Annotated in this window: 91 protein-coding genes, 10 tRNA genes, 3 rRNA genes, 3 pseudogenes and 1 riboswitch (1 of these 108 running past the window's edge); of the genes and pseudogenes, 73 read left to right on the forward strand and 34 right to left on the reverse strand. The window is 43.9% G+C overall.

Annotated elements, in window-relative coordinates; genetic code table 11:
- The first annotated feature begins 100 nt into the window (after positions 1-100).
- The 11 genes from dnaA (at position 101) to ltrA (ending at position 15,110) form a co-directional block, all read left to right on the forward strand.
- Complete coding sequence (gene dnaA / locus ACMAZD_RS00005) at positions 101-1,522, forward strand: chromosomal replication initiator protein DnaA (protein WP_065111976.1); 1,422 nt, start codon at positions 101-103, stop codon at positions 1,520-1,522.
- An 81-nt stretch (positions 1,523-1,603) separates the two neighbouring features.
- Entirely contained in the window at positions 1,604-2,704 is a 1,101-nt protein-coding gene (gene dnaN / locus ACMAZD_RS00010; RefSeq protein WP_017107516.1) for a DNA polymerase III subunit beta, read from the forward strand.
- Positions 2,705-2,786: 82 nt separating this feature from the next.
- Positions 2,787-3,866: a DNA replication/repair protein RecF gene (gene recF, locus ACMAZD_RS00015; RefSeq protein WP_435248091.1), complete on the forward strand. Its 1,080-nt coding sequence runs from the start codon at positions 2,787-2,789 to the stop codon at positions 3,864-3,866.
- A 17-nt stretch (positions 3,867-3,883) separates the two neighbouring features.
- The gene (gene gyrB, locus ACMAZD_RS00020; RefSeq protein ID WP_435248092.1) at positions 3,884-6,301 is read left to right on the forward strand and encodes a DNA topoisomerase (ATP-hydrolyzing) subunit B; all 2,418 of its coding nucleotides are present in this window, start codon (positions 3,884-3,886) and stop codon (positions 6,299-6,301) included.
- 373 nt (positions 6,302-6,674) lie between these two features.
- Positions 6,675-8,429 carry an ABC transporter substrate-binding protein gene (locus ACMAZD_RS00025; protein ID WP_435248093.1) on the forward strand — a complete coding sequence of 585 codons (1,755 nt, stop codon included), beginning with the start codon at positions 6,675-6,677 and terminating at the stop codon, positions 8,427-8,429.
- Between the two features lie 11 nt (positions 8,430-8,440).
- Positions 8,441-9,394 carry an ABC transporter permease gene (locus tag ACMAZD_RS00030; protein WP_102268713.1) on the forward strand — a complete coding sequence of 318 codons (954 nt, stop codon included), beginning with the start codon at positions 8,441-8,443 and terminating at the stop codon, positions 9,392-9,394.
- An 11-nt stretch (positions 9,395-9,405) separates the two neighbouring features.
- Entirely contained in the window at positions 9,406-10,299 is an 894-nt protein-coding gene (locus ACMAZD_RS00035; RefSeq protein WP_102268711.1) for an ABC transporter permease, read from the forward strand.
- Position 10,300: 1 nt separating this feature from the next.
- Complete coding sequence (locus ACMAZD_RS00040) at positions 10,301-11,287, forward strand: ABC transporter ATP-binding protein (RefSeq protein ID WP_102268706.1); 987 nt, start codon at positions 10,301-10,303, stop codon at positions 11,285-11,287.
- Complete coding sequence (locus tag ACMAZD_RS00045) at positions 11,284-12,264, forward strand: ABC transporter ATP-binding protein (protein WP_102460011.1); 981 nt, start codon at positions 11,284-11,286, stop codon at positions 12,262-12,264. Before ACMAZD_RS00040 ends, ACMAZD_RS00045 begins: the two co-directional genes overlap by 4 nt.
- A 367-nt stretch (positions 12,265-12,631) precedes the next feature.
- On the forward strand, positions 12,632-13,066 hold the full coding sequence (locus ACMAZD_RS00050) for an Hsp20 family protein (protein ID WP_435248094.1): 435 nt from the start codon (positions 12,632-12,634) through the stop codon (positions 13,064-13,066).
- Between the two features lie 751 nt (positions 13,067-13,817).
- Positions 13,818-15,110 carry a group II intron reverse transcriptase/maturase gene (gene ltrA, locus ACMAZD_RS00055; RefSeq protein WP_435249317.1) on the forward strand — a complete coding sequence of 431 codons (1,293 nt, stop codon included), beginning with the start codon at positions 13,818-13,820 and terminating at the stop codon, positions 15,108-15,110.
- A 118-nt stretch (positions 15,111-15,228) separates the two neighbouring features.
- Here ltrA and ACMAZD_RS00060 read toward each other — a convergent pair.
- From ACMAZD_RS00060 to glyQ, 5 genes and pseudogenes are all read right to left on the reverse strand, one after another.
- A protein-coding gene (locus tag ACMAZD_RS00060) for an IS630 family transposase (protein ID WP_435248095.1) occupies positions 15,229-16,264 on the reverse strand; the annotation gives its coding sequence in 2 pieces (ribosomal slippage) (positions 15,229-15,804 and positions 15,806-16,264; 1,035 coding nt in all).
- A 50-nt stretch (positions 16,265-16,314) separates the two neighbouring features.
- Positions 16,315-17,562, reverse strand: coding sequence for a valine--pyruvate transaminase (locus ACMAZD_RS00065; protein ID WP_435248096.1), 1,248 nt, complete (start codon positions 17,560-17,562; stop codon positions 16,315-16,317).
- Between the two features lie 255 nt (positions 17,563-17,817).
- Complete coding sequence (locus ACMAZD_RS00070) at positions 17,818-19,905, reverse strand: alpha-amylase (protein WP_435248097.1); 2,088 nt, start codon at positions 19,903-19,905, stop codon at positions 17,818-17,820.
- Positions 19,906-20,106: 201 nt separating this feature from the next.
- Complete coding sequence (glyS, locus tag ACMAZD_RS00075; protein ID WP_435248098.1) at positions 20,107-22,173, reverse strand: glycine--tRNA ligase subunit beta; 2,067 nt, start codon at positions 22,171-22,173, stop codon at positions 20,107-20,109.
- Positions 22,174-22,175: 2 nt separating this feature from the next.
- Positions 22,176-23,104 (reverse strand): annotated as a pseudogene (gene glyQ, locus ACMAZD_RS00080) (glycine--tRNA ligase subunit alpha).
- A gap of 210 nt (positions 23,105-23,314) precedes the next feature.
- Positions 23,315-23,490, forward strand: a riboswitch (yybP-ykoY riboswitch).
- 34 nt (positions 23,491-23,524) lie between these two features.
- Here glyQ and ACMAZD_RS00085 point away from each other — a divergent pair.
- Both ACMAZD_RS00085 and ACMAZD_RS00090 read left to right on the forward strand, forming a co-directional pair.
- Positions 23,525-24,079: a TMEM165/GDT1 family protein gene (locus ACMAZD_RS00085; RefSeq protein WP_435248099.1), complete on the forward strand. Its 555-nt coding sequence runs from the start codon at positions 23,525-23,527 to the stop codon at positions 24,077-24,079.
- Positions 24,080-24,230: 151 nt separating this feature from the next.
- A complete protein-coding gene (locus ACMAZD_RS00090; RefSeq protein WP_435248100.1) occupies positions 24,231-24,518 on the forward strand; it encodes a hypothetical protein in 288 nt (95 codons plus the stop codon).
- A gap of 50 nt (positions 24,519-24,568) precedes the next feature.
- Here the strand turns inward: ACMAZD_RS00090 and tusA are convergent, their stop codons facing one another.
- Positions 24,569-24,820, reverse strand: a complete 252-nt coding sequence (gene tusA, locus ACMAZD_RS00095) for a sulfurtransferase TusA (RefSeq protein ID WP_435248101.1) — start codon at positions 24,818-24,820, stop codon at positions 24,569-24,571.
- Positions 24,821-24,969: 149 nt separating this feature from the next.
- Here tusA and ACMAZD_RS00100 point away from each other — a divergent pair, with 149 nt between their 5' ends.
- Entirely contained in the window at positions 24,970-25,155 is a 186-nt protein-coding gene (locus tag ACMAZD_RS00100; RefSeq protein ID WP_435248102.1) for a hypothetical protein, read from the forward strand.
- A gap of 155 nt (positions 25,156-25,310) precedes the next feature.
- Positions 25,311-26,252: a LysR family transcriptional regulator gene (locus tag ACMAZD_RS00105; protein ID WP_435248103.1), complete on the forward strand. Its 942-nt coding sequence runs from the start codon at positions 25,311-25,313 to the stop codon at positions 26,250-26,252.
- Positions 26,253-26,354: 102 nt separating this feature from the next.
- On the opposite strand, the gene acuI is transcribed toward ACMAZD_RS00105, so the two are convergent.
- The 3 genes from acuI to fadB form a co-directional block, all read right to left on the reverse strand.
- Positions 26,355-27,338: an acrylyl-CoA reductase (NADPH) gene (gene acuI / locus ACMAZD_RS00110; protein WP_435248104.1), complete on the reverse strand. Its 984-nt coding sequence runs from the start codon at positions 27,336-27,338 to the stop codon at positions 26,355-26,357.
- A 241-nt stretch (positions 27,339-27,579) separates the two neighbouring features.
- Positions 27,580-28,743, reverse strand: a complete 1,164-nt coding sequence (gene fadA, locus ACMAZD_RS00115) for an acetyl-CoA C-acyltransferase FadA (RefSeq protein WP_435248105.1) — start codon at positions 28,741-28,743, stop codon at positions 27,580-27,582.
- 26 nt (positions 28,744-28,769) lie between these two features.
- Entirely contained in the window at positions 28,770-30,941 is a 2,172-nt protein-coding gene (fadB, locus tag ACMAZD_RS00120; RefSeq protein WP_435248106.1) for a fatty acid oxidation complex subunit alpha FadB, read from the reverse strand.
- A gap of 227 nt (positions 30,942-31,168) precedes the next feature.
- On the opposite strand from fadB, the gene ACMAZD_RS00125 reads away from it, so the two are divergent.
- From ACMAZD_RS00125 to ACMAZD_RS00175, 11 genes are all read left to right on the forward strand, one after another.
- On the forward strand, positions 31,169-31,792 hold the full coding sequence (locus tag ACMAZD_RS00125) for a YigZ family protein (protein WP_435248107.1): 624 nt from the start codon (positions 31,169-31,171) through the stop codon (positions 31,790-31,792).
- A 34-nt stretch (positions 31,793-31,826) separates the two neighbouring features.
- A complete protein-coding gene (locus tag ACMAZD_RS00130) occupies positions 31,827-33,284 on the forward strand; it encodes a TrkH family potassium uptake protein (RefSeq protein ID WP_012602960.1) in 1,458 nt (485 codons plus the stop codon).
- Positions 33,285-33,293: 9 nt separating this feature from the next.
- Positions 33,294-33,821, forward strand: coding sequence for a menaquinone-dependent protoporphyrinogen IX dehydrogenase (gene hemG / locus ACMAZD_RS00135; protein ID WP_435248108.1), 528 nt, complete (start codon positions 33,294-33,296; stop codon positions 33,819-33,821).
- A 567-nt stretch (positions 33,822-34,388) separates the two neighbouring features.
- A 16S ribosomal RNA gene (locus ACMAZD_RS00140) occupies positions 34,389-35,943 on the forward strand.
- Positions 35,944-36,063: 120 nt separating this feature from the next.
- Positions 36,064-36,139: transfer RNA gene (locus tag ACMAZD_RS00145), tRNA-Glu, on the forward strand.
- Between the two features lie 2 nt (positions 36,140-36,141).
- Positions 36,142-36,217: transfer RNA gene (locus ACMAZD_RS00150), tRNA-Lys, on the forward strand.
- Positions 36,218-36,242: 25 nt separating this feature from the next.
- Positions 36,243-36,318: transfer RNA gene (locus ACMAZD_RS00155), tRNA-Ala, on the forward strand.
- 32 nt (positions 36,319-36,350) lie between these two features.
- Positions 36,351-36,426 (forward strand) — tRNA-Val (locus tag ACMAZD_RS00160).
- A gap of 343 nt (positions 36,427-36,769) precedes the next feature.
- Positions 36,770-39,663, forward strand: a 23S ribosomal RNA gene (locus ACMAZD_RS00165).
- 148 nt (positions 39,664-39,811) lie between these two features.
- A 5S ribosomal RNA gene (gene rrf / locus ACMAZD_RS00170) occupies positions 39,812-39,927 on the forward strand.
- The 16S, 23S and 5S rRNA genes sit together here with 5 tRNA genes alongside, the layout of an rRNA operon.
- A gap of 104 nt (positions 39,928-40,031) precedes the next feature.
- Positions 40,032-40,122 (forward strand) — tRNA-Ser (locus ACMAZD_RS00175).
- A 113-nt stretch (positions 40,123-40,235) separates the two neighbouring features.
- On the opposite strand, the gene ilvY is transcribed toward ACMAZD_RS00175, so the two are convergent.
- A complete protein-coding gene (gene ilvY / locus ACMAZD_RS00180; RefSeq protein ID WP_435248109.1) occupies positions 40,236-41,126 on the reverse strand; it encodes an HTH-type transcriptional activator IlvY in 891 nt (296 codons plus the stop codon).
- A gap of 146 nt (positions 41,127-41,272) precedes the next feature.
- Between ilvY and ilvC the strand changes: the two genes are divergently transcribed.
- Positions 41,273-42,757, forward strand: a complete 1,485-nt coding sequence (ilvC, locus tag ACMAZD_RS00185) for a ketol-acid reductoisomerase (RefSeq protein ID WP_102275947.1) — start codon at positions 41,273-41,275, stop codon at positions 42,755-42,757.
- Between the two features lie 277 nt (positions 42,758-43,034).
- Here ilvC and ubiK read toward each other — a convergent pair whose 3' ends face one another.
- From ubiK to ACMAZD_RS00205, 4 genes are all read right to left on the reverse strand, one after another.
- On the reverse strand, positions 43,035-43,286 hold the full coding sequence (gene ubiK / locus ACMAZD_RS00190; RefSeq protein WP_004735787.1) for a ubiquinone biosynthesis accessory factor UbiK: 252 nt from the start codon (positions 43,284-43,286) through the stop codon (positions 43,035-43,037).
- 120 nt (positions 43,287-43,406) lie between these two features.
- The gene (locus ACMAZD_RS00195; RefSeq protein ID WP_017105789.1) at positions 43,407-46,529 is read right to left on the reverse strand and encodes a multidrug efflux RND transporter permease subunit; all 3,123 of its coding nucleotides are present in this window, start codon (positions 46,527-46,529) and stop codon (positions 43,407-43,409) included.
- A gap of 11 nt (positions 46,530-46,540) precedes the next feature.
- The gene (locus ACMAZD_RS00200) at positions 46,541-47,647 is read right to left on the reverse strand and encodes an efflux RND transporter periplasmic adaptor subunit (RefSeq protein WP_017105788.1); all 1,107 of its coding nucleotides are present in this window, start codon (positions 47,645-47,647) and stop codon (positions 46,541-46,543) included.
- A gap of 18 nt (positions 47,648-47,665) precedes the next feature.
- Positions 47,666-48,247, reverse strand: a complete 582-nt coding sequence (locus ACMAZD_RS00205) for a TetR/AcrR family transcriptional regulator (RefSeq protein ID WP_017105787.1) — start codon at positions 48,245-48,247, stop codon at positions 47,666-47,668.
- A gap of 181 nt (positions 48,248-48,428) precedes the next feature.
- Between ACMAZD_RS00205 and rep the strand changes: the two genes are divergently transcribed.
- Positions 48,429-50,447 (forward strand): DNA helicase Rep, encoded by a 2,019-nt coding sequence (gene rep / locus ACMAZD_RS00210; RefSeq protein WP_435248110.1) that lies wholly within the window; start codon positions 48,429-48,431, stop codon positions 50,445-50,447.
- A 95-nt stretch (positions 50,448-50,542) separates the two neighbouring features.
- Here the strand turns inward: rep and ACMAZD_RS00215 are convergent, their stop codons facing one another.
- Positions 50,543-50,956 carry a c-type cytochrome gene (locus tag ACMAZD_RS00215; RefSeq protein ID WP_435248111.1) on the reverse strand — a complete coding sequence of 138 codons (414 nt, stop codon included), beginning with the start codon at positions 50,954-50,956 and terminating at the stop codon, positions 50,543-50,545.
- Between the two features lie 296 nt (positions 50,957-51,252).
- Between ACMAZD_RS00215 and ACMAZD_RS00220 the strand changes: the two genes are divergently transcribed.
- The 11 genes from ACMAZD_RS00220 (at position 51,253) to ACMAZD_RS00270 (ending at position 60,869) form a co-directional block, all read left to right on the forward strand.
- Positions 51,253-51,329, forward strand: a tRNA-Arg gene (locus ACMAZD_RS00220).
- A 49-nt stretch (positions 51,330-51,378) separates the two neighbouring features.
- Positions 51,379-51,454 (forward strand) — tRNA-His (locus ACMAZD_RS00225).
- A gap of 77 nt (positions 51,455-51,531) precedes the next feature.
- Positions 51,532-51,608 (forward strand) — tRNA-Pro (locus tag ACMAZD_RS00230).
- A 43-nt stretch (positions 51,609-51,651) separates the two neighbouring features.
- Positions 51,652-51,727 (forward strand) — tRNA-His (locus ACMAZD_RS00235).
- Between the two features lie 55 nt (positions 51,728-51,782).
- Positions 51,783-51,859: transfer RNA gene (locus ACMAZD_RS00240), tRNA-Pro, on the forward strand.
- Between the two features lie 936 nt (positions 51,860-52,795).
- Complete coding sequence (locus ACMAZD_RS00245) at positions 52,796-54,523, forward strand: dipeptide ABC transporter ATP-binding protein (RefSeq protein ID WP_435248112.1); 1,728 nt, start codon at positions 52,796-52,798, stop codon at positions 54,521-54,523.
- Positions 54,524-54,617: 94 nt separating this feature from the next.
- Positions 54,618-56,171 carry an ABC transporter substrate-binding protein gene (locus tag ACMAZD_RS00250; protein WP_435248113.1) on the forward strand — a complete coding sequence of 518 codons (1,554 nt, stop codon included), beginning with the start codon at positions 54,618-54,620 and terminating at the stop codon, positions 56,169-56,171.
- 178 nt (positions 56,172-56,349) lie between these two features.
- On the forward strand, positions 56,350-57,327 hold the full coding sequence (locus ACMAZD_RS00255) for an ABC transporter permease (RefSeq protein ID WP_435248114.1): 978 nt from the start codon (positions 56,350-56,352) through the stop codon (positions 57,325-57,327).
- A 2-nt stretch (positions 57,328-57,329) separates the two neighbouring features.
- Positions 57,330-58,268: an ABC transporter permease gene (locus tag ACMAZD_RS00260; RefSeq protein WP_435248115.1), complete on the forward strand. Its 939-nt coding sequence runs from the start codon at positions 57,330-57,332 to the stop codon at positions 58,266-58,268.
- Positions 58,269-58,455: 187 nt separating this feature from the next.
- On the forward strand, positions 58,456-59,424 hold the full coding sequence (locus tag ACMAZD_RS00265) for an SPOR domain-containing protein (protein WP_435248116.1): 969 nt from the start codon (positions 58,456-58,458) through the stop codon (positions 59,422-59,424).
- Between the two features lie 203 nt (positions 59,425-59,627).
- Complete coding sequence (locus ACMAZD_RS00270) at positions 59,628-60,869, forward strand: NADH:ubiquinone reductase (Na(+)-transporting) subunit B (protein WP_435248117.1); 1,242 nt, start codon at positions 59,628-59,630, stop codon at positions 60,867-60,869.
- 91 nt (positions 60,870-60,960) lie between these two features.
- Here ACMAZD_RS00270 and ACMAZD_RS00275 read toward each other — a convergent pair whose 3' ends face one another.
- The 3 genes from ACMAZD_RS00275 to ACMAZD_RS00285 form a co-directional block, all read right to left on the reverse strand.
- A complete protein-coding gene (locus tag ACMAZD_RS00275; RefSeq protein ID WP_435249306.1) occupies positions 60,961-61,212 on the reverse strand; it encodes a DUF6482 family protein in 252 nt (83 codons plus the stop codon).
- 132 nt (positions 61,213-61,344) lie between these two features.
- Positions 61,345-62,700, reverse strand: coding sequence for a glutathione-disulfide reductase (gene gorA, locus ACMAZD_RS00280; protein ID WP_435248118.1), 1,356 nt, complete (start codon positions 62,698-62,700; stop codon positions 61,345-61,347).
- A 188-nt stretch (positions 62,701-62,888) separates the two neighbouring features.
- A complete protein-coding gene (locus ACMAZD_RS00285) occupies positions 62,889-63,743 on the reverse strand; it encodes a 23S rRNA (adenine(2030)-N(6))-methyltransferase RlmJ (RefSeq protein ID WP_029226000.1) in 855 nt (284 codons plus the stop codon).
- A gap of 278 nt (positions 63,744-64,021) precedes the next feature.
- Here ACMAZD_RS00285 and prlC point away from each other — a divergent pair, with 278 nt between their 5' ends.
- Positions 64,022-66,064, forward strand: coding sequence for an oligopeptidase A (gene prlC / locus ACMAZD_RS00290; RefSeq protein WP_435248119.1), 2,043 nt, complete (start codon positions 64,022-64,024; stop codon positions 66,062-66,064).
- A gap of 154 nt (positions 66,065-66,218) precedes the next feature.
- Here prlC and asnC read toward each other — a convergent pair whose 3' ends face one another.
- Positions 66,219-66,683: a transcriptional regulator AsnC gene (asnC, locus tag ACMAZD_RS00295; RefSeq protein WP_009848066.1), complete on the reverse strand. Its 465-nt coding sequence runs from the start codon at positions 66,681-66,683 to the stop codon at positions 66,219-66,221.
- Positions 66,684-66,787: 104 nt separating this feature from the next.
- On the opposite strand from asnC, the pseudogene ACMAZD_RS00300 reads away from it, so the two are divergent.
- Positions 66,788-66,982: pseudogene (locus ACMAZD_RS00300) on the forward strand (hypothetical protein); the annotation flags it as partial.
- Positions 66,983-67,154: 172 nt separating this feature from the next.
- Here ACMAZD_RS00300 and ACMAZD_RS00305 read toward each other — a convergent pair.
- Genes ACMAZD_RS00305 through cyoA form a run of 8 tightly spaced genes read right to left on the reverse strand, consistent with a single transcriptional unit; the run spans position 67,155 to position 73,702 of the window.
- The gene (locus ACMAZD_RS00305) at positions 67,155-67,652 is read right to left on the reverse strand and encodes a hypothetical protein (RefSeq protein WP_435248120.1); all 498 of its coding nucleotides are present in this window, start codon (positions 67,650-67,652) and stop codon (positions 67,155-67,157) included.
- Between the two features lie 14 nt (positions 67,653-67,666).
- A complete protein-coding gene (locus ACMAZD_RS00310) occupies positions 67,667-68,164 on the reverse strand; it encodes a copper chaperone PCu(A)C (protein ID WP_435248121.1) in 498 nt (165 codons plus the stop codon).
- 16 nt (positions 68,165-68,180) lie between these two features.
- Positions 68,181-68,801 (reverse strand): SCO family protein, encoded by a 621-nt coding sequence (locus ACMAZD_RS00315; RefSeq protein ID WP_435248122.1) that lies wholly within the window; start codon positions 68,799-68,801, stop codon positions 68,181-68,183.
- The gene (gene cyoE, locus ACMAZD_RS00320; protein WP_435248123.1) at positions 68,801-69,718 is read right to left on the reverse strand and encodes a heme o synthase; all 918 of its coding nucleotides are present in this window, start codon (positions 69,716-69,718) and stop codon (positions 68,801-68,803) included. The genes ACMAZD_RS00315 and cyoE overlap by 1 nt, the downstream gene beginning before the upstream one ends.
- A 12-nt stretch (positions 69,719-69,730) precedes the next feature.
- Entirely contained in the window at positions 69,731-70,069 is a 339-nt protein-coding gene (cyoD, locus tag ACMAZD_RS00325; RefSeq protein WP_435248124.1) for a cytochrome o ubiquinol oxidase subunit IV, read from the reverse strand.
- A complete protein-coding gene (gene cyoC, locus ACMAZD_RS00330; RefSeq protein ID WP_435248125.1) occupies positions 70,069-70,719 on the reverse strand; it encodes a cytochrome o ubiquinol oxidase subunit III in 651 nt (216 codons plus the stop codon). The genes cyoD and cyoC overlap by 1 nt, the downstream gene beginning before the upstream one ends.
- Positions 70,720-70,734: 15 nt before the next feature.
- On the reverse strand, positions 70,735-72,786 hold the full coding sequence (gene cyoB, locus ACMAZD_RS00335) for a cytochrome o ubiquinol oxidase subunit I (RefSeq protein ID WP_435249307.1): 2,052 nt from the start codon (positions 72,784-72,786) through the stop codon (positions 70,735-70,737).
- Positions 72,787-72,814: 28 nt separating this feature from the next.
- Positions 72,815-73,702 carry a ubiquinol oxidase subunit II gene (gene cyoA, locus ACMAZD_RS00340; protein ID WP_435248126.1) on the reverse strand — a complete coding sequence of 296 codons (888 nt, stop codon included), beginning with the start codon at positions 73,700-73,702 and terminating at the stop codon, positions 72,815-72,817.
- A 1,076-nt stretch (positions 73,703-74,778) separates the two neighbouring features.
- On the opposite strand from cyoA, the gene ACMAZD_RS00345 reads away from it, so the two are divergent.
- A complete protein-coding gene (locus tag ACMAZD_RS00345) occupies positions 74,779-75,558 on the forward strand; it encodes a class I SAM-dependent methyltransferase (RefSeq protein ID WP_435248127.1) in 780 nt (259 codons plus the stop codon).
- 141 nt (positions 75,559-75,699) lie between these two features.
- A complete protein-coding gene (locus ACMAZD_RS00350; RefSeq protein WP_435248128.1) occupies positions 75,700-76,275 on the forward strand; it encodes a hypothetical protein in 576 nt (191 codons plus the stop codon).
- 166 nt (positions 76,276-76,441) lie between these two features.
- Here the strand turns inward: ACMAZD_RS00350 and ACMAZD_RS00355 are convergent, their stop codons facing one another.
- Both ACMAZD_RS00355 and uspA read right to left on the reverse strand, forming a co-directional pair.
- A complete protein-coding gene (locus ACMAZD_RS00355) occupies positions 76,442-77,320 on the reverse strand; it encodes a carboxylate/amino acid/amine transporter (RefSeq protein ID WP_435248129.1) in 879 nt (292 codons plus the stop codon).
- 52 nt (positions 77,321-77,372) lie between these two features.
- Entirely contained in the window at positions 77,373-77,807 is a 435-nt protein-coding gene (gene uspA, locus ACMAZD_RS00360) for a universal stress protein UspA (protein WP_435248130.1), read from the reverse strand.
- A 188-nt stretch (positions 77,808-77,995) separates the two neighbouring features.
- Here uspA and ftnA point away from each other — a divergent pair, with 188 nt between their 5' ends.
- From ftnA to ACMAZD_RS00395, 7 genes are all read left to right on the forward strand, one after another.
- Positions 77,996-78,523 carry a non-heme ferritin gene (ftnA, locus tag ACMAZD_RS00365; protein WP_435248131.1) on the forward strand — a complete coding sequence of 176 codons (528 nt, stop codon included), beginning with the start codon at positions 77,996-77,998 and terminating at the stop codon, positions 78,521-78,523.
- Between the two features lie 68 nt (positions 78,524-78,591).
- A complete protein-coding gene (uspB, locus tag ACMAZD_RS00370; RefSeq protein WP_102437840.1) occupies positions 78,592-78,915 on the forward strand; it encodes a universal stress protein UspB in 324 nt (107 codons plus the stop codon).
- Between the two features lie 236 nt (positions 78,916-79,151).
- Complete coding sequence (locus ACMAZD_RS00375; protein WP_435248132.1) at positions 79,152-80,345, forward strand: NAD(P)/FAD-dependent oxidoreductase; 1,194 nt, start codon at positions 79,152-79,154, stop codon at positions 80,343-80,345.
- A 132-nt stretch (positions 80,346-80,477) separates the two neighbouring features.
- Entirely contained in the window at positions 80,478-81,305 is an 828-nt protein-coding gene (locus ACMAZD_RS00380) for a TnsA endonuclease N-terminal domain-containing protein (RefSeq protein WP_435248133.1), read from the forward strand.
- Positions 81,292-83,430: a Mu transposase C-terminal domain-containing protein gene (locus tag ACMAZD_RS00385; RefSeq protein ID WP_435248134.1), complete on the forward strand. Its 2,139-nt coding sequence runs from the start codon at positions 81,292-81,294 to the stop codon at positions 83,428-83,430. The genes ACMAZD_RS00380 and ACMAZD_RS00385 overlap by 14 nt, the downstream gene beginning before the upstream one ends.
- Positions 83,427-84,851, forward strand: coding sequence for an ATP-binding protein (locus tag ACMAZD_RS00390; RefSeq protein ID WP_435248135.1), 1,425 nt, complete (start codon positions 83,427-83,429; stop codon positions 84,849-84,851). The genes ACMAZD_RS00385 and ACMAZD_RS00390 overlap by 4 nt, the downstream gene beginning before the upstream one ends.
- Before the next feature lie 32 nt (positions 84,852-84,883).
- Positions 84,884-86,290, forward strand: a complete 1,407-nt coding sequence (locus ACMAZD_RS00395) for a TnsD family Tn7-like transposition protein (RefSeq protein ID WP_435248136.1) — start codon at positions 84,884-84,886, stop codon at positions 86,288-86,290.
- A 21-nt stretch (positions 86,291-86,311) separates the two neighbouring features.
- On the opposite strand, the gene ACMAZD_RS00400 is transcribed toward ACMAZD_RS00395, so the two are convergent.
- A protein-coding gene (locus ACMAZD_RS00400; RefSeq protein WP_435248137.1) for an IS5 family transposase occupies positions 86,312-87,072 on the reverse strand; the annotation gives its coding sequence in 2 pieces (ribosomal slippage) (positions 86,312-86,970 and positions 86,970-87,072; 762 coding nt in all).
- A 334-nt stretch (positions 87,073-87,406) separates the two neighbouring features.
- Here ACMAZD_RS00400 and ACMAZD_RS00405 point away from each other — a divergent pair.
- The 5 genes from ACMAZD_RS00405 to ACMAZD_RS00425 all read left to right on the forward strand — a co-directional run bounded on the left by ACMAZD_RS00405 (position 87,407) and on the right by ACMAZD_RS00425 (position 91,249).
- Positions 87,407-87,724: a hypothetical protein gene (locus ACMAZD_RS00405; RefSeq protein ID WP_150879318.1), complete on the forward strand. Its 318-nt coding sequence runs from the start codon at positions 87,407-87,409 to the stop codon at positions 87,722-87,724.
- Between the two features lie 504 nt (positions 87,725-88,228).
- Positions 88,229-88,528, forward strand: coding sequence for an IS66 family insertion sequence element accessory protein TnpA (tnpA, locus tag ACMAZD_RS00410; RefSeq protein ID WP_435248138.1), 300 nt, complete (start codon positions 88,229-88,231; stop codon positions 88,526-88,528).
- A complete protein-coding gene (gene tnpB / locus ACMAZD_RS00415) occupies positions 88,528-88,893 on the forward strand; it encodes an IS66 family insertion sequence element accessory protein TnpB (protein ID WP_102559463.1) in 366 nt (121 codons plus the stop codon). The genes tnpA (ACMAZD_RS00410) and tnpB (ACMAZD_RS00415) overlap by 1 nt, the downstream gene beginning before the upstream one ends.
- 67 nt (positions 88,894-88,960) lie before the next feature.
- Positions 88,961-90,532: an IS66 family transposase gene (gene tnpC, locus ACMAZD_RS00420; RefSeq protein WP_435248139.1), complete on the forward strand. Its 1,572-nt coding sequence runs from the start codon at positions 88,961-88,963 to the stop codon at positions 90,530-90,532.
- A gap of 105 nt (positions 90,533-90,637) precedes the next feature.
- Positions 90,638-91,249, forward strand: a complete 612-nt coding sequence (locus tag ACMAZD_RS00425; RefSeq protein WP_435248140.1) for a methyl-accepting chemotaxis protein — start codon at positions 90,638-90,640, stop codon at positions 91,247-91,249.
- Between the two features lie 362 nt (positions 91,250-91,611).
- Here ACMAZD_RS00425 and ACMAZD_RS00430 read toward each other — a convergent pair whose 3' ends face one another.
- Complete coding sequence (locus ACMAZD_RS00430) at positions 91,612-92,655, reverse strand: GlxA family transcriptional regulator (protein WP_435248141.1); 1,044 nt, start codon at positions 92,653-92,655, stop codon at positions 91,612-91,614.
- A 234-nt stretch (positions 92,656-92,889) separates the two neighbouring features.
- Between ACMAZD_RS00430 and glyA the strand changes: the two genes are divergently transcribed.
- From glyA to nhaC, 8 genes are all read left to right on the forward strand, one after another.
- The gene (gene glyA / locus ACMAZD_RS00435; protein ID WP_435248142.1) at positions 92,890-94,143 is read left to right on the forward strand and encodes a serine hydroxymethyltransferase; all 1,254 of its coding nucleotides are present in this window, start codon (positions 92,890-92,892) and stop codon (positions 94,141-94,143) included.
- A 48-nt stretch (positions 94,144-94,191) separates the two neighbouring features.
- Positions 94,192-95,568, forward strand: a complete 1,377-nt coding sequence (locus tag ACMAZD_RS00440; protein ID WP_435248143.1) for an L-serine ammonia-lyase — start codon at positions 94,192-94,194, stop codon at positions 95,566-95,568.
- A 53-nt stretch (positions 95,569-95,621) separates the two neighbouring features.
- The gene (locus tag ACMAZD_RS00445) at positions 95,622-96,872 is read left to right on the forward strand and encodes a sarcosine oxidase subunit beta family protein (protein ID WP_435248144.1); all 1,251 of its coding nucleotides are present in this window, start codon (positions 95,622-95,624) and stop codon (positions 96,870-96,872) included.
- A gap of 16 nt (positions 96,873-96,888) precedes the next feature.
- Complete coding sequence (locus ACMAZD_RS00450; protein WP_435248145.1) at positions 96,889-97,200, forward strand: sarcosine oxidase subunit delta; 312 nt, start codon at positions 96,889-96,891, stop codon at positions 97,198-97,200.
- On the forward strand, positions 97,184-100,204 hold the full coding sequence (locus ACMAZD_RS00455) for a sarcosine oxidase subunit alpha (RefSeq protein WP_435248146.1): 3,021 nt from the start codon (positions 97,184-97,186) through the stop codon (positions 100,202-100,204). The genes ACMAZD_RS00450 and ACMAZD_RS00455 overlap by 17 nt, the downstream gene beginning before the upstream one ends.
- Positions 100,197-100,856, forward strand: a complete 660-nt coding sequence (locus ACMAZD_RS00460; protein WP_435248147.1) for a sarcosine oxidase subunit gamma — start codon at positions 100,197-100,199, stop codon at positions 100,854-100,856. The genes ACMAZD_RS00455 and ACMAZD_RS00460 overlap by 8 nt, the downstream gene beginning before the upstream one ends.
- A gap of 74 nt (positions 100,857-100,930) precedes the next feature.
- Entirely contained in the window at positions 100,931-101,791 is an 861-nt protein-coding gene (gene purU, locus ACMAZD_RS00465; protein WP_435248148.1) for a formyltetrahydrofolate deformylase, read from the forward strand.
- A gap of 186 nt (positions 101,792-101,977) precedes the next feature.
- The gene (gene nhaC / locus ACMAZD_RS00470; protein WP_435248149.1) at positions 101,978-103,357 is read left to right on the forward strand and encodes a Na+/H+ antiporter NhaC; all 1,380 of its coding nucleotides are present in this window, start codon (positions 101,978-101,980) and stop codon (positions 103,355-103,357) included.
- A gap of 247 nt (positions 103,358-103,604) precedes the next feature.
- Here the strand turns inward: nhaC and ACMAZD_RS00475 are convergent, their stop codons facing one another.
- Positions 103,605-103,820, reverse strand: a complete 216-nt coding sequence (locus ACMAZD_RS00475; protein ID WP_435248150.1) for a hypothetical protein — start codon at positions 103,818-103,820, stop codon at positions 103,605-103,607.
- A 107-nt stretch (positions 103,821-103,927) separates the two neighbouring features.
- On the opposite strand from ACMAZD_RS00475, the gene ACMAZD_RS00480 reads away from it, so the two are divergent.
- Positions 103,928-104,836: a type I restriction-modification system subunit M gene (locus ACMAZD_RS00480; protein ID WP_435248151.1), complete on the forward strand. Its 909-nt coding sequence runs from the start codon at positions 103,928-103,930 to the stop codon at positions 104,834-104,836.
- Positions 104,837-105,138: 302 nt separating this feature from the next.
- On the opposite strand, the pseudogene ACMAZD_RS00485 reads toward ACMAZD_RS00480, so the two are convergent.
- Positions 105,139-105,870 (reverse strand): annotated as a pseudogene (locus ACMAZD_RS00485) (tyrosine-type recombinase/integrase); the annotation flags it as partial.
- 85 nt (positions 105,871-105,955) lie between these two features.
- Between ACMAZD_RS00485 and tnpA (ACMAZD_RS00490) the strand changes: the two are divergent.
- From tnpA (ACMAZD_RS00490) to ACMAZD_RS00530, 9 genes are all read left to right on the forward strand, one after another.
- Positions 105,956-106,255 carry an IS66 family insertion sequence element accessory protein TnpA gene (gene tnpA, locus ACMAZD_RS00490; protein WP_435248138.1) on the forward strand — a complete coding sequence of 100 codons (300 nt, stop codon included), beginning with the start codon at positions 105,956-105,958 and terminating at the stop codon, positions 106,253-106,255.
- A complete protein-coding gene (gene tnpB / locus ACMAZD_RS00495; RefSeq protein ID WP_102559463.1) occupies positions 106,255-106,620 on the forward strand; it encodes an IS66 family insertion sequence element accessory protein TnpB in 366 nt (121 codons plus the stop codon). Before tnpA (ACMAZD_RS00490) ends, tnpB (ACMAZD_RS00495) begins: the two co-directional genes overlap by 1 nt.
- Before the next feature lie 67 nt (positions 106,621-106,687).
- Positions 106,688-108,238 (forward strand): IS66 family transposase, encoded by a 1,551-nt coding sequence (tnpC, locus tag ACMAZD_RS00500; protein ID WP_435248152.1) that lies wholly within the window; start codon positions 106,688-106,690, stop codon positions 108,236-108,238.
- Positions 108,239-108,293: 55 nt separating this feature from the next.
- Positions 108,294-109,904, forward strand: coding sequence for a DEAD/DEAH box helicase (locus ACMAZD_RS00505; protein WP_435248153.1), 1,611 nt, complete (start codon positions 108,294-108,296; stop codon positions 109,902-109,904).
- The gene (locus ACMAZD_RS00510) at positions 109,898-110,314 is read left to right on the forward strand and encodes a hypothetical protein (RefSeq protein WP_435248154.1); all 417 of its coding nucleotides are present in this window, start codon (positions 109,898-109,900) and stop codon (positions 110,312-110,314) included. The genes ACMAZD_RS00505 and ACMAZD_RS00510 overlap by 7 nt, the downstream gene beginning before the upstream one ends.
- 548 nt (positions 110,315-110,862) lie before the next feature.
- Positions 110,863-112,512 (forward strand): DEAD/DEAH box helicase, encoded by a 1,650-nt coding sequence (locus ACMAZD_RS00515; RefSeq protein ID WP_435248155.1) that lies wholly within the window; start codon positions 110,863-110,865, stop codon positions 112,510-112,512.
- A 62-nt stretch (positions 112,513-112,574) separates the two neighbouring features.
- Positions 112,575-113,522: an IS30 family transposase gene (locus tag ACMAZD_RS00520; RefSeq protein ID WP_435248156.1), complete on the forward strand. Its 948-nt coding sequence runs from the start codon at positions 112,575-112,577 to the stop codon at positions 113,520-113,522.
- A 90-nt stretch (positions 113,523-113,612) separates the two neighbouring features.
- Entirely contained in the window at positions 113,613-114,041 is a 429-nt protein-coding gene (locus ACMAZD_RS00525; protein ID WP_435248157.1) for an ATP-binding domain-containing protein, read from the forward strand.
- Positions 114,042-114,047: 6 nt separating this feature from the next.
- Positions 114,048-114,722 (forward strand): DUF2290 domain-containing protein, encoded by a 675-nt coding sequence (locus ACMAZD_RS00530; protein WP_435248158.1) that lies wholly within the window; start codon positions 114,048-114,050, stop codon positions 114,720-114,722.
- 414 nt (positions 114,723-115,136) lie between these two features.
- Here ACMAZD_RS00530 and ACMAZD_RS00535 read toward each other — a convergent pair whose 3' ends face one another.
- Positions 115,137-115,343, reverse strand: the 3' portion of a protein-coding gene (locus ACMAZD_RS00535; protein WP_435248159.1) for a hypothetical protein. Its footprint extends 96 nt past the window's final position; 207 of the gene's 303 nt are visible here — the last part of the coding sequence; its start codon lies off the right edge, out of view; its stop codon occupies positions 115,137-115,139.

The raw sequence follows: 115,343 nt of genomic DNA on the forward strand, positions 1-115,343 counted from the left end.
GGATCTTATTCACTGGATCTGTGATCAATTGCTGGTGATCTGACTTATCAACAGGTAAAATCAGCGGTCATTTCATATAACTTAAATAGAGTGGGGCACCGTGTCATCTTCGCTTTGGTTGCAATGCTTGCAACAGCTTCAAGAAGAGTTACCAGCTACAGAATTCAGTATGTGGGTACGTCCGTTACAAGCGGAGCTCAATGGTAATACTCTAACTCTATTTGCACCAAACCGATTTGTACTCGATTGGGTGCGCGATAAGTACTTAAATAGCATTAACCGTTTGCTACAAGAATATTGTGGTAATGATATTCCGCATCTTCATTTTGAGATCGGAAGCAAAAGAGTGACTGCTCCAAAATCTGAGACTATCGCCCCAGCTCGTACCCGTACAGCAGCCGATGTAGCCGCTGAATCGTCAGCACCTGCGCAATTACAAGCTCGTAAGCCTGTTCACAATATATGGCGTGATGAAGAGCCTGTAGCGGTTGACCTTAACCACCGTTCAAACGTAAACCCAAAACATAAGTTCAATAACTTTGTTGAGGGTAAATCAAACCAATTGGGTTTGGCGGCGGCACGTCAGGTTTCTGATAATCCAGGAACAGCTTATAACCCGTTGTTTTTATATGGTGGTACCGGTTTAGGTAAAACGCACTTGTTGCATGCGGTGGGTAATGCCATTGTTGACAACAAACCGAATGCTAAAGTGGTTTACATGCATTCTGAGCGTTTTGTTCAAGACATGGTGAAAGCGCTACAAAATAACGCGATTGAAGAATTTAAGCGCTACTACCGTAGTGTTGATGCCTTGCTTATCGATGACATCCAATTCTTCGCGAATAAAGAGCGTTCTCAAGAAGAGTTCTTCCATACCTTTAACGCGCTGCTTGAAGGCAACCAACAGATCATCCTAACGTCTGACCGTTATCCAAAAGAGATCAACGGGGTAGAGGATCGTCTTAAATCTCGCTTCGGCTGGGGTTTGACGGTTGCGATTGAGCCACCTGAGCTTGAGACTCGTGTTGCGATCTTAATGAAGAAAGCAGAAGACCACCAAATTCACCTTGCGGATGAAGTGGCATTCTTTATTGCTAAGCGTTTACGCTCTAACGTTCGTGAGCTCGAAGGCGCATTGAACCGTGTTATTGCGAATGCAAATTTCACTGGCCGCCCGATCACGATCGATTTCGTGCGTGAAGCACTGCGTGACTTACTTGCCCTGCAAGAAAAACTGGTCACCATTGATAACATTCAAAAGACAGTCGCCGAATACTACAAAATCAAAGTTGCTGATCTATTATCTAAACGTCGTTCTCGTTCTGTTGCTCGTCCACGCCAATTGGCGATGGCACTGGCTAAAGAGCTGACGAACCACAGCTTGCCTGAGATTGGTGATGCATTCGGTGGCCGTGACCACACGACCGTGTTGCACGCTTGTCGTAAGATTGCTCAGCTGCGTGAAGAGAGCCACGACATTAAAGAAGATTATTCGAACTTGATTCGTACCCTTTCTTCTTAATACACAGTATTCTTAACCTTAATAAGCAGAATCTTGGCCACGTACTATTACGCAGTGCCATTTAGACCGTAAGAGCAAGATATGAAATTTACCATTGAACGTAGTCACCTGATTAAGCCATTACAACAAGTATCTGGTGCGCTAGGTGGCAGGCCAACGCTTCCAATTCTAGGAAACCTACTGATTAAAGTAGAAGATAACGTGTTGTCGATGACAGCGACGGATCTAGAAGTTGAACTGATCAGCCGTGTAACGCTTGAAGGTGATTTCGAAGCGGGCAGCATCACCGTACCTTCACGTAAGTTCCTAGATATCTGTCGTGGCTTACCAGACAGTTCAGTGATCACAGTGGTATTGGATGGTGACCGTGTTCAGGTTCGTTCTGGTCGTAGCCGCTTCTCATTGGCAACATTACCTGCGGCAGATTTTCCAAATATTGAAGACTGGAGCAGTGAAGTTGAAGTGTCTGTGACACAAGCTGAATTACGCGGTCTTATCGAGAAAACACAATTCTCAATGGCGAACCAAGACGTTCGTTACTACCTCAACGGTATGTTGTTTGAGATTGAAGGCTCTATCCTGCGCAGCGTGGCGACCGATGGTCACCGTATGGCGGTATCTCAAGCACAACTGGGTGCGGATTTTGCTCAAAAGCAAATTATTGTTCCTCGTAAAGGTGTTCAAGAGCTGGTGAAGCTACTGGATGCTCCAGAACAGCCAGTAACACTGCAGATTGGTAACTCTAACGTGCGTGCTGAAGTGAACAACTATGTATTCACTTCTAAGCTCGTTGATGGCCGTTTCCCAGATTATCGCCGCGTAATGCCGCAAAATACCACTAAGACATTAGAAGCCGGCTGTGATGAGTTACGTTCAGCGTTTTCTCGTGCAGCGATTCTGTCGAATGAAAAATTCCGTGGTGTTCGCGTTAACCTTGTGGATAGCGAGATGCGTATTACCGCGAACAACCCAGAGCAAGAAGAAGCCGAAGAAGTGCTAGACGTAACCTTTGATGGTGACGCACTAGAGATTGGCTTCAACGTAAGCTACGTATTGGATGTATTGAATACGCTGCGTTGTGAACAGGTTCGAATCTCAATGTCAGACGCGAATGCGAGTGCCTTGATTGAGAATGCACAAGATGACAGCGCGATGTACGTTGTTATGCCGATTCGTTTGTAAGCCGTGTTTATTTATACATTATGTTTGTTTCTCAACAACGTTTGTCTATCGAGCCGTGATTGAAGATTAATATGAAGACGTTATGCCTTTATCGCGCTTAATCGTAAAGCAGTTTAGAAATATTGAAGCCTGTGACATTCAACCGTCATCAGGCTTTAACTTTCTTATAGGGGCTAACGGAAGCGGCAAAACCAGTGTCCTTGAAGCGGTGTATCTGCTCGGACATGGTCGCTCGTTCAAAAGCTCTTTAACCGGTCGTATCATTCAAAATGAGTGTAGCGAATTGTTTGTCCATGGCCGTTTTATGACCTCGGATCAATTTGAGCTGCCAATTGGCATTAATAAGCAGCGCGATGGCACCACAGAGGTTAAAATAAGCGGTCAAACTGGGCAAAAATTGGCTCAGTTAGCTCAAGTATTACCTTTGCAGTTGATTCACCCCGAAGGGTTTGATTTACTAACCGATGGACCTAAGCATCGCCGCGCATTCATTGATTGGGGAGTCTTCCACAGTGAGTCGGGTTTTTATGATGCATGGGGCAGGGTAAAGCGCCTCAATAAACAGCGTAATGCATTATTGAAAACGGCGACGAGCTATCGAGAGCTGAGCTATTGGGATCAAGAATTGGCCCGTTTAGCTGAAAGCATCAGCCAGTGGCGTGCCACTTACGTTGAACAGCTTAAAGAAGTCGCCGAAGAAATCTGCGCGACCTTCTTACCTGAGTTTGAGGTAAAGATTAACTATTATCGTGGCTGGGATAAAGACACCCCGTACGCCGAGATTTTAGAAAAGAATTTTGAAAGGGATCAGCAGCTTGGTTACACCTTTAGTGGGCCAAACAAAGCGGATCTAAAGATAAAAGTGAACGGCACTCCAGTGGAAGATGTCTTGTCACGAGGTCAGTTGAAGTTGATGGTGTGCGCGTTGCGAGTAGCACAAGGGCAACACCTCACTCAAATGACAGGTAAGCAGTGCATCTATTTGATAGATGACTTCGCTTCCGAATTAGATAGCCAACGCCGAGCACGTCTTGCTGAGTGTTTAAAGGCGACCGAGGCTCAAGTTTTTGTAAGCTCTATTACCGCTGGTCAGATTGCAGATATGCATGACGAAAATAGCAGGATGTTTCATGTGGAACATGGCAAAATAGAGCAAGGATAATTAGTCAGAGAGTAACTATGTCAGATAATTACGATTCATCGAGTATTAAAGTACTGAAGGGTCTGGATGCGGTACGTAAGCGTCCTGGAATGTACATTGGCGACACGGATGATGGTACCGGTCTGCACCACATGGTTTTTGAGGTGGTAGATAACTCTATTGATGAAGCACTCGCTGGTCACTGTAATGACATCATTGTAACTATCCATGAAGATAGTTCTGTGTCAGTAAGCGATGACGGCCGTGGTATTCCAACTGAATTACACCCAGAAGAAAATGTATCAGCAGCAGAAGTAATCATGACGGTTCTTCACGCTGGTGGTAAGTTCGATGATAACTCGTACAAAGTATCTGGTGGTTTGCACGGTGTTGGTGTTTCAGTCGTTAACGCACTTTCTAAGCAAGTTACTCTTACTATCCACCGCGGTGGAAAAATCCACACTCAAACATACTGCCACGGTGAGCCTCAAGCGCCACTAGCGGTTGTGGGTGATACGGACAAAACAGGTACAGAAATTCGTTTCTGGCCGAGTGAAGAAACCTTCACAAACATCGAGTTCCATTACGATATTTTAGCTAAGCGTCTACGCGAGCTATCATTCTTGAACTCAGGTGTATCCATTAAGCTAATTGATAAGCGCGAAGAAGACAAAATGGATCACTTCGAATACGAAGGCGGCATCCAAGCGTTTGTTGAACACCTTAACACCAACAAAACACCAATCATCCAAAAGATTTTCCACTTTGATTCAGAGCGTGATGACGGCATTACCGTTGAAGTTGCAATGCAGTGGAACGATGGTTATCAAGAAAACATCTACTGTTTCACCAACAACATCCCTCAACGTGATGGTGGTGCTCACTTAGCGGGTTTCCGTGCTGCACTAACGCGTACCTTGAATAGCTTCATGGACAAAGAAGGTTTCTCGAAGAAAGCGAAGACTTCAACATCTGGTGATGATGCTCGTGAAGGTTTGACGGCGATTGTTTCGGTGAAAGTGCCAGATCCTAAGTTCTCAAGCCAAACCAAAGACAAGCTGGTATCTTCAGAAGTGAAGTCTGCGGTTGAGTCTACAATGGGTGAGAAACTGTCTGAGTTCCTAATTGAGAACCCAGGTGAAGCGAAAATCGTTTGTTCGAAAATTATCGATGCAGCACGTGCTCGTGATGCAGCGCGTAAAGCTCGTGAGATGACACGTCGTAAAGGCGCATTAGATTTAGCGGGCCTTCCTGGTAAACTAGCTGACTGTCAGGAAAAAGATCCTGCACTGTCTGAACTCTATATTGTGGAAGGAGATTCTGCTGGCGGATCAGCTAAGCAGGGGCGTAACCGTAAGAACCAAGCAATCCTACCGCTTAAAGGTAAAATCCTTAACGTAGAAAAAGCGCGTTTCGATAAAATGCTGTCTTCTCAAGAAGTCGCAACGCTAATCACAGCGCTTGGTTGTGGTATTGGTCGTGACGAATACAATCCAGATAAACTGCGTTACCACAACATCATCATCATGACCGATGCCGATGTCGATGGTTCTCACATCCGTACACTGCTACTGACGTTCTTCTACCGTCAAATGCCTGAATTGATTGAACGTGGTTACATCTACATTGCTCAGCCACCACTTTACAAAGTGAAGAAGGGTAAGCAAGAGCAGTACATCAAAGATGAAGATGCGATGAACCAGTATCAAGTATCTTTGGCTTTAGACAATGCAGAATTGCACGTAAACCCTGAAGCGCCTGCGTTTGCTGGTGAAGGCTTAGAGAAGCTTGTTCATCAATACAATGCGGGTATCAAGCTGGTTGATCGTATGAGCCGTCGTTACCCACGCGCATTGGTTCACGAACTGATTTATGTACCTCGCCTAACGGCAGAGCAGTGTCATGATGAAGCGGCAGTTGAAGTTTGGGGCAAGCAGCTTGTAGAGCAGCTAAACGGCAAAGAAGCGGGTGCGAGCCAATACTCTCTTGAAGTTGAAAAACACGAAGAGCTAGGTCTGAGCGTTCCTAAGATTGTAGTGCGTACACACGGTGTTACTCACGAACATGTACTCAGCATTGACCTTATCAACTCGAAAGAGTTTGCGAAGTTAGCTGATTTGTCTGAAGCACTTGATGGCTTGATTGAAGAAGGTGCTTACATTAAGCGTGGCGAGCGTACTCAAGCAGTTTCTAGCTTTGTTGAAGCTCTTAACTGGTTAGTGAAAGAGTCTCGTCGTGGTCTAAGCTTACAACGATACAAAGGTCTAGGTGAGATGAACCCTGATCAGCTTTGGGAAACGACAATGGATCCTGAAACTCGTCGTATGATGCAAGTAACGATTGAAGATGCTGTTGGTGCTGATCTGTTGTTTACAACCTTGATGGGCGACCAAGTAGAACCGCGTCGTAACTTCATCGAAGAAAACGCACTGAAAGTAGCTAACCTAGACGTTTAGTTACCAATATGGCTTGATAGCTTTGGTTATACTTTCCATTAAACCACCTCATTTGAGGTGGTTTTTTTTGTCTCGAAAAACGGTGATTTTTTAGAGTTCTGTGGTTAAAGCGGTAACTTGTCGTCCGTTATTTTGTAAAGGGGCGAGGGGATATGTTGATAAATATGCCACCAAACTGTATGCAACTTGTTGTTTTTGTGTGGATTGGTTCAAATATTGTTCAATTTTTCTTTGTCTATCTGTCATCTTTATGGATAACTACGGAAATAATAATTTTTAGCATGCTGGCATGAAAGGCACTTCCTTTTTAAAGGTTGATGTCGACCAGAACGTGTTTATTTCCAAAAAAAAAAATCATACATAAGGATATATTATGAGCAAATTCAGGCTGTTGCCTTTGGCCATGCTGGTAGCGTCAAGCTTTGCCGTTGCAGATGATGCCAAAGTTTTTAAATATTCAGACAGTGGAACACCGACTTCATTTGATACAACACAAGCTGGCACCGGCTACTCCAATACTATTGTGACGGCCGTTTACGATACTCTGTATGAATATAAGTATCTCAAAGTGCCCTTTGAGTTAAAAACCAATCTTGCCGTTGCATTACCTGAAGTTTCGGATGATGGCCTAACGTATACCATCAAAATCAAGCAAGGCGTTAAGTACAGTGACGATGATGCCTTTAAAGGTGGAAAAGGCCGAGAGGTGGTGGCCAGCGATTTTGTTTACTCTATTAAGCGACACTTTGACCCTAAAAATCGCTCACAAGGTGCTTGGTTATGGGCGGGAAAAATTATTGGCTTAGATCAATGGAAAGCGGATGGCGCAGATTACGCGAAAGACATTGAAGGCCTGCATGCTCTCGATGACCACACCATTCAGATCAAGCTTACTCAACCTTTCCCTCAGTTAACGTATACATTGGCGATGGGTTATTCTGCTTTGGTGCCGCACGAAGCTGTCACAAAGTATGGTCGTGAACTTTCAGTGCACCCTGTAGGCTCTGGGCCTTACAAATTGGTCTCACACAACAGTACGAAAACTGTCCTTGAACGGAACCCCACTTACCGTAATGAAACGTTTGATTTGGCTGGCTCGGGTTACGATCCCGCGGTTCATGGTAAAGCGGGTATTGCGGCGCTTGATGGTAAAACACTGCCGATCGTCGACCGTATTGAAGCGAACTGGATAAAACAGCCTTCCGCACGTTGGAATTCGTTTACAAAAGGCAATGAAATCCAAGTATCTACCTTGCAAAATGAGCAAATTGAAACGGTTTTGTCATCCAAACAGCCAGTAACATTGAATCCAGAGTATGCGGAAAAATACCACTATCGGGTAACGACGCAATCGGAATTAATTTATAACTTATTCAACTTCGATGACGACTATTTTGGTTTTGATGATGACGCAAAAACAGAGGCTCAAAACAAGGCATTACGTTGTGCGATCGTTAAATCTTTTAATTGGGATGAGCGTATTGAGCGTTTTTATCTTGGCCTAGGTGAAGCGTATCCAGGGTTTATTTTACCGGGCACGGATGGCTTTGACCCAAATATGGATAAGGCCTCGATACAGCAAGATATTGCTGGTGCAAAAGCGTTATTGAAAGCCAACGGTTGGAACGCAAAAAATTTACCGACTCTAGAATATCCAAGTGTGTCTAGCACACGTGCTAAGCAATTTTTTGAACAGTTTCGTGGCAACTTAACCAAGATAGGTTATCCGAAAAACAAAATTAAATTCAAAGGTTACGCAACGTTTGGGGATTACAGCCGTGATTTGAAGAATAGCCAGACGCAGATGATGGGTTTTGCTTGGTTACTTGACTACCCAGATGCGGAAAACACTTTGCAACTATTTTACGGCCCAAATCGCTCGCCCGGCTCCAATAGCTCGAATTACAGCAACCCAGAATACGATGCATTGTATAAGAAGTCATCGGTCATGCAACCAAGCCCAGAACGAACGGCGATCTATCAAACCATGAATACTATGCTAGTGGAAGACTGCGTCGGTATTGGCAGCTTTTCTCGCACGAGAATTGATTTGTGGAATAAAGACGTCGTTATGTGGCCTCAACATGACTTTGTTGGTAACTACTTCAAATATGTGGATGTAAAGTAAGGCGAAGCTGAATGGAAACGTTGCGTTATTGTGGTAAAAAGCTGATATACAGCATGCCTCTACTATTCGGTGTTACGCTGATCAGTTTTATCTTGATGGTCTATTTTGGCCCGGATAAAACGTATGATCTATTGGGGCGAAACCCGACCATTGAAGACATCAATGAAATGCGTCATCAACTCGGTTACGACAACCCTTTTTGGGTCCGTTATGCTGAATATGTGAAGCAAGTTTTTACTTTTGATTTTGGATATTCAGATTCAACGGGTGAAAAAGTTACCTCTATCTTAAGTAAAACCATCCCTGTTTCGCTGGCACTGCAAGCACCCGGTTTTATTTTGGGTCACTTGATGGGGATCGGTTTGGCGTTATTGGCAGCTCAAAACAGAGCCTCGCTTATCGATAAGCTGGTGATGTCGTCTTCGGTTGTTGGCATGAGCATTTCATACCTGATTGTGATTATCGCAACACAACTGATTTTCTGTTCAAGTTTTGGTCTTAACCTCTTCCCAGTCTATGGCTGGGAAGTGAACTCTTTGTCGGATTATATTTACTATACGACCGTTCCGACGATCTCCGCAGTCTTTGTGGCCGTTGGGTACAATACAAGGTTTTACAGGGCCGTGTTGGTTGAAGAGCTTAATCGAGATCACATTCGTACTGCTAAAGCATTTGGTCATAAGTCGACCACCATTCTTTTTAAGCATGTATTGAAGAATGCAATGATCCCCATCATCACAAGAGTCGTGTTCTCTATTCCGTTTGTTGTCATTGGGGGGTCTTTACTTTTAGAAAGTTACTTTGGTATTCCGGGGGTAGGGCTGATTACCTATGATGCGATTACAACGGGCGATTTACCGGTACTTAAAGCCGTTATTGTGTTGATTACATTCTTATTCATTGGTGTTGTGAGCATTGTCGATGTGCTTTACAAAACGGTGGATCCAAGAGTCTCGCTGAAGTAGGGGGAGGTACAATGTTAGAGGTGTTAGTCAAGCCTAGTGCGGTGGCATCAAGCCCGCAAAAGCGCGAGTCTTTGTGGACGAAAGCTTTGGTTAAATTTAAACGAGATAAGATAGGATTAATCAGTTTTATCGTGGTTGCCGTCTACCTCGTGATTGCCTTGCTCGTTTGGACAGGATTTATCGCTCAAGACTGGGATGCGATGATGGGGTCGAGTTTTTCAGCCCCGACAATGGAACATTGGTTTGGTACGAACATCAATGGGCAGGATATCTTCCAACGCGCTATTTATAGCACAAAAACGGCTTTTGAAGTGGGTTTAACGGTGGCGATATTCGCGACTATCATGGGGGCTTTGTTTGGTTGTATCACGGGGTATTTTTCTGGTTCAGTTCTGGACGAATTCATTCTATGGATCATGAATAGTATTGACTGTATTCCCTACTTTCTGATGGTTGCTGCGATCGCCGTCGCATTAGAGGGTAGCCCATACTCTATGCACTTTGCCATGACGCTTGCATTTTGGACGGGGACGGCGCGTGTTGTGCGTGGTGAGGTTATCAAGCTAAAAAGTATGGAGTTTGTTGAAGCTGCACACTCTTTGGGTGTGCCGACCTATCGAGTGATCTTTAAACATCTTATGCCTAATACGATGCATTTGTTGTTGGTGGATATGACACTGTTATTTATTACGGCCATTAAAAGTGAAGTTATTTTAAGTTTTCTTGGATTAGGTATTAAAGACAGCATCAGCTGGGGGTTAATGATTTCAGAAGCAAGCAGTGATGTGACTGCTGGGCACTTTGCCAATTTCTTCGCATCATCGGGTTTGCTGTTTGTCCTAGTTTTGGCGTTTAATTTGTTTTCAGACTCTTTGCAAGATGCATTAGATCCAAGGAAGGTGTAGCGTGAGCGATAATCAACCGTTATTAAAAGTGAGCAATCTTGCTGTCGATTTCAAAAATGATAAGGGGACAGTGCGTGCTATCGATGAAATATCATTTCACGTTAACCCTGGAGAAACCGTTGCGATTGTGGGTGAGTCTGGTTGTGGTAAATCAGTGAGTTCTTTGGCTGTGATGGGGCTAGTTCCTTCACCACCAGGGAAAATAGCGTCAGGTAGTATTCAGTTTAAAGGCAAAGAGCTTGTTGGGTTAAAAGAAAAAGAGTATCGAAAAGTTCGTGGTAATGATATTTCGATGATTTTCCAAGAGCCGATGACGGCTCTTAATCCTGTGCTAAAAATCGGGACGCAGATGGTCGATGTGATTCGTTTGCACAGTAACCTTAACAAGGTGAATGCAAGACAACGTGCTATCGAAATGCTCGAAACCGTTGGTATTCCATCTCCTGAAACCCGTATTGATGAGTACCCTCACCAGTTATCCGGAGGGATGCGCCAGCGTGTTATGATTGCGATGGCTCTCTCATGTGGCCCGGACTTGTTACTTGCAGATGAGCCGACAACCGCTCTGGACGTTACGATTCAAGCTCAAGTGATGGAAGAAATGGTTCGGTTGCAAAAAGAGTTCAATATGGCTGTTGTGCTAGTGACACATGACCTTGGGGTTGTCGCTGAATCCTGTCAACGTGTCATTGTCATGTACTGTGGGCAGATAATAGAGCAAGCACCGGTAGAGCAGATCTTTGCATCACCTAAACATCCTTATACAAAAGGCCTATTGCAATCTATCCCTGTAGTACGAGATAAGAAAATACCCCGTTTACCCACCATTGAGGGGATGGTTCCAGACTTGGCCAACTTACCTAAGGGGTGCCGATTTTCTGACCGTTGTGATCGTGTCATTGACCTTTGTCGGGAGTCGAAACCACAGCTTAGCAAGGGAGATACGCACCAAGTAGCATGTTTTCATGCAGAAGGGAGAATGGCATGAATACACCATTGTTAGAAGTTAAAGGCCTCAAGAAAGAGTTTGTGGTTGGCAGTAGCTTCTTCAAAAAAAATCGAGCAGTTTGTAAAGCGGTGGATGATGTTTCATTTACGATTTATAAAGGGAAAACATTGGGTTTAGTGGGAGAGTCTGGGTGTGGAAAGTCCACGCTGGGGCGTTGTATTTTGCGTTTACATGAACCTACAGCTGGCGAAGTAAGCTTAAATGGTCAAGATTTGGTGGCCTTACCCAGTAAGGCGCTTAAAAACTTACGTAAAGACATGCAGATTATCTTTCAAGACCCTTTTGCCTCGTTGAGCCCACGTATGACGATTCATGACATATTACGTGAACCTCTCGATATTCATAACATCGGAACTATTGAAGAACGAGAAGCAAAAATATCAGAAGTGATTGATATCGTTGGCTTAAGGCCACATGTTTTGAATCGTTATCCGCATGAATTCTCGGGCGGCCAGCGTCAACGTGTAGGCATTGCGCGTGCTTTAGTCCTTGAACCAGAGTTTATCGTTGCTGATGAGCCGGTTTCTGCGTTGGACGTATCAGTACAGGCACAGGTACTTAATCTCATTGCTGAATTGCAGGAGAAGAAGGGAATATCTTTTCTATTCATTGCCCACGATTTAGCGGTGGTTCAACATATATGCGATGAAGTCGGCGTGATGTATCTAGGCCGACTCGTTGAAAAAGCTTCCGCTGAGGAGCTGTATCGCAATCCGAAACACCCTTATACAAAAGCACTGTTATCTGCAATTCCGGTCCCAGATCCGACCAAAATTAAAGAGCGAGACTTTTTACAAGGAGATGTTCCATCACCGTTAAGCCCTCCTAGCGGATGCACCTTTAGAACGCGCTGCCCACAAGCAACAACGGAGTGTGAAAATTTCAAACCAGAGTTAACAAACTTGGCATTTGACGGTCAAACTGAACACTTGGTTAGTTGTCATTTATATAAATAATACGACTCATCTCAATCAAGCCTTGAGTTCAAAGTAAAGTGCCCTCGCTGAGGGCACTTTTTTGTTCGAAGCCCTTGAAACTGATTTGCTCAATCCACATATCTAGTTGTGAAGAGGATGACTGTCTTGCTCTACAAGAGAAGAAACAGAACCTTCATTACCGCTGACGAAGTATCGCTCAATAGAGGATAACTTTGGCAGCACATAATTTAAAAATTGATTCATTGTCATGTCCCAGCGTTGTCGCCAATAGAGCTGAAACCCGAGGAATGCGAACTGAATCCCTTAGCTGTTTACTGGATCACTTACAGGTTCGATCTCAGTAAAATTCACAGCTAAGACTATTGCTTACTAAAAGGATAGCATTATGAGAACTGTAGATTTCACTCCACTTTACCGTAACGCAATCGGCTTCGATCGTCTATTCAACATGATGGAATCGAACACGTCGAAAAATACTTCTGGCGGATACCCTCCTTACAACATCGAGCAAAAAGACGAGAACAACTACCGTATTACTATGGCAGTCGCTGGTTTTGCAGATGATCAATTAGACCTTACTCAAAAAGAGAACATGCTAATTGTTAAGGGTGAGCGTAAAGCAGAATCAGAGAAAACTTTTGTATACCAAGGTATTGCAGAGCGCGATTTCGAGCGTAAATTCCAACTGGCTGACTATGTGAAAGTGGTGGGCGCAAGCATGGAAAATGGTCTTCTTCACATCGACCTAGAACGCGAAATCCCAGAAGCGATGCAACCGCGTAAGATTGCTATTAATGGGAATAGCTTACTAGAAGGCTAATCCCCGTCATATTTGAAGCTACAGCGTTGTTGACGTCGTAAATTCCCCCTAATCACATAGGTTCCCTATGCTCATAGGGCTGAATTTTCTAGTCGCCTAGCTGAACCCCCAATTATTTAGGGTATTCAAGTGATAAAAACTATCGGGAAGTAAAAGTGAAAGAGCACCTATGAGGTGCTCTTTTTGTTTGGTGCGCCGAGCATGGCGTTGATCTAGGAGGTGAAAGTCCTCTACGGGCTCAGTCGAGCGAGAACCGTTAGCCTATGCAAGGGTGTTCACCGTGAGGTGAAATCTGAAGGAAGCAAATGGCAAAACTTGGTTGTGACGAACAGAAATCTGATAGTAGGCCATTACAACTTGGGCAACCTAGCCATAGATAGAATAGTCCAATGCCTCGACGGGAAGTGTGTAGTGGTAAATCAGGCACAGCCAAGGGAAAGAACAACGCCTTACCTCGGGAGATCTTATTGTTTGTCTCAATAGAGACTAATACAGCAGTGATGTTGTGTGATGGACAATAAGAAGTCAGCAGAAGGCATAGTACTTTGAGAATGTACAACTCAAAGGAAGGCCTGAACTGAATATATCAAGAAGCAGTCACTAGACACTCAATCATGTGGAGTCATAGCAAGATGAAACTCATCTCTACGTCCCAAAGGGCAATACCGCAAGTAAAGCTCATGGATACGAAGAATGACAAGCATGGTCGGCGTAGACAGGAGGGCGAGTCTTGGTGACCTCAACTTCGTTGATGGAGCAAATTTGCTCTTCAACCAATTTGAATCAAGCTCTTAGACGCGTGAAGAAGAACAAAGGGTGTGCAGGAGTCGACAAGCTCGACATCAACGCCACTATCTCAAGACTTCGACAGGCATCAAACGGGCAAGAGCTTCGCCAGATTCTTCTGGATGGAAGCTATCAACCTCAATCTGTTCTTGGTGTAGAAATCCCCAAAGCTAGTGGTGGCGTAAGGCAATTAGGTATCCCAACAGTCCTTGATAGGGTAGTCCAACAGGCAATCACATCAGTGCTGTCATGTATCTATGAGCCGAAGTTCTCCGACAATAGTTACGGGTTTAGACCCAACCGCAGTGCGCACCATGCATTGGCGGCCGCCAGTCGCTACATCCGAGAGGGTCGAGGTTATGTAGTAGATATAGACCTAGCAAAATACTTCGATACAGTGAATCACGATAGGCTAATGCACAGGCTGTCACAAGATATTGCTGATAAACGCGTGTTAAAGCTAATTAGGTCATACCTACAGGTAGGCATAATGCGACATGGACTAGTTGAGCAGAGACAACGAGGCACACCCCAGGGTGGGCCATTATCTCCGCTACTATCAAATATTGTATTAGATGAACTGGATAAAGAGTTAGAGCGTAGAGGGCATAAGTTCTGTCGATATGCAGATGACTGCCAAATCTACGTGCGTAGTGAGGAAGCCGCTCATCGAGTCAAAGAGTCGATAACGGAGTTCTTGGAGCAGAAACTAAAGCTGACGGTAAACCGTAAGAAAAGTGCAGCAACGAGAGTGACAAAGCGAACTTACCTAAGCCATCGCTTCCAGATAGACGGAACAATCGGGATATCGAAGACGGCACAAGCTCAAATGAAGAAGCGAGTACGTCAGATAACGAAGCGAAATCGAGGACGAGAGTTACAGGTGATAATCACGGAGTTAACTCAATATCTAAGAGGATGGCAACACTACTTCAAGCTTACTGTTCGTAAAAGTGCAATGCAGCGCTTAGATGAATGGATACGGCGTAGGCTAAGGTGCTACCGACTAAAGCAGCGCAAACGCAGACACAGCATAGCGACATGGTTACAGCGACAAGGTGTAACGGAGCGTAATGCGTGGAAGCTAGCGATGTCAGATAAGGGTTGGTGGCATCTAGCTTTAACGCCACAGGTTAATCACGCCATGCCAATAAAATGGTTCGAGGGGTTGGGGCTGTACTCATTAAGAGATGGGTACGAGTCACTGAAAGTATATTCGGAACCGCCGTATGCGACCCACGCTTGTACGGTGGTGTGAGAGGACGGAGGCTGCGAGGCCTCCTCCTACTCGATTTTCTCTAACGTCATTCCATAGAGGGAGGAACGACCGAGTAGGGAATCTCTATTTGCTTTCGCTGTAATACCAATCCGGAAAATTAACTGATCAGGTTTATCCAATCTCTTCTGCTTATTTTTGTGACACGATCTTTGCACTCAAGAAATCCATTCCAAGCGCGACAAACCTTGGAAACAATGTCGTTATAATCAGTGAAACTTTGATTCGCGAGATAATGTTGCCGCAACCAACTCCAAACTTGCTCTATAGGGTTAAGCTCTGGCGAGTAGGGAGGAAGCTTAATAGTACTGACGTTATTAAACTCTCTCGCAATATCATAGGTATGCCAGCCTGCACCATCCATTATAACGACAGCATGACGTCCTTTTTCAGTAGCCTTAGATATCTGCTCTAAGTGATTGGTCATTATGTCCTTGTTAACCCAAGGAACCACCATGGCTTCACCAATTCCTCTTTCAGGGCATACCGAACCAAACAAATAAGCGTATTCAAATTGCTGTTGTTTTACCACGCGAGGCCTCGCTCCACGAGTCGCCCAAAGGCGTGTCGTTGTGTTCTGCTGGCCGAATCTAGCTTCGTCTTGAAACCAGACATCAACACTCTCTAGCCCAATATGGCCTGGGATCTTAAGGATCGTTTCTATTTTGAATTTTTTTAAAATCGTCTTGGACTTGCTGTGATTGTTTAGGGTGTTTGGAGCGAGAAGTTATCCAAGAGAAGCCCATGTGATCGAGGAGATAATAGATAGAATTAGGGTGGTAGTATTTATCAAAGTTTTTCACGATATAGTCATGTATATCGCTCCCGGTAAGGCGCCCGCCCGAAGGGGACTCTGCTTCTTTCTTAATGAATGCACTGAGTTGTTTTCGTTGTTCGGCATTGAGATATGCAGGTCTGCCTGTGCGAGGTTTTTCTTGAAGCCCTTCCAATCCTTCTTCAAGAAATGCTTGAACCCATTTGTTTACACTAGTTCGACTGACTTTAAGGTATTTGGCAATTTGAGTGCGCGAGTGACCTTCTTTGAAGTGGGCAAGTGCTAGCAAGCGAACCTTCATTTGAATGGTTTTTTGTTGGCTTGCTAGCTTTTTAAAATCAGTATTATTAAGGCTATCCATGGCGATTTTCTGTAAGAGTTCGACGGCCTTAATTAGATCATATTTTTACTTTAATTGGTATAAGCCTTTTTCACTTCTTCAGCAATGATCGCAATACCCTTCTGCATTGCTTCATCGTCTTGCACGTAGTTCATACGTAGGCACTGATGAGCATGATCCCACTCGTCTTCTTGGCCGATAAAGAAGTATTCACCTGGAACAATCAATACACCACGAGCTTTTAATCTGTCGTACAGTTCCATGGTGGTGATTGGCAGTTCATCAAACCATAGCCACAAGAAGATAGCGCCTTCAGGTTTGTGAATACGGAAACGAGGGTCATCAATCGCCTCTTGCAGCAATTCAACGGCGCGCAAAGACTTCTCTTTATAGAAAGGCTTGATCACTTCGCTGCTTAAGCGCAGCAGGTCATCGTTTTCAATCATGTGGTTGGCGATAGCAGGGCCAACACTGTTTGGTGCTAAGCTGATGATGCCATTCATGTTGGTTAGCGCTTGGGTGACTTCTTCGCTCGCAATCACGATACCGCAGCGCACACCTGGCAAACCAAGCTTAGAAAGGCTCATGCACAGAATCGTGTTTTCATTCCAGAACGGTTCCACATCTTCAAAAATGATGTTTGGAAACGGTAGACCATAAGCATTGTCGATTAGCAGTGGGATATTGTTGTCACGCGCTAGCTTATCCAACTTACGCACTTCTTCATCTGTCAGTACGTTACCCGTTGGGTTAGTTGGGCGAGACGCGCAGATAGCAGCGACTGAGTCATCTACTTTTAGTTGTTCGAAGTCGACGTGGTATTTGAACTGGCGGTTTTCTAGCAGCTCGATCTCCGGGTGGTAAGAGATAAAGATGTCGTCATCAATGCCTGCGTCACCGTAGCCGATGTATTCAGGTGCGATTGGCAGCAAGATTTTCTTGTGAGAACCGTCAGGCTGCTGGCCAGCTAGTAGATTGAACAGGTAGAAGAAGCCGCTTTGGCTGCCGTTAGTTAGGCTGATGTTCTTCTCGCTGATGTCCCAGCCATAGGTCTCTTTCAGCATAGCCGCTAAAGACTTAATAAAGCTGTCTTTGCCTTGTGGGCCATCGTAGTTGGCGAGGGCGGCGATGAGTTCTCCACTGGCGAGCATGTCGGCACTGGCTTGGTTAAAGTAATCGAGCATGGCTGGGATAGCGGCTGGATTACCACCACCGAGCATGATTGCGCCAGGAGTGCGCAGGCCATCATTCAAATCATCCATTAAACGAGTGATTCCAGAGTAACGATTAAACTTTTCACCAAACTTAGAGAACTGCATTACTTATTTTACCTAATTCATTGTGATTGCTTGTTATGTGTCATTAAGGCAGACCTTATGCCTGCCATCAGTGTGTTCCTTGAACATACCGCAATGTTTTTGCGACGCATAGCGCCAAATGCTCTAACACGAAAAAAACTTCTATAAAGTTTAACTAATGAGTGTCTGCTTTCTTATTGAACGAGTGTTTCGTGATCAAAAAAGGAGAAGCCTAAACTTCTCCTTTTAAGTCCTGTGGGTTATTTCAATCAGCGCTTACTTTGAGCCAGTATAAACGACTAATACCTTGTCATCTTGGTATTGGCGTTCGAACGCATAGTAGCCCTTGCTGTTACGGATGATGTGCTTACCTTGGGCTACTGCTGGGTGGCGTTGGCGGAATTGGCCAAGCGCTTGCCAGTGTTCTAACAGCTGCGCTCGTTCGCCAGTGATTTGATCCCATGGCATATCTGAACGGGTTCCTTGCATTGGGTCTGAACCTGTTGGGCCGAAGTCTCGTGCAATTTCATCACCGTAATAGATTTGTACTGCGCCCGGAGCAAGCATTAATGCGTTTGCTGCTTTGGTCTGCTTGGCAAAGTCGCTGCCGTGTTGTGTCCAGAATAGCGAAGTATCATGAGAAGATAGGTAACTCAACACGTTGAACTCGCTGTCACTGTTGATCTTGTCTGCGTAGCTAAGGTAGTCAGCATCGAGATCGGATAGGCATTTAAGCGCCTTGGGTGCGATATCACTCTGGAATTCAAAGTTGATGATCGAATCAAACCCGTTAGCGAAGTAATCGGATTTCACTACGCTGTGCGCCCACACTTCACCTGTCATCCAGAATGGTAGGTCATCCAACGCTTTGTCTGGGTTGTTTTGCTTCCATTCTGCAAGCGCTTGGTTAGTGCTCTCTTTAAGCTCTGCCCACGCATCTAACTCAACGTGCTTGGCGGTATCGACTCTAAAACCATCAACGCCATATTCACGTACCCAGTCAGACAACCAAGTGATGAGATGTTCACGAGGGGTTTGGAGTTCATCTGTAGCGCTGGTGGACTTGTTGCGATAGAAGTTATGCAGCCCAGTGGTCTCTGTTGATTCGGTTTTGAAATCGGGTAGGTGCGCCAAAGACATGGTGAGGTTATTGTAACCCGGAGAGTCATAAGCGCCGATATCGCTGCGCAGCCAAGCTTTCCCCCACCATTTCTCCCATGCTTCTTTGTCACTGTAAGAGATGTAATTGTTGAAATAGTGCCAGTTTTGGCCTTTAGCGGGTTGCCAGTCTGTCCAGTTTTCACCAAGTGTTTTTGTTGCTTCTTCATCGGTGAGGTTGAGCTTACCAAAGTCGAACTCTTGCATGTCTGCAAGGGTAGCGTAACCAGTGTGGTTCATTACCACATCCCAAACGACACGAATACCTTTGCTATGCGCGGTATCTATGAAGTTTTTCAGCTCGTCTTCTGTGCCCATGTTGTCATCAAGTTTGGTCCAATCTTGGTGGTAGTAACCATGGTAGCCATAATGTTTGAAGTCACCGCGATCACCGCCCCCAACCCAGCCGTGAATCTGCTCTAGTGGAGAGGTAATCCAGATAGCATTGGCACCGAGCGATTCTATGTAGTCGAGTCTTTCGGTTAATCCGGCCAAGTCACCACCGTGGAAGGTGCCGATTTCATCTTGTCCGTCTTGGCTGCGCCCGTAACTGTTGTCGTTATCAGGATTGCCGTTATGGAAGCGGTCGGTCATCACGAAATAAACCGTAGCGTTGTCCCAACTAAAATCGGCTTTGGTTTCTGGCTCTACTTTCTCAAGTAGCAGAACGCCTTGGCTATTTTCTGCTGGCTGCATGGTGACGCTGCCGTTGGTTACAGTTGCTTGTGTGCCTGAAAGAGCATCTCTAACTAAGGTGCTATCGTCAAAGGTCTGAGCAACATCGATAGTGGTTGGCTGGTCACTAGGAACCGGACAAGCAAAGCTTTGTACTTGTTGTTGCTTCGGCTTTATCTGAACCGTCAGCTCATTGGTTTGTGGGTTGAGCGTAAACTGGTAGGTGTTAGCGCGAAAGACCTTGATATCTAATTCAGACTTCTCGGCGCAGTCGTCTAAGCGAAGGGGTTTATTGAATTTGATGCGGTTTTCTTCAGCCAGCGCATAGTTGGTGCCACAGGTATTTTGAGTATCGCTAATAGAGAAGGTATAGCTACCTTTAGCGAGCTCCTGTTCAGCGATAACAGTGCCTTTTCCGGTCGATTCAAATACGACGGTGTTGTCATCAATCGTCAGCAATAAGCTATCATCACTAGTTTGGCTGCATGCGCTGAGTGCGAGTATTGAAAGCGCGAGTACTGTTTTTTTCATTGTTCCCTTCCCCTGAATAAACAGGTTATTTATAGCAAACAATGCCCTCTACAGTCTGAGTGCTGTTTCATTCAGTTAATCAATAACACCTCTACAAATAAATGCTTGGCTCACAAAAACAAAAAGGGAAGCTTTCGCTTCCCTTTGGGGTTTACCGTTAGTTACTCAGAGTATGACTTAGAGCAACTGTCTCACTCGTGCTTATTTTTGCAGTAGAGATATGTCAGCAATTTGTAGGAACAGGTTACGTAGGTTGTTCAGTAGCGTTAGACGGTTTTTCTTAAGCGCTTCGTCATCAGTCATCACCATCACGTTATCGAAGAATGCATCTACTGGTTCACGTAGATCAGCAAGCTTGCTCAGGGCTTCTTGGTAGTTGCCTGTCGCGAATGCTGGTTCTAGTGCTTCCGTCATTACTTCAACGTTTTCAGCCAGCGCTTTCTCTGCGTCTTCTTGAAGAAGCGTTAGGTCGATTTCAGCGGGTAGATCGCCATCGAACTTCGCAAGGATATTACCTACACGCTTGTTCGCTGCTGCTAGTGCTTCTGCTGCTTCCAGTTCACGGAAGTGAGAAACCGCTTTAACACGTTGGTCAAAGTCAGCTGGCTTGGTTGGACGACGTGCTAGTACCGCTTGGATTATATCAACGCTGAAACCAGCATCTTGGTACCATGCGCGGAAACGACCTAGCATGAAGTCGATAACGTCAGCTTCTACGTTTTCGTTAGTTAGCTTGTCGCCTAGTAGCTCTTTTGCTTTACCGATTAGATCCGTTAGGTCTAGGTTGTAGCCGTTTTCAACGATGATACGTAGCACACCTAGTGATGCACGACGTAGGGCGAATGGGTCAGAACCTTTTGGTGCTTGGCCAATACCGAAGATACCTACGATAGTGTCTAGCTTGTCTGCCATTGCTACAGCAGATGAAATACCAGTGCTTGGTAGTGTGTCACCCGCGAAACGAGGCATGTACTGCTCGTAAAGTGCTAGTGCTACTTGCTCGTCTTCACCATCGTGCGTTGCGTAGTGCATGCCCATCACACCTTGAGTATCCGTAAATTCGAATACCATTGATGTCATTAGGTCACACTTAGCCAGTAGGCCAGCACGCTTAGACTTTTCAACGTCAGCATCAATTTGCTCTGCAATGTAGCCAGCAAGTTCTGTGATGCGGTCTGTTTTGTCTTTGATAGTACCCAGTTGCTTCTGGAAGATAGCTTGGTCTAGTTCAGCAAGACGGTCGATCAGCGGACGCTTACGGTCGGTGTTGAAGAAGAACTCAGCATCAGCAAGACGTGGACGTACAACCTTCTCGTTACCTTCGATTACGTGACGAGGCTCTTTAGACTCGATGTTCGAAACGAAGATGAAGTTTGGCAGAAGATTCTTATCAGCGTCATACACTGGGAAGTACTTCTGGTCGCCTTTCATGGTGTAAACCAAGGCTTCAGAAGGTACTTTTAGGAACTCTTGCTCAAACTTAGCAGTAAGCACCACTGGCCATTCAACCAAAGAGGTCACTTCTTCAACAAGGTCATCTTCTAGGTCAGCAATACCGCCAACCGCGTCTGCTGCTTTTTTAGCATCAGCAAGGATGATCGCTTTACGCGCATCGTAATCTGCCATTACTTTACCGTGCTCTTCTAAGATCGCAGGGTATTGGTCAGCAGAGTCGATTGTGAACTCTTGTTCGCCCATGAAACGGTGGCCACGGATAGTACGAGCAGAAGCTATGCCTAGGATTTTGCCTTCAACAAGCTCATCGCCTAGTAGTACAGTCAGTGTTTTCACTGGACGGATAAATTGAATGTCTGAGTTACCCCAGCGCATTGCTTTAGGAATTGGTAGGCCAGCCAGTGCTTTCGCAGCGATGTCCATTACCAATTCTTGTACTGGTTTGCCAGCCACTTCTTGTTTGAAAAGAAGCCACTCGCCTTTGTCTGTTTTCAGACGGTCAGCTTGCTCAACAGTAATACCGTTACCACGAGCCCAACCTTGTGCAGCTTTCGTCGCGTTGCCTTCAGCATCGAATGCAACAGAAATTGCAGGACCGCGCTTCTCAACGACTTTGTCTGCTTGGCCTTCAGCCAGTGCTGTCACTTTAAGTGCTAGACGACGAGGTGCTGCGTACCACTTGATGCCTTCGTGAGAAAGCTCAGCCGTTTTAAGACCTGCTTCAAAGTTAGAAGCAAAGGCTTCTGCTAGAGAACGAAGTGCCGTTGGTGGAAGCTCTTCCGTACCCAGTTCAATTAGAAAATTCTTCGCCATGATTATTTACCTTCCTTTTCTTCTACAGATCGGCACATTGGGAAGCCAAGCGCTTCACGTGACGCGTAGTACGCTTCTGCAACAGCTTTAGTCAGGTTGCGGATACGAAGGATGTAACGTTGACGCTCTGTTACAGAGATAGCTTTACGCGCATCAAGGATGTTGAATGCGTGACCTGCTTTTAGAATGCGCTCGTAAGCTGGAAGCGGCAGTGGCTTCTCAAGCTCAAGTAGCTCTTTACACTCTTTTTCGCACTGGTCGAAGAAAGTGAATAGGAAATCTACGTCTGCGTGCTCGAAGTTGTACGTTGATTGCTCAACTTCGTTTTGGTGGAAGATGTCACCGTAAGTCACGTTAGAGCCGTCTGGTGCTACGTTCCATACAAGGTCGTAAACAGAGTCTACTTCCTGGATGTACATTGCTAGACGCTCGATACCGTAAGTGATCTCACCCGTTACAGGCTTACACTCAAGGCCGCCAACTTGTTGGAAGTAAGTGAATTGAGTCACTTCCATACCGTTTAGCCATACTTCCCAACCAAGACCCCATGCGCCTAGTGTTGGGTTTTCCCAGTTGTCTTCTACGAAGCGAATATCGTGAACAAGTGGGTCGACACCAAGAACTTCAAGCGAGCCTAAGTACAACTCCTGGATGTTATCTGGAGAAGGTTTTAGAGCTACTTGGAATTGATAGTAGTGCTGCAGGCGGTTCGGGTTTTCACCGTAACGACCATCGGTCGGACGACGAGAAGGTTGAACGTATGCCGTAGACATTGGCTCTGGGCCAAGTGCACGTAGACATGTCATTGGGTGAGAGGTGCCAGCACCTACTTCCATATCTAGTGGTTGAACAATGGTACAACCGTTTTGTGCCCAGTAATCCTGCAGCGCGAGGATCATTCCTGGAAGGTTTTGATATCGTATTTTTGCATAGTCAGGTTCGCGCGATTCTTTTAAATGAATGATAAAAATAACCTCTGAGTATACCGAGATATTGGTAAAGCGAGTAGGGGTAATCTTGTTTAATTAGTGGTCTAAAATGTCGTTTAGTGGATTTTTTTGCCTTTAATGTTTGTTTTTCGGTACAAGTAGATATTTTGATAACTTTGACACTTGTGTTTGAAAGCGTGGGTGATTAAAATCTCGCGGTCTTTGGGGAGTAGCTTACTTATTCATATCCTATTGAATGAGTTCGTCCGTCAACATAATTGATGCAAAATCATCATGGCGTTCGAGGCAACCACCACCTTGGTGGCGCTTAGCAAGACCTTAGACAAGCATCGTGAACCGGGATGGGGCGCGAGGTTTGTCTTTGGTTAAATATAATAATCCTCATCCCAAATGAGCATGTCGTGAGCGTTTTAGCAATTTCAATTACAACTGTCGCCTTAGCCGAGATCGGTGATAAGACTCAGTTGTTATCCCTTTTATTAGCCAGTCGATATCGAAAACCGTTACCTATTATTACGGCTATTTTCTTTGCCACTATCGCCAACCATGCCCTTGCTGCGTGGCTCGGGGTTGTGGTCGCCGATTATTTATCTCCTGAAGTGCTTAAGTGGGTGCTGGTGGTCAGCTTCATTGCGATGGCGGGCTGGATTCTGATCCCTGATAAATTAGACGATGATGCGCAGATCTCGAACCGAGGGCCGTTTGTCGCCAGTTTTATCGCTTTCTTCATTGCTGAGATTGGTGATAAGACCCAGATTGCGACCTCCATTCTAGGAGCTCAATATTCGGATGCTTTAACGTGGGTAATACTCGGTACTACCATTGGTATGTTGCTGGCGAACGTGCCCGTGATGATCATTGGTAAACTATCGGCAGATAAGATGCCACTTGACCTGATTCGCAAGATCACGGCCTCGTTATTCGTGGGTTTGGCTATAGCAGCTGCGTTCTATTAAGCGGTGGTACTGAGTCTCATTATATTCAACCAGTATAGTATTGTGTTGTAGGTCATACTCTTACAGTATTGTGGGGTTTATCGAGCGAATGGACATATAACTTTCAGACTTGTCATGATATTTTAATCTTGTGAGTTAAGCACACGAGGGCATGATTATGTTGACGCGTTATATGGGTATTACTCCACAAAGCCAAAGCTATCTATTTACCTTTGGTCTTGCACTTACACTATTAGGCATGGTGCTGACGGACATGTGGCTACCCATGGTCGCCGGCGCTATGATCATGACTGGACTTGCGGTAGAGGCTTGGATTCGAGTCGCGCATATTATTCCTATGCGAAAAGATATCCGAGAAATTCAGCATCAGCTTGAGCATCTGCAAAAAAATCTAGAAACGAATAGACAAAAAGCCGCTCGTACTCTGAGTTCTGTTTAAGAACATAAGGTACGAGCGGCTTTTTTGATGCTTGAGATTTAGGTGAGGCTTTATGTCTCCAAACCTTTTCTTATCAAATATTGGTAAGGCAAAGCTTCAGTCGCTTGGCCGACTAACTGATGATCCATAAAACGACAAAAGCTCGGAATATCACGAGTTGTCGAAGGGTCGTCAGCTTTTACCAGTAACACATCGCCATCCTGCATGTTTCTAATTGTCTTCCTGACCATCATTACTGGTTCTGGGCAACGCAGGCCTTCAGCTTCTAAAGTGTGGGTTGCCAGTTCAGGTTTGAATGTCATGGTTTGAATCTCTATATCTATCTAACGAGTGAATAATACGTCTGCAGAAAAAATATGCAATAAGTGCTTGGCAAACAGAATCATTTCCTATAACTTAGTTAACAAGTTGATAACAACTTGAAACAAAGGCAACTAGCTAAGGAGTGGCGATGTTGACAGGATTAGATAGATTAACAATTTATTCAGTTCTCTGTTTTATTTCTTTTTGTGCGTTAGTACTAAGCTCATCGACAGAGACCTCTCTAATGCCAATCTTTGGCATAGTAGCAACGATTATAGGTATTTGGGTAGAGATGCGCCGTTGGCAAGGCATAGCCGAGGAGCAAGAGCACTAACCCGGATACAACAAGCAAATCCGATACGACAACATTCCGACACTATCCCCAGATTTTCTTGGGCTTCCCCGCGTAATTGCGGGATTTTTTTTATCTAAAGCATGCTATAAACAACTTAGTGACCAATGATAATTTTATACAGCTAGGTAAGTGGCGTGGAATTAGAAGACATCTATCGTAGAGACCTGAATTTACTGGTCGCCTTAAAGGTATTGATTGAAGAGGGCAGTGTTAGTCAGGCTGCACTTCGTCTTAACCTAAGCCAATCGGCAACCAGCCGAGTATTAGGTCGCTTAAGAGAGCTACTCAACGACCCCTTGTTTACACGCCAAGGTCAGCATCTTATTCCCACCAAAAAAGCACTCGAGATCAGCCAGCGTATTGATCAACCTTTAGAATCATTCCGTCAATTGCTTAGTCCGAGTGATTTCGATCCTTATTATTGTAGCGAGCGTTTTTTGATCGCGACTACTGACTACGCGATGCAAACCATCTTGCCTTATGCGTTACCTAAGATTTATGAGCAAGCACCGAACATCTCTTTGGAGTTTGCATCGCTGCAGCATGAGCATTTGTTTAAGCAACTCAGCACCGAACGTGTCGATATGGCGATTTGTCGTCCGAATGGCAGCATCGCACCACTTCATCAAGAAGTCTTGGGGCCTGTGGGCGTATCTTGCTTGTTATCTAAAAACCACCCATTGGCGGATCAGCCTTTAAGCCTTGAAGATTATGTTTCTTTACCTCACGCGATGATTGCGATCAGTGATGGTGTTAAGGCTTTACTCGATAACGCTTTAGCCAATCAACAACCACGAAAAATGGTGCTGCGCGCTTATCACCTTGAGGCTGCATTAGCGATTGTTGATAGAATGCCATTAGTGATAACTGTACCCGCTGATTTGGCTTATTTGGTGGCAGAGCGTTATGACTTAGTCGTTAAGCCGCTACCATTCGAGTTTATGCCGTTTGATTACTCATTGATCTGGCATTCACGCTGTGATTCTTCTGCCTCGCAACAATGGTTAAGAAGGGTAGTAAAAGACGAATGCGGTGAGTTGATCCAGAAGCGTATTGCGGATGTTGGCTTGGGTTAACTGAGATCTAGCTTTGGTGTACTCGATCCAAATGACAAAAATGCAAAAGGGCTGATTACTATCAGCCCTTTGTTATTCTGGGATATTTAAGGTTCTAGCTGATTACTTAAGCTTTATAACTACGCGACCAGTGATTTGACCGTTAGTGATGTCTTCTGCAGCTTGAATAGCGCCATCTAAAGACACTTCTTTAGTCGCTTGGCCGTAGAAAGAATCAGGTAGTAACTCAGCAAGTTGTTCCCACGCTTTAATACGTTTTTCTCGAGGGCACATTACAGAATCAACACCTTGTAGGCGAACGTTACGCAGAATGAATGGCATTACCGTAGTCGGTAAGTCAAAACCGCCTGCTAGACCACACATCGCTACCGCGCCATTGTAATCAATTTGCGCCAATACTTTCGCAAGTACTTTGCTGCCTACTGTATCGATGGCGCCAGCCCACAGTTGTTTCTCTAGTGGCTTAGCTGGTTCTTCTAGTTCAGCACGCTCTACAATGCGTGTTGCGCCTAGTGATTTAAGTAGTTCACCGTTTGCAGATGCACGACCAGTAACCGCTGCCACTTTGTAGCCCAGTTGGTTTAGTAGAGTGATAGACACACTACCTACGCCACCACTTGCACCAGTTACTAGAATTTCACCGTCTTCTGGCTTGATGCCTGCGTCTACGATAGCTTGCACACAAAGCATTGCTGTGAAGCCTGCTGTACCGATTGCCATTACTTTCTTAGCGTCTAGACCTGCTGGCATTGGCACTAACCAATCACCGTTTAGGCTGGCTTTCTCAGCCATGCCGCCCCAGTGACCTTCACCTACCCCCCAACCCGTTAGAACAACTTCATCGCCTGCTTTGTAGCGTGGGTCATCAGATTGTGAAACCACACCTGAAAGGTCGATACCAGGAACCATAGGGAAGTTACGAACAATACGCCCTTTACCTGTAATCGCCAAACCATCTTTGTAGTTCAAAGAAGAGTAGCTAACATCGATCTTCACGTTACCTTCTGGTAATTGAGACTCTTCAACTTGGGCAACTGACGCGATAGTTTTTTTGTCTTCTTGGTTTAGTACAAGTGCTTTAAACATGATCTGCTCCGTGGAGGAATATTAGGAAACTGAAGTAACTTTAGTTGAATCATCCGAGAAAAAATAATGAAACATCAACATTGAATATATGCGTTTTGTGCATAGATGTCAGTGTTGGTTTTCCTCTCGTTGAGTTCGCTGAACGAATCGATGCATTGTTGAACGTCGAGTAATAAAAAGTGCAGCTATATAAATATAGCTGCACAAAAGATTACCCTTCAAGTATTATAGTCAGTAAACGCTATGGGCGTTCAAATACCGTTGCAATACCTTGGCCTAAACCAATACACATAGTCGCCAAGCCGTATTTCACGTCTTGTGCTTCCATTAGGTTGATTAGGGTTGTCGAGATACGAGAACCAGAACAACCTAGTGGGTGACCGAGTGCAATTGCACCACCGTTAAGGTTAACTTTCTCGTCAACTACATCCAATAGACCGAGATCTTTCGCACATGGAAGAGATTGAGCCGCGAACGCTTCGTTGAGTTCAATAACGCCCATGTCTTCAATGTTCAGACCTGCACGTTTTAACGCTTTTTGAGTCGCCGGTACTGGACCGTAACCCATGATTGAAGGATCGCAGCCTGCGATAGCCATTGACTTCACGCGAGCGCGAATCTTAAGGCCAAGCGCGTTGGCTTTATCTTCACTCATGATCAACATTGCCGATGCACCATCAGACAATGCCGATGAGGTACCTGCTGTTACCGTTCCGTTTGCTGGGTCAAATACAGGACGAAGTTGAGATAGACCTTTAACCGTTGTTTCTGGGCGAATAACTTCATCGTAATCCAGAGTGAAAAGTGAACCGTCTGCCGCGTGAGCTTCTGTTGGTAGGATTTCGTTCTTGAAACGACCTTCTACTGTTGCAGCTTGTGCTCTGGCGTGTGAACGAGCAGCGAAGGCATCTTGGTCTTCACGACTGATGCCATGCATCTTGCCAAGCATCTCAGCCGTTAAGCCCATCATTCCTGCTGCTTTTGCTACGTGCTTAGACATGCCTGGGTGGAAATCGACACCGTGGTTCATAGGTACATGACCCATGTGTTCTACACCACCTATCAAGCAGATTTCCGCATCTCCAACCATGATTGAACGAGCAGCATCATGCAAAGCTTGCATAGATGAACCACATAAACGGTTCACCGTTACTGCACCAATTTCAATCGGTAGGCCAGCAAGCAAAGCAGCGTTACGAGCCACGTTAAAGCCTTGCTCTAGCGTTTGTTGTACACAACCCCAGTAAATGTCTTCAATTTCGACAGGGTCTACTTCTGGGTTGCGCTCTAAAATGCCTTTCATCAAATGTGCCGATAGATCTTCAGCACGAGTGTGACGGAAAGCTCCACCTTTGGAACGTCCCATTGGGGTACGAAGGCAATCAACAACAACTACATTATTCATTTTGCTATTCCTTTTCCAAATGTGGGTTACAGAGAACTGACTTGTTGGCCGTCGTAAAAGCTTTCGCCTTTCGCAGCCATATCAAGCAATAGTTGAGGAACTTGGTACATTGCACCTAAGTCTTGGTAGCTCTTCGCCATATCAACGAAGTTACCAATACCCACACTGTCTAAGTAGCGGAATACGCCGCCTCTGAATGGAGGGAAGCCTAAACCGTAAACCAATGCCATATCCGCTTCTTGCGGTGTCGCGATGATGCCTTCTTCTAAACAAAGCACCACTTCGTTGATCATAGGAATCATCACACGTTGGATAATTGTCTGGTCATCAAAGTCTTGTGGCTGTTGGCATACGTCAGCCAAGATAGGAAGAATGTCTTCAGAGAAGGTTTTCTTCGGGCGACCGCGTTTGTCTACGCTGTACGTGTAGAAACCGCTGCCGTTCTTCTGGCCGTATTTTTCAGCGACGTAAAGTGCATCAATTGCATCACGACCCTCTTTCCCCATACGCTCAGGGAAACCTTGCGCCATTACTGCTTGTGCATGGTGTGCGGTGTCTAAACCAACAACATCTAGCAAGTACGCAGGGCCCATTGGCCAACCGAACTTACGTTCCATCACTTTATCGATCTTCGTGAAGTCAGCGCCGTCACGTAGCAACATGCTGAAACCGCCAAAGTAAGGGAAAAGTACACGGTTAACGAAGAAGCCTGGGCAGTCGTTAACAACGATAGGGGATTTACCCATCTTCGCTGCGTAAGCGACTACGCGATTAATGGTTTCTTCTGAAGTATGTTCGCCACGGATGATCTCAACTAAAGGCATGCGGTGAACGGGGTTAAAGAAGTGCATGCCACAGAAGTTTTCTGGGCGCTTCAAAGATTTCGCTAATAGGTTGATTGGAATCGTTGAGGTGTTTGATGTAAGAACCGTGTCTTCACCCACCAAGCCTTCCACTTCGCTCAGTACCGCTGCTTTTACTTTAGGGTTCTCTACAACCGCTTCCACAATCACATCTGACTGCTCAACACCTGCGTAATGTAGGCTTGGAGTAATAGAAGATAGAATGCCTGCCATCTTGAATCCATCTAGGCGACCGCGCGATAAGCGTTTATTCAACAGCTTAGAAGCTTCGTTCATACCAAGATCAAGCGATGCTTGTGCGATGTCTTTCATCATCACTGGCACGCCTTTCAACGCTGACTGGTAAGCAATACCGCCGCCCATGATGCCAGCACCAAGTACCGCTGCACGTTCAGTCGCTTTGTTGGCAGACTTACCAGCTTGTTTCGCTAGGCCTTTGATGTATTGGTCATTCAGGAATAAGCCAACTAATGCTTTTGCTTCTTCCGATTTTGCTAGTTTAACGAAGTGTTTACGTTCGATGTCTAACGCTGCATCGCGATCGCTGCGCGCTGCTTCTTCAATAGCAATTACCGAAGTGATTGGTGCTGGATAATGAGGCCCTGCTTTTTGAGCCACTAAGCCCTTAGCCATAGTAAAGCTCATCATCGCTTCTAGTTTGCTTAGTGAAAGCGCTGATGTTTTTTGTTTACGACGTAGCTGCCAATCGAGTTTCTCATTGGCTGCTAGAGAAACAGTGTTAATCGCTGATTCTAATAGTTGGTCTGTTTCAACAATCGCATCTAACAAGCCAACTTTAAGTGCTTCATCTGCACGGCATGCTTTGCCTTGCGTGATAATTTCCATTGCACTGTCAGCACCGATAACACGTGGCAGACGCACACAACCACCAAAGCCAGGCATGATGCCAAGTTTGGTTTCTGGTAGGCCTATGCTGGTGGTCTTGTCACCGATACGGAAATCGGTCGCTAAGACACATTCACAGCCGCCGCCAAGGGCATGGCCACGCATCATTGAAAGAGTTGGGACAGGAAGGTCTTCGAGCTTGCTGAAAATTGAATTAGCGAATCTTAACCATTCATCAAGTTCTGCTTCTGGCTTAGCAAATAGGCCAAGAAATTCAGTGATGTCTGCGCCTACGATGAACGCGTCTTTGTTTGAAGTTAAGATTAAACCACGTAATCCAGCGTGAGCATTAAGAGCATCTAACGCTTTATCTAGTGATTCTAAAGTCGCAAGGTCGAGTTTGTTTACAGAGGCCGGAGCACAGAAGCTAAGTTCTGCAATACCATCTTGTAATTCCTTTACCTGTAAGGTGTTAGCTTGGTAAATCATTGTCTATCTCCATGACATACAATCCACGATTGTTTGAGAGAATCTTGTTATCTTTCTATTATTGTAGAATACCTGGTAAGACCAGTTATCTTAGTTTGTACCTCTGCTTGGTGAATTTCAATACATTTTTTAAACAATTGTTTAACATTGTGCGATAGCACAGATCCTCTAACCCTTATTATTCACGCGTGATACACTTCGCCGCTCTGATTAATTAAGTTAACGATATGAATGAACAGCCCTATTTAATACCGTCAGCGTCGGCTCTGTTTGAAGAAGAGATTAAGAAGAGCGTCTTCATTACTCATCTTGCTCATACTCCAAGTGTAGAAGCTGCTAAACAGTTCGTAGAACAGGTAAAAAAAGAGCATTCATCAGCGCGACATAATTGTTGGGGCTTTGCTGCAGGGCGACCTGAAGACTCAATGCAATGGGGCTTTAGTGACGATGGAGAGCCATCTGGTACTGCGGGTAAGCCTATCTTGGCGCAACTGTCTGGTTCTGGTGTTGGTGAACTGACGGCTGTTGTTACTCGTTATTCTGGCGGAATCAAGCTTGGAACGGTTGGCCTAGTAAAGGCTTACGGTGGTGGCGTACAACAAGCTCTCAAGCTGCTTCAAACTATCGAGAAAAAAATAACCACAAAATTACGGCTAGAGTTAGACTATGGCTTTGTGCCAATCGCGCAATCCATTATGGCTCAGCATCAGGCTGTTGAAGTCCAAGCGGATTATGGTGTTCAAGTTGAGCTTATTATTGAAATAGAGCTCCTTCAGGTAGATTCGTTTACCCAAACCATGATCAATAAAAGCGGTGCTAAGGCACTGGTAACGAAAGTCAAAGACAACTAGGAAGTGTGAAGCATTTCGCTTCGTTCAATAGCTCATGCAATTTCGCTCAATTATTCGAATCGTCGGATTATTATTAGCACTTTTTAGTGTATCAATGCTCGCACCTGCGCTCGTCGCACTGATCTATAGAGATGGTGCGGGTGTGCCATTTGTGACGACTTTCTTCGTTCTATTATTTTGTGGAGCAACTTGCTGGTTTCCAAACCGACGCTATAAACATGAATTGAAGGCGCGAGATGGCTTTCTCATTGTGGTGTTGTTCTGGACGGTAATCGGCAGTGCAGGTGCATTACCGTTTTTGATCGCGGATAATCCGAGTGTTTCGGTTACTGACGCCTTTTTTGAATCATTTTCTGCATTAACGACGACAGGTGCAACCGTAATTGTTGGCCTCGATGATCTACCTAAAGCCATTCTATTTTACCGCCAATTCCTGCAATGGTTTGGTGGTATGGGTATCATCGTATTGGCGGTAGCCATCCTTCCTGTTCTGGGTATCGGTGGTATGCAGCTATATCGTGCTGAGATCCCGGGTCCAGTAAAAGACAGCAAGATGACTCCGCGTATTGCTGAAACGGCAAAAGCGCTTTGGTACATCTATTTAAGCTTAACTATTGCTTGTGCGGTCGCGTTTTGGCTTGCTGGTATGAGCTTCTTTGATGCAATCAGTCACAGTTTCTCAACCATTGCTATTGGTGGCTTCTCGACTCACGATGCAAGTATGGGTTACTTCAATAGCCCTGCGATTAACATGATTACGGTCGTGTTCCTTCTTATATCTGCATGTAACTATTCTCTTCACTTTGCGGCATTTGCTTCTGGTGGCGTACATCCTAAATATTACTGGAAAGATCCTGAGTTTCGCGCCTTTATCTTTATTCAAGTCGTCCTGTTCTTAGTTTGTTTCTTATTACTGCTGAATCATCACTCTTACGATTCGTATTATGATGCTTTCGATCAAGCGTTGTTCCAGACAGTATCTATTTCAACAACCGCAGGCTTCACCACCACCGGTTTCTCTGAGTGGCCGTTATTCTTACCTGTGCTGCTTCTGTTCTCTTCTTTTATAGGTGGTTGTGCAGGTTCAACGGGTGGCGGTATGAAAGTTATTCGAATATTACTGCTTACTTTACAGGGTGCTCGTGAAATGAAGCGTCTTGTCCACCCGCGTGCTGTCTATACCATAAAGGTTGGTGGTTCGGCGTTACCACAACGTGTCGTGGATGCGGTTTGGGGCTTCTTTTCTGCATACGCATTGGTTTTTGTGGTTTGCATGTTGGCTCTTATTGCTACGGGGATGGATGAGCTAAGCGCTTTCTCTGCCGTGGCGGCAACATTGAATAACCTTGGTCCTGGTCTTGGCGAGGTCGCAATGCACTTTGGCGATGTTAATGACAAAGCCAAGTGGGTATTGATCGTGTCTATGCTGTTTGGACGTTTAGAAATATTCACCTTATTAATTTTATTGACCCCTACGTTTTGGCGTAGCTAAGGACATATTGTGGCAAAAGCTCTATTTTTGTATTCAAGCCGTGAAGGGCAGACCAAGAAAATCTTGAACTATATAAAAGAAGAAATGAATGGGTTCGAATGTGAGCTTCAAGATTTGCACACTATTGGTAATGTCGACTTTGCTCAGTACGACAGAGTGTTGATTGGTGCATCTATTCGTTATGGTCACCTTAATAAGAAGCTATATCAATTCATTAATGCCAACCTTACTCAGCTGCAATCAAACAAGGTCGCTTTCTTCTGCGTTAACTTAACGGCTCGTAAAGAAGACCAAGGTAAAGATACCCCTGAAGGTAGCGCTTATATTAAGAAGTTTCTTCTCAAGTCACCGTGGCAGCCGACTTTGATCGGTGTATTCGCGGGTGCCCTCTATTACCCACGTTATAATTGGTTCGATAAAACCATGATTCGCTTCATTATGAATATGACAGGCGGAGAAACGGATACAACTAAGGAAGTTGAGTACACGAACTGGGAAAAAGTCTCTTTATTCTCTAAGAAACTGCAAGACATGTAAGAGAAAAGCCTACTTTTGAGGCGTTTTGTGCTCTTTTTAATCGAACGAATAAAAAAACGAGAAAAACTTCAAAAAGGGCTTGCCAGTGTGATCGAAATCTCTATAATGCGACCTCGTTGAAACGGGAAGGCTTCGTAAGAAACCAAAACGAATCAGCAGGTCAAATTAGCCAAGCTAAGCGCTTGAAAAAAGTTTTGAAAATAGTGGTTGACACTAAAACTTAAATCGCTAAAATGGCCGTCCGATTTGAGCGAAGCTCAAAAAGGAAAAGCTCTTTAACAATTTAAACCTATCAATCTGTGTGGGCACTCGTTGATGAATATCAAAACGTTTTATCGTTAGATAAAACAGATTCTTCGGAATCAAATGATTTCAGTGAACTGAGTGACCAATACGTTTAACTACTTGTAGTTAATCGGCACAGTCAATTCATTACCATTCTGTTCCTATTTATTTAAGAAGAGAGGGGTAATAACTTTAGAATTACATGTTCATGTTTACATGAATATTAGTTTTGAAGTCAGTATTCGTTGAGTCACACCTATTAATTTAGGTAATCAAAACTTTAAATTGAAGAGTTTGATCATGGCTCAGATTGAACGCTGGCGGCAGGCCTAACACATGCAAGTCGAGCGGAAACGACACTAACAATCCTTCGGGTGCGTTAATGGGCGTCGAGCGGCGGACGGGTGAGTAATGCCTAGGAAATTGCCTTGATGTGGGGGATAACCATTGGAAACGATGGCTAATACCGCATAATGCCTACGGGCCAAAGAGAGGGACCTTCGGGCCTCTCGCGTCAAGATATGCCTAGGTGGGATTAGCTAGTTGGTGAGGTAATGGCTCACCAAGGCGACGATCCCTAGCTGGTCTGAGAGGATGATCAGCCACACTGGAACTGAGACACGGTCCAGACTCCTACGGGAGGCAGCAGTGGGGAATATTGCACAATGGGCGAAAGCCTGATGCAGCCATGCCGCGTGTATGAAGAAGGCCTTCGGGTTGTAAAGTACTTTCAGTTGTGAGGAAGGGGGTAACGTTAATAGCGTTACCTCTTGACGTTAGCAACAGAAGAAGCACCGGCTAACTCCGTGCCAGCAGCCGCGGTAATACGGAGGGTGCGAGCGTTAATCGGAATTACTGGGCGTAAAGCGCATGCAGGTGGTTCATTAAGTCAGATGTGAAAGCCCGGGGCTCAACCTCGGAACTGCATTTGAAACTGGTGAACTAGAGTGCTGTAGAGGGGGGTAGAATTTCAGGTGTAGCGGTGAAATGCGTAGAGATCTGAAGGAATACCAGTGGCGAAGGCGGCCCCCTGGACAGGCACTGACACTCAGATGCGAAAGCGTGGGGAGCAAACAGGATTAGATACCCTGGTAGTCCACGCCGTAAACGATGTCTACTTGGAGGTTGTGGCCTTGAGCCGTGGCTTTCGGAGCTAACGCGTTAAGTAGACCGCCTGGGGAGTACGGTCGCAAGATTAAAACTCAAATGAATTGACGGGGGCCCGCACAAGCGGTGGAGCATGTGGTTTAATTCGATGCAACGCGAAGAACCTTACCTACTCTTGACATCCAGAGAAGCCAGCGGAGACGCATGTGTGCCTTCGGGAGCTCTGAGACAGGTGCTGCATGGCTGTCGTCAGCTCGTGTTGTGAAATGTTGGGTTAAGTCCCGCAACGAGCGCAACCCTTATCCTTGTTTGCCAGCACGTAATGGTGGGAACTCCAGGGAGACTGCCGGTGACAAACCGGAGGAAGGTGGGGACGACGTCAAGTCATCATGGCCCTTACGAGTAGGGCTACACACGTGCTACAATGGCGCATACAGAGGGCAGCAAGCTAGCGATAGTGAGCGAATCCCAAAAAGTGCGTCGTAGTCCGGATTGGAGTCTGCAACTCGACTCCATGAAGTCGGAATCGCTAGTAATCGTGAATCAGAATGTCACGGTGAATACGTTCCCGGGCCTTGTACACACCGCCCGTCACACCATGGGAGTGGGCTGCAAAAGAAGTGGGTAGTTTAACCTTTCGGGGAGGACGCTCACCACTTTGTGGTTCATGACTGGGGTGAAGTCGTAACAAGGTAGCCCTAGGGGAACCTGGGGCTGGATCACCTCCTTATACGAAGATACCACGATGAGTGTCCACACAGATTGATTAGGTTTAGAAAAGCAAAGAGATGAAGAACTCCCAAGTTCTTCGAAGTTTGTTTCTACTTTTAAAGTAGAGATAAATTGCAGTGTCCCGTTCGTCTAGAGGCCTAGGACACCGCCCTTTCACGGCGGTAACAGGGGTTCGACTCCCCTACGGGATACCATTGGGTCGTTAGCTCAGTTGGTAGAGCAGTTGACTTTTAATCAATTGGTCGCAGGTTCGAATCCTGCACGACCCACCATTTCCTCCCAAGGAAATAAAAATATGGGGCTATAGCTCAGCTGGGAGAGCGCCTGCCTTGCACGCAGGAGGTCTGCGGTTCGATCCCGCATAGCTCCACCATTCTTTCTCCATGAAGGAATTAAAACTATCATGGGCGATTAGCTCAGTTGGGAGAGCACCTGCCTTACAAGCAGGGGGTCACTGGTTCGAGCCCGGTATCGCCCACCATCTTTAAACATTCTTTGATGACAAAAGTCTGAAGAGAGTTTTTAAAAATGGTTTTGAAAGTTTAAAACTTGAGAAACTCTTGCTCTTTAACAATTTGGAAAGCTGACTGATTTGATTACTTACGAGTAATTCAAATCAAATTTAAAAGTTCTCAATGTTTATCTGCTCTTAGTTAATAAGAACAGTATAAACACAACAAACACATTCAAGTGTCTTGTATTCGAATCAAACTTAGTTTGATTCACAATTGAGTCCGGCAAACAGTCATTAAGAATTAACCCTTCTTAATGACAACCAAAAACCTTGGTTAGTTGCCATACACTAAGACCCTTTCGGGTTGTATGGTTAAGTGACTAAGCGTACACGGTGGATGCCTTGGCAGTCAGAGGCGATGAAAGACGTAATAACTTGCGATAAGCCCAGATTAGGTAGTAATAACCTTTTGAGTCTGGGATTTCTGAATGGGGAAACCCGCGTGCATAAGCACGTATCCTGTTGTGAATACATAGCAACAGGAGGCAAACCGGGGGAACTGAAACATCTAAGTACCCCGAGGAAGAGAAATCAACCGAGATTCCGAAAGTAGCGGCGAGCGAAATTGGATTAGCCCTTAAGCTTTTAATGATGCAGGTGAAGCCTCTGGAAAGTGGCGCAACAAAGGGTGATAGCCCCGTAACCGACACATCATAATCAGTGAAATCGAGTAGGGCGGGACACGTGATATCCTGTCTGAATATGGGGGGACCATCCTCCAAGGCTAAATACTACTGACTGACCGATAGTGAACCAGTACCGTGAGGGAAAGGCGAAAAGAACCCCTGTGAGGGGAGTGAAATAGAACCTGAAACCGTGTACGTACAAGCAGTAGGAGCACCTTCGTGGTGTGACTGCGTACCTTTTGTATAATGGGTCAGCGACTTAATTTTAGTAGCAAGGTTAACCGTTTAGGGGAGCCGTAGGGAAACCGAGTCTTAACTGGGCGTACAGTTGCTAGGATTAGACCCGAAACCAGGTGATCTAGCCATGGGCAGGTTGAAGGTTGAGTAACATCAACTGGAGGACCGAACCGACTAATGTTGAAAAATTAGCGGATGACTTGTGGCTAGGGGTGAAAGGCCAATCAAACCTGGAGATAGCTGGTTCTCCCCGAAAGCTATTTAGGTAGCGCCTCGGACGAATACTACTGGGGGTAGAGCACTGTTAAGGCTAGGGGGTCATCCCGACTTACCAACCCTTTGCAAACTCCGAATACCAGTAAGTACTATCCGGGAGACACACGGCGGGTGCTAACGTCCGTCGTGGAGAGGGAAACAACCCAGACCGCCAGCTAAGGTCCCAAAGTATAGCTAAGTGGGAAACGATGTGGGAAGGCTCAGACAGCCAGGATGTTGGCTTAGAAGCAGCCATCATTTAAAGAAAGCGTAATAGCTCACTGGTCGAGTCGGCCTGCGCGGAAGATGTAACGGGGCTAAGCTATACACCGAAGCTGCGGCTACGTACCTTAGGGTATGTGGGGTAGGGGAGCGTTCTGTAAGCCGTTGAAGGTGGTCTGTAAGGGCTGCTGGAGGTATCAGAAGTGCGAATGCTGACATGAGTAACGATAAAGGGAGTGAAAAACTCCCTCGCCGGAAGACCAAGGGTTCCTGTCCAACGTTAATCGGGGCAGGGTAAGTCGACTCCTAAGGCGAGGCCGAAAGGCGTAGTCGATGGGAAACGGGTTAATATTCCCGTACTTCTTACAATTGCGATGGGGGGACGGAGAAGGCTAGGTGGGCCTGGCGACGGTTGTCCAGGTTCAAGTATGTAGGCGGAAAGTTTAGGTAAATCCGGACTTTCATTAACGCTGAGATACGATGTCGAGCTACTACGGTAGTGAAGTCATTGATGCCATGCTTCCAGGAAAAGTCTCTAAGCTTCAGATTGTAAGGAATCGTACCCCAAACCGACACAGGTGGTCGGGTAGAGAATACCAAGGCGCTTGAGAGAACTCGGGTGAAGGAACTAGGCAAAATGGTACCGTAACTTCGGGAGAAGGTACGCTCTTATCAGTGAAGTCCCTTGCGGATGGAGCAGACGAGAGTCGCAGATACCAGGTGGCTGCAACTGTTTATTAAAAACACAGCACTGTGCAAAATCGTAAGATGACGTATACGGTGTGACGCCTGCCCGGTGCCGGAAGGTTAATTGATGGGGTTAGACTTCGGTCGAAGCTCTTGATCGAAGCCCCGGTAAACGGCGGCCGTAACTATAACGGTCCTAAGGTAGCGAAATTCCTTGTCGGGTAAGTTCCGACCTGCACGAATGGCGTAATGATGGCCACGCTGTCTCCACCCGAGACTCAGTGAAATTGAAATCGCTGTGAAGATGCAGTGTACCCGCGGCTAGACGGAAAGACCCCGTGAACCTTTACTACAGCTTGGCACTGAACATTGAACCTACATGTGTAGGATAGGTGGGAGACTATGAAACTGCGTCGCTAGATGTGATGGAGTCGTCCTTGAAATACCACCCTTGTAGTTTTGATGTTCTAACGTTGGCCCCTGAATCGGGGTTACGGACAGTGCCTGGTGGGTAGTTTGACTGGGGCGGTCTCCTCCCAAAGAGTAACGGAGGAGCACGAAGGTGGGCTAAACACGGTTGGACATCGTGTGGTTAGTGCAATGGCATAAGCCCGCTTGACTGCGAGAATGACAATTCGAGCAGGTGCGAAAGCAGGTCATAGTGATCCGGTGGTTCTGAATGGAAGGGCCATCGCTCAACGGATAAAAGGTACTCCGGGGATAACAGGCTGATACCGCCCAAGAGTTCATATCGACGGCGGTGTTTGGCACCTCGATGTCGGCTCATCACATCCTGGGGCTGAAGTCGGTCCCAAGGGTATGGCTGTTCGCCATTTAAAGTGGTACGCGAGCTGGGTTTAGAACGTCGTGAGACAGTTCGGTCCCTATCTGCCGTGGGCGTTGGAAAATTGAAAGGGGCTGCTCCTAGTACGAGAGGACCGGAGTGGACGAACCTCTGGTGTTCGGGTTGTCATGCCAATGGCATTGCCCGGTAGCTAAGTTCGGAATCGATAACCGCTGAAAGCATCTAAGCGGGAAGCGAGCCTTGAGATGAGTTTTCCCTGGCACTATAAGTGTCCTAAAGGGTTGTCGTAGACTACGACGTTGATAGGCAGGGTGTGTAAGTGCTGCGAGGCATTGAGCTAACCTGTACTAATTGCCCGTGAGGCTTAACCATACAACACCCAAGGGGTTTTGTGGACTCAAAGACAGACCTTGAATGCGTTTGAAGAGATATAACTTTTATTGCTCTATTGAATAGAGAATCAGCTTTCCAGATTATTTTGCCTTCGGTTTTTAAAAACTGAAAGTAAAAGCAAAATTTGCTTGGCGACCATAGCATTGTGGACCCACCTGATTCCATGCCGAACTCAGAAGTGAAACACAATAGCGCCGATGGTAGTGTGGGGTTTCCCCATGTGAGAGTAGGACATCGCCAGGCTCTAAATTTATTTTCACTTTTTAGAAGTGAAGAAAAAGGTATCGTTACTTGCATTAGCAATTAACAACATCATTAGTGTACTAATCTATTGATGAAAATTTGTTGGAGGGATGGCTGAGTGGTCGAAAGCACCGGTCTTGAAAACCGGCAACCGTTAATAGCGGTTCTAGGGTTCAAATCCCTATCCCTCCACCACTATTGAGAAGCCCGCTGAGAAATCAGCGGGCTTTTTCATATCTACTATTTAGAAAAAAGAGCACTAATGTGCTCTTCTCTATTATTCCCTTAATCAGCATATCTAAAGTTAACTAGTCAGGGAGATACTTTCCTTCGGCTACTTGCCAAAACGCTCTAATCAGTGGGTTATCAAGTTGAGACCGTTTACAGCAGACACCTAGTTCGAACGGTTTTATCGGTTCTATTTTTAAACGATCGACTTTGTCTCTCACTGGACTGTTGTTAATGACGACATCAGGAGCTATACCCACTCCACAACCCAGCGCTACCATACTTACAATCGCCTCATGTCCAGATACCTGGGCGTAAATACTGGGCTTAATCTTCATCTTTTTGAACCATTCATTTGCACGTTCACGAGCAGTACCAGCTTCGGGAATGATAAAAGGCACTTCATTCCAATTTGGCTTTTCGGATTGCAATTGCTGACTAAAGCTACTGACACCGGATGGGATGATCACTGACAGTGGTATATCGCTGATGGTTTCGAATTCTAATCTTGAAGGCAAAATGTCAGGTTTAGCTGAAATAGCGATATCAGCCTCATCATTCAGTATCTTGTCGATGGATTGTGCTGGATCACCGGTAGATAGCTTAAACTCAATATACGGATGAATAGCCCTGAATTCGGTAATGAGTTCAGGAAGGTGACTGTAGCTTGCTGTTACGGAGCAGAAAATACGGATCTCACCCTTGAGCTCCTGTTCTCCGCCTTTCAAGTGAAGATTGTATTGCTGCCACTCGCCAACGATGCTCAATGCCACAGGCAAAAGATGTTTCCCTGCTGGAGTGAGGTCAACACTTCGGTTGTCTCTGATAAGCAGTTCTTGCCCGGTTTCTTCCTCAAGCTTTTGTATTTGACGACTAAGGGCCGAAGGACTGACGTGCATAGCAGCAGCTGTTTTGCTGAAACTCTTGCTATCACATAAATGTATAAATAATTGTAGAGATTTTATGTTCATGTTCTGTGATCGTTTCCATGTTGCATTTATTGCAATAACTAATTGTGAATATATCACTTTCAGCAACGGGGTGTCTGTTTTAGTATGAAGTCATTCGATAGAGGTATATCGACCTTACGGACTTATTTTTAAAGGAGTGCCCTACAATGGCTAACTATTTCAATACATTAAACCTTCGTGAGCAACTAGACCAACTAGGTCGCTGCCGTTTCATGGATCGTGAAGAATTTACGACTGAAGCTGAATACCTTGAAGGTAAGAAGATCGTCATTGTTGGCTGTGGTGCTCAAGGCCTAAATCAAGGTCTAAACATGCGTGATTCAGGTCTAGACGTATCTTACGCTCTACGCCAAGCTGCAATTGATGAGAAGCGTCAATCATTCAAGAACGCTGACGAAAACGGCTTTGTAGTTGGTAGCTACGAAACGCTAATCCCTCAAGCAGACCTAGTTATTAATCTTACTCCTGATAAGCAACACACTAATGTTGTTGAGACAGTAATGCCTTTGATGAAAGAAGGCTCTGCTCTTGGTTACTCTCATGGTTTCAATGTTGTTGAAGAAGGGATGCAATTACGTGCTGATCTTACCGTTGTAATGGTTGCACCTAAGTGTCCAGGTTCTGAAGTACGTGAAGAGTACAAGCGTGGCTTCGGTGTTCCAACATTGATCGCTGTTCACCCAGAAAATGATCCTAAAGGCGAAGGCTGGGATATCGCTAAAGCTTGGGCCGCAGGTACAGGTGGTCACCGTGCAGGTTGCCTAGAGTCTTCATTCGTAGCTGAAGTTAAATCTGACCTTATGGGTGAGCAAACCATTCTATGTGGCATGCTACAAGCTGGTTCTATCGTATCTTACGAGAAGATGATTGCTGATGGCATCGAACCAGGCTACGCAGGTAAACTTCTACAATACGGTTGGGAAACGATTACTGAAGCACTTAAGTTCGGTGGCGTAACTCACATGATGGACCGTCTATCTAACCCAGCTAAAGTTAAAGCGTTTGAGCTTTCTGAAGAGCTAAAAGATCTAATGCGTCCGCTTTACAACAAGCACATGGATGACATCATTTCTGGTCACTTCTCTAGCACTATGATGGCTGACTGGGCGAACGATGACGTGAACCTACTAGGCTGGCGTGAAGAGACAGGCGAAACTGCATTCGAAAACTACCCAACTTCTGACGTAGAAATCTCAGAGCAAGAGTACTTCGACAACGGTATCCTTATGGTTGCTATGGTTCGTGCCGGTGTTGAGCTAGCATTCGAAGCTATGACTGCATCTGGTATCATCGATGAGTCTGCTTACTACGAATCTCTACATGAGCTTCCACTAATCGCAAACACAGTTGCTCGTAAGCGTCTTTACGAAATGAACGTTGTAATCTCTGATACTGCTGAGTACGGTAACTACCTATTCGCTAACGTAGCAACACCGTTACTACGTGAGCAGTTCATGCCTTCAGTAGCAACTGACGTAATCGGTCGCGGTCTAGGTGAAACATCTAACCAAGTTGATAACGCTAAGCTAATTGAAGTAAACGAAGCTATCCGTAACCACCCTGTAGAGTACATTGGTGAAGAGCTACGTAGCTACATGAGCGACATGAAGCGTATCGCTGTAGGCGGTTAATTAGTCGCTTAGATACTGATAAATTTGTAGAAAAACAAAGCAGTATCACGAGCCCCTTACTGGTTGGGGTTATGAACAAGCAACACAACATCTAATAAAAAGGCTTGGTCGCCGTTGACCAAGCCTTTTTGCTTTTAGGCGAAAAGTTATACAGATTCGTGGGATGGACATTGCTTGATAGGTCTTAAACGTCGAATTTCAGCTCTTGATTGAGCCTTATAAATACAAAAGGGTTGGTGTTTTCACACCAACCCTTTCAGATTTCTTGCTTTGTGTCTTACTTGTCAGCAATCTTTGCTTCTAAATCCGTTAGCTTCTGTTCCATCTCTGTCAGCTTTTGACGAGTGCGAAGAAGTACTTGTGTTTGAACATCAAACTCTTCACGGCTCACAACGTCTAGCTTGTTTAGTTGGCCTTGGATAACTTGGCGAACTTTTTGATCTACATCTGAACCAAGCTCTTTTACTGGTTGAGGCATAGAGTCGTGGATCTGCTTAGCAATCTGTTCTAGTTTTTTTGGATCAAACATATCAATTAAAACTCCTGAATATTTCCTACCATTCTATTTAATCGCACCGAAGAAGTCGCCTCTAGAGTATAAAAAAAGGCCACCGAAGTAGCCTTTTTAATTGTTAATACAACTTAGAGATTACTTATTATCAGCTAATTCTCTGTGAGCCGCTTTTGCTTCATCGATGCGAGCTAGTTTTTCTAGGTCTTTGTCTTCAACAAATACAGGTAGAGGTTTATGCTTCTCTGCTAGGTAGCTGTAGATTACTGGCAGTACAAACAAGGTAAACAATGTACCGATTGCTAGACCAGCAACGATTACGATACCGATACTGAAGCGTTGAGCTGCACCTGCACCACTTGCGTACATCAGTGGAACTAGACCTGCGATCATCGCAGCGGTTGTCATTAGGATTGGACGAAGACGAACCTTCGCAGCTTCCATAACAGCTTCAATACGCGTCTTGCCATTGTGCAGTTGTTCTTCTTTTGCTACTTCACAGATCAATATACCGTGTTTGGTGATCAAGCCGACCAAGGTTATGAGACCTACTTGCGAGTAGATGTTCATGGTCGCAGCGCCCCAAGCCAAGGCAATAAGTGCCCCACAGATAGCCAGTGGTACAGAAACCATGATAACCAATGGATCTTTTAGAGATTCAAACTGAATCGCTAGAACCAAGAAGATAATAGCCAGAGCCAAACCAAAGGTTGCGTATAGTGCGCTACCTTCTGTTACGTACTGACGAGACTCACCCATGTAGTCATGGTTGTAACCGCTTGGTAGCTTAGTTGCTGCAATGCCTTCAAACCAATTGATAGCATCCCCCATGGCTGTGCCAGGAGCTGGTACTGCACCAATTGTTGCTGAGTTTAATTGGTTGAAGTGAGGAAGAGAGCGAGGCTCTGCCACAACATCAATCGTGATTAAACTGCCTAGAGGAATTGCTTTACCATCTGCGCCACGCACATAGTAGTTGTTCATTGATTCAGGGTTTAGACGGAACTTACGTTCAACCTGAGGGATAACCTCGTAAGAACGACCATTCAAATCGATACGGTTTACGTAGCCATCAGACATCATAGTACCTAGAGTGATACCAATGTCTTGCATCGTCACGCCGTAAGCGCCCGCTTTGTCTTTGTCGATATGGATCTTCATCGTTGCTGAGTCGTAGTTCAAATCAAGATCTGAATAAACGAACAACGGGTTTGTCGATACTTCGGTTAAGATCTCTGTCGTGATTTGGAATAGGCTCTCGAAGCTGTTCGGTGTTGTAATAACAAACTGAACAGGAAGACCTGAACCTGCACCTGGAAGTTCTGGCATTTGGAAGGCTGTTACGGCCATACCAGGAACATCTTTCACCAAGTTACCCACACGGTTTGCTACTTCAGACTGGCTTGCTTCACGTTCACTCCATGGAACCATTGATGCGATACCAAAGGCTTGGTTTGCATTTGGAACGCCAGTAAACACTTGCGCATACGCTACTTCTGGCTGATCAGACAGAAGGCTGTTTACGTCATTCATGGTGTTTTGCATGTAGTCCAAGTTCGCATTCGAAGGTGCTGTACCTATAAGCATAATTACACCTTTATCTTCTGAAGGCGCTAACTCACTAGGGATGAACTTGAATAACAGTGGCAAACTTGCAAATACGATGACAGCGAAGCCAATGAATACTGGGCGATGCTGCATTACCGCGCCAAGCATACGCTCGTAGCGATTGGTCATGCCGTCCAATACGCTATGTACCTTCTGCTCAAACTTGCTTGGCTCGGCGTGAGCTTTGAGCATTTTTGAACACATCATTGGCGACAACGTTAACGCCACAATACCCGATACAAAAACAGCACCAGCAAGGGTTAGTGCAAACTCTTTAAACAGAGATCCGGTGATACCACCCATCATTGCAATAGGAGCATATACTGCACCTAGCGTTAGTGTCATTGCGATAACGGGTACCGCAATTTCACGAGTACCGATGATCGCAGCTCGGAAAGGGGACTCACCTAATTTTATATGCCGGTCGACGTTTTCCAATACAACGATGGCATCATCAACTACTAAGCCGATTGCGAGTACCATTGCCAGTAGCGTCATTAGGTTCCACGAGAAGCCCATAGCCTGCATTACCATAGCCACACCAATCAGAGAGAGTGGGATAGTAACGATCGGGATAAGAACCGCACGGAATGAACCTAAGAACAAAGTAATTACGACCAGTACAATTAATGCCGCTTCAAGAATGGTTTTAATAACTTCTTGAATGGATTCATTAATCGCAATAGTCGAGTCATACATGATATTCATCGAGATGTTACTTGGAAGGTTCTTCTCTAATTGAGGAAGAAGCTCAAGAACATCAGCGGCAATGTTGATAGGGTTTGCACTTGGTGCCGCGTTGATTGCTGCAACAACCGCCTCCTTACCGTTTGCACTCGCTCGGTAAATATCGTGGCTTTTCTCTAAAGAAATCTTAGCGATGTCAGACAGGCGAATAATTTCACCCTCACCACTTTTAACGACTAAGTTCTCTAGCTCTTCAGTGTTTGATACTTGCGTATCGGCACTGCCGTTATAAAGAACGAATTCGCCGGTAGCTTGACCTGTCGCTGATTGGTAGTTGTTGGCATTCAATACCGACATAACATCAGTAGCGGTTAGGTTAACAGCTGCCATTTTTGACGGATCTAGCCATACGCGCAGTGCGTATTTCATACCACCATAAAGGTCGACTTTAGATACACCATTTACCGTAAATAGCTGCGGGTTGATTACACGCTCTAGATAGTCGGTAATTTGGCTTGATGCGAGCTCATCACTGGTAAAGCCAATATAAAGTACTGCGGTCGTTGAACCGGTCGACATAGTTACGGTTGGATCTTCGGCTTCTTTTGGAAGCTGAGAACGCACCGAATTTGTCTTGGCCAATATGTCAGACAGCGCTGCATTCGGGTCGGTGTTCAGCTTCATGTTAACTGTGATAGTCGAACTACCCAGTACAGAAGATGAAGTCATATAGTCGATGTTATCCGCTTGAGCTACAGCCTGTTCGAGGGGCTGGGTTATAAAGCCTTGGATAAGATCGGCACTTGCACCGTAGTAACTCGTTGTTACAGTTACCACGGTATTCGTCATTTCAGGGTATTCACGCACCTGCATTTTGAAGATTGCTTGTAGACCAAGCAGCGCAATCAAAAAGCTGATGGATACCGCTAGAACTGGACGTTTAATAAAAACATCAGTAAAGCGCATTATGCCTCCAGTTACAGCTTGGGTGTTTCAGATGGTGGAGTGATCGCATCACTTTCCACAACCTTAACTTTGGCACCGTTGCTTAGACGAACTTGGCCAGAAGTTACAACCGTATCGCCAGCTTTAACACCCTCAAGGATGTGAGCAATATCAGCGGTACGTTCACCTACTTTTACAACATGTTGAGCAACACGTTGAACACCGTCTTCTTCCGTTAGGATGTAAACATTATCACCGTATAGTGTGAAGGTGATTGCTGTTTGAGGTAGTGTTACTTGGTTCTCTAGCTTAGGCAGAATGATATTGGCACGCGCGAACATACCGCTACGAAGCTTGCCATCATTGTTTGGAATGTCTGCTTGAACTTGAATCAAACCACTTTGGATACTTACTGCAGGTTCGATTGCACTGATAGAACCTTCGAAAGGCGTCTCAGGGTAAGCGTCAACGAAGATATCGATAGCTTGACCTACATTAATGCGTGAGATGTCTGTTTGAGAAACTGTAAAGCGGAGGCGCATAACACTGGTGTCTTCTAGACGAACGATATCTGTACCTGATTGCAGATATTGACCTAAGTACACGTTACGAATACCCACTTTGCCATCGAAAGGAGCACGAATTTCACGGCGTTCGATAGATGCTTTTAGGCTTTCAATATCAGCAGATAGAGAGTAGTAGTTTGCTTCTGCTTCATCGTATGCTTCTTTTGAAATAGAACCTTTCTTATACAGGCCTTGGTAGCGTTTATATTTTGCTTTTGCAGCAGGTAAACGCGCTTCCGAACTTTTCAGGTTCGCTTTCTCAACATCTGAATCTAAACGAACAAGTTGCTGGCCGTTTTTAACGTCAGTGCCCGATTCGAAAGAGATTTGATCAATAACGCCGCTGGTTTCGTTAGCCAGTGTTACACCTTGGTTTGGTTCGATGAAACCAATCGCTTCAATCACTGGAATCCAGTTGATCGGCTGAACTTCGGTCACCGTTACCGGAAACTCTGGTTCAGGACGGTTTGCCAAGTATTCCGCTATTTTTTGTTGCTTGAACATGTTCCACCCGATAACGCTGCCGAAAAGAAGTACAGCGATGAGTAACATGAAGAAAGTCCACTTTTTCATTATGGTCAAAACTCCGATCTAGTGTGTAATTATTGCGTCCCAACTGGCTTCTATTGCTGCTTCTAATGCGGCCTCATCCATTTGGTAAAATCCTAAAGAATGCTTTCGCGCTAGAGAAACACTAGCCGCTAAGCTCAACCCGCTCAATACTTCGTTATGTAGCGGTTTAAATAACCCTTGCTCTTTCCCCTCATTAAATAGCTGCTCAACTTGGTCAAACATTTTCCGTTCAAGTTCCCTGAAGTTTAGGCTATTTGTGATAGGTAGAGCCTCATACTGGACCCGATTTTTAATCGCAGCCAAGTTCGTTCCTGCTAAGTTCCATATGTTTAGCCACATGGTTCTATAGCGTTGCTTGATTGGATCTGAATCGTTCACGCCTTCTTGAACAGCATCAGCTACTCGTTGAGTTACGAGTACACAAACATCAGCAATCAAGTGATCTTTGTCGTCGAAATAGCGATATATCGTCCCCGCAGCGACTCCAGCTTCCTTTGCAAGCTTTTGCATCGACAGGCCTTGAAAACCGACGTCAGCAATCAGTTTTTCTGCAGCAGAAAGTATTTGTTGGCGTTTGTCCCGATGTGTATGAATTGTCATATACTTATCACTACAGCGAATGAACGTTCATTCATTATAGCCTAATAACTAGACTTATGTGTAATACCGTTTTGTATGAATGGTGTAAATTCTTCAATAAGTGAACGTAGCATTTGTGATGTTGCAGCATTATTATAGGCGCGCAACCAATTCGAACTTGTAAGAATATATAGAGAATCAAATGAAACTGAACCCAAGACAAGATGAAGCCGTGAAGTATGTCTCAGGCCCCTGCTTAGTATTAGCGGGTGCTGGTTCAGGGAAGACACGTGTTATCACTAATAAAATTGCTTATTTGGTTCAGGAATGTGGTTATAAAGCTCGTAACATTGCCGCGGTAACTTTTACTAATAAAGCGGCGCGTGAAATGAAAGAGCGTGTTGGACAAACCTTAGGAAAAGGCGAGTCGAAAGGGCTAATTGTTTCAACCTTCCACACCATGGGCCTTACGATCATCCGTCGAGAGTACAAAGCGCTTGGCTTAAAAGCGGGGTTTTCTCTATTTGATGATCAAGACCAGTTAGCTTTATTAAAAGAGCTAACCGAGAAACAAATCGATGGTGATAAGGATTTGTTACGTGCATTGATGAGCACTATTTCAAATTGGAAAAATGATATGCTCACGCCAGATCAGGCGAAAGCACGTGCTCAAGGCGAACAAGAACAGTTGTTTGCATTCTGTTTTGATATATATCAGAAACAGATGAAGGCCTATAACGCACTCGATTTTGATGATCTGATTGCGATGCCAGTATTGCTACTGAAAACCAATCAAGAAGTGCGTGAACGCTGGCAGTCTCGTATTCGTTATTTGCTGGTCGATGAATATCAGGATACCAACACTAGCCAATATGAGTTGGTTCGCTTACTGGTGGGAGAGCGTGGTCGTTTGACGGTCGTAGGTGATGATGACCAATCTATTTACTCATGGCGTGGTGCAAAACCACAAAACTTGGTGCTGTTAGGTGAGGATTACCCGAACTTACGATTGATCAAGCTAGAGCAAAATTACCGTTCAACCAGTCGAATCTTACGTGCGGCAAACATCTTGATCGCCAACAACCCACACGTCTATGAGAAATCGCTGTTTTCTGAGATCCCGGATGGCGAAAAGCTCAAAGTACTTAACGCCAAGAATGAAGAGCACGAAGCCGAGCGTATTACTGGCGAAATCATTGCGCATAAATTTTTGAATCGTACTGAGTATAAAGACTATGCGGTACTTTATCGAGGCAACCACCAATCACGATTGATTGAAAAAGCGCTGATACAAAACCGAGTGCCTTACAAAATCTCTGGCGGTACCTCTTTCTTCGCCAGAGCTGAGATAAAAGACATCATGGCTTACCTGCGAGTATTGGTTAACCCAGATGATGACAATGCTTTCCTACGTATTGTGAACACCCCGCGTCGCGAGATTGGCCCTGTTACGTTAGAGAAGTTGGGCAGTTACGCCAATATGCGTGGCAAAAGCTTATTTGAAGCCAGCTTTGAAATGGGATTAGAGCAAACCCTAACAGGCCGAGGCTTGGAGAACCTGCGTCGATTTACTGATTGGATTGTCCGTATCTCGGATAATGCTGAACGTGGAAACACCGTTGAAGCGGTGCGATCCTTAGTGCGTGACATTAATTATGAAGATTGGCTCTACGAAACCTCTCCAAGTCCGAAAGCGGCAGAAATGCGAATGAAAAATGTGTCTGATCTCTATAGCTGGATTGTGGCCGACCTCGAAGGTGATAACTATGATAAAGAAGAGAAAACTCTCCGAGAGGTTGTTCAACGTTTAACTTTACGCGACATGATGGAGCGCGGGGAAGATAATGACGATGCAGACCAAGTTCAATTAATGACCTTGCATGCTTCGAAAGGCCTAGAATTTCCTTATGTTTTCTTGATGGGAGCCGAAGAGGGCATTCTTCCACACCAAACCAGTGTTGATGAAGGTAATGTAGAAGAAGAACGTCGTCTTATGTATGTAGGGATTACTCGAGCGCAAAAGGAGCTGACTTTCACTAAGTGTCGTGAGCGCAGGCAGTACGGTGAGTTGATCAAGCCAACACAAAGCCGCTTCCTAGATGAATTGCCTCATGAGGATGTGGAGTGGGAAAGCGTTAAGAAACCACAATCCGCTGAAGAAAGAATGGAAAAAGGACAGGCACACATTGCTAATATTCGTGCGATGTTCAATAAGAAGTAATGCTCTGCTTTAATAGCACTGTATAGATGCTAATAAAAAGGTGATCATGAGATCACCTTTTTTGAATCTGGTATTTTTAATTACAGATCGGTAAATTACAGGCCAGCAATCATGTGCTCTATAGCATCTTTAATTTCATCGTCAGAACAGTCCATACATGAACCTCTAGCTGGCATTGCATTGAAACCGTTGATTGCGTGATCTGCAAGGATGTCTCGGCCTTGTGCAATTCTTGGTGCCCAGTCACCAGCATTGCCAGCTTTTGGTGCGCCGCTTACGCCTGATGCGTGACAAGCAATACAGAACGTTCCGTAAACTGCTGCGCCATCACGAGGGCCTGTTGGTTCTGCGACTACTGGTTCGCTGCCGACTAGGTAAACTTGACCAACTGGTTTGATGCGTTCAGCAATTGCATCTTGCTCTGCTTCGCTAAGGCCTGAAGCCACTGCGCCAGTTGAAAAGGTTAAAACTGCGATGACAACGCTTAAAATTCGACGAGACATATCCATTAAACTCACTTTACATTCCCAAGGTAAGTACGTGCTTACCAATTTATAGTGTTGGAGGGTGTTTTGGCTTCACCAGCAAAGAGCAACTGTTAAACCAATGTAAATAATGGGTGATTATATCCCGATAAGTTGTTGCAATAAACAACAACTTATAAGCAGTGGCGGGTTGTAGTACTCAAATAAGGGGTTTATCACATATTAACTGTCGAAAAAGAGACCAAACAGAAAAAAAAGTTAAAAAAGTACTAGACGGCCTTGGGTGATATACGTATTATTCCACTCCGCCGACAGGGCATGCGCCTGTAGCTCAGCTGGATAGAGCGTTGGCCTCCGGAGCCAAAGGCCGAAGGTTCGAATCCTTTCAGGCGCGCCATCCGGTCTCTTACTTAGGTGAGTGAGAAATTGGCAATAAAGAAACAATGGTGGCTATAGCTCAGTTGGTAGAGCCCTGGATTGTGATTCCGGTGGTCGCGAGTTCGAATCTCGTTAGCCACCCCATTCTTTCTTTACAAAATATCGGTAGCTTCGGCTTCCAGTGTTGATTCATTATTCCCAAGAGTCGATACAAAATTAGTCGGTGAATAGCGCAGCTTGGTAGCGCATCTGGTTTGGGACCAGAGGGTCGGGGGTTCGAATCCCTCTTCACCGACCACTATTTCAATAATCGCTTTTAAGTGGTTATATAAAAATTAGTGGTGGCTATAGCTCAGTTGGTAGAGCCCTGGATTGTGATTCCGGTGGTCGCGAGTTCGAATCTCGTTAGCCACCCCATTAATTTTGGTAACTTCTTTGAAGTTCCCAGTTTGAGAAATCAAGCGAAATATCTCGGTGAATAGCGCAGCTTGGTAGCGCATCTGGTTTGGGACCAGAGGGTCGGGGGTTCGAATCCCTCTTCACCGACCATATTAAGAAAGCTCATCAGAAATGATGAGCTTTTTTTCTATCTGGAGAAAAAATAATGGTGTATTCGGGGCTGGAGCCCAGTCCATCAAATCTTTCTTCACCGATCACCTTAAGAAGCGTCAGTCGAAAGGCTGGGCTTTTTTGCATTTATCGCATCGGAAACTCTTCCACTTTTTGATTAGCAACTGACTCATTCCGATATCTCGCGTGGCACCACTTCAGTCCAGCGCTCTCTATATAAAACACCCATCATAGATTTTCACGCCTCAATTGAGATAAATGCTTTATGAAACGTGCAGATCTATATCTAATTTTATATAAATAAATCACTCAATTATTCGACAGGCTAATGAGTTTGGTCTAAAGATTTTTATGAAAAGTGAAAACTGACCCCAAATATGTTCACTAAGGCCTGTATTTAACAACTTTCTTTACATCAAGCCGCTCAAAATCTTCTCTAATTTATTAAACCTCTCGTTTTGCTGGTTTGTATTCTTTGAAATAATAAGAAAGGTTTAATGTATGGCTTAATAAGAGCTATCTGGTTTTTTTATTTGCTTGAATTAATGAATTTAGCGTTTGTTTCTATTGTGTTAATTGTTTTTGGAATAATTATTTTTTTTAGTGACTGGTAGTGAGATCTGCTTTTAATCATAGGTTTAACTCTACAAGTAAGTAGTAGTAAGGGGGTTGTGAGTGTTTATTACCAACAATATGATGTTGTTTTTTCTTACTATATGCTCTCTATCTGAATACTTATGTGATGTTTTTGCTTGCTAAGCGTTTAATGTCGACTTTTTATCCTATTTTTGTTGCTTTTCTGTGAATTATTTGCCAAATTGTCAACCGTATAAAATATCAGAACAATATTCTGGTAAGAATGGATTCAATTTTGCAGACAGGGCAGAGAGCTGCCAAAGCAGTAGAGGTCTGGTAATGTCACTTTTAGAAGTAAAAAATCTTCGTATCGAATACCCATCTCGTCATGGAGTTCACGCAGCAGTAAAATCACTTTCGTTCAACATTGAACGTGGTGAGATTGTTGGCGTTGTAGGGGAGTCTGGTGCCGGTAAGTCAACAGTAGGCAATGCTGTGATCGATCTACTGAGCCCTCCTGGTCGCATTGCTAGCGGCGAGGTTTTTTTGGATGGCGAAAAAGTCTCTGGCCTATCTCCTGAACAGATGCGTTCTGTTCGCGGCTCAAAGATTGGTTTTATCTTCCAAGACCCAATGACTTCTCTTAACCCTCTATTTACAGTAGAGCAGCAGTTAAAAGAAACGATTCATGCCAACATGAAGGTTTCGGATCAAGAAGCTTACCAACGCTCATTAGACTTAATGAACCAAGTTGGGATTCCGCAACCAGAAAACCGTTTAAAGCAGTACCCACACCAATTCTCTGGCGGTATGCGTCAGCGTGTTGTTATCGCGATCGCATTGGCAGGTGAGCCTGACTTAATCATCGCAGATGAACCAACAACCGCATTGGATGTGTCTATCCAAGACCAGATTTTGGGTTTAATTCGCGACCTATGTATTAAGAAGAACGTAGGTTGTATGTTGGTCACGCACGACATGGGTGTCGTATCTAACGTTACCGATCGCGTAGCGGTTATGTATCGTGGTGATTTAGTTGAGTTTGGCCCGACGGCGAAAGTCCTTGGTACTCCTGAACACCCTTACACGCACAGTCTTATCTCAGCGGTTCCGCGTTCAGATCGTAAACTCGATCGTTTCCCTCTTGTGAGCTACATCGAAGAAGCGCACGAGATGGAACCACTTGATGTGAAAAACCACTGGTTAGGTCAAAGCCAAGATCACCGTGATTACACTGGCCCGTTGTTGAATGTTGAAAACGTCAACTTACGCTTTACCACCAAGGATTCTTTCTTTGAGAGTCGTCGTGAGTATGTTCAGGCGTCAAACAATGTGAGCTTTGAAGTACACGAAGGTGAAACGTTTGGTCTTGTGGGTGAATCTGGTTCGGGTAAGTCAACGATTGCTCGTGTGATTGCTGGCTTGTACGCACCCAACTCAGGCAAAGTGACCTTTGAAGGCGTTGACCTTACTGGGCTTAAGTCTGAGAAAGAGCGTCGTCCAATGCGTCGCCAAATGCAGATGGTGTTCCAAAACCCATACACATCAATGAACCCTCGAATGAAGATCTTCGACATCATTGCTGAACCTATCCGATTCCATAAGCTTACGCGCAACGAGAATGAAACTCGTCAGATCGTTCACGACCTGCTAGAGCACGTTGGTTTAGGCAAGATGGCTGGAGTTAAGTACCCACACGAATTCTCAGGTGGCCAACGTCAGCGTATTTCTATCGCTCGCGCCTTGGCAACTCGCCCACGTCTTCTGATTTGTGATGAACCAACATCGGCGTTAGATGTATCGGTACAAGCGCAAATCCTAAACTTATTAAAAGATCTACAAGACGAGCTAAACCTAACCATGCTGTTTATCAGTCATGACTTACCGGTTATTCGTCAGATGTGTGATCGTGTTGGTGTGATGCAGATGGGAGAACTATTGGAAGTCGCGCCAACCGAGCAGCTATTCCAATCGCCTCAGCATGAATACAGCAAACACCTAATTTCTTTAATGCCTGAATTTACGGGTTTAAGAGAAGAAAAAGCAGTGGCACAAGCCGCGATATAAAAATCAGCAGGCTGGAGTTTGGCTTGCGAAAAACAATAAACAGACGCAAATACAACAACTAGGGATCTGGATTCCCGCATGAAGGAGTTATGCAATGAAAACCATGAAAAGCAAATTAGCAGTAGCTTTGATGGCAGCTGGCCTAAGCTTTAGTGCAGCAGCAGCAGATATTACTGTTGGCTACGCAGCTGACCCAGTGTCACTTGACCCACACGAGCAGCTATCTGGCGGCACACTGCAAATGTCTCACATGGTGTTTGACCCTCTAGTTCGTTTCACTCAAGAGATGGATTTTGAAGGCCGCCTAGCATCTAGCTGGGAGCGTGTAGATGATACGACTTTCCGTTTTAATCTACGTAAAGGTGTGAAATTCCACTCTGGTAACGAGCTGACTGCTGATGATGTTGTGTGGACTTTTGAACGTCTACAAGCTTCTCCAGACTTTAAGTCTATCTTCACGCCATACGAAAAAATGATAAAAGTGGATGACTACACAGTTGAGCTAGTATCAAAAGAGGCTTACCCACTAGTACTACAAACAGCAACTTACATCTTCCCAATGGACAGCAAGTTCTACTCTGGTCAAACAGCGGAAGGTAATGACAAGTCTGAGCTAGTGAAGCACGGTAACTCGTTCGCTTCGACTAATGTTTCAGGTACTGGCCCATTCATCGTAACGCAGCGTGAGCAAGGCGTTAAAGTAACGTTCGAACGTTTCAACGATTACTGGGACACAGAAACTGAAGGCAACGTAGACAAGCTAACACTTGTGCCAATCAAAGAAGATGCAACGCGTGTAGCAGCACTTCTTTCTGGTGACGTGGATATGATTCACCCTGTAGCACCAAACGATCACAAGCGTGTTAAAAACGCTAAGAACATCGATCTAGTAACGCTACCTGGTACTCGTATCATTACGTTCCAAATGAACCAAAACAGCAACGAAGCACTGAAAGATGTGCGCGTTCGTCAAGCAATCGTTCATGCGATTAACAATGAAGGAATTGTTAAGAAGATCATGAAAGGTTTCGCAACCGCTGCTGGTCAGCAAAGCCCAACAGGTTACGCGGGTCACAACGAAGAGCTCGTTCCTCGTTACGATCTGAAAAAAGCGAAAGAGCTGATGAAAGAAGCGGGCTACGAAGATGGCTTTACACTAACTATGGCAGCGCCTAACAACCGTTACGTCAACGATGCGAAAGTAGCGCAAGCGTCTGCGGCAATGCTGTCTAAGATTGGTATCAAAGTTGATCTTAAGACGATGCCTAAAGCACAGTACTGGCCTGAATTTGATCTATGTTCAGCAGACATGATGATGATCGGCTGGCACTCAGATACAGAAGATTCAGCTAACTTCAACGAGTTCCTAACAATGACTCGTAACGAAGAGACTGGTCGTGGTCAATACAACTGTTCTGGTTACTCAAACCCAGAAATGGATGCGATTGTAGAGGCTTCTAACACTGAAACTGACCCTGTTAAGCGTTCTAAGATGTTGAAAGGCGTTGAAGCAACACTTTACAACGACGCAGTATTCGTACCTCTACACTGGCAAAGTGAAGCGTGGGGCGCGAAATCTAACGTAGGTGCAGCAGACGTAGTAAACCCAATGGTTATGCCTTACTTCGGCGACCTAGTTGTAAAATAATCTAGCTAGCTAGAATCGAGAGCCTGAGGCTTTTCAGGCTCTCGAATTATTAAGAAATAGATTTAAGTTTCGGTATTTGGTCTTCCTTCAGTCTGGCTAAATACCTTTTTTAAGACTGAAATTTTTTATCTAGTCGCGTATTTTGATTAGATAGTCATGGATAGATAAGGGGCAAGGAATGGTTACGTTTCTGGTCAAGCGCCTGTTTCAGGCACTGATAGTGATGTTTGTGATCAGTTTGGTGGCGTTTGCCATACAGGATAACCTGGGCGACCCGTTGCGTGAGTTAGTCGGTCAATCTGTTTCAGAATCGGAGCGTCAAGCGCTGCGTGATGAACTCGGCTTAAATGATCCCTTCATTACAAAATACACTCGCTTTGTAGGCGCAGCTCTACAAGGTGATCTTGGTACTTCATATTTCTTTAAACGTCCGGCTGTGGACGTGATTCTCGATAAGCTGGTGGCGACGCTTGAACTCGTGTTTGGCGCTTCTCTGATCATCGTTTGCCTGTCGATTCCACTTGGCGTTTATTCAGCTATTCACCCTAAGAGCTTTTTTACCAAGCTGATTATGGCGAGCAGTAGCGTCGGTATCTCGGTTCCTGTGTTCTTGACGGCAATCATGCTTATGTATGTCTTCTCAATTGAACTTGGCTGGCTACCTTCGTTTGGCCGTGGTGAAACTGCAAACTGGTTTGGCTGGGAATCTGGCTTCCTAACGCTTGATGGCTTGGCGCACCTTGTGCTTCCAAGTATTGCTTTGGCTTCAATCATGCTACCACTGTTCATTCGCCTCGTGCGTTCTGAAATGCTGGAAGTATTGAGCTCGGAATACATCAAATTCGGTAAAGCGAAAGGCTTAGCGCTAAACAAAATCTATTACCAACACGCATTGAAAAATACCATGCTACCGGTTCTTACTGTTGGTGGTGTTCAGATTGGTACTATGGTGGCATACACCATTCTTACTGAAACGGTTTTCCAGTGGCCCGGCACAGGTTTCTTATTTTTAGAAGCGATCAACCGTGTAGATACACCGCTGATTACCGCATACGTTATTTTTGTTGGTCTTATTTTCGTAGTGACTAACACGATTGTTGATTTGCTTTACGGTGTTATCAACCCAACCGTTAACATCACAGGGAAAGGAGCATAATCATGGAACAGACATCGACAGTGCCGTCTCGCTGGGAACGTTTTAAGCAATCAGACATTGTGTATTACTTCTTACGAGACAAAGTGGCAATGGTGAGCTTCACCATTTTCTCAATCTTTTTGGTGATGGCATTAGCAGCACCTATTCTAGCGCCAACAGACCCGTACGACGTGACTTCGATTGATATCATGGATTCAGAACTGCCTCCATCATGGATGGAAGACGGTGAAGAACGTTTCTTGCTCGGAACGGATGAGCAAGGCCGCGATATTTTATCGACTATGCTTTACGGTTCGCGCTTATCACTGACCATTGGTTTCTTAGCGGTAGGCCTACAACTGACGCTTGGTATCATCATTGGCTTATCTGCGGGTTACTTCGGTGGCCGTATTGATAGCTTCTTGATGCGTTTTGCGGATGTTCAGCTCTCTTTCTCGACCATGATGGTTGCGATCATTGTGTCTGCCATCTTTAAGGCAAGCTTTGGTAGTGACTTCTATGCGCAATACGCCGTTGTCATGCTGGTGGTGATCATCGGTATTGCTGAATGGCCGCAGTATGCTCGCACAATTCGTGCATCGGTATTGGCAGAGAAGAAGAAAGAATACGTAGAAGCGGCACGTGTTATGGGTTTTAGAGCGCCTCGCATCATGTTCCGTCATATTCTGCCTAACTGTTTATCACCGATTTTGGTTATCTCTACGGTACAGGTGGCAAATGCCATCATGTCAGAAGCGGCACTTTCTTTCCTAGGTTTAGGTCTTCCGGTAGACCAACCGTCACTGGGTGCTCTGATCAGTACAGGTTTTAACTACATTTTCTCAGGAGCATGGTGGATCACAGCATTCCCAGGTGTGCTTTTGGTAACACTAGTTCTAGTTATTAACCTATTAGGTGACTGGCTACGTGACGTATTTAACCCTAAAATTTATAAAGGGTGATAACACGGATTGATTTTTAGTAAAAAAAATCACTAAACTAAGAGCCGTAAGCAATTACGGCTCTTTTTTTGCTTAATGGATCTGGAACTTAGTATTATTGATATGGTCAATAATACTTAAAATGGGATTCATGTTTTATCGACATAGAATCGGTAACAATTAGCCCGAGAGAGTTTAAGTGGTGGTTATGAAATTGACAATGAATGCTGTATGTCGTGCTGTGAGTAAAAATTATCGTATGGTGCTTATTGCTGCATCCCTCTTGGCATCGAGCCAGGTTAATGCAGAATCGGTTCTATGTGATGCTACTCAAGCAAGCACTAATCAATTACCACAGCTAGAACAATCATGTCCGATCGGTAAGGGTGTTTGGGGCAGCAAGGCGCCTAAACGTCATTCAACTAATGAACTGTTTTGGGTTCAATGTGGCCTGCTTAATAAGCCTTTGTCATTGAACCGAGCAAAGCCCCTATATGAGAAAATCTCGACCAACGTTTGGATGAAGCCTGAAGGCGGAGACTATCGTTGCTTAATCGGACCTTATTCTACCTTCTTGGATGCGAGAAAAGACCTCGCTCAGGTGCGCAAGGTTCCCGGTTATGGTGAAGCCTTTATTCGCATGGTCGATAAGTCGAAAACCTCATCACAGCCTATCGTTGCAAAATCGGCAGAGCCAAAAATGGTTAAGCCTAAAGATCCTGTAAAACCAAAACCAGTAGCGAAGCCTGCACCGAAACCTGTGGTCGCTACTTCAGCGGTAGCGGCAACGAGTACAGCCGCAATCCAAGCGATTCCTAGCAATGGTTCAAGTTCGGGCAATGATCTCGATATCGAAGTTCGTGTAACCGCTAATGTTGCGGGCAAAAAGTATGCGGTGCCATATTTGTCTGGCCATAAACAGCAGTTCTATATGGAACAGGGAAAGCCTTGGAGCCGCTTGGACTTTGGCAGCGCCGAACTTGTGTGTAATCAGATCGGAATGAAGTTGATGAATGAACAGCAGTGGCAGAGCATCTTAGGCTCAAAAGTGATGGAAAACCAAAACTGGCCAATGCATCTACCTTATTGGGGCGCGGATAAGAAAGGCCTGTTCACCAACGGTAACGTAAACCAACTTAAAGGCTCTTCATTACTCAATGTGATGTGCGTTAAGTAATAACGACCTGTTATAAGACTAAACAAGCCTCAGCCATTGCTGGGGCTTTGTTATTTATGCTTCTAACTTTCTCAACCTCGGTTTTACTGTGAATGCTGACCCGTTTCTTCAATATTAATTTGATTAAAAATCGCTAAAAATTGTTCAAATAGCGCAGTTGGTGCGTAGAAAACTATAACTCAAGCAATAAGGTGATTGAGATTATGAGTTTGAAGAAACGATTAGAAGACGTAGCCCCGCGTTTTGAAGCCGGAGGTAAATACGAAAAGCTTTACCCAGTCTATGAGGCGTTTGCCACCATCTTTTATACGCCCGGAAACGTAAACCGAGGCTTGACCCACGTTCGAGATAGTATCGATCTCAAACGTATTATGATTTTGGTGTGGCTGGCGACTTTCCCTGCCATGTTCTGGGGGATGTATAACGTCGGACACCAAAGTGTCTCGGCACTAACATCCAGTTATCAACTTAACGAACTTACCTCGGTCATCGAGAGCAGCTGGCGCTTGTCGTGGGCATTTGGTGATGCACAGTCCTTAATGGCAAGTGGCTGGGGGAGTCAGATGTTGCTCGGCGCCCTCTATTTCTTACCTGTGTACGCGACGGTTTTCGTTGTCGGTGGTTTTTGGGAGGTGTTGTTTGCCGTTGTGCGTAAGCACGAGGTCAACGAAGGCTTTTTTGTTAGTTCGGTTCTCTTTGCCTTAATTCTTCCGCCGACTATCCCGTTGTGGCAAGCAGCGCTAGGTATCACCTTTGGTATCGTTGTCGCGAAAGAGCTGTTCGGTGGTACAGGACGTAACTTCCTTAACCCTGCACTCGCAGGCCGCGCGTTTCTCTATTTCGCTTATCCAGCCAACATGTCGGGTGGGCTTGTGTGGGTTGCCGCTGACGGCTATTCAGGCGCGACACCACTGAGTCAATGGTATGAGGGTGGCAGCACTTCGCTTATGAATAATATGACTGGCGAGGCGATAACGTGGATGGACGCGTTTGTCGGCAACATACCGGGCTCGATGGGTGAGGTTTCTTCATTGCTCATCATGTTGACGGGTCTGATTCTGATTGTCATGAAGATCGCCTCTTGGCGCATTGTCGCCGGTGTGATCATTGGCCTCGTCGTGACTTCGAGTTTGATGAACTGGATTGGCTCTGATACCAACTCAATGTTCTCGATGCCGTTCTACTGGCACTTTGTGTTGGGCGGTGTTGCCTTTGGTACTTTCTTTATGGCGACCGACCCAGTTTCTGCCGCTTTTACCAATCAGAGTAAGTGGGCTTACGGGATTCTTATCGGTGTGATGACGGTCGGTATTCGAGTGCTCAACCCGGCTTATCCAGAGGGCATCATGTTGGCCATCCTGTTCGCCAACCTTTTCGCACCACTGTTCGACTTTATTGTGAAAGAGCAAAATATCAAACGTAGACAGAAACGAACATTGCGCTGATTTAGGTGGAATGAGGGAAGGTTACTCCCATAAGAAAGGCTTGCAACGTTGCAAGCCTTTCAATTTTTATCGCGATTAATTTGAAGTTGATTCAACTCCACTTCAAATCAATCTCGAACGGTTGGGTGTTACCACAATGCTCACCACACATCTCGTCGTAGGCACTGTTATGAATAAGCGTGGCCGATGCTACACCTTGGTCGCTAAAGTGGTCGCGCGCTTGGTTAACACTTAAAAACTTCATTGGGTGCTGGTGGTCGTCTTTAATTAACCGTTTTTGTTCGCCAACGATTTGGTAAGCCAAGTAGATCCCGCCTTCAAATGATTCAATTAGTAGATTCATCATAAACTCCATTGCTGTTCTTGATAGGTCAGTATCTGTGTTACGTAGAGTTGGGGAGTAAGGTTCAAGAATGGGCATAAAAAAAGCAGGCACAAGGCCTACTTTTTAAGAGATATCAATAAAAGACGTTGATTATCTCATCGTTACAAATTCTTCGCTGCCCGTTGGGTGAATCGCCACAACAGAGTCGAAGTCTGCTTTGGTTGCGCCCATCTTCATTGCAACGCCGAAGCCTTGAATCATTTCATCAACAGTGAAACCGATGCCGTGTAGACCAACTACTGTCTCTTCTTCGCCAGCACATACTAGCTTCATCTTACAAGGTTGACGGTGCTGAGTGACTGCAGTGTACATTGCAGTAAAACCAGACGTGTATACCTTGATGTTGTCTTTGCCGTATTGCTCTTCAGCTTCTTGAGTCGTTAGACCAATTGTGCCGATAGGTGGGTGGCTGAATACAACAGTAGGAACGAGCGTGTAGTCCATCTTCGCATTTGTTTGGCCGTTGAATAGACGCTCAGAAAGCTGACGACCGGCTTTCACAGCAACAGGTGTTAGCTCGATGCCGCCTTCCATGATGTCGCCAACACAGTAGATGCCAGGAACGTTGGTTGCTTGGAACTCGTCTACTTTGATGTAGCCACGGTCGTTAGTTGCAACGCCCGTTGATGCTAGGTTGATAGCGTCAGTGGCTGGGTGGCGACCGATAGCCCAGATTAAGTGGTCAACGTTTTGAGTGTTGCCGTTCTCTAGGTGTAGAGTCAATGTGCCGTCTGCTTCTTTCACTACTTCTTTTGGAACAGAGTGTGTGTGAAGTGTTGGGCCTTCCGCTTCCATTACTTCAACCAATGTCTCGATGATCATTGGGTCGAAGCTACGTAGTGGTGACTCTTTACGACAGAAAAGATGTGTTTTTGTGCCAAGCGCACTTAGTACGCCTGCGATTTCTACTGCGATGTAGCCTGCGCCGATTACAGCAACACGCTTAGGTTGCTCCATCAGGTCGAAGAAACTATTTGAGTCGATACCGTGCTCTGCGCCAGGGATGTTTGGAATGGTTGGACGACCACCCACTGCGATCAGGATGTGATCAGCTGTGTAGTGCTCACCGTTAACTTCAACAGTCTTCTCATCGACAAACTTAGCAAAGCCTTTGATTACGTTTATTTTGTTGTTACCAAGGACACGATCGTAAGATTGGTGGATACGACCAATGTACGCTTGACGGTTTTCAACCAGTTTGCCCCAGTTGAAGCCTTTTACGTCAACGTCGAAGCCGTAGTCTTTTGAATATAGGTTGATTGCTTCGGCAACTTGAGCACCGTGCCACATAACCTTTTTAGGAACACAACCAACGTTTACACAAGTACCACCAAGGTCTTGAGCTTCGATAAGTGCAACTTTTGCACCGTGCATTGCTGCGCGGTTAGCTGATGCGATGCCGCCTGAACCGCCGCCGATACAGATGTAATCAAAATGAGCCGCCATTACTTTCTCCATTTATTGAAGGTTGTGGGTACAGTGATCGCACTGAACACCTACGTCCTATAGATTCTTAAATTGTCTAATTATTATATTGAGGGCAGATTGGTTGAACTCAATCTCCCTGTTTAAAATTTATTCGTGTATGTCACAGTCTATTGAAGACTCTTCAAACTATGCCATCGAGTTTGAGATTACTCGGGTACGATCCACTCTACTTTGAAGTGACCGGTCGCCGGCGCAATTGCTTCCTTCAAGAATGGAAGAATTTCGTTCATTTGGCTTTCTAGCTTCCAAGGTGGGTTGATAACAATCATGCCTGATGCTGTCATGCCACGCTCGTTGGTGTCTGGTGATACGCCAAGTTCGATTTGTAGAATCTTGTTGATGCCTAAGCTTTCTAGCCCTTCGATCATGTCTTCGATGTCACAACGATTTACCACTGGGTACCAAATTGCGTAGATACCGGTTGCCCAGCGCTTATGGCTTTGAGCAATCGCAGTCACAACATCACGATACTCTTTTGCCAGCTCGTAAGGTGGGTCGATAAGAACCAAACCACGACGTTCTTTAGGTGGCAGGCTGCCTTTTAGGCGTTGGAAGCCATCTTCTTTGTAGATAGATACCTGACGATCGCGGTGGAACTCTTGCTCCAGTAGTGGATGGTCTGCAGGGTGAAGCTCAGTCAGTACCATGCGGTCTTGGTCGCGCAGGTGTGCACGTGCAACACGTGGTGAACCTGGGTAGAAACGCAGTTTCTCGCCATTGTTGAGTGCTGAAATAGACTCAAGATAGCTTTGAATGTCTTCAGGAAGTTCTTGTTGCCCCGCTTCACTTGCAAACCATAGACGTGCAATACCTTGCTTGTATTCGCCGGTTTTTTCAGACCATTCATGCGTTAAGTCGTAACGACCTACACCAGAGTGAGTGTCATGATAAACAAAAGGCTTATCCTTCTGTTTCAAAGAATTAAGAATAAGGCTCTGTACGATATGCTTTACTACGTCGGCATGGTTACCTGCGTGGAAGCTGTGGCGATAACTTAACAAATTAAACTCTCGTAACACTCTCGAATTAGAGTGTGGTTAGTGTAGGTGGGGTTAATCCGACTATTATAACCCTCAATGGACCATAAATTCTCGATCAATTCAGGAACAGTCGTTCGCAATATGCAGTTAGTTATTGGTTCTGCTATTGAAATTTGCCTTCATGGGCACTATTTAATAACTATTCGCAGGTGATTTTTTAGGGTGCCCCTAGCTTGATGACTGTAAGACGACCTCATTACCCAAAAGACGAAAGTCTCTAAAGCCAAAGGAATGTTTATATGTCTAACCCGCTATTAACCTTCACGGACTTACCTCCGTTTTCACAAATCAAACCTGAGCACGTTAAGCCAGCGATTGAGCAAGTGATTGAAGCGTGTCGCAACAAGATAGAACAAGTACTTGAAGGTAATACTTCTCCAAGTTGGGACAACCTCGTTGCTCCGATTGACGAAGTGGATGATCGTTTAGGCCGTATTTGGTCACCAGTAAGCCATATGAATTCTGTGATGAACAGCGATGAGCTGCGTGAGGCTTATGAGAGTTGCTTGCCTGTACTTTCTGAATACGGCACTTGGGTTGGTCAACATAAAGGTTTGTTCGATGCTTACAAAGCGATCAAGGCGAGTGAAGCATTCTCGGCATTAGACCAAGCTCAACAGAAAACCATTACCGACGCACTGCGAGACTTTGAATTGTCAGGTATTGGCTTACCTGCAGATGAGCAGCATCGTTACGGCGAGATCAGCAAGCGCCAATCTGAGCTAGGCTCTCAATTCTCAAACAACGTGCTTGATGCCACCATGGGTTGGAGCAAGCAGGTAACAGACGTGGCTGAACTGGCTGGTATGCCTGAGTCAGCATTGGCAGCAGCACAAGCGGCGGCGGAAGCTAAAGAGCAGGAAGGTTACCTACTGACTCTGGATATCCCTTCATACCTACCGGTGATGACGTACTGTGATAACCAAGAACTACGTCAAGAGCTGTACGAAGCTTACGTAACTCGTGCTTCAGATCGCGGTCCAAATGCAGGTAAGTGGGATAACACCGAGATCATCACGGAGCAACTTAAGCTGCGTCACGAGATCGCTCGCATGCTGGGTTTCAGCACCTACAGCGAAAAATCACTGTCGACCAAGATGGCAGAAACGCCAGACCAAGTGCTGGGTTTCCTTAACGACCTCGCAGTAAAAGCAAAACCACAAGGTGAGCGAGAAGTAGAAGAGCTACGTCAGTTTGCTGAGAAAGAGTTCGGTGTTTCTGAGTTAAACCTGTGGGACATCGCTTACTACAGCGAGAAGCAAAAACAGAACCTGTTCGAGATCTCTGATGAAGAGCTTCGTCCATACTTCCCTGAGTCGAAAGCGGTTTCTGGTTTGTTCGAAGTACTCAACCGTGTGTTTGGTATGTCGGTGAGTGAGCGTGAAGGTGTAGATACATGGCATGATTCAGTACGCTTTTTCGATATCTTTGATGCGACAGGAACATTACGCGGTAGCTTCTACCTAGACCTATACGCACGTGAACACAAACGTGGTGGCGCTTGGATGGATGACTGTCGCGGTCGTCGCATTACTCAATCTGGCGAGCTACAAACGCCAGTGGCTTACCTAACGTGTAACTTCAATAAACCGGTTGGCGATAAACCCGCACTATTTACTCACGATGAAGTCGTGACTTTGTTCCACGAATTTGGTCATGGTATCCACCACATGCTAACGCAAGTTGAAGCGGGGGCTGTGGCAGGTATCAACGGTGTACCTTGGGATGCTGTTGAGCTACCTAGTCAGTTCCTAGAAAACTGGTGTTGGGAAGAAGAAGCGCTGTCGTTTATCTCTGGTCACTTCGAAACAGGTGAAGCCTTACCAAAAGAGATGCTAGAGAAGATGCTAGCGGCAAAGAACTTCCAGTCAGCGATGTTTATCCTACGTCAGCTAGAACTTGGCCTGTTCGATTTCACGCTGCATACAGAATACGATCCAGAAGTCGGAGCACGCGTACTAGAAACATTAGCCGACGTGAAGTCTAAGGTTTCGGTACTGCCAAGCCTTGATTGGAACCGCTTCTCACACAGCTTTGGCCACATCTTTGCTGGTGGCTACAGCGCTGGTTACTACAGCTATCTATGGGCAGAAGTATTGTCTGCAGATGCGTTCTCCGCATTTGAAGAAGAGGGTATCTTCAACACTGAAACCGGCAATCGCTTCCTGAACAATATCCTTGAGATGGGTGGCAGCGAAGAGCCTATGGAGCTGTTCAAACGCTTCCGTGGTCGTGAGCCTCAAATCGATGCGATGCTTCGTCACGCGGGTATTCAAGCTTAGGTTTGTGATTCCCTTATATTGCTAGCTGCATAGCTTATATTAGGCAATAGAGCTTAGATTCGAGACGACATAAGCTAGATAGATTAAAGGCTGAACATTGCGTTCAGCCTTTTCTTTTTGAGTTGACCTAAACATAATCTAGTGCGTGTATAGATTATGGGTTCACATTGCGATTGATTGGGTTTTGCAGCGAGATAAGAGTCTCAGTCGATTGAACCTCGTCGATCGCCTGTAATTTATCAATCAGTACGAACTGCAACTCTTCGATCGATTTACACATCAGTTTAACGAAAATGTTGTAGGCGCCAGTGGTGTAGTAAGCCTCAACCACTTCATCCAAGGCATTCAGTTTTGCAATGGCTGAGTGGTAGTCGCGAGCTGCGTTAAGGTTGATGCCAATAAAACAACATACGTCGTAACCAAGCTTCTTGGTGTTTACCACAACCTCGGTTCGCTCAATAATGTCGGCCGATCTCATCTTTTCGATACGAACGTGAATCGTCGCGGGGCTGACATCGAATTTCTTTGCCATTTCAGCATAAGGCGTGCGCGCATCTTCCATCAAAGTTTTGAGAATAGCACGGTCTAGGTCATCCAGACGAGCAGTTGTTGTGGACATGCGTAAACCCTTATATCGAATGAAAATAGTTCGGCTAGAGTACATATCATAGCCAAGGTTGATGATATTAGCAGTAACTATAGGGTTAAGGTGAATTCAGTGCGATTTTGGTTGTTTTTTCTTGTGATGTGTTGGTGATCCACCCTTACCATTAAGGTTTTTTCTGGACAGACGATTTCCACAAAGGACCAGCGGCAGAACTTGACCGAGATGGTCTGTCTTATCGTGTCGTTTACTTCGATAGTAAGCGCTCTCAAAATCCTGATTATCTTGAGTGTGCTTATCAGCTTTATCACACCACACCAATGCAATTGAATGCTTAATTAATTGGTCAATGGTGTTTTTCAATAATATTTAGAAAAAATGCCCTGTATTTGAATCATCAAGAAACAGGGCATTGATATTGAATGTGAGTATGGTTAGGGCGTGTTGACCTTTCTCGGTTAAATTAGCTCGAAAGCTCAACACGCCCTAGTTACTAATGACTTGTCGTGTCGTTACTAAGCAAAAGTTTGAGAACTGCTCTGTAAGAAACGCTTGTTTCCCAATAATCTTTTTGCTCTTAAGCACGTAGGTATGTTCGTTCAATTTTCCTTTGAAATTCCATTTGCTAAAAGCTTCATGTCGAGCGTCAGCACATGAGGTTTGCAAAATATAGCTTTCAGTGACTGAGGTATCACATCCACCTTCGATATTTTTCACACCATGAAAAGTCACATGACTCTGACGATCACGATAAGTGGTTACAGCCAGCGCATTGAAAAGATGGATACCATCAGACTTATTAACATAGGGCAGCATTCTATGGGGATTTTCTTTTAACGTGGCAGTTGCCAAATCCTTAAGTTCAGAAGAGCAGGGGATAGCTTGGCTCTCAAAAATACTGTCCATTGATGTTTTCGCTTGAGCGATATTAAACAAGCTTGGTAAAGCGAGCAGCGAACTTAGCACATAAGCAAATAACTTCATATTTATACTCCGAATCAATACTTGGTCATAGGCATAACCGTAAGTAGCACGTCAAAACTTTTACTGTTGTCGTCAACTAAAGTTACTTTGATTTCTTGGCCGGGCTCTAAAGCTTCTTTAACACCCATAAACATTAGGTGGTAATCTTTTGGCTTTAGCTCAATAGAACCTTTTGCAGGTATCTCCAGCGCATCAACTTTACGCATCGCCATCTGACTATCACGCATAAACATACGATGGAACTCTGTATGTTTTGCGATAGAGGAGTTTGCCTCTACAATACGAATAGGCTTGTCGGTATCGTTGGTGATCTTCATATAACCTGCGCTAACCTTTACCCCTGGAATCGTTGCTTTAGCACGGGCATTTTCGATCGTAAGTGCGTCATTAATGGTTTGTACTTCGTGATATGTTTGTGTATCAGTAGTTACTGTGTCATGAGCGCCATGGTCATGTGCAGAAGCTTGGAATGCAGCGAGTGCTAAGACGACTGATAATACGGTCTTTTTCATAATTTTCCCTATAGTTTTAGTTATTAGCAAGGGCTTTGCTATGAGCACGATCAATACCTGCAGCTAGCTCAATAGGCGTTGTTGTGTGGCTCATTGCATCAACCAGCTTTCCTTCTGGGTTAATAATATAGAAAAGAGATGCGTGGTCTACGGTGTAGCTAAGTTCAGAAGACTCCATGTCAACTAAATCAAAGTAAACACCATACTGTTGTGTTAAGGCATCTATTTCTTTTTTAGTTCCTGTTAGTCCTTTCATGCGTTTATCAAAATACTTTGCAAATTTGTCAAGAGAGTCAAGATCATCGCGACCAGGATCGACACTGATAAAGATACCTTGTACGTTTGCATATTCTTCAGGCGGTAACATAGAAAAAGCGGCCGACATCACACCCATTGAAGAAGGGCAGACTTCAGCACAGTTTAGGAATCCAAAATAGAGAACGACAGTTTTCCCTTTAAATTGGTTAAGGGTGACGGTGCCATCAAGGCTATTCAATTGGAATTCACCGCCAAGATCTTTCAGCGCTTTTTGTTTTTCTCCGATCGGGATTGTGCTGTTGTTGATGTAAAGTGCGAAGATGCCAGCGAGGGCAAGTGCTCCAAGAAGGAGCACAATTTTTACAGGGTTTTTCGTCATTAAATTTGATCCAGAAGAGTAGAGACTACTGTATTACTAGCTTGAATATTTTCTGATAGATCTCCCTCTGAAAAGTCGAGAGAAATAAGTAAACAAAACACCATGATGTTAGCGATTGAACAAAGTAACATCTGCTTGCCCCATTGGGCATCGGGCACTTTTTGGTAACCCATTTTGGCAATATATAGCCAGTGAAGACTCATTAAACCGATACTCAGTGCATACCAGCTTCCCGCATAACCGAGGTAATTGAGTCCCAAAGCAGAAACAGCAAACGCAATAATATAAGCAATGATGTGTAAACGAGCACGTTCGATCCCCACTTTTACAGGTAGAACTGGAATGGATGCTGCTTTGTAATCATCGAATCGGTAAATGGCGATGGCATAGGAATGCGGAAGTTGCCAGATACAGAAAGTAACAAATAAGATTGCAGCGCCAGCATCAAAGTCGCCTGTCACTGCGCAATAACCGATAGCCGGAGGACATGCACCTGAAAGTCCGCCTATCAGGGTGCCATAGATGGATTTACGCTTATAATAAAGGCTATATAAACCAACATAGACAACGAACCCGAGCACACCAAATTGAAGTGCAATCGCTGTTGTGAATTGGCTTAGTATATAAAAGCCAGATAAACCTAATACTGTAGCCCAAATAAGCGCGTGAGATACAGGTATAACATTTTTGACAAGCTCCCTCTCACAGGTGCGTTTCATTAACCGATCGATATCTTTATCGATCACGTTGTTGAAAACGCAACCAGATGCAACGATGAGGCTAGTACCCATGCAAACAGCAAGCAGTAATAGCCAATCGATATTGCCTTGAGAAGCGAGAAGCACACCACCGATGGCGGCAACTAAGTTGCCGCCGATAATACCGGGTTTGGTGATTTTTAAATAAGGTCTATACATCCTGAAACCCTATTAATAACCCATCAGCATATTGTGATTTAAGTGTTCCATAATCCACAACGAACCGATGAGGATAATTGCAACGATTACCACAACAAAAACGGCGGAAGAGGTATTCCACATCTGTTTTGATGAGGTGTTCATGTGTAAAAAGTAAACCAGTTGAACAAAGATTTGTGCTACTGCGAAAACCATGATTACACCAATGATTAGCGGCTTAGAGCCGACTCCAGCCATCACCATAGCAAAAGGTACTACAGTAAGAATGATGGATAGAATTAAACCATTCAGATACTCTTTTACGCTACCGTGAGCCTGTCCACCTTGGTCGTGTTCAGATGAATTAGCCATTATAATACCCCCATCAAGTAAACAACGCTGAATACACAGATCCAAATCACATCTAGGAAATGCCAGAATAAGCTCAGACAAGCTAAACGAGTTTTATTGTCTTCAGAAAAGCCGTCACGCTTGAAGTGAACGAATAGAACAATCATCCAAATCAGGCCTGCAGATACGTGCAGACCGTGCGTTGCAACAAGTGCATAGAAAGATGACCAGTATGCACTACTGTGGAAAGTGGCACCTTCATGACTGAAATGCCAGAACTCATAAAGCTCCATTACTAAGAAAGACAGACCGAGCGCAAAGGTAATGCCCAGCCATTTAAGCATACCTTTCATGTCTTCTTTGTTCGCCTTTAGCATCGCCATGCCAAAAGTGAAACTACTAAGAAGAAGTAGGGCAGTTTCACCAGCAACGAAGGTTAAATTGAACAGTTCAGTTGGCTCAATTTGTCCAGCAAAGCTGCTAGAGAAAACAGCAAACACTGCGAAAAGCGTACCGAATAATAAACAGTCACTTAAGATATAAATCCAAAAGCCAAAGATCGTATCGCCTGCATAATCATGATGGTCATGGTCATGGTCATCGTGATCATGACCGCCATGTGACTGAACAGCGACGTTTGGTTCAAATGTATGTTTAACTTCTGTAGTCATAATTGCTGTCAGTCCCTATGCCATAACAGGTTTTAAGTCAGAAGAATCATCTTCATCCTGATCTTCGTCTTTGTTTTCTTCGCGAGTCAATTCTTGTTCGCCATTAACACGTGCTAGATGAGCACGTTCAATTGCTTCAACTTCAGCGACTTCAACGTAGTAGTCTTTGTTGCGCTCAAAACTGTATGCAATCCATGATGCCAAAATGCCAACACCACTAGCGATGACCATCCACCAGATGTGCCATACAAAAGCAAAACCCAGTGTTAATGCAAATGCGCTGATCACAACACCTGCCCAAGTATTCTTTGGCATATGGATGCGCTTGTAACGCTCAGGTGCTTTGTACGCTAAACCGTTCTCTTTTGCATAGTGGTGTTCATCACGATCGTGAATCTTAGGAAGAGTCGCGAAGTTGTAGAACGCTGGTGGTGAAGAGGTTGCCCACTCAAGTGTACGTCCATCCCAAGGGTCACCGGTAAGATCAAGGTTCTCTTTACGGTCACGAATACTTACGTAAACTTGGTAGAACTGAGTCGCAATACCCGATGCAATGATAAATACGCCAAATGCAGAGATCCAAAGTAATGGTGCCCACTCAGGGTTATCAGCAACATTCAGACGACGTGTCATACCACTGAAACCTAGAACGTAAATTGGCATGAAGGTTACGAAGAAGCCGACAGTCCAAAGAACACAAGAAAGTTTGCCTAGTCTCTCGTCTAGCTTGAAACCCGTTGCTTTCGGGAACCAGTATGTGAAACCTGCAAAGTAACCGAATAGCGCACCACCGATAATCACGTTATGGAAGTGAGCGATAACGAATAAGCTGTTGTGAAGTACGAAGTTTGCTGCTGGAACTGCAAGCATAACACCCGTCATACCACCAATTGTGAAGGTAATTAGGAATGCAATTGTCCACCACATGCTCGCTGAAAACTCAACGCGACCTTTGTACATAGTAAATAGCCAGTTGAATATCTTAACCCCAGTCGGAATTGAGATAATCATCGTAGCAATACCGAAGAAAGCGTTAACACTTGCCCCTGCACCCATAGTGAAGAAATGGTGTAGCCATACAACGAATGACAGAATCATGATGACGGCTGTTGCCCACACAAGTGAGACATAGCCGAACAGACGTTTGCGTGAGAATGTCGCTGTGATTTCTGAGAAGATACCAAAAGCAGGTAAAATCAGAATGTATACTTCAGGGTGACCCCATGCCCAGATAAGGTTAACGTACATCATTACGTTGCCGCCCATATCTGTTGTGAAGAAATGGGTGCCAATGTAACGGTCAAGTGTCAATAGCGTTAACGTTACTGTCAGAATTGGGAAAGCCAAAACAATCAGTGCGTTTGCACATAGCGACGTCCATGTAAACACAGGCATTTGCATCAGTTTCATACCTGGTGCACGCATGCGAATAATGGTAACAACGAAGTTAACACCGGTCAGTAGGGTACCGATACCAGAGATCTGTAGCGCCCAGAGCCAGTAGTCGACACCCACCCAAGGACTGTATTCCATACCAGATAATGGTGGGTAAGCAAGCCAACCTGTTGCAGCAAATTCACCGATAAATAGTGACATGTTAATCAGAATTGCACCAACAACAAATAGCCAGAAGCTCAAAGAGTTTAAAAATGGGAAGGCTACGTCACGTGCACCAATTTGAAGTGGAACGATGATGTTCATAAGGCCAACCACGAATGGCATGGCAACGAAGAAAATCATGATTACACCATGGGCACTAAAGATTTGGTCGTAGTGCTCTGGAGGTAGATAACCAGTTCCATTGATGGTTGCTGCTGCTTGTTGAGTACGCATCATGAAGGCGTCAGCGAAACCACGTAAAAGCATTACTGCCGCAACAATGATGTACATGATACCGATTTTTTTATGGTCGACGGAAGTAAACCATTGTCCCCATAAATACTTCCACTTACCGTAGTAAGTGATTGCAGCTACAAGTGCTAGTCCACCCAAAAGAGCGCCTAGCATAACCGGTAATATGACTGGGTCTGTAAATGGAATCACATCCCAATTTAGTTTGCCGAAGATAGGATCCGGATCGGCGTAGACATCGCCTTTATAAGCCATTTTGGACTCCCGCATGTTTTTCAATGATATCTTTGAATTGAAGAGGATCGACAGAAGCAAAATAAGTCACAGGGTGAGCTGTTTTAATTTGCTCTTTAGCATTGGCTGTCAGTACGTCGTAGCTACTGTCGTTCAATACTTTGTCGGATGCTTTAACTTTTTTAACCCATTGGTCGAAGTCGGCATTGTCAACTGCGTGTGCTTTGAACTTCATATTGGTAAAGCCAAAGCCGCTATAGTTTGCAGAAATACCACGATATACACCTTCCTCTTCTGCCATAAGGTGAAGTCTGTTTTCCATACCAGCCATTGCGTAAACCTGACTACCGAGTTGTGGGATGAAGAATGAATTCATCGTGGTGTCAGACGTAACTAAGAATCTTACTGGGCGGTTTACAGGTAGCGCAATTTCATTAACCGTTGCTATTTGGTGTTCAGGGTAGATAAACAGCCATTTCCAGTTCATTGCAACAACTTGGATAGTCAAAGGTTTTTCTTCAGATGCAATTTCTTTACGCGGGTCGAGAGAGTATGAGGTTTGATAAGTGATCCAACCTAACGCAAGAATGATTAGACAAGGAACTGCCCACACAATCACTTCGATTTTTGTGGAATGCTCCCAGTTTGGTTTGTATTCAGCATCTCTATTACTGTGACGGTATTTATAAGGGAAATACACGGACATCAGCAAAACAGGGACTATGATGATTGCCATTAAAAGTACTGATGTAATGATCAATGAAGATTGGGCTTGACCAACCGAACCTTTTGAATCGAATAGAACCATGTTACTGCTAGTAAATAAGAACGTTAACAGTGCTACTGATAATATTGCAAGGATCGTTATTTCAACTATCCTTCTACGTGTTGTCTTCATTTTTCCTCACCTATTTATCGTAATGTTATTAATTAACTCAATAACAAAATCAGAAGACTTCTTTAAAAAATTGTTAAATTTTTATTATTTATTTGTAAATAGTTGACATTGTGGTAAAATTTAATAGATGACGAGTGCATGCACGGACCCTGATTAATTTTTTAGTTCTACTCGAGACGTATGAAGTACTGCATTGAACGCCAGGTAAACTTCACAGTGACTTTATTACAACTTTCCTCAGGTAACTGACACGCCAGAATTCAGATTTTCTATATCCACAAAATTTGTCTTGTTGTTTGCTTTTGATATTGACCGTACCTGATCTCCTTATTTTTTAGTGAGTTTTATGAGTTATATGATTGCAATTTGAAGGCAAAATAAAGCGGAGTAAAGCGTCAGTTACATTTCGTTACGAAATAATGATACTTGTTACAAATATTACAGGTTTTGGATGTAAAATAGGTAATCTTGCCCTTTTATAGTGTGTTCTTCCTCGCTTTATCCTCTCTGGTCACTCACTTCTGCATTAGTTAAAGATTAAAACTACAAATAGTCTTTTTCTGTAACTCATGAGCCTTACTCACACTCTCTTCTTTATACTTCTAGAGCCATGTACGCTTTAAGGTGCGATATAGATCAATTTTCGATGCCTGCAGTCCTGAAGATTAGTGAGTTTATAAAGTGATTGAGCTTTCATTATGTGTTACTTAACCTGAGATCTGGTTAAGCGACCACGATGCCATGTATATCTGACAGTTCAAATTCTTGAGCTGTTAGATTCAAACTTGGCTGGTCATTTTTCAAGAAATAAGGCACAGATTAAGTTCAACATAAAGCCATGAATACTGCGATGTATTGAGTGTTCAATGTAGGAAATGTTCTGCTCTCGAAACGAGCAATTAGTTCCATTCCAACGCACTTTTATCCAGAACTCCGGTTAACTAGGTATTACTTACGGCTCTTGTTTATCTCTACTTTCGCTGCGAATAGTTTGCACCGCTAATATGTATTGTTGAGGCAATCAGGTAAACTGATTGCCTCTTTTGTTTTAATACTACTGTCTGTTGGAGACGACCTTGCAACTAAAACTGATTTGCGAAGATGCCACCCAAATCGATCATCTAAATGACTTAGCGACCCGTTGGAATTTATCTCATGCTGAAAACAGCGATTTCGCTTTGGTACTGACTAGTGAGCGACTTGAGTTACGTAAAGTCGATGAACCTAAGCTTGGTGCTATCTTTGTTGATTTAGTCGGAGGCGCAGTCGGTCACAGACGTAAGTTTGGTGGTGGTAAAGGTCAGGCAATTGCTAAGGCAGCAGGTTTAAACAAAGGAGCAACACCAACTATCTTAGATGGCACCGCTGGTTTAGGGCGCGATGCGTTTGTTCTGGCTTCGTTGGGTTGTAAAGTACAAATGGTAGAGCGAAATCCAGTGGTGGCGGCATTATTGGATGACGGCCTGCAGAGAGCACAAAAAGACCCAGACATCGGTGGTTGGGTGAGTGAACGCATGAAGTTGATTCATGCTTCTAGCCATGATGCCCTAGACAAGCTGAGTAACGATCCTGACTTCGAACAGCCAGACGTGGTGTATCTCGACCCTATGTACCCGCACCCAGAGAACAAAAAGAAATCGGCTTTGGTTAAGAAAGAGATGCGTGTATTCCAATCTTTGGTGGGTGCAGATCTGGATGCTGATGACTTATTTGAGCCTGCGATGAAGCTGGCATCTAAGCGTGTTGTGGTCAAAAGACCGGATTATGCGGCGTGGTTAGACGAGCAAAAACCAAGCATGGCGATCGAAACTAAAAAGAACCGTTTTGATGTGTATGTGAAAGCATCAATGACTTAAGTAAAGCATCAATAACTTAGCAACACGCTAAGAAAGTTTCCCGTCATAAATACGATAAATTGCTATTTAACACTTGCGGTAGTCTCATTACGGATGTATATCTAACTAAGAATCATTATTATTCTTAGCTGGAGTTGTAGCATGGCTAAACGCTTTTGTAAGTTAAACCGTCGAGATATCACCGAACACTTGGGAGAAATCCACAGTTTGGTGACTGAACCAAAGTTCGTGTGCCGCTCTTGTGCGCGCTCATCGTCGGATCAAGCGAATCTATGCAAACCTACAGCCATCCCACCGATTGATTGCCAGAATAAACCCGCGGAAGAAAAAGTCGCGTGTGGTCTACTTGCTGAAACATTGCCAACGCCAGAAGTTTCTCTTATCGAGGTAATGGACAGCGTTGAGCCAACAGTACAAATCTTTGACCCTGCAGCCGTAGAAAAAGTGGATAAAGTTGCGCTGAAAAAAGCTAAGCTGAAAAAACTGATGGCGAAGGCGAGCGGCGATGAGAAAGCTGAACTCAAACAAGCGAAGAAAGTGGCGAAGAAACAAGATAAGTACAACAAAAAGCTAGCTAAGATGATTAAAAAGCAGCAAAAGCTGCTTAAGAAAAGCCAAAAATTGGAAAGTGACCTTGAACGCATCAACCAACAACTTGATGACGTTGTCTTCACTGAAAGCAAGACTCAGGTCGTAAGCCACAATCACATCCACTGAAGTTAATTTGAAGAGCTTACTGCTGCATAGATGATTTAAAAAGAGCGACCTATGGTCGCTCTTTTGCTTTCTGGATATTATTTTAAATAAGAATCTTGCTAGTCAAACAAAGCTTACTTAGCTAAATACAGCTTGTTAGTTAACTTAAGCTTGTTAGTTTAAGGCGCTAGGCATTGCTAGCATCTCTCGCAACACGCTTCTTAACCCAAGTTTCGTTAACCCATAAAGACAGCAAGATAACCCCACCACCGATGGAAAGTCGTACTAGGTCGACATCTCTATTCCAAATAAGGATGTTCACCACAAGGCCGGCTGGAACTAATACATTGTTCATCACAGCAAGTGCGCCAGCATTGACCATGCACGCGCCTTTGTTCCACATAAAGTAACCCAGTCCTGAAGCAATTAAGCCGAGGTAAAGCAGAACTCCCCATTGAAGTGTGGTCGTCGGCAGTTTCTCTGGGTTACCCAATAGCATGAAAGCAACCGAAGCCACACACAGAGCGCCTAGATAAAAATAACCAAATACCGTGTGTTGAGGTAATTCAGTCGCTTCTTTTTCCATTACCACCTTGTAGCCGACCTGACCGATAGCAAAGCATAGGTTCGCGCCTTGCACGACCAAGAAGCCGACCAAAAAGTTCTCATTGATGCCTGCAAATTTAATAAATACCGCGCCTAATACCGCAATAGCAGCGGTCACTAAATACCAAGGTGAGAATTGCCCTTTGAGAAAGTCATAAATAAGCGTGACATAAATGGGGGTGAAAACCGTAAATAAAAGGACTTCAGGCACCGACAGCAGCAAGAACGACTGATAATAGAAACAATACATCAGCCCAAGCTGAATACCACCAATCGCCATCAATTTAGCGATCAGCTTACGTGAGACACTACGGAACTTAAGGAAGGGAAGAAATACGAGTCCCGCAAGGGCAACACGCATTAGAACAGAGAACCAAGCATCAACCTGACCAGCAAGGTAGACGCCGATCAGGCTAAAGGAGAAAGCCCACAGTAGGGTGACACCAGCTAAATAGCTCATAGTAAAACTTCGTTAATAAAATATGATCTGTATGTTACCTAACCTTAAAGCATTAGTCTCCTGAATCTCTTAGAGGCACGACCAGCATATCAACGGGAGAGGCGTTGATCAGTTGTCGCGTTGAAGAAAGTAGCTTGCTCCAGAAGTCTTGATGGTGACCACAAACCACTAAATCAACATTGAACTCGTTGATGGTATCACACAGCTCATGACTCAGGTCGCCACTACCCACTAAGGTGTGGGTGATCGGGTATTGAGCATGTTCAGCAAAGTTTTGCAGCTGGACTCGAGATGCTTCCATCGCGTTATGCTGAGTTTCCGCCATGTTGATATCGATTAGGCCGGTATACAGCTCAGCATAGTTAATATCGATATGGATGAAAGATACTTTGGCTTCCAATGGCTTTGCCAGTGCTACCGCTTTATCGACAATTAATTTGCTGTCTTCTGATAAATCGACCGCGACTAAAATATGTTTGTAACTCATATCGCTACCTCCTTTATTCATTGTCTGTGTAAAGATTAGCACTATGCGATGGCTTTTTTTGCTTAAGTGATCTCATATCCATCGTCTTGCGTACTGGCTTTTCAAATTGTTGGTCAAATAATGGTCAGCGAGATATTCATTAAATAGTGATATAGTAGAGAAAACTAAGGTGTAATCAGGAGACTTTAATGCTATCTAAAACAATGGTTGATCAACTCAACGATCAAATTAATCTAGAATTTTTCTCATCCAACCTATACTTACAAATGAGTGCTTGGTGTGAAGACAAAGGGTTTGAAGGTGCAGCAGAGTTTCTGCGTGTTCATGCAGTAGAAGAAATGGAACACATGCAGCGTCTTTTCACTTACGTAAGCGAAACAGGTGCAATGCCAATTCTAGGTGCGATTGAAGCACCAAAACATGAATTTGATAGCCTTGGTGCTGTGTTCCGTGAAACTTACGAACATGAGCAAATGATTACTCAAAAGATCAATAAATTGGCTCACGTTGCTTTCAGCACACAAGATTACTCAACCTTTAACTTTCTGCAATGGTACGTTGCAGAGCAACACGAAGAAGAGAAATTGTTTAAAGGTGTATTGGATAAGCTAGAGCTTGTTGGTGAAGACGGTAAAGCACTGTTTTTTATTGATAAAGACCTAGCGCAATTGGCGAAAGATGGTTCATCTTCAATTATGGAAGCTCCTACCGTTTAGGTAGTACGAGAAAGACACTGATTATCTTTTTCTTTTGAGTTTTCTTACGAAGATGTAGGGAGGAAAAGATGATCAGCGGCGACACTATTCTATTTGCACTAATGGTTGTGACATGCTTGAACTGGGCGCGTTATTTTACTGCGCTAAGAACACTCATTTACATCATGCGAGAAGCACATCCTCTACTTTATCAGCAAGTCGATGGTGGTGGATTCTTCACAACTCATGGCAATATGACCAAGCAGGTTCGCCTGTTTAGTTACATCAAAAGTAAAGAATATCACCATCATCACGACGAAGTTTTTACGTCGAAGTGCGATCGTGTAAGACAGTTATTTATACTTTCTTCCGCTCTGTTGGGTGTAACGTTGCTGTCTTCATTTATCGTTTAAATTCCAGATGAATTGAGTGATTAACTAGATCTCAATTCGTTGAATCATCCATCCACTTTATCATGTTGGGGCGGGCAGGAATTTGCACGAATGAACATCAATTGCAAAGTTGAAAATTGCCGTTAGAATAGCGAGCAACTAGTAAGGATGTGCAGTTATGCACATCCTTTTTTATGGGTGGCGTTATGGGCACAAGGTGTGCTTTGTGATGCAAAAGTGAAGAAAGCAGAACCGCAATGAGTGAAAAATTTGACGTAATCGTAATTGGCGCAGGTGCAGCTGGCTTGATGTGTGCAGCAGAAGCAGGCAAGCGCGGGCGACGAGTGCTCGTCGTAGATCATGCAAAAAAATCGGGCAGAAAAATTTTAATCTCAGGTGGCGGCCGTTGTAACTTCACTAACTATGATGTTTCAGCCAACAACTTCCTATGTAACAACCCTCACTTCGTGAAGTCAGCCTTATCTCAATACACCAATTGGGATTTTATCTCGATGGTGAGCAAGTACGGTATTGAGTTCGAAGAGCGAGACCATGGCCAATTGTTCTGTGTGAATGACCACACTGCAAAAGACATCGTGAGCATGTTGCTTGAAGAGTGTAAGCAGGCGAAAGTTGAAGAGCGCTACCGTTGTGATGTTCACTCCATCGAAAGAACAGACGCTGGCTTTAAGATGCACCTCAATACCGACGAAGTTGAGTGTGACTCACTTGTCGTGGCGACGGGCGGTTTATCGATGCCGAAACTAGGCGCGACGCCATTTGGCTATAAGATTGCCGAGCAGTTTGGTTTGTCTGTGATGCCAACAACCGCAGGTTTGGTGCCATTTACTCTGCATAAAGAAGATAAAGAAGCCTTTGCTGAGCTTTCAGGAATCGCGATTCCTGCCGAAATCACCGCGCAAGATGGCACTTTATTCAAAGAAGCGCTGCTATTTACTCACCGCGGCCTATCTGGCCCTTCTGTACTGCAAATCTCTTCATTCTGGAAAGCGGGTCAATCGGTTTCTGTCAATCTAGTTCCTGAAGTGGATGTGGCTGATTTACTTGAAAACTCTCGTGAGAAACACCCAAATCAGAGCCTGAAAAATACCTTAGCGAAAGCATTACCCAAGCGTTTCGTTGAGGTGTTGATTGACCGTAAAGAGCTGGAAGACAAGCCGCTCAAACAGTTCAACGAAAAGCAGCTAAATGACATTGTCGAGCATTTAGAGAACTGGAAAATCGCACCCAATGGCACCGAAGGCTACCGAACTGCGGAAGTCACTCTAGGCGGCGTGGACACCAATCACCTATCTTCAAAAACCATGGAATGTAAGGCGGTTTCTGGCCTCTACTTCATCGGCGAAGTAATGGACGTAACAGGTTGGTTAGGTGGCTATAACTTCCAATGGTGCTGGTCGAGCGGCTTTGCAGCTGGGCAGTGGGTGTAGTTATTGTGTAGAAACAATAAAGTTCGCCCGTAAGCACTAAAGTTTGCCCGCAAGAGCATTTTCAGACAATAAAGTTTGCCCGTAAGGAGAACTAACCTATTCTTTACAGAGGTAAGCCTTATTGGATTAATCATGGGACGTGGACGAAAATTAGAGTCGTTGAAAGACTATCAACGGGCGCTGAAGAATAGGTATGGAATAGGTCAAGGCTCCGAGTACAAGCCTTGGCTTCGAATTCAAGATGTAAAATCCAAAGGTACTCGTTCGTTAATCTACGGTAGGAAATCTCAAAGACACCACCATATGATGTCTTCAATCGAAAGTGAGTTTTTTTATCTAGCGGAGTTCTCGGATAGCGTTATTGATATCCGAGAGCAGTTCCCAATCTTGCCTCTCAACTACACACAAAAAGTAGCTAGCATACTGGGTGTAGAGCATCCAGCACATCCTCAAACGAAAGAACCTATCATCATGACGACTGATCAGTTGCTCACGGTGAGCTCTCTTCAAGGTAACTCATATCACGCAGTTTCTGTTAAACCTGAAGATGAGTCAGACAACCTACGTGTACTCGAAAAAATTGATATTGAGCGAGTTTGTTGGGAGCTTCTTGGAGTTAAATTTAGCTATTTTACTGGCAATGATTTGACAAAAACTCAGAGTCGTAACCTCGATTGGGCCACTTCTCCTTTCCGCGAAAATCCTGTTCTTTTTTCTAATGAGCAGGTCGACTGCGCACTATCTATTATTAGGTTAGGTCAATGTTTTATTGAAGATATTCATAGTCGATTTGTTTCGATGAGTATTGCTTCCAATAATGATGCCTTGTTGCTGATTCGCTACCTCATCGCAGAAAAATTCATTGATGTGGATTTGTCTATTAATATTCCAGAGTCAGGTGTATTAGATGTTAAAAGAGTGCTAATGGATAAAAGGGGAGGAATATATGGAGCTTCCTAAAAATAGTGTTTGGGAGTTTAAGGGCTCTGATTTAGCTGAAGATAATTTGTATCGAGTCTTGGATATCATGCGTGATGTTGAGTCCGTGGTGCTATTTCCTCTCAATAAAACTTCAACAACAGTACGACCTTTTGCTGTATCGGTCGAGGCATTTTTTGAGCAAGTAAAATGTCAAAAAGTTAAAAATTCGCAGTTTATCTTACCTAGTTTTCTTCTGGTATCTGAAGAGAGCATTCCTCAAGAACACATCGTTCGTAGAGATAAAAACTATGAAACGGTCAAAGATATTGCTTTTGATAGAGCTTTTGTTTTTGACTACGCAACAAAAAAGCGTGTCCCTCAGCTCGCAGAATTCGCTCGGGAAATCGGAATAGATCGTAAAGCTTTAGCTCGGCTACTGACTCTATTTTGGCGTTATGGTCAGGACAAAATGGCTCTGCTTCCCGCTTTTTCACAAAGTGGTGGTTTGGGTAAGGATAGAAAGCCGACGAACAAGCCACTCGGAGCCCCAAAGAAACCTAGGACGGTTGCAGTAGAAAGAGCAACTAAATACATCGTTTCTGATGTTGATAAAGATAAGTTTAAGAAAGCGCTCAAAAAGTACTATTTGAAAGAATCTGGTCTTACTTTGGCAAAAACATATAAAAAAATGCTAGCAGATAGTTATTCTGATGAAGTGCGTTTTGCTGATGCATGTGGAAGGCCGCCAATTGTACCGACACTCAAACAGTTTAGTTACTGGAGAAAAAAACTATTTGATAAAGAAGAGATTATTAAGAGTAGAACGACTGAAAATGACTATTTGAGAAATAAAAGGGGCTTATTAGGAAGTGTTATTCAGGATAGCTACTTACCTGGGACTCACTTTGAAATTGATGCAACCGTTGCAGATGTGCACATTGTTTCTGAGTTTGGTTCTCAACATGTGTTAGGGCGACCAACTATTTATATTGTAGTGGATAGAGCTAGTAGAATGATCGTAGGTATGCATGTATCACTCTTCCATGCTTCATGGCGTGCTGCGAGGCAGGCATTAGTGAATTGCTTTCTACCTAAGTCTAATTATTGTAGAGAATTCGGTGTGGATATCGAAGAGTCTGAATGGCCGTGTGCACATATTCCGAAAGAACTTGTCTGTGATAATGGGGAGATGATTGGTTTGAAACCTCAGAAAGCTCTTACCCCTATGACTAAGTTGTCCTTTGCTCCTCCTTATAGGCCTGATTGCAAAGGTGTGGTTGAGAAACGTTTCGATATTTTAAATAAAGAAGTAGTTCATGAGTTCTTAGGAACGACGAGAGGTGGAAAGGTTGTCAGAGGTAATCGAGATCCGAGAAAGGATGCGATCTATACACTAAAAGAAGTTACTACTGAAATAATAAAAGCCGTTCGAGAGCATAATCGCTCGACTCTAGATGACTTAGCCTTTTCTAGCCCACTATTGGTTGAGAACGACTTATCGCCTACCCCACTAAATTATTGGAAAATTCACGTTGCTAAGCACAAACATGAGCTGCAGGCAGCAAGCCCAGGTGAAGTGATAGCTCGTTTACTCCCTCCGGCTGAAGTTAGTATGACGCGAAGTGGGATTCACTTTAATGGGTTGTATTACTCTTGCTCAGAACTTGAAGAGCGTGATTTGGCATCTGTAGCAAGGTCGTCTGGTCAATGGCGTTTAGAAGCTCGAGTTGATGAAAATACGACAAACCACATTTATGTACGGCTAGATAAAAATAAAGGTTTTATCCGTTGCGAACTTTTGCCTCGTAGTCGTATGTTTTGCAATAAATCCATGTTTGAATCAGATTTTATACAGGATTGGCTTGATTCAAAAAAAGAATTAGCTCCTATAAGCGTAGCTTCAATCGACGATCATAAGCATCGACAGCAAGTGACGCGCGATGCGAAGACGCGAAATAAAAACTCTGAAAAAATGACGTTTGCAGATAAAACAACAAATGTCCGTCAGCATCGTAAGGATGAACTTTCTGCAACAACGAATGTGCTTACCTCTGAGAGCGATAATTCAGCCTTAATTGAAGTCTCAGAAGCTCCACATACAGGTAGCAAGGTTATTCCGCTACCAAAGGGGAGAAAAAGAAGAACCAAAGGAGGCAAGTCATGAGAGTGGAGAGGGCAATCTATCATGATGCAATCCTACCTGAGCATCAAGGAAACCCATTAATAGAAGCTCTTCGACCAAAGAGACGTTGGGAAGATGTAATGGAGGAATTTAGTAACTATCCAGGTTATGCCGAAGATATTGCAGATGATCCAGATCCTTTAGTTCGAGATGAGTACTTAAATCGAATTGAAGAGCTTAGACAGCCTCTAACTGCTTATCAAGCTTGCTTTAGAGCGGTAGAAAGAGCAATCAAAAAGGGATACTCAGTTAAGAACCCACTCAAACCTACAACTGCACAATATTTACACTACTTGGTAGATGAAAGGCCAGATGTCGAACCACGTACTGGTTTTTTTCAACCTAAAGGTGATGGATTGACTCTGATCGGTGAAAGTGGTGTCGGCAAGACATCCATGATTGAGCAAGTCTTGGGCTACTTTCCAAATGTTATTGAACACGATCGATATCATGGTCAGACGCTAGGACTGAGAAAGCAAGTGGTTTGGATTAAGGTTGATTGTCCTAGTAACTCAAGTGTAAGGGATTTATGCGAAGAAATATTATCTTCTTTAGATCTTGCTCTGGACCGAGAGAAAACTAAGCCAGCAGGGACGATTGGAGCTCTTGTTCGTCAGATGGAGCAATGCATTAAATCAAGCTTTCTTGGGATGTTAGTCATTGATGAGATGCAAAACCTTCAGTTCAAACGCACTGGAGGTGAAAATAACCTTCTTAAATTCTTACACAGATTGGTAAATAAATTAGGGATCCCTTTATTCTTTGTGGCAAATCCACCATTTGACCAGACATTAATCAAAGAGCTAAAAGCGGCCAGGCGTGCTGAAAGTGGTTATCATCACACTATGTCAGCCCTTGAGAAGGAGAGTGACTCTTGGAAGGCTTTCATAGGACAGCTTTGGAATTACCAATGGACCAATGTATATACAGAGCTGAATGACGAACTAAATGATACGCTTCACAAACTTTCGGTTGGTAATATTGATATGGCAAGTCGTACATATCGAGAGGCTCAGCGGTTGGTTATTGGAAGTGATGATGAAAGAATCACTGTTGCTACACTTGAATCGGGTAATGCCGTTGCATGTGGGTTATCACGACAAACAGCCGAAGTTCACAAGCTAAAAAGTACAGTTGCTTTGCCTAGCGGTAAGCAACGACGAATTAAGCAAGACGGGAAAGTCGCTGCAATAAACATCGATAAAACGGGTGATATCACAAAACCTCAGCACCCAGAGTTTTCAGCGCAACTCATAGAGCTTGTAGGTGCAGTTGACTTACTAAGCCGAATTGACAACCCGAACTTATTTCAGCAAGCGGCTAGTATGGATGAACCTATACGTTATTTAAGATCTCGTAAAGTCCTGTTAGACGCTCCTTTGTTGGAGTTGTCCTATAGTTGAGTTAGTTATCACTCTTTAAAAAGGGGTTGGTTATGTGGCTGCCTCAAGTGCTTCCTGATGAATCTCTATTTAGTCGAATATGTCGTTATTTAGCGCTCTCGGGTACGTCACGTAATCAGTCCTTACAGCGCTTACTGGGGGATGGAAGAGCAGCTGTTCATCCTTACCTGACTTCTCATTTAGTTAATCTTAGTCGATTTACTGAGGAATCGGCGGGGAGCTTGCTGAGGTATCAGACATTACGTCCCTTATTTGCTTATTATTTGCCTCGATATAGCACTGGAATTAATGATGACTTTGCTAGCTCTAATGATTTAATAAGGGCTTGTCAGTTATCAGCTTTTCGAGAAAGAGAGCATTTAGTCGCAAAATATTGCCCCGAGTGTGCACAAGAAGATATGCGTAACTATGGTGTTGCTTATTGGCACTGTACACATCAAATTCCTGGTCTATGGGCATGCTCAAAGCACAATACTTGGTTAGTTCAGAGTGAACTTCCTAGTCGTTCTCATACGGATAGCCACTTTCTCCCGAATCCTAGTGCTCAGTCAGAAGACTGTGGAAGTTTGGCTATGAAATTTGCTGAATATACAGAGCTAAAATTGAACGTAATTCGTAATGAACGAAGTAGAAAGGAAGTGTTTTCTGACTTGTATCGACGAGAGTTAAAAGGGAAAGGGGGCTTGACCAACGCTGATCGGGTTAAAAGAAAAGCACTTGCGTTGGGGGTGTTTGAAGTATCAGCGCAATTGTCACCGCGTCCATCTTATTTATATCCTCGCTCTCGAACTGACTTTCGATACTTCTCATCTTTGTTTTTAGGTCAACACCCACAACATCCATTCAAGCACCTCTTGTTGGAGTTTTATTTGTCTCAATGTTTGTCTGATAAGATCTTTCATAACAATGTAAGCCCTCCCTCCTCTATAGAACTTGAGTATGAGGAGTGTTGTTGTGAGCTATTAAAATCAGGGTTATCCATGGCTGCAGTAAGCCGAGAAATTGGGAAAAGTAGATGCTACGTTAAAACTATCGCCTTGAAGTTTAAGATCCCAGTTAATTTAAAACCAAAAAAGATTACAGACAGACTAAAAGAATCCATCGTAAGGTTGGCTTATAAGGGCTTTCATCGAAATGTGATTGCTAAAAGGTTTGGTGTGTCGATAGGCAGTATTGAATTAATTATATCAACAACCTATGGGTTGGTTGAGTGGCGCAGAAAGTGCAAGAGAGAATCGCTCAAGCGAAAATACAAATATTCGATTTTTAAGTTCGTGAAGGTCTATCCAAATTCATGCCGACAAGAAGTAAAGAAGAATTGCGAAGCTGCATTTTATTGGCTTTATCAGCATGATCCTGAGTGGCTTGAATTAGTTCTTCCGATTCCTCAGAGAGCGTACCATATTGATCGGGTGGATTGGGTGGCTAGGGCGTGTTGATCTTTGCTGTACATTCCGTGTTCAACAATACATCGGTAGCCACATTAACATGAATGCCAGTGATAACATGCTGGCATAATTCCTTTCTAGCTTGTCATATCTACTTGAAATAGCTCGATAATGCTTAATTCTCCCAAAGGCATTTTCGACCAAGTGACGATACTTGTATAGACACCAATCCATACTGTCTTTGTCTATATCTTGTCCGTAATTGCGTTTAGCAATTACTGTTTCTCCGCCACGTTCCTTAACAAAAGTACGGAAAGGTTCGCTGTCATATCCTTTATCACAAACGATGGTATTAACTTCATCGAGTTGCTCAACTAAGCTTTCGGCATGCACTATATCGTGGCGTTGTCCCTCTGATAAATCAAAGCAAATCGGCAGGCCACCACTATCTACAGCTAAGTGAATTTTGGTTGAGTTGCCCCCGCGACTTTTTCCTATTTGCTCTGAACTTTCAGTAGCTGCACCTGTACTATGCTGATGCGCTCTAACTATAGAGCCATCAATAAATACCCATTCAAAGTCAGCCATGCTAGATAAGCTTTTGAAAAGATTATCTAAAATCCCTTTCTTTGACCAAAGATTAAATCGTCTGTAAACGGTACTCCACTCTCCGAACTCAGAGGGTAGATCTCGCCAAGGAATACCTGTTCTCATTCGATAAAGTATTCCTCAAATGTCATTCGATGTTCAGTTTTATCGTAAATACGACCTGTACTTTTCATAACTTGGAGTAGCAGTTCCCAGCGAATATCAGTTAGCATTGTTCTTGGCATGGTATTGGTTATGGTTTTACTTTTGGCGAAGCAAATTATAACTCTTTACCATGCTGTTCAAAAAACACTCACGAAAGATCAACACGCCCTAGAGACAAAGAGATTTTTCAGAAAGTGTCCGAGTGGATATTTGAAAATGGAAGGGCTTTGACTTATGCAGAGTTAGACCGCAGGTTAGGGGGGCATGGATGGCTAACTTCAAAACAACATAAACTACCAATAACTATGAAGCTTTTAAGGACACATAGGCAGCAAAATGAAAGCCATGGAGACGAGTAGGGAAGTGCATTGCTAAATCTTTAATTCAATTTCATATGTTTCATAAGGAGAGTGTATGAGCTGCAAACAATTAGATGTTGGGGTGAAAGTTGCCAGAAGGCTACTAGAACAGTGGGGAGCTAGTCAGGAGGAAATTGATGTGATTTTGGGCGATGATGACTTGGAGGCTGCTACAAGAGTGAGTCATATCCTCAACATACATGCATCTCTTCGACAAATATTCAGCAATCCGAAGAATATTAATAATTTCATGGGTAGCAAAAACGGCAACGATTTTTTTTCCCAAAGAACTCCTCTTAGTATAATTGTATCGGGACGCTTATCAGACCTTGAAGATGTTCACCAAAACATAGAGAGTTTGCTCGTAAGGTGAAAATGTTGGCTTTCTAGGCTGGGACCTTACGTTAACCTAATTGGTTTACTTCGAATAATGCTGAGCAGGAAGGCGTGCTTTTCTACATTTTTAGGAACTGATCATTGTTTGCTCAGTTTTTATAATAAATAATTGGTATATAAACTATATGCATAGAAAGGTTGTCATGTCCTATTTTCAGAATACCCCCGTTAACATTGAATCAAACCATAAGCTTCGAAGTCCTCAAGTTGAAGCTTATCTAAAAATACAGAACTACTTTGCTGAGAGTCCTAATGGGGAGGCTCTTGTTGTTTTGCCTACGGGTACTGGCAAGAGCGGATTGATATCAATTGCTCCATATGGGATTTGTAGTGGAAGAGTTTTGATTATAACCCCTGGCTTAGTGACAAAGCAGAGTATTCAGAAGACTCAAGAAGGTAAGCGCCAATAACTCCGCATTATTTCGCGACTTAATTTGAACCCTGATAATGACAGCAGTCATTACTCATACAAGGTTCAATTATGTCTATTTCTTACCAACAGTGGCAGCAGCATATCGATGCATGGCTACAAACTAAGCTCACTCAAGCCCAATATTGCCGCTCTCACCAAATCGACCAAAGTCAGTTTAGTTACTGGAAACGTAAAGTATTGGAGGCGTCCAACACGAACACCGTCTCTTCTCAATTCACTATCGCTCAAGTGGAAATGCAGCACACCTCCTCAAGCCTTTCAGTAACCTTGCCTAGTGGTCTATTAATTGATGGGGTTGACGAAATGAATGCCCATGTCGCACTCAAACTGCTGGAGAAGTTAACCTAATGCAACCAACGTTAAGACCTGCTCAGCATCTGCCTGCTGTTTATCTTTACCGTGACCCTATTGATTTTCGAAAGTCACACAATGGGTTGAGCGCACTCATCGAAATGGAACTTGGACACAGCCCATTCAGCGGCCACCTCTATGCGTTTACCAACAAACAGCGTAACAAAATTAAGTGCTTGTTCTGGGAAGATAATGGTTTTGTGCTGTACTACAAATCTTTAGCGGAAGAAAAGTTCAAATGGCCAAAGCGCTCCGACGAGGTAGTCACTCTTACTGGGCAGCAGCTAAATTGGTTACTGGATGGGTACGATATTACCCTAATGAAAGGTCATAAAAAACTCGAATATGAGTCTTTATTTTAAGGAATTTAATGCCTTATTTTGGTACAATAAAGCCTCTTAAAATAAGGCGTTAAAGGCTATTTTACCCATGAGTTTCTCTTCCGAAAAATTGACTGAAATCGAACAGCTTCGTGCTCAGTTAGCAGAAAAAGAAGCGAAACTTCAATCTCAATCCGAACGCCTTCAATCTCAATCAGCTCGCATCGCAATTTTAGAGGAAGTGGTTCGCCACCTAAAACTCAAACGCTTTGCACCAAGTAGCGAGAAAACCTCCGTAGACCAATTTTTATTGTTCGATGAATCAGAGCTGTGTACTGACCCTGACTTGACTGCTTTTGAAAATAACCAAGATAACAAAAGTGTACAAGACGATAATGATACTAAGCCTCGTGGCCGAAAACCGTTATCTAAAGACTTACCACGTGAGCAAATCTTCCTATACCTAACAGATGAAGAAAAAACAGGGGCTAAGAGCACTTTCTTTGCAAAAGTGAAAGAAGAACTCGACATCGTGCCAGCTAAAATCCGTGTCCTGGAATATATGCAAGAGAAAGCGGTCTTTGATGATAAAGAAGACGCTCAATATATCATCACGGCTCCGTTGCCAAAGCATCCGCTTCCTGGCTCTATCGGTAGCATTAGCCTCATCGCTCACGTCATTACCTCAAAATACGTCGATGGATTGCCGTTATATCGTATCGAAAAGATGCTGAAACGGTATGGCGGTGGCCTATCTCGAACGACATTAGCTAACTACGTAATTAAGGTCTCAGATGTGTTTCAACCTCTCATCAACCTATTACGTGAGCAGCAAAATGCAGGTCGATACATCATGATGGATGAGTCGCCACTTCAGGTACTTAAAGAGCCTGGTCGTGCTGTGACATCCGATAAATATATGTGGGTTTCATTAGGCGGGCCGCCAGATAAGCAAAGGGTTCTGTTCCACTACGATCCGTCTCGAAAAAAAGAAGTACCACTTGAGCTTCTCGATGGCTTTAAAGGCTACCTGCAAACCGATGGTTATGCGGGCTACAATGCTGCCTGTAAAAAATACAGTCTTATTCATGTTGGTTGTATGGATCACGCACGCCGTAAGTTCATCGAAGCGCAAGATGCACAGCCGAAAGGTAAAAAAGTAAAAGTGAGTAAAGCTGATACCGCGCTCGGTTACATCAATACACTTTACCGAATTGAGCGTAAGCTGACTGAGTTAAAAGAAACTGAAGAATATACGCCAGAGCAAGTCATAAAATACCGCTGCGAGCACAGCATCCCAGTGCTAGATAAACTGAAGGTGTTTTTAGACAAGACCATTAATCGAGTACCATCAGACAGCTTAACGGGTAAAGCGGTCAGTTATATGCTAAATCAATGGTCAAAACTGGTGGCTTACTGTGATAACGGTGAAGTACGCATCAGTAACATCATGGCAGAAAATGCAATCCGCCCATTCGCAGTGGGTCGAAGAGCTTGGCTCTTTGCTGATACGCCATCAGGAGCTCAAGCGAGTGCGACTTGCTATAGTTTGATTGAAACGGCGAAATTAAACGGTCTTGAACCTTACTCCTATCTTCACACCCTTCTCAGTAAGCTACCATACGCAGAGACGTTGGAAGACATAGAAGCGCTTCTACCTTGGAATCTAACCAAAGCCTAACGGCTTTGGTTCTCCTCATCAATACGCCGAGTAACTGGCGCTTACTCCCAGACTGCTGAATTTACAAAAAAAACTAATGATGAAGCTGAGCAATCTAAGCTTATTGTGGCTAACTCAGTACGAAGTGTTGCTGATTTAATTACGGAGGTTGAGACAATGGCTTGTAGTATTTACTCTATGCAGCAGAATTCACAAAAGATTGGCTCTGTTGTATCTGTTATAGGGGACATTGCTGACCAAACAAATTTACTAGCGCTTAATGCCGCGATTGAAGCAGCTCGAGCTGGGGAGCAAGGAAGAGGGTTTGCTGTTGTTGCTGATGAAGTCAGAGCTTTGGCTGCAAGAACACAGCAGAGCACATCTGAAATCAATAATATGCTTTCAGATCTTAATGAAGGAACAAGAACTGTAGTCAATGCTATGGATGAGACTAAGTTATGCTGTGAAAAAACAGCAGAGGCAACGAAAAATGTGAATGTTAGCTTAGATGTAATGGTGAACTCTATTACACGCATTAATGACTTAGGTTTAGAGATAGCGACAGCTGCTGAACAGCAAAGTGTTGTGACAGATGAAATTAGTCGTAATATGACCACGATTCAAAGTATGGTGCATGAATTGACAAGTAATAGCACTCAAACAATGGAAAATACTCAAAACCTAACCCAAAGTAACAGGCAGTTATCTGTGCTTGTTGATCAATTTAAGTTGAGGTGATTTTAGTTGTGTTTGAAGTAGACGCCACTTTGCAAAGAGCGTGGGTAAGATCAGTCTATTTTGTTCGCAAAAAAATGCGCTGGGTAATATTGCTGCTTTCATTTTGTTCAACAGTGCTGTCATTCTTAGTTGGTGCGTCGTTTTGCCTTTTCAACTCTCCTTTTTGTGAAGAACAGAGCATATTATTCGTACTTGGTGATTAGAATGCGGGGTTTATGGTGCCTTACACCGCTAGCAGGCTGTGCGGTAGTGTTCAAGGTCAGGAAACATTGAGATTCCTTACCTTTGAACTTGTTAGAAGGGTTATCTGCTTACTACCCAAACATGACCAACTCTGAGAAATCAGGGCTGATGGCGATGGATTAAACCGAACTCGGCTTGATTAGGCACCTCCTCATCTCGACTGGTGCTAAACCGAAAAACTCTTTAAAACACCTGCTGAAGTGAGTGGTTGAACGGAATCCGGTTGAAGCTGCAATTGTGGAAATTGAATCGCCAGATTGGTAAAGCAACTGCCTTGCATAGGTAAGCCGAAGTTCTAAGTAATATTTAGATGGTGATGCTTGTACATGGGTTTGAAATATTCGCTCAAGCTTCCTTCTAGAAATGTTGAGGTAGGCGGCAATATCATTGACTGAAAGTAATTCATCTAAATTGTTACTCATCAAGCTTATCGCTTCTTTGACTTCGTTTGGGGTTGAGGCTGGTAAGCTGTGGCTTAACTGCAGTTCAGTTTTAGATAAGGAGGTTCGGTCACAAGATAAAATTTCGCGAACAGCATTTGCAATTGAAGAATGCGTTATCTGGCTTATAAGGCTTAACATCATATCCAAAGTACTGCTCGGCCCCGATGAGGTAAGGGTATTGTCATGATGAACATACGTTTCATTGGAGAGCGTGTATTGAGGGAAGTGCTCGATGGCGTAGGCATGATTATCAGGGTGTAAAGCATATGATGCGTCATCAAGAATTCCTGCCTGAGCAAGATAAAGAGAACCATTCCATATCCCCCCGAGCGTAACATTACGTCTCGCACTATTAATAATGGTGTTTGAGAGTATTGAGTGCTCTGTAAGGTCTGTACGTAAACCTCCGCAAATCATTATTACATTGATGCTATCTAATAATGAAAAATCATCAATTGTCATATCAGTACTGACATTTATACCAACATCACTTAACACGAGCTGCTCTCCAATACTGACAGTCTTATACTGAAAACGCTTAGATTTTTCTACCAAGTTTGCAGTCACTAAACAGTCAATCGCTGTTGTAAATGAGAGCAAGGAGAAATGTTCTAAAAGAACAAACACTAATGTTGTTGTAGATGACGCCATCTCTGAATTAGGTATGAAGCGTTGATTAATGCAGGACATCTGAGTCGAAAATTGTCGCTTATTGGCCATAACAATTCAGTTAATGTTAAGTTTACGTGACCATTAAAGTGTCATTTGTTTGGTGTTTTGTGTTTTTTTTGGTTGGTGATTTTGATGATTGTCACAAAATTAGTGGCTAATGAACCCATAATATTTAGTCTGTCGCAATGGTGTCATGAATTGGCGCTCTCAGTTGGTCGCCCTGCAATTTACAGAGGTAGTTTATTAACACATTTGTAACATAGTGTGTAAAGGAGATACCTCGTGTTTTACCAAAATGACACCATAGAGAAATTTGATGAACAGTTGATTTCAGCAATGAACGCTGAAGAACTTCGACAGCAAGATCACATCGAATTGATTGCATCAGAGAACTATACAAGTAAAAGGGTTATGCAGGCTCAAGGGTCCCAATTAACCAATAAATATGCAGAAGGCTACCCTGGGAAAAGATATTACGGTGGTTGTGAGCATGTTGACACCATTGAATCTATTGCAATAGTTCGAGCTAAAGAGCTTTTTGGTGCAGATTATGTGAATGTACAGCCACACTCAGGTTCGCAAGCGAACGCTGCTGTTTTTATGGCCTTGCTAAATCCTGGAGATACGGTGTTAGGCATGAGCCTTGCCCATGGTGGGCACTTGACTCATGGTGCAAAAGTAAGCTTCTCCGGAAAAATCTACAATTCTATCCAATACGGGCTGAATGAATCGACAGGAGAAATAGACTACGAGCAAGTCGCCCAGTTGGCAAACGATCATAAACCTAAAATGATTATCGCTGGTTTCTCTGCTTATTCACGAGTGGTCGATTGGGAGCGTTTTCGACAGATCGCTGATTCTGTCGGAGCATACTTGTTCATTGATATGGCACATGTTGCTGGACTTGTAGCAACGGGTCATTACCCAAATCCAATTCCTCATGCAGATGTCGTTACCACGACCACGCATAAAACATTACGCGGTCCTCGAGGTGGGTTAATTCTCGCCAAACGAAACGAAGTTATAGAAAAAAAATTAGATTCAGCCGTGTTTCCGGGAGGACAAGGCGGTCCTTTGATGCACGTTATTGCGGCTAAGGCTGTCGCATTTAAAGAGGCTCTTCAGCCAGACTTTTCGGATTATCAGTCTCAGGTGCTAAAAAATGCGCAGGCGATGGCAGCTGGATTCATTCGTCGAGGGTATGACGTGATCTCTGGTGGCACAGACAATCATTTGTTCTTAGTCAGTCTAATCCAGCAAGGCATCACAGGGAAAGACGCGGACGCCGCTCTAGGCTGGGCGCATATAACTGTAAACAAGAATGCTGTACCTAACGACCCTCAGTCTCCCTTTGTTACAAGTGGACTTCGCATAGGTACACCCGCAATAACGGCGAGAGGCTTTAAAGAGCAAGAATCGGAGATGCTCACAGAGTGGATCTGCGATATTCTTGATGATCTTGAAAATGAAGACCTTATTCATACGGTTCAACGCAAAGTCGTATCCTTATGCGCTGACTTTCCCGTCTATCGCTAATGCTTAGTTAAGGGGCTCAGCTGTGAGCCCTAATAGTGAGGAGGCGGTATGCCAATTAGTCTATTTGATATGTTTAAAGTGGGGATTGGACCCTCAAGTTCTCACACTGTGGGTCCGATGCGCGCGGCATATCTTTTTGTTAAGCAGCTCATCGATGAGGACAAATTACAACATTCGCATTCTTTGCGTTGTGAACTGTATGGATCTTTAGGAGCGACAGGTGTTGGGCATGGCACAGGGCCTGCTGTGATGTTGGGGTTAGAGGGTTTTGAAGCCGATAACATTGATCCTCAGCTGTTAGTGGAACGAACCGAAGCGATCGAAAGGCAAAAACAGCTCATGCTTGGTGGCACCAAGAGCATAGCTTTCGATAGCGAAACTGCACTTTGTTATTTACCTCTGGAGTCTCGAGTTGAACACCCTAATGCAATGAAGATAGTGGCTTTTTCAGAGGAGGGTGGAACTGTCTTAGAAAAGACCTATTTCAGTATTGGTGGAGGGTTTGTCACGGACAAAGAGCAGTTCTCAGTTGACTCAGATCTTCAACAAATTGAATTCCCTTACTCGTTTAGTTCTGCAGAAGAGCTACTGAGTCTATGCCGTCATGAAGGTATGAGTATTTCAGAAATTGCCCTTGAGAATGAAAAGTACCTAAGGGGTGAAAACGAAGTCCGGCGCGGGGTTTTAACGTACTGGCAAGTGATGAAAGAGTGTGTCCAACGAGGCCTATTACAAGAAGGGGTCTTGCCTGGAGGGCTTAATGTCAAACGCCGTGCGCCCTCGATGTTACGTGCACTCAATAGTGAAGCTTGTGCGACTCATAAAGGTCAATTGGGTGCTATGGAGTGGGTCAACCTCTATGCATTGGCTGTGAATGAAGAAAACGCGTCGGGTGGAAGAGTTGTTACCGCGCCAACCAATGGTGCTGCTGGTATTATTCCCGCTGTACTCCACTACTACGTCAATTTTTGTGACGGTGCCAATGAAGAAGGGGTCATTCGATTTTTGCTCACTGCATCTGCCATCGGCTCGATTATCAAAGTCAATGCTTCTATATCGGGCGCTGAAGTGGGTTGTCAGGGTGAAGTCGGCTCAGCATGTGCAATGGCAGCAGCAGGTTTGGCGGAAGTGTTGGGAGCCACGCCAGAGCAAGTTGAAAACGCAGCCGAAATCGGGATGGAACATAATTTAGGGCTCACCTGTGACCCGATCGGTGGTTTGGTTCAAGTCCCTTGTATTGAACGCAATGCAATGGCATCGGTTAAAGCCATTAATGCAGCATCTATCGCGATGAGGGGCAATGGGGAACATTTCGTATCGCTAGACTGTGTTATTCGCACAATGCGCGAGACGGGAAAAGACATGATGGATAAGTACAAGGAAACGTCACGTGGTGGGTTGGCAATTAACGTTATCGAATGTTGATGTGGCTTTTTATATGTAGCAATAGGTTGGTTCAAGGAAAGGAAAGGAAAGATATGGAGAATTATTCAGGTTTTGAGTTGTTTAAACATGCTCTGAATTATCATGAAAACTGGCAAAGGGTTTGGAGAAACCCCTTACCTAAAAAACAATATGATGTGGTGATTATTGGCGGTGGAGGTCATGGCTTAGCGACGGCCTACTATCTAGCGAAAGAACATGGCATCACAAATATTGCGGTGATCGAAAAAGGCTATTTAGGCGGGGGTAACACTGCAAGAAACACAACTATTGTACGTTCAAACTACTTGTGGGATGAGGCAGCAAAGCTTTATGAGCATTCAATGAAGCTTTGGGAAGGACTATCAACCGAGTTGAATTACAACTTGATGTTTAGTCAGAGGGGAGTTCTAAACCTTGGTCATACCTTGCAGGATATGAGAGATATTGAACGTCGAGTTAGCGCTAATCGCCTTAATGGTATCGATAGTGAAGTTCTAACAACTGCAGAGGTTAAAGAACTGGCTCCAATTCTCAACTGTTCGCCAAATGCCCGTTATCCAGTCCTAGGTGCAAGTTGGCAAAAACGTGCCGGAACAGCAAGGCATGACGCAGTTGCTTGGGGGTTCGCTCGCGCGGCCGATAAACTTGGCGTAGACCTAATACAGCAAAATGAAGTGACGGATATACGTGTAGTTAATGGTTCGGTTGTTGGCGTCGAGACAAAGAAAGGCTTTATTGGTGCAAAGAAAGTGGCTTGTGTAGCGTCGGGTAACTCTGGTGAACTCGCAAAGATGGTCAAGATGTCACTGCCTTTGGAGTCTCACCCATTACAAGCGATGGTATCTGAACCGTTAAAGCCTTGCCTCGATACGGTTGTGATGTCAAACCATGTTCATGGGTACATGAGTCAATCAGATAAAGGGGATCTCGTGATCGGTGCTGGTATTGATGGTTACCTTGGTTATGGTCAAAGAGGGTCTTTCTCTGTAATTGAACATACGATTGCCGCGATCGTCGAAATGTTCCCAATCGTAAGCCGTGTCAGATTAAATCGTCATTGGGGAGGCATTGTGGATACCTGCCCAGATGCATGTCCAATCATTAGTAAGACTCACATTAAGGGGCTGTATTTTAATTGTGGATGGGGGACTGGAGGCTTCAAGGCAACGCCGGGGTCGGGTCATGTTTTTGCCTATACGATAGCGAAAGACCAGCCTCATCCATTGGCTCAACCATTTACGATAGACCGCTTTATCACTGGTCACCTAATCGATGAACACGGCGCAGCTGGTGTGGCTCACTAACCAAGGAGGAATGGGTATGTTGCAGATATATTGTCCTTATTGTGAGGAAATTCGAGAAGAAGAAGAGTTCCACTATGTTGGTGAAGCTCATATCGTTAGGCCGACCAGCCCAAACACGATAAGTGATGAAAATTGGGGACAGTATCTTTTTCATCGCAAAAACACCAAGGGGCTGCATGACGAGATGTGGTTCCACAGTGCAGGTTGTCGAAAGTTCTTTAATGTGACGCGCGACACGTTGACGTACGAGATTAATAAAACTACCAAGATGAACGACCGCTCGGCATCATCATTCAAAGGAGATATACAGTATGGTTGCGCAAAATAGACTTAATGATGGTGGTCGCGTAGATAGGAGCCAAACGGTAACGTTCACATTCAATGGGAAAACTTACCAAGGGTTTCATGGTGATACGATTGCTTCTGCTTTGTTAGCGAATGGGGTGGATGTTGTAGGCCGTAGTTTCAAATATTCTCGCCCAAGAGGCATTATCGCTGCAGGCGCTGAAGAGCCCAACGCGGTGTTACAGGTCGGTAGTCAAGAGGATACAACCATCCCCAACATCCTAGCGACTCAAGCTGAACTTTATGAGGGTTTATGTGCGAGCTCTGTAGCTGGTTGGCCTAATGTCGATGTCGATGTTATGGCTGGGCTTGGTAAAGTGGGCGGAGCGATGATGCCACCAGGGTTTTATTATAAAACCTTTATGCAACCTCAAAGCCTATGGCCAACATACGAAAAATACATTCGTAAAGCGGCTGGACTGGGTAAAGTGCCTACCGCTGAAGACCCTGACCAATATGACAAAATTAATCATCATGCAGAGGTGTTAATCGTTGGTGGTGGCCCAGCAGGACTGTCGGCAGCTAAGGCTCTCGTGGGTTCAGGCCTACGCGTTATCCTTGTTGATGAGAAAAATGAATTCGGCGGTTCGTTGTTGTCGAGCACGAAGACAATTAACAGCCAACAATGCCTTGATTGGGTATCAGAAACGCTTGCTCTATTGCAATCAGATCCCAATTTTACATTGTTATATCGTACGACTGCGTTTGGCTACTATGACCATAATTTTGTGGGTGCGGTAGAGCGCCGTACCGATCATTTAGGTGAGCGTATTCCTGGTACCCGGCAGAGGTTGCATCGTATTCGTGCCAAAAAAGTCATTTTGACGACGGGTGCACTGGAAAGGCCGCTGGTATATGGAAACAATGATGTACCAGGGTGTATGTTAGCCTCGGCTGTTTCAACATACATTAATCGTTATGCGGTCGTGCCTGGTAATCAATTGGTAGTGATGACTACCAATGACTATGCGTACCAAGCCGCCATCGACTGGCGTAATAGTGGAAGAGAAGTTGTGGCGGTGATTGATACACGCAAAACTGCCAAATCTGAACTTCCCAATCTAGCGCGTGATATGGGCATTAAAGTGCTCACGGGAAAAGCCGTCATTAATGTGAAAGGCAATCGACGCGTAAGTGCTGTGGAAGTTGCGTCTTTGAATGATGATGGCAGCGCTGTTACGGGTAAAACCTTTAAACTTAACTGCGATACGGTTGCAAGTTCAGGAGGATGGAGCCCAGTCGTGCATCTTTCATGTCATACAGGCAGTAAACCAGTATGGAATGCTGATATTCATGGCTTCGTGCCTGGAATGGCGAATGAGCGTCAGTTACATGCTGGAGGCGCGGTTGGCATATATAACTTAAGTGATGTGTTAGAGAGTGGCGCCAGTACGGCTGTTAAGGTTGGCGAAGCGTTAGGTGCTAGGCTCAATGAATCATATGGTTTACCTCCGAAGGTTCAAGCTGAACACATTACCAAAGCTATGGAGCTCTACCATATCCCCCATACCAAACCGACGAGCAGAGCACCAAAGCAGTTTGTCGACTATCAAAACGATGTGACTGCCGCTGGAATCGAACTTGCTACTAGAGAAGGTTATGAGTCGATCGAGCATGTGAAGCGATACACTGCTATGGGCTTTGGAACCGATCAAGGAAAAACATCAAATATCAATGGCATGGCCATTGTCGCGAAAGTACTAAACCGATCGATCGCGGATACGGGAACCACAATCTTTCGTCCGATGTATACCCCCGTAACTTTTGGCGCATTGGTTGGTCGTGATGCGGGAACCTTATTTGATCCTGCACGTTTCACTGCTATGCACAAATGGCACATTATGAACAATGCGATGCTTGAGGATGTCGGGCAGTGGAAGAGGCCTTGGTATTTCCCTAAAACGGGAGAATCAATGCAGGAGTGTTTAGATCGTGAATGTCTGGCTACGCGTCGTAGCGTTGGTATTTTGGATGCATCCACACTCGGAAAAATCGATATTCAGGGTAAAGACGCAAGAGAGTTTTTAAATCGGGTATATACCAATCCTTGGTTGAAATTGGCTCCGGGGCGATGTCGATACGGCATTATGTGTAAAGATGATGGGATGATTTTTGATGATGGAGTGACCTCTTGCATCAATGATAACCACTTCATCATGACTACGACTTCAGGTGGGGCTGCTGCTGTTCTTGAGTGGCTTGAATTGTGGCATCAAACAGAATGGCCAGAGTTAGAAGTCTATTTTTCTAGTGTTACCGATCATTGGGCAACAATGACCATCTCTGGGCCAAATAGCCGTAAATTGCTAGAAAGGCTTGTGGAAAAAAATGACATTTCCAATGAAGCGTTTCCCTATATGACGTGGCAATCGATGACTGTCGCGGGCGTAGAGGCAAGGGTGTTCCGTATCAGTTTCACTGGAGAACTCTCTTTTGAAATTAATGTGCCAGCGAACTACGGCTTGTATGTTTGGGAACAAGTCATATCAGCGGGCGAAGAATTTGATATTACCCCTTATGGCACCGAGACAATGCATATTCTGCGTGCCGAGAAAGGTTTTATTATCGCAGGGCAAGATACAGATGGTTCAGTCACTCCCCAAGACATGGACATGAACTGGATTGTTGGAAAAAACAAAGAGTTCAGTTACATCGGAAAACGCTCTTGGGATCGCTTAGACAATAAAAGGGACGACAGAAAGCAATTTGTAGGTTTGTTGGCAACGGATCCAAGTGCCGTCATTCCAGAAGGCGCTCAAGCGGTTTTCGACCCTGATGAAGCAATACCGATGAGCATGGTTGGTCATGTAACGTCTAGTTATTACAGTGCCGTATTAGGTCGTTCTATAGCATTAGGAGTGATAAAAAGAGGATTATCACGACATGGAGAAAAAGTATATTTCCCTCTGCCAGACGGGAACACGATCGAAGCTGAAATAGGCCCATCTGTATTTTATGATCCAAAAGGAGACCGACAAAATGTCTGAATTCACGTTAGAACGTCCAACCACTCGACAAACCGAAAGTCACCAACTGACGAACTGGACACCGCGTCAGGATTCTCCCCTTGACCATGTTGATGTGGTGACTATTGAAGGAATAGAAACAGAAACGACGGTAGCAATACAGGAGTTGAAAGGTTTAAGTCACCTAATTTTGCGAGGAAATAGCCATGTCCCCTCTTTCTGTAAAGCGGTAAAGCAGGCACTAGGGGTTGAACTTCCTGTTATGTCATGTACTTCGATGCAGAATAATGAGCTGCGTATATTTTGGCAATCTCCAAATGAGTGGTTGATTATTGGCCCTCCAAATAGCGCTGAAAAAATAGAGCAATCTCTTCGAAATTGCTTACAAGGACACTTTGCAGTAACGGATATTAGCAGTAGTCAAACGCTAGTAACGATTAAAGGTGAAAATGCAGAGAACGTACTTAGGAAGTCGACTTCCTACGATGTAGATATACGTAACTTTCCTATTGGGAAGGTGGCTGGTATTGCATTTTCTCGCTCTCAAGTTCAATTACGAAGAACAGATAAAACTTCATTTGAGCTCATAATTAGGAGAAGTTTTGCTGACTATATATGGATGTGGTTAATGGATGCAAGTAATGAGTATGGCGTGATATTCATTAAGGATTAGTTTTTTAAAGCTAGGTCATCAACGGTCCCAAGTGCTAAAGGGACCGTTGCAAATTACAAATTTTAGGTGATGACATGAGTAGTTTTATTTTTACAGCAAGTTGCCCCAGTCGATTGGGAACCGTTGACTTAGTGACTAGACATTTGTGTGATTTAGGGTGTTACATCTCAGAACTGAATTCATTTGATGATGAATTAAACTCTCGCTTCTTTATACGTGTCGAATTTAATCAACAAGGTGATAAACCATTTGATGAATCGGATTTCCAGCGTAACTTTGGAGATAAAGCGAGAGCTTTTGAAATGGAATGGGAGTTGACCAATAAAACGCACAAGCCATCAGTCGTTATCATGGTGTCTAAATATGATCATTGCTTAAATGATCTTTTATATAGATATCGCACTAATAATCTCAAAGTAGAAATACGAGCGGTTATTTCAAATCATGAAGATTTGCGCGAATTAACTCAATGGCATGGAATTCCTTATTACTATTTCCCTATTTCGTATGATACGAAGTTTGAACAAGAACAATGTGTTCAAACGGTTTTAGAGGATGCTGGCTGCGAACTGTTAATTTTAGCGCGGTATATGCAAGTTTTATCTCGTTCAATGTGTAAATCTTGGACTGGTAAGGCGATTAATATTCACCACTCGCTATTACCCGGATTTAAGGGAGCAAAGCCGTATCATCAAGCGTATAACAAAGGAGTTAAGCTCGTTGGCGCGACCGCCCATTATGTTAGTAGCGACCTTGATGAGGGGCCGATAATTACACAAGGTATGGAAACTGTTAATCATAGTTATTATCCACAAGATCTTGCTCGAAAAGGAAAATATATTGAGGCATTTACACTAGCAAGAGCTATTCAATATCACATCGAAAAACGTGTATTCCTATTTGATGATAAAACGATTGTCTTTGAACGATCATAAATTACCGTCTGCCGACTGGTAGACATTTGCCATAGTACGCCTAAGAAAAACGAAATTATAGAACTAGCTGCTTAGCATGTAAGACATGTCTAAGCTGGCTTTTTGCACCCGCAATTCTGCACAAACGTGAAATAAGGAAGGCTCAGTATGACGAAATTGAATCAACCCAATAAGCCCAGTTTAATAATGGCTATCATGCCAATCGTTATTACTCTGGGGATTTTGGCGCTACAACTATTTGTCTTTAATGACTTTACACCACATATCCCCCTTGTTATCGGTATTAGTGTCACCGCGTTCCTAGCGTGGCTAAGAGGTTACCGATGGGAAGATATTGAAGATGGCATTTTACATACAGTGCGATTAGCTATGCAGTCGATTGCTATTCTGATGTTAGTTGGTATGATTGTAGGGATCTGGATCGCGAGTGGCACAGTGCCTCTTTTGATCCAGTACGGACTTACAATGCTTACCCCTCAGATATTTCTGGCTGCAAGCATGCTGTTGTGCTCCGTTGTATCGCTATCACTTGGAACTTCATGGGGAACCGTAAGTACAGTAGGACTAGCCTTGGTTGGGATAGGTGTTGGGTTTGATATTCCACTATATTGGACTGCTGGCGCAGTCGTTTCGGGCGCCTTTTTTGGCGATAAAATGTCTCCCCTTTCTGATACGACTAACTTAGCTCCAGCGGTCATTGGCGTAGACCTGTTTAAACATATTAAGAATATGTTGCCAACAACAGTGCCGGCGATGGTAATCGCGTTAGGTATCTACCTCTTCGTTGGTTTTAATAGTGCTCCACTTGGTCATACCGCACTGGAGAAGATTGAGCTGATTAGCCAAGGAATTGAATCAAATTTTAATTTGTCAGTATGGTTACTTATTCCACCGGTGCTAGTTCTAGCGTGTTCTCTTTGTAAATTGCCTACGCTTCCTTCATTGTTTATGGGTGTAATTAGCGGCGCCGCGATTGCGAATTTGACACAAGGAGTATCTCTACATGAACTATTCCAATATGCTCAAAGTGGATATCAGATTGAAACTGGAGTAGCTGAAATTGATTCGCTGCTGGCGAGAGGTGGTGTACAGTCGATGACATGGGTAATTACACTAGTAATGATCTCATTGGGCTTCGGGGGAGCGTTAGAGAGAACTAAATGTCTCGAGACAATTGTAGAGGCTATTTTGAAGAAAAGTCGTTCATTTTTGCGCTTACAAACTTCCGCATTAGGTACTTCCATTGCGACTAACTTAGTTGCCGGTGACCCGTATCTATCCATCAGTCTCCCTGGCAGAATGTTCGCTCCAGTATATGAAAAGCAAGGGTACTCTAAGCTTAATTTGTCGAGAGCCGTTGAGGAAGGTGGAACATTGATTTCACCGTTAGTTCCTTGGAATGCTGGTGGCGCTGTGGTGATCAGTGCATTAGGGTTAGGTATCGCGGATGGAAATATTGAAAACTTACTTTATATACCTTTAGCATTTGCGTGTTGGATATCACCAGTCATTAGTATCCTTTATGCCGCGACAGATAAATTTACTCTTCGTGAAGCCGTAGCATAACTCTCTTTGAATAGAGCCACTACTATGCTAATTCTAATCACTTAACGTGTTTTGGGTGAACTGTAGAGCGAGCATTATTCATACAAACGGTCCTTGATTGGGACCGTTTTTTCTTTCCGCAAGAATATTGCGTTTCACCGTGGGCGTATGCCCCCTCGTTAGTCGGTGGCTTTTACGTAAGCGTCTGCGAACCGACTCATTGACTTTCTAATATCAACACAGATACCGCCAACTAAGACGGTATCTGTCACTCTTGCTGGTTTTGTTTTTTGGGTATTCGTAACCGGAATCGAAGAACATAACTGTGACCAAAGCGCATCAAAGCGTTTTGATATGCACGAGATAAAATCTCAAGCGCAGCCAGAGAAAGATTGCCATGGTCAATATCGACTTGATACTCACGATAAAACCCACCCTCTAATCGCTTCCAATCTGCCTCATTGTGCATCGTTTTATCTTCCATAGCGTTTCTCCTGTTTTACTTTTTCCACTGCTTGTATTGCCAGCCGCATTGTTGTACTCGATAGTCAAGATCCAGTCTCAGGTTTAAAGAAAAAGCTAAATAAGGTGATGGATTTTGCCTGTGGTTCAGGTTCATTGTTATTAAACGTACGTAAACGTTTAGGACCTAATGGTATTGGTAAAATATATGGACAAGAAAAAAATATTACAACTTATAACCTTGCTCGTATGAATATGTTGCTGCACGGAGTTAAGGATACTGAGTTCGAAATACATCATGGAGACACGTTAACTAACGACTGGGATATGCTTAGTGAAATGAATCCAGCTAAGAAATTGAAATGTGATGCTGTAGTTGCTAACCCTCCATTTAGTTACCGTTGGGAGCCTACGGAAGCACAAGGCGAAGACTTTCGATTTAAAAGTCACGGTCTTGCACCAAAGTCTGCTGCTGATTTTGCTTTTTTACTTCATGGTTTTCACTTCTTAAGTGACGAAGGTACGATGGCGATTATTTTACCTCACGGAGTATTATTCCGAGGTGGTGCTGAGAATCGTATTCGAACTAAGTTGTTGCTAGATGGTCATATTGATACAGTCATCGGCCTGCCAGCAAATCTGTTTTTTTCTACAGGTATTCCCGTTTGCATTTTGGTACTTAAAAAATGCAAAAAGTACGATGATGTACTTTTCGTTAATGGCAGTGAGCTCTGTGAAAAGGGTAAGCGTCAGAATAAATTACGTGAAAGTGATAGTGATATTGATAAAATTATCGATACTTATCAATATAGAAAAGAAGAAGACCGTTATGCTCGTCGAGTATCAATGGAGGAGATTGAAAAGAATGATTTCAACCTTAATATCTCACGCTACGTTAGCACAGCCGTTGCAGAGGCTAAGGTTGATTTAGCGGTTGAGCATCAGAAACTAGTTGATATCGAAAAGGAAATTAATGCTGCGCTAAAGGAACATAACAGTTTCTTGGAAGAACTAAATCTTCCTAAGTTACCAAATTAATATTTTGGTAAGCCTGCTTCTGATAGTGTAGATGAAGTTAGCCTTGTATCACTTTTCTATTTGTAAATAGAAAGTCACATCTCACCTATAGGTTTATCGTTTTATGACAAGCTAGGGTATAGTGAAGGGTATCCTTATGGCTCCTGCGTTATAACTTCTCTTTAAACAATTGCTTAAGAGGCGGTGGGCGGCATGATGTAAAAAGATGACAGATAAACCAAATTGGTTACTCTGCCTTTATTTTAGTGATCTCGTATAGAAATACAGCGGAAGTTATATAAACTTTCGCTGTATTTTTTTTCTTACCCTACTAGTTTTAGCCCTTTTCTCCCTACCAATGAGACATTCCCTTCAGCAGCAGTGGTTATATGTTCACTCCACCAGCTCATCATCGGACGTCTACGCTCAAGGTAATCTGTACGATTGTAAGCACTTCTCACTTGGTTTTTGTCTACATGAGCTAGAGCTGATTCAATATCATCAGGAACAAACCCTTGTTCATTGAGTGTTGTACTAGCTAGGGATCTCAAACTGTGGCTTACTAGTCGATTCTCAAATCCCATTCTTTTTAGAGCCATATTAGCTGTCTGGCTATGACAAGGTTTCTTAGGGTTTCTATCTGAAGGGAACAGAAAATCTCGATGACCGCTAATTGGTTTAAGTTCTTCTAACAAGGCAATAGTTTGATCAGTTAGCGGTATTTTGTGCTCTTTTCTTTTTTTCATTCGCTCTTCGGGGACAATCCAGAGTTTATTTTCTAAATCAATTTCTTCCCATTTAGCACCTGCGGCTTCTGCTGGTCTACTCATTGTGTGTAGCTGCCACTCAATTAGAAAGCGAGTCACTTTTTTAATAGATGCATTCGCGATTGCATTCATCAGTTCTGGTAGCTCATTGGGCTTCAGAGCTGCCATGTTTTTTTTCTTCGGTTTTTGAAATCCAGAATAGATTTTATCAATAGGGTTAGAGGTGAGCTTACCGACATTAAAGGCATATACCATTATCTCGTTTAAGCGTTGACATAAGCGTTTAACGTAAGCGCCAATAACTCCGCATTATTTCGCGACTTAATTTGAACCCTGATAATGACAGCAGTCATTACTCATACAAGGTTCAATTATGTCTATTTCTTACCAACAGTGGCAGCAGCATATCGATGCATGGCTACAAACTAAGCTCACTCAAGCCCAATATTGCCGCTCTCACCAAATCGACCAAAGTCAGTTTAGTTACTGGAAACGTAAAGTATTGGAGGCGTCCAACACGAACACCGTCTCTTCTCAATTCACTATCGCTCAAGTGGAAATGCAGCACACCTCCTCAAGCCTTTCAGTAACCTTGCCTAGTGGTCTATTAATTGATGGGGTTGACGAAATGAATGCCCATGTCGCACTCAAACTGCTGGAGAAGTTAACCTAATGCAACCAACGTTAAGACCTGCTCAGCATCTGCCTGCTGTTTATCTTTACCGTGACCCTATTGATTTTCGAAAGTCACACAATGGGTTGAGCGCACTCATCGAAATGGAACTTGGACACAGCCCATTCAGCGGCCACCTCTATGCGTTTACCAACAAACAGCGTAACAAAATTAAGTGCTTGTTCTGGGAAGATAATGGTTTTGTGCTGTACTACAAATCTTTAGCGGAAGAAAAGTTCAAATGGCCAAAGCGCTCCGACGAGGTAGTCACTCTTACTGGGCAGCAGCTAAATTGGTTACTGGATGGGTACGATATTACCCTAATGAAAGGTCATAAAAAACTCGAATATGAGTCTTTATTTTAAGGAATTTAATGCCTTATTTTGGTACAATAAAGCCTCTTAAAATAAGGCGTTAAAGGCTATTTTACCCATGAGTTTCTCTTCCGAAAAATTGACTGAAATCGAGCAGCTTCGTGCTCAGTTAGCAGAAAAAGAAGCGAAACTTCAATCACAATCAGCTCGCATCGCAATTTTAGAGGAAGTGGTTCGCCACCTAAAACTCAAACGCTTTGCACCAAGTAGCGAGAAAACCTCCGTAGACCAATTTTTATTGTTCGATGAATCAGAGCTGTGTACTGACCCTGACTTGACTGCTTTTGAAAATAACCAAGATAACAAAAGTGGACAAGACGATAATGATACTAAGCCTCGTGGCCGAAAACCGTTATCTAAAGACTTACCGCGTGAGCAAATCTTCCTATACCTAACAGATGAAGAAAAAACAGGGGCTAAGAGCACTTTCTTTGCAAAAGTGAAAGAAGAACTCGACATCGTGCCGGCTAAAATCCGTGTCCTGGAATATATGCAAGAGAAAGCGGTCTTTGATGATAAAGAAGACACTCAATATATCATGACGGCTCCGTTACCAAAGCATCCGCTTCCTGGCTCTATCGGTAGCATTAGCCTCATCGCTCACGTCATTACCTCAAAATACGTCGATGGATTACCGTTATATCGTATCGAAAAGATGCTGAAACGGTATGGCGGTGGCCTATCTCGAACGACATTAGCTAACTACGTAATTAAGGTCTCAGATGTGTTTCAACCTCTCATCAACCTATTACGTGAGCAGCAAAATGCAGGTCGATACATCATGATGGATGAGTCGCCACTTCAGGTACTTAAAGAGCCTGGTCGTGCTGTGACATCCGATAAATATATGTGGGTTTCATTAGGCAGGCCGCCAGATAAGCAAAGGGTTCTGTTCCACTACGATCCGTCTCGAAAAAAAGAAGTACCACTTGAGCTTCTCGATGGCTTTAAAGGCTACCTGCAAACCGATGGTTATGCGGGCTACAATGCTGCCTGTAAAAAATACAGTCTTATTCATGTTGGCTGTATGGATCACGCACGCCGTAAGTTCATCGAAGCGCAAGATGCACAGCCGAAAGGTAAAAAAGTAAAAGTGAGTAAAGCTGATACCGCGCTCGGTTACATCAATACACTTTACCGAATTGAGCGTAAGCTGACTGAGTTAAAAGAAACTGAAGAATATACGCCAGAGCAAGTCATAAAATACCGCTGCGAGCACAGCATCCCAGTGCTAGATAAACTGAAGGTGTTTTTAGACAAGACCATTAATCGAGTACCATCAGACAGCTTAACGGGTAAAGCGGTCAGTTATATGCTAAATCAATGGTCAAAACTGGTGGCTTACTGTGATAACGGTGAAGTACGCATCAGTAACATCATGGCAGAAAATGCAATCCGCCCATTCGCAGTGGGTCGAAGAGCTTGGCTCTTTGCTGATACGCCATCAGGAGCTCAAGCGAGTGCGACTTGCTATAGTTTGATTGAAACGGCGAAATTAAACGGTCTTGAACCTTACTCCTATCTTCACACCCTTCTCAGTAAGCTACCATACGCAGAGACGTTGGAAGACATAGAAGCGCTTCTACCTTGGAATCTAACCAAAGCCTAACGGCTTTGGTTCTCCTCATCAATACGCCGAGTAACTGGCGCTTACTCAAGAAGTTTTGGATGACAACTTTTGGGTAAACCTTGATGTGATTTTTAACCCTATACATCTACCTATTGTTTCTGAATACAGTAATGATCTTTCCGATGAACATTTGTTTGAAAGTAATATTGTGTATTCAAATATTCAGAAGCTATCGAGTGGAAGAAAAACAGGGCTTTTGAATCGACCAATTGTTGATTCAGAATTTTTTGACATGATAATAGTTGATGAAGCTCATCATGCGCCTGCAGGAACTTGGCAAGAGGTTCTTAGTTATTTCCCTCAAGCTAAAAAACTTCATGTTACTGGCACCCCTTATCGAGGTGATAATCAACCAGTGCCAGGTGACAGAATTCATGAAACCCCTCTATCTGAAGTGATGAGGGATCGTTACGTAAAATGGTTAAGAAAAGAAACAGTCAACGCTCACCAGCTGCGCTTTACCGTAGCAGAAATGCCGGGGGTATCTCTAACAAAAGACGAAGTTTTACAGTTCAAAGATAGGGAATGGCTAGAAAAAAGCGTGGCTCTTTCTGAAGAATGCTCGTTAGATGTAATTGACAATAGTATTGCTCGATTACAGGAACTAAAAGCTGCCAGCCCTAAAGTTCCCCACAAAATTCTTGCTGTAGGTTGTAGCATAAAACATGCTGAAGACTTACTAAGATGGTATAAAGCTAGGGGGCTAGAGAGTGTCATCGTTCATAGCGATATGGATCCCGAAGAGGTAGATTCTTCATTCCAGAAAATTAATAATCATGAGTGCCAGGTAGTTATCTCTGTCAACATGCTTATGGAAGGCTATGATCACCATTACCTTACTATTCTCGCTATGTTTAGACCATATCGTAGCATCAATGCTTTTGCTCAAGTTATCGGAAGAGTGCTTCGAGCTATTCCTGAAAATGAGATAACTGCCTTTGAAATAGACAATAACGCTGTCGTGATTTATCACGAAGAGACGGGTTTGAACTTCATGTGGGATAAATTCCAAAAAGAAGTTGATCGAGCTAAGCAACAACGGGTCAGAGATTATACCGAGCTTAGCAGAGACTATTCTCAAAGGACGAGTAGCCTTGCTGGAATTGTTACTGACGATTCGTTTGTAAGTGATCAAGATTCTTACTTGAGTGATTTAGACTTTAATGTTCTTTTTGAACAGAAGCGTGCGGAAGTGAACGAAAAGGTTTCTAAAACATTAGAAGCTCTAAAGGATGCTGGTGTAGAAGATGACCAAATTGCAGTCATCAAGAGTAAACTTATTGAGACTGAAACCACCAAGATATCAGATGCAGAGATTGATCCTGCTCTTATTGAAAAACGACCTGATATCGCTCGAAAACAAATTAGAAAGTTGTTAACTAAGAAAATTCAAGACGAGGTAGCTAATGTCTTGAGTGATTGTGCTTTAGGCGAAAAATCATTTGAATTGGCCCCTAAGTTTAAGGGTATAATCCCGCACCTGAAATTAGATACTCCAAATGATGGTCTTCTGGTTCGATACGTAAATTTGAAGTTAGCAAAAAAATTCGGTTCAGTTAACGGCCGAGATAACAAGGCTTTGCTACAATCATTAGACCTAGTACCGTTGCTTATGGATGAGCTTAGGAAAATGTTGTCATGTTAAATGAAAAAATACAAATTTTGACAGATAAGCTTATCGCTACCTATCTTGCAAAAGGGGTTCAACCAAGCGATATAGCTGATACTGTTTTCGAAGATAACTATGTAGATATGAGTTTATCTAAGAAAAATAACCTATTAACTATGACCTTTACATTCGAGGAATTGGATGATGAAGGACAACTGGTTGTGAATTCTATGCGGTATACGTACAGTGAAGCAAAGCAACTTAATAGAGTTGAACAAAAGGTAGGGAAGAGCCGCTATAAAGTTCAATGGGATAGATATGACGACTTGATGAGCACCTTATCTGAATTATTAAGTTTAGTTCCATCTACAGCTGCTAGAGAATCGTTAATTGAAACACTCCCTCAAGATTTGAAAGCCTTTACTAACAGTTCTATCGCTGCATAATCCCTTCATAAGGAGAAGCTAACAGCTTCTCCTTTTGTACTCCAAGGTTTCTATCAGGCAATATGTATAGAGCGCATTGCATTGTGTTGCGTTTGAATCGAAGTTGCGTAGCTTCTTTCTAATTTTATTAACTTCGCTGCTTTATTGTTGCAGTGTCAAGCAAAGCATTACAAGTGTCTTATCAAGCTCGCCATCCTCGTAATCTAGCCTAATTGTCAGGCTCCCATTCTTTGTGTTTCCAAGCAATTTCTGCGAGCACAATCTTCACAAAGTGGTTCCAATCAACTATTACTCCTTAAATTTAGGGTTTGTCTAGAAGGTTATGCTACATAGAGCTTTTTGTAGTTGTCTAGGAGCAAGTTGTCTTGTTAGGGGCATGTTATCTAGTACTAATTCTGTATCCAATGGCTATTAACTTTCATTAGACAGGGGAGGATGTTTCCGTGATAGTCAATATTCTGCAAAGCGCACGGTATTGAACGCTATAGTTTATTTAACTTGTTGACTAGAATAGAATAATAGAAAGGAATCTCTTAGGTAGACTAGTTATGATTGAGTATGTGTTCGGTAAAAAAAGCAACCCTCAGGCCGTTGAATGTTTGGTGGAGTGCCTTAACGGGGTTGATCTAAAGGGTACGCTATATGTAGGGTATCCAATATTTGATGTTGATGATGACTCTTTGTTGACAGACGCTTTACTCGTAACTAGGGAGCACGGTGTAGTCGCATTTGACTTAACAACACAAGTTGGCTCCAGTGAGGACGATGTTCTCAACTACCAAGATGATATATATAGAGGTCTGTTCAAGCGATTTTTGACTGAAAAACCGTTGGTAGTCAGACGTAAATTAAGCTTTGAAATTACAATTTTTAGTTTCAGGCAATTACCTGAAACAGATCTTGATGCCGATATCATTACTCCTTCAGACTTTGTAAATCAGTTAACTGACTGTGAAGCTATTAGTGAAGAACAATTTAAACTTATAAATGCTTCCATCCAAAAAACTTCCGTTTTAAAACCCCAGAAAAAACGTAACAAAGCAGTAACTGAAGGTTCATATGGAACCATCATGAAGAAAATCGAAAAGGAAATTGCGAATCTTGATAAATGGCAAAAGAAAGCAGCAATTGAGTCGCCAGAAAAACCTCAGAGAATTAGGGGTTTAGCGGGGTGTGGTAAGACTATTATTTTAGCTATGAAAGCTGCATATTTGCATGCATATAATTCAGAACTAAAAGTCGCAGTAACTTTTCAATCAAGAGCTCTATATCAGCAGTTCGAAAAACTTATCGAAAAATTCTATTTTCAGCACCTAGCTGATGAACCTGACCCTGATTTTCTCAAAATTCGTCATGCGTGGGGAAGTGCAAGAGAGGTTGGGATTTACTCTGAGATTTGTGAGCAACTTGGGATTGAGCCTCTTAGTTTCTATGCGGCTCAAAGTAAATATGGACAAGATAAAGCCTTCGAAGGGGCATGCCAAGAAGCTTTGGAAGTTGCAGAAAAAGTGTCAATTGAGCCTTTATATGATTATATCCTCATTGATGAAGCGCAAGATTTTCCAGCATCATTTTTTAAGCTAGTGTATAAGTTTACAAACAGTAAAAAGCAGGTAGTTTGGGCATACGATGAGTTGCAAAATTTGGGTGAATTTACAATGCAACCTCCAGAAACACTGTTTGGAAGTACTGAACTAGGTGCACCCTTAGTCACTTTGGAGAATGAACAAAACAAACCACTTCAGGATATTATGCTGCCCATTTGTTATCGGAATCCTCCTTGGACTCTCTCATTAGCTCTTGCTCTCGGCCTTGGTGTCTATAGAGAACAAGGCTTAGTAAGAATGTTTAATGATCCTACTTTTTGGAAACACATAGGGTATGAGGTTATTGGTGGTAGGTTAGAGCTAGGGATACCAGTTAATCTACAACGTAGTGCTGAGCGTACTCCTAATTACTTTTCCGAGCTTTTGACTCCTGAAGATTCTATTAAATATGAAAGTTTTAGCTCAAAGCAAAGGGAAGCTGAATGGGTCGCAAATGATATTCAGGATAGTATTGAAAACAAAGAGTTAGAACCAAGTGATATTCTGGTTGTTTTTCCTAAAGCATACACGTTAGGCAGTGATAGCGCTTTCCTTATGAATGAATTAAGCCCGATTTCAGATAATAAGTGCGACATTCATGGAAAGGTGTAGAAGAGGAAGCCAACTGCTGAAAGTGGTACGCTCTTCTCGCCAAAGAAACAAGCAGTACTACCATGAATTATCAGCAGTTGACCGAGGGCAGAAGATACCAGATTTCTGCTCTTTTGGAACGGGGGATTTCGGTTTCTGAAATAGCTAAAACTGTTCAGTGCCATCGCTCTACGGTATATCGTGAGCTTAAACGCGGCAGTAGAGGCAGTCATTATTGCCCAAGCGAAGCTCAGGTATTCTCAATCAAAAAACGCACATCAGCTCGTAAATACAGAATACCTCAGGAGCGTGTTGATTTTATCCGTCTCCTTTTGGAATCGGATTGGAGTCCAGAGCAGATTTCCAGTGTATTAACGAGAGTCGGTGCCGCTGTCAGCCATGAGTGGATCTACCGATTTGTTGCGCAGGATAAACGCTTGGGAGGCAAGTTATATCGCCACTTGAGGCAAGGTCACAAGCGGTATCGTCGCGGTAGAAAAGAGAAAGCGCCAGCGATCAAGAATGCTGTTTCTATCGATGATAGGCCAAGCATCGTTGACAGTAAGGAGCGATTGGGTGATTGGGAAATCGACACCGTATTAGGCAAACATGGCACTGGTGCTATGGTGACAATTTTAGAGCGTAAAACACGATTTTACGTGGTCAAGAAAGTGCCATCGAAGTCAGCAGATGATGTCACCAAAGCCACCATCGAGCTACTCATGCCTTATAAGGAACATGTCCATACCATCACGGCAGATAACGGGAGAGAGTTTGCAGGCCACGAAACCATCGCAAAGGCGTTGGAGGCTGATGTGTACTTTGCCCACCCTTATAGTTCTTGGGAGCGTGGAGCCAATGAGAATGCTAACGGGCTTTTAAGGCAATATGTGAAGAAAGGAACCGACTTAACAACGGTAACAGACAGCGATATTGAATTCGCTGTATCACGGATAAATTATCGACCGAAAAAGTGTTTAGACTTCAAGCAACCAGCGATTGTCTTTAAAGAAATGGTATTGGCTGCTTGATATTGGAGAGTGTCGCACTTCGGGGTTGAATTCGGGAGAAAGCGCAATATTAATTGTCATGTTGTCGGTAAGAATACTAGCCGAGATATTGTGTTTGTTGATGATTCTATTGCAATTACGCATATTTATAGAGCTAAAGGAAATGAAGCTCCTCTAGTGTATGCAATGGAAGCTAACTACAGTAATTCTGGTCTTGAACTCGGTAAAAAAAGAAACTCACTCTTTACTGCTATTACCAGAGCTAAAGCATGGGTCCGTATTACAGGCGTTGGAGATGAAATGGTGGAACTATCGAATGAGATAAGTAAAGTCTTTGAACGTCAATTCCAGTTGGAATTTAAGTACCCAACGGAGGGGGAGCTTGCACAGCTTAGTACTGCTTATAAAGATAAAACTGATGGTGAGAAGCAGGATATATATGAAGGGTTTGGCCACATTAAGAGGCTGAAGGCCATGTTTGAAAGTGGTGAACTCTCGAAAGAAGATATTCCGGAAGATTTTAGGTCTCTATTTGAGTAATTTATTATGGAAATAAGAGACGTTCATTTAGTTGAATCAATTAACAACTTAATTTTTCAATGGCAACTTAAAGGATTAGTACATGATTCTCGCAATCATACTGTTTTTAGGAAATCCGGAGGGCTTAAAGAAATTAGTTGGGGTAATGACGGCTATATCCTAAAGGATGAAGAATTTTCGTCAATTTCAGAATATTGTAGCTTGGTTGAAAATAGGCAGTATTCGATGCTTCTTAGTGATGGCTCTCTATTTCAAATATCATATACACTAGATCGCTCTACAATCGTTAAGCACCGATTATGTTGGTATCCTTGCCCAGTCCTTGTGGACTCTTCGGACTTGGATGGAAACGATATAACAGATATTATTTTAGAGAAAATGACTAAAGGTGACATAGAATCTTTCCGATCTAGAAGCCCTTTAAGGTTTGATTATGCACCGAATCAAGCAACAGAGGAACACCCTACGGTTCATATGCATTTAAGTGAGGAAACGTGTCGAATTCCTGTGAAGTCACCATTATGCTTGAGAGAGTTTGTCACTTTTATTGTAATGAATTTTTATGATGTTCTTGTCCAAGATGCTTCTTTATATCGAGATTTAAGGACGTGGGGGAGTATTGACACCCTGACTCAGGGACAAAAAAGTCGATTACATATAAATACTTTTCAGATGCTGTAGTTGGTAGCAGATGGGGGCTCTTGAAAGTAACTATTCGAGTTGCTTGCGTTGTCCACACAGTAAGAGCTCTACAGCAACAACTGATACAGCGTCGAGAGCGTCCTCTGATTGTCAGAGTCTTTTAAGTTCATGCTAACGAAGATGGGGTTGACTAGTACGCTTATATGGAATTGGAATGAGTATCACAGCAGCTACCAATAGGCTCGATGTCTACTTAAGTGTCAATATTGACTGTGATTTATCTGTAGAAGCATAAAACAACATTCTAGAAGAGCTGAAACATTTAGAGTATGTTTCTTCTGTAATATGGCGAGGGAATCGATGAGATAACCCTATATATCGATTAATGAATTTGTCGAGTGTACGTGTCTAACACCCCTTATCATGGCTAAGTACGGTTATCTTAGCGTAATACTAAGTTATCAATTTCATCTCTGACTGCTTGTAAATCAGATAAGCGTCCTGAAGCGATGATACTAGTTGGGCTTCGCCGCTTGAAGAAGTGTTGTTGTTTGTATGACTCATAAAGCCATATACATTGTCTTCATCGCTAAATATTGCCCTTAAAATAGCATGGATACTTAAAAGGTTGCTGATTCTAACTTCAAGGCTATCCTCTTC

It is taken from the genome of Vibrio sp. nBUS_14, from assembly GCF_051201655.1.
Classification (GTDB): domain Bacteria; phylum Pseudomonadota; class Gammaproteobacteria; order Enterobacterales; family Vibrionaceae; genus Vibrio.

Coding starts and splice junctions, on each gene's coding strand:
- dnaN (WP_017107516.1), top strand. CDS start 1,604: ATGAAATTTACCATTGAACGTAGTCACCTGATTAAGCCATTACAACAA.
- recF (WP_435248091.1), top strand. CDS start 2,787: ATGCCTTTATCGCGCTTAATCGTAAAGCAGTTTAGAAATATTGAAGCC.
- gyrB (WP_435248092.1), top strand. CDS start 3,884: ATGTCAGATAATTACGATTCATCGAGTATTAAAGTACTGAAGGGTCTG.
- ACMAZD_RS00025 (WP_435248093.1), top strand. CDS start 6,675: ATGAGCAAATTCAGGCTGTTGCCTTTGGCCATGCTGGTAGCGTCAAGC.
- ACMAZD_RS00030 (WP_102268713.1), top strand. CDS start 8,441: ATGGAAACGTTGCGTTATTGTGGTAAAAAGCTGATATACAGCATGCCT.
- ACMAZD_RS00035 (WP_102268711.1), top strand. CDS start 9,406: ATGTTAGAGGTGTTAGTCAAGCCTAGTGCGGTGGCATCAAGCCCGCAA.
- ACMAZD_RS00045 (WP_102460011.1), top strand. CDS start 11,284: ATGAATACACCATTGTTAGAAGTTAAAGGCCTCAAGAAAGAGTTTGTG.
- ACMAZD_RS00050 (WP_435248094.1), top strand. CDS start 12,632: ATGAGAACTGTAGATTTCACTCCACTTTACCGTAACGCAATCGGCTTC.
- ltrA (WP_435249317.1), top strand. CDS start 13,818: ATGGAGCAAATTTGCTCTTCAACCAATTTGAATCAAGCTCTTAGACGC.
- ACMAZD_RS00065 (WP_435248096.1), bottom strand. CDS start 17,562: ATGCAGTTCTCTAAGTTTGGTGAAAAGTTTAATCGTTACTCTGGAATC.
- ACMAZD_RS00070 (WP_435248097.1), bottom strand. CDS start 19,905: ATGAAAAAAACAGTACTCGCGCTTTCAATACTCGCACTCAGCGCATGC.
- glyS (WP_435248098.1), bottom strand. CDS start 22,173: ATGGCGAAGAATTTTCTAATTGAACTGGGTACGGAAGAGCTTCCACCA.
- ACMAZD_RS00090 (WP_435248100.1), top strand. CDS start 24,231: ATGATTATGTTGACGCGTTATATGGGTATTACTCCACAAAGCCAAAGC.
- tusA (WP_435248101.1), bottom strand. CDS start 24,820: ATGACATTCAAACCTGAACTGGCAACCCACACTTTAGAAGCTGAAGGC.
- ACMAZD_RS00100 (WP_435248102.1), top strand. CDS start 24,970: ATGTTGACAGGATTAGATAGATTAACAATTTATTCAGTTCTCTGTTTT.
- acuI (WP_435248104.1), bottom strand. CDS start 27,338: ATGTTTAAAGCACTTGTACTAAACCAAGAAGACAAAAAAACTATCGCG.
- fadA (WP_435248105.1), bottom strand. CDS start 28,743: ATGAATAATGTAGTTGTTGTTGATTGCCTTCGTACCCCAATGGGACGT.
- fadB (WP_435248106.1), bottom strand. CDS start 30,941: ATGATTTACCAAGCTAACACCTTACAGGTAAAGGAATTACAAGATGGT.
- ACMAZD_RS00125 (WP_435248107.1), top strand. CDS start 31,169: ATGAATGAACAGCCCTATTTAATACCGTCAGCGTCGGCTCTGTTTGAA.
- ACMAZD_RS00130 (WP_012602960.1), top strand. CDS start 31,827: ATGCAATTTCGCTCAATTATTCGAATCGTCGGATTATTATTAGCACTT.
- ilvY (WP_435248109.1), bottom strand. CDS start 41,126: ATGAACATAAAATCTCTACAATTATTTATACATTTATGTGATAGCAAG.
- ilvC (WP_102275947.1), top strand. CDS start 41,273: ATGGCTAACTATTTCAATACATTAAACCTTCGTGAGCAACTAGACCAA.
- ubiK (WP_004735787.1), bottom strand. CDS start 43,286: ATGTTTGATCCAAAAAAACTAGAACAGATTGCTAAGCAGATCCACGAC.
- ACMAZD_RS00195 (WP_017105789.1), bottom strand. CDS start 46,529: ATGCGCTTTACTGATGTTTTTATTAAACGTCCAGTTCTAGCGGTATCC.
- ACMAZD_RS00200 (WP_017105788.1), bottom strand. CDS start 47,647: ATGAAAAAGTGGACTTTCTTCATGTTACTCATCGCTGTACTTCTTTTC.
- ACMAZD_RS00205 (WP_017105787.1), bottom strand. CDS start 48,247: ATGACAATTCATACACATCGGGACAAACGCCAACAAATACTTTCTGCT.
- rep (WP_435248110.1), top strand. CDS start 48,429: ATGAAACTGAACCCAAGACAAGATGAAGCCGTGAAGTATGTCTCAGGC.
- ACMAZD_RS00215 (WP_435248111.1), bottom strand. CDS start 50,956: ATGGATATGTCTCGTCGAATTTTAAGCGTTGTCATCGCAGTTTTAACC.
- ACMAZD_RS00245 (WP_435248112.1), top strand. CDS start 52,796: ATGTCACTTTTAGAAGTAAAAAATCTTCGTATCGAATACCCATCTCGT.
- ACMAZD_RS00250 (WP_435248113.1), top strand. CDS start 54,618: ATGAAAACCATGAAAAGCAAATTAGCAGTAGCTTTGATGGCAGCTGGC.
- ACMAZD_RS00255 (WP_435248114.1), top strand. CDS start 56,350: ATGGTTACGTTTCTGGTCAAGCGCCTGTTTCAGGCACTGATAGTGATG.
- ACMAZD_RS00260 (WP_435248115.1), top strand. CDS start 57,330: ATGGAACAGACATCGACAGTGCCGTCTCGCTGGGAACGTTTTAAGCAA.
- ACMAZD_RS00265 (WP_435248116.1), top strand. CDS start 58,456: ATGAAATTGACAATGAATGCTGTATGTCGTGCTGTGAGTAAAAATTAT.
- ACMAZD_RS00270 (WP_435248117.1), top strand. CDS start 59,628: ATGAGTTTGAAGAAACGATTAGAAGACGTAGCCCCGCGTTTTGAAGCC.
- ACMAZD_RS00275 (WP_435249306.1), bottom strand. CDS start 61,212: ATGAATCTACTAATTGAATCATTTGAAGGCGGGATCTACTTGGCTTAC.
- gorA (WP_435248118.1), bottom strand. CDS start 62,700: ATGGCGGCTCATTTTGATTACATCTGTATCGGCGGCGGTTCAGGCGGC.
- prlC (WP_435248119.1), top strand. CDS start 64,022: ATGTCTAACCCGCTATTAACCTTCACGGACTTACCTCCGTTTTCACAA.
- asnC (WP_009848066.1), bottom strand. CDS start 66,683: ATGTCCACAACAACTGCTCGTCTGGATGACCTAGACCGTGCTATTCTC.
- ACMAZD_RS00305 (WP_435248120.1), bottom strand. CDS start 67,652: ATGAAGTTATTTGCTTATGTGCTAAGTTCGCTGCTCGCTTTACCAAGC.
- ACMAZD_RS00310 (WP_435248121.1), bottom strand. CDS start 68,164: ATGAAAAAGACCGTATTATCAGTCGTCTTAGCACTCGCTGCATTCCAA.
- ACMAZD_RS00315 (WP_435248122.1), bottom strand. CDS start 68,801: ATGACGAAAAACCCTGTAAAAATTGTGCTCCTTCTTGGAGCACTTGCC.
- cyoE (WP_435248123.1), bottom strand. CDS start 69,718: ATGTATAGACCTTATTTAAAAATCACCAAACCCGGTATTATCGGCGGC.
- cyoD (WP_435248124.1), bottom strand. CDS start 70,069: ATGGCTAATTCATCTGAACACGACCAAGGTGGACAGGCTCACGGTAGC.
- cyoC (WP_435248125.1), bottom strand. CDS start 70,719: ATGACTACAGAAGTTAAACATACATTTGAACCAAACGTCGCTGTTCAG.
- cyoA (WP_435248126.1), bottom strand. CDS start 73,702: ATGAAGACAACACGTAGAAGGATAGTTGAAATAACGATCCTTGCAATA.
- ACMAZD_RS00350 (WP_435248128.1), top strand. CDS start 75,700: ATGGCTAAACGCTTTTGTAAGTTAAACCGTCGAGATATCACCGAACAC.
- ACMAZD_RS00355 (WP_435248129.1), bottom strand. CDS start 77,320: ATGAGCTATTTAGCTGGTGTCACCCTACTGTGGGCTTTCTCCTTTAGC.
- uspA (WP_435248130.1), bottom strand. CDS start 77,807: ATGAGTTACAAACATATTTTAGTCGCGGTCGATTTATCAGAAGACAGC.
- ftnA (WP_435248131.1), top strand. CDS start 77,996: ATGCTATCTAAAACAATGGTTGATCAACTCAACGATCAAATTAATCTA.
- uspB (WP_102437840.1), top strand. CDS start 78,592: ATGATCAGCGGCGACACTATTCTATTTGCACTAATGGTTGTGACATGC.
- ACMAZD_RS00375 (WP_435248132.1), top strand. CDS start 79,152: ATGAGTGAAAAATTTGACGTAATCGTAATTGGCGCAGGTGCAGCTGGC.
- ACMAZD_RS00380 (WP_435248133.1), top strand. CDS start 80,478: ATGGGACGTGGACGAAAATTAGAGTCGTTGAAAGACTATCAACGGGCG.
- ACMAZD_RS00385 (WP_435248134.1), top strand. CDS start 81,292: ATGGAGCTTCCTAAAAATAGTGTTTGGGAGTTTAAGGGCTCTGATTTA.
- ACMAZD_RS00390 (WP_435248135.1), top strand. CDS start 83,427: ATGAGAGTGGAGAGGGCAATCTATCATGATGCAATCCTACCTGAGCAT.
- ACMAZD_RS00395 (WP_435248136.1), top strand. CDS start 84,884: ATGTGGCTGCCTCAAGTGCTTCCTGATGAATCTCTATTTAGTCGAATA.
- ACMAZD_RS00405 (WP_150879318.1), top strand. CDS start 87,407: ATGAGCTGCAAACAATTAGATGTTGGGGTGAAAGTTGCCAGAAGGCTA.
- tnpA (WP_435248138.1), top strand. CDS start 88,229: ATGTCTATTTCTTACCAACAGTGGCAGCAGCATATCGATGCATGGCTA.
- tnpB (WP_102559463.1), top strand. CDS start 88,528: ATGCAACCAACGTTAAGACCTGCTCAGCATCTGCCTGCTGTTTATCTT.
- tnpC (WP_435248139.1), top strand. CDS start 88,961: ATGAGTTTCTCTTCCGAAAAATTGACTGAAATCGAACAGCTTCGTGCT.
- ACMAZD_RS00430 (WP_435248141.1), bottom strand. CDS start 92,655: ATGGCCAATAAGCGACAATTTTCGACTCAGATGTCCTGCATTAATCAA.
- ACMAZD_RS00440 (WP_435248143.1), top strand. CDS start 94,192: ATGCCAATTAGTCTATTTGATATGTTTAAAGTGGGGATTGGACCCTCA.
- ACMAZD_RS00445 (WP_435248144.1), top strand. CDS start 95,622: ATGGAGAATTATTCAGGTTTTGAGTTGTTTAAACATGCTCTGAATTAT.
- ACMAZD_RS00450 (WP_435248145.1), top strand. CDS start 96,889: ATGTTGCAGATATATTGTCCTTATTGTGAGGAAATTCGAGAAGAAGAA.
- ACMAZD_RS00455 (WP_435248146.1), top strand. CDS start 97,184: ATGGTTGCGCAAAATAGACTTAATGATGGTGGTCGCGTAGATAGGAGC.
- ACMAZD_RS00460 (WP_435248147.1), top strand. CDS start 100,197: ATGTCTGAATTCACGTTAGAACGTCCAACCACTCGACAAACCGAAAGT.
- purU (WP_435248148.1), top strand. CDS start 100,931: ATGAGTAGTTTTATTTTTACAGCAAGTTGCCCCAGTCGATTGGGAACC.
- nhaC (WP_435248149.1), top strand. CDS start 101,978: ATGGCTATCATGCCAATCGTTATTACTCTGGGGATTTTGGCGCTACAA.
- ACMAZD_RS00475 (WP_435248150.1), bottom strand. CDS start 103,820: ATGGAAGATAAAACGATGCACAATGAGGCAGATTGGAAGCGATTAGAG.
- ACMAZD_RS00480 (WP_435248151.1), top strand. CDS start 103,928: ATGGATTTTGCCTGTGGTTCAGGTTCATTGTTATTAAACGTACGTAAA.
- tnpA (WP_435248138.1), top strand. CDS start 105,956: ATGTCTATTTCTTACCAACAGTGGCAGCAGCATATCGATGCATGGCTA.
- tnpB (WP_102559463.1), top strand. CDS start 106,255: ATGCAACCAACGTTAAGACCTGCTCAGCATCTGCCTGCTGTTTATCTT.
- tnpC (WP_435248152.1), top strand. CDS start 106,688: ATGAGTTTCTCTTCCGAAAAATTGACTGAAATCGAGCAGCTTCGTGCT.
- ACMAZD_RS00510 (WP_435248154.1), top strand. CDS start 109,898: ATGTTAAATGAAAAAATACAAATTTTGACAGATAAGCTTATCGCTACC.
- ACMAZD_RS00515 (WP_435248155.1), top strand. CDS start 110,863: ATGATTGAGTATGTGTTCGGTAAAAAAAGCAACCCTCAGGCCGTTGAA.
- ACMAZD_RS00520 (WP_435248156.1), top strand. CDS start 112,575: ATGAATTATCAGCAGTTGACCGAGGGCAGAAGATACCAGATTTCTGCT.
- ACMAZD_RS00530 (WP_435248158.1), top strand. CDS start 114,048: ATGGAAATAAGAGACGTTCATTTAGTTGAATCAATTAACAACTTAATT.